The organism is Aurantiacibacter hainanensis (genome assembly GCF_036321025.1).
Classification (GTDB): domain Bacteria; phylum Pseudomonadota; class Alphaproteobacteria; order Sphingomonadales; family Sphingomonadaceae; genus Alteraurantiacibacter; species Alteraurantiacibacter hainanensis.
In genome coordinates this window covers 1,732,714-1,846,473 of sequence record NZ_JAZAPB010000002.1, presented here as the reverse complement: position 1 = coordinate 1,846,473, position 113,760 = coordinate 1,732,714, and the positions used below count along the sequence as shown (strand labels likewise).

Below are 113,760 nucleotides of genomic sequence, written 5' to 3'. Positions count from 1 at the left end.
TTTGCCAGCTGGTGCATACCCTGCGCTGCCGAGGCACCGCAGCTGGAAGCCCTCGAGCGTGCGGGGGCCAACATCGTCGCCGTAGCCATTCGCGACCGGCCCGAGGATGTCGAGCGGTTCCTGGAGATCTACGGCAATCCCTTCACCCGCATCGGGCGCGACGACATTTCCGAAGTGCAGCTTGCCATCGGCTCGTCCGGCGTGCCGGAAACCTTCGTGATCGATGGCGAGGGCAACATAACCTACCAGCATATCGGCGACATTCGCGATGACGATGTCGCCACGCTGCTGGAAGAACTGCGCAAGGCGGGCGGATGATGCGCTGGCTGATCCCGCTGTTGGCCGCCCTGATGCTGATCCAGCCCGCTGCGGCGCAGGATCGCATGCCGCCGGCGCCCTACGCCTATACCCAGCTGGACGATCCGGCGCTGGAGGCGCAGGCGCGCGAGCTGATGCACACCCTTCGCTGCCTCAAGTGCCAGAGCCAGTCCATTGCCGACAGCGATGCACCGATGGCAGGCGACATGCGCCACCAGGTGCGCAGCCGCATCGCCGCCGGGGAAAGCCCGGACGAGGTGCGCAGCTGGCTGATTTCGCGCTACGGCGACTACGTGAGCTACGAACCGCAGGTCAGCTCGGCCACATGGCCGCTGTTCGCGATTCCCTTCGTGCTGCTGTTGCTGGCAGGAACGATCCTTTGGCGCCGCGTGGGCAAGGCGCGGGGCGAAGACGTCGCATGACCTGGCTCGCCGTGATCGCGCTGGCGCTCGCCGCCTTTGCCATAGCCGCCTTCGGCTTCGGCCTGGCGCGCGGCCTGTGGACCAGCCTGGCGGCTGCGCTGGGTTTCGGGCTTGCGGGATATGCCCTGCAGGCCAATCCCCAAATGCCCTCCGCCCCCAAGTCGGCCGCCGATACGGCAGCGCAGCAGGAGTTCGACATCGTTCAGGCTCGGCGCGAATTCGTGTCGCAGGCAGACCAGTCGGGCGCGGATTTCATGATCGTGTCCGATGCCATGGCCCGGCGCGGACGCTATGCCGAGGCTGCGCAGATGCTGGCAGGGGTCACGCGCGAAAACCCGCAGGACTTCGAAGCCTGGCTGGCCCAGGCCATTGCGCTGGCCGAACATGCCGACGGCGCCCTTACGCAGGCCTCGCTCTATGCGTTTCAGCGCGCTGCCGAACTGAAGCCCGGCAACCTTGCACCCGGCTATTTCCTCGGTGCGTCGCTGGTGCGGCAGGGGGCCTTGCTGGAAGCCCGGCAGGTGTGGAGCGAGACGCTGCAGAACGCCCCCGAAGACGCCGAGGGCAGGGCTGAGATGGAAATGCGGCTGGCGCGACTCGAGAGCCTGCTCAACGCCATGCAGGCAGGTCAGCAACCGATGCCAGGCGCGCCGCAAGGTCCCGTGCCGGCACAAGACGGTGAATAATGCTGCGCTGCATCATGTTGCGGGCGGGCAGCACTGCTGCTAACGCGCGCGCTCCGTCGTTCGCAACAGGCTCTACATACTTATGAGCGCAACCGGACAAGATCGCGATTCAGCGAAGCTGAAACTCGCCGCAGGTGCCATTGGCATCGTTTTCGGCGATATCGGCACGTCCCCACTCTACGCCTTCCGCGAGACGTTTCGCGGGGCGCATACGCTTCCGATCGACGATCTGCACATTCTCGGCGTCGTCAGCCTGATCTTCTGGTCGATGACGCTCGTGGTGGCGATCCAGTACGTCACCATCCTGATGCGGGCCGACAACAACGGCCAGGGCGGCAGCCTGGCGCTGGTCGCGCTGCTGTCGCGCAACATGAAGAAGACGCGATACGGCTGGCTCGTCGTGCTGCTGGGCGTGGCGGCGACAGCGCTATTCTACGGCGATTCCATGATCACGCCGGCGATCTCGGTACTGTCCTCGGTGGAAGGGCTCACCGTGGTCGACGAACGGCTGGACCGCTACGTGATTCCCATCGCGCTGGTGCTGCTGATCGGGCTTTTCGTGCTGCAGAAGCGCGGCACGGAGAAGGTGGGCGCTCTGTTCGCCCCGGTGATGATTCTCTATTTCACCACCATTGCCATTCTGGGCGTGGTCCAGATCGTCGACACGCCGCAGATTCTCTGGGCCCTCAACCCCTGGTATGCGGTGCAGTTCTTCATCGTCGACAAGTGGTTCGCCTTCCTCGCGCTGGGTTCCGTGGTGCTGGCGGTGACCGGTGCCGAGGCGCTGTATTCCGACATGGGGCACTTCGGGCGCGGGCCGATGAAGCTTTCGTGGTTCGGCTTCGTGATGCCGTGCCTGCTGCTCAACTACTTCGGCCAGGGCGCGATGATCATCGGACTTGGCGACGCGGCTGCGGAAGAGGCGATCCTCAACCCGTTCTTCTTCCTGGCACCGGAAGACTATCGCCTGCCGCTGGTGATCCTGGCCACCTGCGCCACCTTCATCGCCAGCCAGGCGGTGATTTCGGGCGCCTTCTCGATCACGCACCAGGCGATCCAGCTCGGCTTCGTGCCGCGCCTGTCGATCCGCCACACCAGTGACGAGCATTCGGGCCAGATCTACATCCCGGTCATCAACTGGGCGCTGATGTGCGCGGTGATCCTGCTGGTGCTCACGTTCCAGAACTCTTCCAACCTCGCCGCTGCCTATGGCATCGCCGTGACGGGTGCTGTGACGATCGACACGCTGCTGATGGCCGTGCTGTTCGTGGGCGTGTGGAAATGGAAGTGGTGGGTGGCAGCGCCCGTGGTGCTGGTGTTCCTCATCGTGGACGGCGCCTACTTCGCTGCGAACCTCACGAAGGTGCCCGAAGGCGGCTGGTTCCCGCTGCTGGTGGGCGCAATCGCCTTCACCCTGCTGACCACCTGGGCCAAGGGCCGCCAGCTGATGCGCCAGCGCATGACGGAGGCGGGGCTGCCGCTGGACATCTTCGCCAAGTCCGCGCGGGGCAGCACGGCGCGCGTGCCGGGCACGGCGATCTTCATGAATTCCGGCAGCAAGGGCACGCCTTCGGCGCTGCTTCACAACATCAAGCACAACAAGGTGCTGCACGAGCGGGTGATCGTGCTGACCGTGCAGATTGCCGACGTCCCCTACGTGGACGAGAGCGAGCGATGCAGCATCGAGGAACTGGGCGACGGCTTCTTCCGCGTGATCCTCTACTATGGGTTCATGCAGGAAACCGACGTTCCGGAGGCGCTGCAGCGGCGCGAGATGTGCGGCGGACCCTTCGACATGATGAAGACCAGCTTCTTCCTCAGCCGCCAGACACTGCTGAGCGCGGAAAACCCCGGAATGATGGTCTGGCGCGAGAAGCTGTTCGCCTGGATGATGCGCAACGCGACCACGCCTATGGAATTCTTCCGCCTGCCGACCAATCGCGTGGTGGAACTGGGCAGCCAGGTCGAGATTTGACGGTTTTCCTCAGGTGACCTAGCCTTCCCCGTCCGGCGCGAAGCACCGCCTGCCCGGACGCCGGGGGCATTGATGAAATCCACGCAGCCGACACGATCGCTTGGCCTGTTCATGAGCACGTCGCTCGTCATCGGAACGATGGTGGGCAGCGGCATCTACTTTCTTCCATCGTCGCTCGCGCCGCTGGGCTGGAACATGGCCATAGGCTGGCTGATAAGCGGTGCCGGTGCACTGTGCCTGGCCACCACCTTCCGTTTCCTGCTGGATGGCACGGGGGAGGGTATTCAGCACAATATCGAACGGGTGGTGGGAGAGGTCCCGGGCTTCCTGGCGGTATGGGCCTACTGGGCCTCGGGCTTCACCTCGATTGCCGCCCTGCTAACCGCGGGCGGTTCCATCATCGCAGGTTTCGTGGATGACGACCCTCCGACCTACCTCGGCGTGATCGCCGCTTTCGTGCTGCTCGGCATCATCACTACCGTAAACCTCGTCGGCACGCGGTCAGCCGGGCGTCTGCAGGTCGTTTCGGTCGTGATCAAGCTCATCCCGCTTGTGCTGATCATCGGGGCGCTGGCGTGGTTCCTGATCGGTGCGGAGCCGACGCAGCCGATGGCGCCTGCGCCCATCGAGATCGACAGCATCTCGGGCGCGGTGGCCCTGACGCTGTTTGCATTTCTCGGCTTCGAAGCCGCCAGCATCCCGGTGAACAAGATCGCCAATCCGAAGCGCGACATTCCGATTGCTCTGATGGGTGGCACCTCGCTGGTCGTCGTGCTCTATTTGCTCGTGAGTATCGGCCTCGTCGCGATCATGCCGTGGCAGGACATCGCAGCCTCGGCCTCTCCCGTGTCCGACGCGCTGGGCCTGATCATGGGATCCGTTGCCGGCGCAATCGTCGCCGTGTGCATCCTCGTCAGCGTGACAGGGTGCGCCAACGGACTGCTGCTGATCGGAGCCGATTGCACCTATTCGATGGCGCTGCGGAAAGAAGTGCCACAGCTGTTTGCCCGCACCAATGCGCACGGTGTTCCCCACTGGGGCGTAATGATGCAGGCGGTGGTTGTTTCGGGTCTCATCCTGGCCAATTCGTCTCGCGGACTCTCGGGAATGTTCACTTTCCTGGCCCTCATGACCACGGGGGGCGTGCTGGTGTTCTACCTGATGGGGGTGATTTCGGCGATCAAGGAGAACCGCAAGGTCGCGCGGTGGCCCGTGCTGGCGCTGGGCGTCGCCTTCACCGCCTTCACCATCTATGGTTCCGGCCTCGAGACCAGCCTGTGGGTTCTCGTCCTGCTGGCGATAGGTCTCGCAACGCGCTGGCTGTCTCGACGCGCCGTGCCCGAACCGGGGGCGCCGCGGACGGCTTAGCGCCCGCTTCAGCGCCTACTCTGTGCGGGGCGGGTCCTTCACCACTTCGTCCTTGTCCTCCACGCTCAGGCCGTGCCGCATTAGCATGGGCACCTGCGTGAAGGTGAACAGGAAGGTCAGCGGCAGGAACAGCCACAGCTTGGCGGCCAGCCAGGTCTCGAAGCTGACGAGGAACACCAGCGCGGTGTTGAGGGCAGCCAGCAGGATGAAGAACAGGCCCCAGTTTCGCGACAGCTTCAGCCAGCCCTCGTCGGTCAGTCCCTCGAAAGCCGCTTCCAGCAGCACCTTCAGGAGTGATTTTCCCTTGGCGTATCCCACCAGCAGCACGGCGGAGAACACGACGTAGATGATCGTGGGCTTCCACTGGATGAAGCGCTCGTCCTGGAAATAGATCGTCAGCGCCCCGAAGCCGACGATCATGGCGGTGGAGAGCCACAGCATCGGGCTGACCTTGCCCAGTCGCCACTTGCTGATGGCCAGCGCTATCACCGCCGCGACGATGAAGGCACCGGTTCCGCGGATTACGGCGAAGATCTCGCCCGCCGTGTTCGCGCCCGCATCATCGGGGGAATAATACTTGTAGACCAGGAAGAAGACGAGCAGCGGGCCGTAGTCGACGGCGACGTTGAGCCAGCCGGACTTCGGCTTCTGGGATGGGGCTTCGGCTGTCATCAGGCCACTCCGGCAATTACGCGTGCTACCAGTTCGGGATCGAAGGGACGCAGGTCGTCCAGCGTTTCGCCCACGCCGATGGCGTGGATGGGCAGGCCGTACTGTTCGGCCGCTGCCACCAGTACGCCGCCGCGCGCCGTGCCGTCCAGCTTGGTCATGATCAGGCCGGTGACGCCCGCCACTTCCTTGAAAATCTCTATCTGCGACAGGGCATTCTGGCCGTTTGTCGCATCCAGCACCAGCAGGACATCGTGCGGCGCCTCCGGATTCAGGCGGCCCAGGACTTTGCGGATCTTGGCCAGCTCGTCCATCAGCTCGCGCTTGTTCTGCAGTCGGCCCGCGGTATCCACGATAAGGGCGTCGGTGCCGATATCGGTCGCCCTCTTCACCGCATCGAACACGATGCTGGCAGGGTCGCCGCCTTCCGGTCCGGTGACGATGGGCGCGCCGATGCGCTCGGCCCACACTTTCAGCTGGCCGATCGCGGCGGCACGGAAGGTATCGCCCGCCGCCAGCATCACCTCGTAGTCGTCTTCCTGCAACCAGTGGCCAAGCTTGGCGATGGTCGTCGTCTTGCCGCTGCCATTGACGCCGATCACCAGGATAACCTGCGGGCGCGGGAAAGCGGTGATTTCCAGCGGCACGGCCACGGGGCGAAGGATCGCGGCGATTTCCTCGGCCACGGCTTCCTTCAGTTCACGCTCGGTGATGGTGAGGCCGAAGCGCTTCTCCGCCAGCTTTTCGCGGATACGGCCCGCCGCGCTGGGGCCAAGGTCGGAGAGGATCAGCGCGTCCTCGACATCGTCCAGCGTCGCATCGTCCAGCTTTGCGGTGCCGACGACGCCCGTCAGGTTTTCGGACAGACGATCGGACGTCTTGCGGAATCCGCCGAACAGCTTGTCCGACCAGCTGGGTTCGCTCACTGTAGCAGGCCTTCCTTGTGCGATCTGGGCGTGACAGTCACGATGCTGCCGGGAGCGGTTCCCTCCGGCAGGGCCACGCGGGCGAAGTTCTCGGCATAACCGGTCCCGTCGCGTTCCGTAAGGACCTGCAGGCTTTGCCCCACAAGGCTGTCGAGCCAGGCCTCGCGGACCTTCGCCACGGCGGCGCGCAATTCCGCAGCGCGCGACTTGATGACGGGCTTTTCAAGCTGCGGCATTCGGGAAGCAGGCGTGCCGGGGCGGGGCGAGTAGGGGAACACATGCCCATGCACCACGGGCAAGTCCGCGATGATGGCGCAATTGTCGGCGTGGTGCTCCTCGGTCTCGGTCGGGAAACCGGCGATCAGGTCCGCCCCGATGGCGATATCTGGCCGGCGGTCCTTCAGCCGCTGAACGAGGTCGATGGCGTCTTGGCGCAGGTGGCGACGCTTCATGCGCTTCAGGATCAGGTCCGATCCGTGCTGCAATGAAAGGTGCAGGTGCGGCATGAGGCGGCGCTCACCGGCGAACAGGTCGAAGAGCAGCGGATCGATCTCCACGCCATCGAGCGACGACATGCGCAGGCGGCGCATTTGCGGAAACTCTTCCAGAACCGCCTGCACGAGCGTGCCGAGCGGAGGTTCGCCCGGCAGGTCGTGCCCCCAGCTGGTGACATCCACGCCGGTCAGCACGACTTCGGGCGCGCCCTGGTCCAGGTGCCTTTCCACTTCGCGCAGAACTTGCGGAATCGATAGCGAACGGCTGCGTCCGCGACCCTGCGGGATGACGCAGAAGGTGCAGGCGTGGTCGCATCCGTTCTGCACCGCGATGAAGGCACGCGTGCGCTGGGGCGGGGCGGGCTGCTCGGCTTCCGGCACGTTCCAGGCGCGTGCATCCAGCTTGTGCGTGTTGGGGACCAGCCCATCGACTTCCGGCATGGCGGAAAGCTGCTCGCGCTCGATATCGGCAGCGCAGCCGGTGACGAGCAGGCGGGCGCTGGGGCGCGATCGCCTCGCCCGGCGAATAGCCTGCCGGGTCTGGCGGACCGCCTCCATCGTGACGGCGCAGCTGTTCACCACCACGACGTCATCCTCCCCGGCAATAAGGGTGCGGATGCGCTCGCTCTCGGCGATGTTCAGGCGGCAACCCAGGGAAATGACCTCGGGCGAGACGGCTTCGCGCGGTTGGCTCATGCGTAGTCGTCCCACTCGAAGGAGCCGCGGAAAGCCTCCGCTGCCGGGCCGGTCATGGTGATCGGCTCGCCCTCCCGCCAGGCTATCGTGAGAGGACCGCCGGGCAGGTGCACCGTCACCTCCGGCTCCACCAGCCCGCGGCGCATCGCGGCGACGGCTGTGGCGCAGGCGCCCGTTCCGCAGGCACGCGTCAGGCCCGCCCCGCGCTCCCACACCCGCAGGCGCAGGGTCGTGCGATCGACCACGGTGGCGACGTTCACGTTGATGCGGTTCGGAAACAGCGGATCGTTCTCGATGAGCGGGCCGAGCGTTTCGAGAGGCACGGCGTCGCTGTCCTCGACGAAGAAAACGACATGCGGATTGCCGACATTCACCGCCAGCGGTTGCTCCAGCATGTCCCAGCCGACGGGCATGGCTGCGGTATCCATCGCATAGGCGAGGGGGATCGCCTCCCAGTCGAACCTCGGCCGGCCCATATCCACCGCGATACCGCCGTCGCCGGGAGAAACGGAGAGCGTTCCGCCCGCGGTTGCAATCGTCGCGTCCTTGCCCAGCAGCAGCCCGATGGCGCGAGTGGCATTGCCGCAGGCCTCCACTTCGCCGCCGTCGGCATTGAAGATGCGCATGCGCACGGTGGCGGCGTCATCCTTCTCCAGCACGATCACCTGGTCGCAGCCGATGCCCGTCCTGCGATCGGCAATCGCTCTTGCCGTTTGTGCCGAGAGAGCGGGCATGTCGGTTTCGCGCGTGTCGAGCACGACGAAATCGTTGCCGAGGCCGTGCATCTTGGTGAAGGCGAAACGCATCTGCGCCACCTAGGGCCGCAGGCGGCGTATCGCAATGCCTGGAAGGCCCGTCAGCTGGCCCTGCGCTCGGCTTCCCGGTCGCCCTCGGTCTCGGCGGCCGGAGCGGCAGGGACTTGAGGCAGCATATTGAGCGCGGCGAGGCGATTGCGGGTCGTCGCCGCGTCTTCGGGACGGCCATAGAGATATCCCTGGCCCTTCAGCTCGCCCATGCCCTGCAACTGGCCCAGCACTTCGCTGGTCTCGATGCCTTCTGCCGTGACGGGGAGGGACAGGCCCTTGCCCAGCGAGACGATGGCTTCCACCAGCGCGCGCCCTTCGCCACCGCCCGAAAGTTCGGACACGAAGCTGCGGTCGATCTTCAGGCGGTCGAACGGCAGGGACCGGAGCTGCGAAAGGCTTGAATATCCCGTGCCGAAGTCGTCCAGGCTGATGCGGATGCCTTGGTTCTTGAGGCTGGAGACGATGGAGCGCACGGCACCCATGTTCTCGTGCAGGCAGCTTTCGGTGATCTCGATCTCGAGCCGCGCGGGGGGAAAGCCGCTTTCCACCAGCAGGTGCAGCAGTTTCTGCGCGAACCACGGATCGCGAAGCTGCACCGGGGAGATGTTGACCGAAAGCGTGAGGCCGGGGTCCCATTCCTGCGCATCCGCCAGCGCCTGGCGGATAAGGCGCTCGGACAGTTCGCCGATCAGGTCGATCTCTTCGGCGATGGGAATGAAGATCTCCGGGCTGACCAGCCCGTAGCGGGGGCTCTGCCAGCGCGCGAGCATCTCGAAGCCCGTCAGTTGGCCGGTCTCCAGGTCGATCTGCTGTTCGTAGTAAGGCACGAACTCGCCCGCCGGAATGCCGCGACGAATGCCCGCTTCCAGCTCGTTGCGGAAGCGCAGCTCGTCCTCCATCTGCGGCTCGAACCAGTAGTAGCGGTTCCGGCCGCGCTTCTTCGCATGATACATGGCGATATCGGCCCGATGGATCAGCGCGTCGGCATCTCCCTGCGGCTTGCCGCCCAGGTTGCCCCCGGATTGCGCCAGTCCGACGGAAACCGTGGCTTCCACCGTCAGGTGATTGAATTCGATCGGCGCCGACGCCTTGGCAATCAGGGCGATGACGAGTTCGTCCACCTGCTCCCTGGCGCTGTAATCGAAGGGAACGGCGCAGACGAACTCGTCGCCGCCTATGCGGGCAAGGATGCCGTTGTGGGGAAGAGCCGCGGAAATCCGGCTGGCAATCGTGCTCAGCACATTGTCGCCCATCTGGTGGCCGTTCAGGTCGTTGATCTGCTTGAAGTTGTCCAGATCGACCATCATCACCGCAACTTCGAGATTGGTGCCGTCGAGCGACTGGCGCAGGGCTTCTATGGCGGGCGGTCCGCTGCGGCGGTTGAGGCAATCGGTCAGGGGGTCACGCTCTGCAAGTTCGCGCGCGCGCTCCTCGGCCGCGCGGCGCACTTCGACTTCGGCGTGGAGATCCTTGTACCGTCGCCAGCCGAAAATCAGCAGGGCGATATTCAGCAGCACCGCGTTGGTCAGCAGGACATCGGGAGCGGATCCGCCGGCGAACCATGCGCGCACGATCTGCGGCATCAGCGTGCCGCCCGTACCCACGAACAGAATGACTGCCGCCAATGCGATGCCCAGCGCGATCATGTCGCGCTCCGCATTGCCGATCTTTCCGTCGTCGGACTTGTGCGAATTGTCTCTTTGCGTTTTCAAACGCGACTGTCCCCATTTCGTGAGGGCATTCATGGTTCAACATGTTCAACATCAGGTTAATTGCCCCCGCATAGTTGTCCCGCTAGGCCGTGCGCGGCGCGCAAAAGGAGAGAGCATTGCCCAATTACTGGCTGATCAAGTCCGAACCCTTCAAGTATTCCTGGGACCAGCTCGTCGAGGATGGCGAAACCGTGTGGGACGGCGTGCGCAACCACCGCGCAGCCAACAACCTTCGCGCGATGGAGAAGGGCGACCAGCTGTTCTACTATCACTCCAACAAGGGTCTTGAGATCGTGGGCATCGCCGAGGTGAGCGAGGCGGGCCTGGTCGATCCCACCGATCCGGAGGGGAAATGGCCTACCGTGAAGGTGAAGCCCGTGCGCCCGCTTGAGAACTTCGTGACGCTAAAGGAAATAAAGGCAGAACCGACGCTCGAAGGGATCGAACTGGTCCGGCTATCCCGCCTGTCCGTGGCTGAAATACGGCCAGAGGAGTGGAAAATAATCCTCAAAATGTCAGAGAGTTAATTCGGAACGATTTTCCGTCGTCACCCGTTGTCTGATCAAAGGGCGCGCGGTTGTCGCGCTGGCCCCAACAGAAACGGAGATCACATCATGGGTGAACTGACAGACAAGGTAAAAGGCAACGCCAACGAAGCCGTCGGCAACGTGAAGCAGGAATCGAATAACCCCGAGACCCGCGCCGAAGGCCGCCAGCAGGAAAAGAAGGGCGAAGCCCAGCAGCTGAAGGGCGAAGTCGAAGGCAAGCTCGGCAACGACATCTGACCCTTTTGACGAAATAGACGACCAGCAACTGGTCGCCGTGAAGGGCCGCCTCGTGGCGGCCCTTTCTCGTATGGGGGATGACTAGCGCGAGCGCAGGCCGCTCACCGTTGCTCCGGCTGCGCTCAACTGCTCGATATCGGTAATGCAGTGCAGCAGGCGAAGGCCCTTGCGCTGCATCGCCTGTTCAAGAGCGCTGTCGAACCCCGCATTGTCCTCCACTCTCGCGCCCCAGCCGCCATAGCTCTCGGCCATCCGGGCAAAATCCGGATTGGCCAGGTGGGTCGATGCCTCGCGACCCGGATACTCGCGTTCCTGATGCATGCGGATCGTGCCGTATGTGGAATTGTCGAAGACGATCACCAGCAGGTCGATGCCGTACTGCGCCGCCGTGGCCAGTTCCTGACCGTTCATCAGGAAATCGCCATCGCCTGCCGCAGCCACCACGCAGCGATCGGGAAAGCGCAGCGCCGCGGCAACCGCGGCTGGCACGCCATACCCCATCGCGCCCGCCGTGGGCGCCAGTTGCGAGGGGTATCCGGCATAGGGCCAGTAGCGGTGCCACCACCCGGCAAAGTTTCCCGCACCGTTGCACACGATTGCATCCGCCGGCAGCACGCGCCGGCAGGTGGCCATTGCGCGCGCTAGGTCGAGATCGAACTGCGCATCCTCGCGCGGGGTGTTCCACTCCTTCCACTCGGCATGGGCCTGGGCGCCGCAATCGAAATCGATCACGTCGCCATCGTCCCACAGCGCAGCGCTCTCCGCGAATTCGGCCATGTCGGCGCAGACCGGCAGATCCGTGCGGTAGACCCGGCCCAGTTCCTCGGGATCGGGATGAACGTGGATCAGCTGCTGATCCGGATGATCGGGCGTTATCAGCGTGTATCCGTCGGTCGTCGCTTCTCCCAGCCGCGCGCCGACCACCAGCAACAGGTCCGCTGCCTTCGCGCGCTCCGTCAGTTGCGGGTTTGGTCCGTAACCCAGGTTGCCGGCATAGACCGGCGATTCGGGCGATATGGCATCCTGACGGCGGAAGGCCGTTGCGACGGGGAGCCCGATCCGCTCGGCAAATTCGGTGAAATAATGGCGCGCACGGGCGTTCCACCCCGCGCCGCCCACGATGGCGAGAGGCGCGGCGGCATCGCCGATCATCTCCATCATCGTGGCCATCACGTCGGGGCAGGGCGCCTGTGCAGGGCGCGTCACGGCAGGGCGCATGGGCACGTCCAGACCGTGCGCGTGCAGCATGTCTTCGGGCAAGGCGAGAACGACCGGGCCCGGACGGCCCGACACGGCGGTGGACCAGGCGCGCGCCACGTACTCGGGAATTCGCCGGGCGTCGTCGATGCGGGCGGCCCATTTGGCGATGGGTGCGAAGAATGCGGGGAAATCCACTTCCTGGAATCCCTCGCGGTCGCGCATGGTGGAATCCACGTCTCCGATGAAGAGGATCATCGGCTGGCTGTCCTGCATGGCGACATGCACGCCGATGCTGGCATTCGTGGCGCCGGGGCCGCGCGTCACGAAGGCGATGCCGGGTCGGCCGGTCATGCTGCCGTCGGCGCAGGCCATGAAGGCGACCCCGCCTTCCTGCCGGCAGGTTACCGTCTCGATCGCTTCGCAATCAGACAAGGCATCGAGGACGGGAAGAAAGCTTTCCCCCGGCACGGTGAAGACGCGGTCGGCACCTTGTTCCACAAGGCAATCGACGAGAAGGCGGGCGGCGGTTGTGCTCATGCACACCCGATAGCGGTGGGGCAGGGGAGCGGCAACTCGTTGCCGGACTTACCAACTGTCCCGACCCTGAACATGTCCACAAGGCGGAGGAGCCAAATCGTTACCAAAACGTTAAAGCCAAATCATGAGACGCTCACTGGTCCTTACAACCGAGTCGGCCCACCATCCCTACCGGGCTTCCCTGCCGCCGCATGTGCTGGCGCGCGCCAATGAAATCGAGCCGATGGCCCCCTGGCGGGAGCGCCTTTCCCTCGGCTTGACGCGTCACGATCTGGAGACGGTCGCGGCCACCTATGCCGCGGCGTTCCTGGCCACGATCACCTTCATCGCCTGATCATTCCGCTGCGGCGAGCACCTGGGCGGCCTCTTTCTCCGCCTTGTAGAGCAATCCGCCCAGCCAGACCGAGATCAGGCACATTCCGGCGCTGAGCAGCACCTGCTCGGCCAGCGGCACGCCCACCGCGCTGAGGGTCAGCGCAAAGAGCGAGCCGATCACCATCGCCCCCGAATTGACGATGTTGTTCGCTGCCACGGCCCGGCTGGCCTGCGAACTCGGCACCTTGGTGGTGAGGAAGGCGTAGAGCGGCACGACGAACATGCCGCCGAATATCGCGATCATCAGCAGGCTGCCGAGCACGGCCCAGGCCAGCGGATAGGACAGGAAAGTGGCCACATCCATCAGCTGCGTATCCCGCAGCCCCGCGTTCCACGCCTTGCAGACGAAATAGAACACGGCGACCATCGCCGCCATCAGCAGCACCGAAATGGGCGAGTAGCGCGCCGAAACCGTGCCCTTCAGCAGCAGGTTCACGGTGACGGAGCCAACCGCCACGCCGATGGAGAAGAACACCAGGAACAGGCTGGCCACGGTCGGATTCGCCATGAGCACGTTCTTGGCCAGGGGCGGGAATTGGATGAAGAGGATCGAGCCGATGGTCCAGAAGAAACTGATCGCCAGGATGGCGTAGAAGACTTCGCGGTTCTGGGTGCATTCCCGGATCATGCGCCACGACGAGGTGAAGGGGTTGAAGTCCACCTTTTCCGGCGCTCCCATGGGCGGTGCCGGGGGCACCTGGCGGCTGGTGATATAGCCGATGATCGCGAACCCCAGGATCGCCGCGGCGGCGATTTCGATGTGGTTTGCCAGCACACCTGCAATGATGGTGCCTGCCATGATCGCGATGTAGGTGCCCGCTTCCACCAGCCCGGTGCCCGCCAGCACCTCGTCCTTGTTCAGATGCTGCGGGAGGATCGCGTACTTGATCGGGCCGAAGAAGGTGGAATGCACGCCCATCGCGAACAGCGCCAGCATCAGCAGCGGAATGGCCAGCACGTCCACCGCGATGCCCTCCCACGCCAGGAAAAGGCCGAATGCGCCGACCGTCATGATGCCGATCTCGGCCGCCTTCACCTTGCGGATGATGGCCGCCTTGTCGCGCAGGTCCGCCAGTTGCCCGGCGATGGCGGAAAGCAGGAAGAACGGCAGGATAAACACGGCCGATGCCACGCCGGAGAACATCGTCTCGCTGTCCGCCGAATTGTACACGCTGTAGACGACGAACAGCACCATCGTCGTCTTGTAGAGATTGTCGTTGAAGGCATTCAGCAGCTGGGTGCAGAACAACGGCAGGAACCGGCGTTGGCCTAGCAGGTGGGTGGAAGTCAGCATGGTATGTTTGCGGATCGCCCGAAAAGCTCATCCCGTGGCGGGACACGTGCGACCCGTTTAGGGACAAGGCCCCTTGATCGCCAACCTTTTTCCCCGAACCATTTTCCTGCCCGGCAAAAGCGGCTAGGGCGCCAGTTACCATGTGGACCCTGCCCAACATCCTCACGCTCAGCCGTATTCTCACGCTGCCGCTGCTCGGCTTCCTGCTGTGGTGGCCGGGCTGGGAACTGGGCTACCTGTTTGCCTTTGCGCTCTACTGCCTGATGGGGATCACCGACTATTTCGACGGACTGCTGGCGCGTTCCAGCGGCGCGGTGAGCAGGCTTGGCATCTTCCTCGATCCCATCGCCGACAAGATCATGGTCGCCACGGTCATCCTGGTGCTGGCGGCACAGGGCATCCTGCGCGGCCCCTTCGTGGGCGATGCGCACGTGATCGCGGGCCTCATCATCCTGATTCGCGAGATCGCGGTATCGGGCCTGCGCGAATTCCTTGGCGAATTGCAGGTCAGCGTGCCGGTCTCGAAGCTCGCCAAGTGGAAGACGACGTTCCAGCTGGTGTCGCTGGGATCGCTGATCCTCGGGCAGGGCCTGCCGGGCTGGACGATGCAACTGGGCGACATTGCCGCGAACGTGCCGCACACGGTGGGGCTTATCACCCTGTGGGCCGCGGCAATCCTGACGCTGATTACGGGCTGGGACTACCTGCGCGTTGGTCTGAAGCACATGGACTGAGCGGAGGCGGGCGCGATCATCGCGTGCCACGCTGACGGTCTCTAGAGTTCAAAGCCCGGCTTCGGCGTCAGGGTGTCGAGATCCAGCCGCAGGACCGGTTCGCCCTCGGGATAGAGCTGTTGCTCCGCGAAGACCCCCAGGGTCGCGACGCTTCCCAGGATCACGGAGAGCATGAGGACGCACCAGACCTTCTGGGCTGGGCGCAGGTGCTCTACACCCTCATGGTCGAGATGTTCTGCATCAGCACTCATAACACCGATACAGTGCCGCATTGACGTTTACGATTGGTAAAGCCTCACCGACCTGCACGAATCCCGGTCTTGCGGCAGTGCGAGAGAGTGCGCCTGGTGGCCGCCCTACAAGCGAGGTGAAACATTCTCCTCGGCCCGGTCGTCGTCGAGAGCCAGAGTGTCGGCGAGATCGCCAGCCTCGATCTTCACCATCAACTGCTCCTCGATGTTCTGGCGGCATTCACGTACCAGCCTGCGCGGGACCGTGGCGGAGCGCGGGCAGTTCGCGCGGGCTGTCTGGCGGACCCGCTCAAACAGCTCCTCAGCGCTTTCGCTGTTCGCCAGCTCTTCCAGGGTGTAGTGAAACGAAACCTCCTCTTCGGCGGCATGGAGGCTGGTGGCAACGAAGCAGCAAGCCATCGCCAGCAGAACTGTTCTTCCCTTTCTCATGGTAATCTCCTCGTGTTGACCGGCTTTCGATCAGCCGTGGAAGGAGAGATGAACCGGGAAGCGCGCTGCAGATACTTCGGGACGCGAAGGTAACGACTATGGAATCCATAGCAGGGCGCTTCGCAATACGGAGCGGCGAGGTTATGATGCGGCAAATTTTCGAAAGGGCTCGCTGAGCTGAATGTAGAATGCTCGATCCGGAAACCCACTGCCCGGCCACCAAGGCCAGCGAGCTGATCCGCGACAAATGGGTGCTGCAGATAATCCGGACGATGATGATGGGCGCGCGGCGATACGGCGATCTGACCGATGCTATCCCGCGCATCTCGCCGGCAGTTCTCAGCGCCAGGCTGAAGACAATGGCAGAGCAAGGACTGATCGTTAAGCGCCAGACCAGCGGCCTCAAGAGCGCGACCTACCGCCTCACGCCGTCCGGGCGCGAACTCCGCCCGATTATCGAACATCTCGCGGTCTGGGGCCTCAAATGGGCTGCCCGCAACGTCCGCGACCGCAATATCGATATCGGCGCGATGATGTGGGACATTCACAAGACCTTGCGGACGAGGGAATTGCCCGACGGCGAGACGGTCATCAGCATCGCCCTTCGGGATGCAGAGAACTTCAAGTCATGGTGGCTGGTTGCCAACGGGCGAAAGGTCGATCTGTGTTCAGACAATCCGGGCAAGGACGTGACGATCTACCTGTCGTGCGAAATCGGCGGCCTCCTGAGGATTTGGCGCGGAGATGTCCTGGCACAGGAGATGATCGAGAATGGCGAGATGGTCGTGGACGGCCCGAGCGACCTGATCACGACGCTTGACCGCTGGATGCCGTTGTCTCCCCTGGCTACCCGCCGCAGCGAGGTTTAGACCGGTCGGCGCCATCGGCCGCCGCCGTTAGGCTTCCCGCGCTGCCTCCAGCGCCTCGTGATAGGCGATGACCGCGCGGGTGACGTCCTGCATCATTTCCATGCGCTCGATGGTCGGTCGCTTCGTAACGCCGATCATCACCGCCACGGCATAGGCCGAGGAGTCGGGCGCGAAGAGGACGCCCACGTCGTTGTAGCCGGACTGCTGGCCGTTCCAGAACTGGCCGGTGCCGGTCTTGTGACTGACCACCCAGCCTTCGGCCCGGCCGCCTTTCAGGCGTCTTGGTCCGCTGCGAGTGTTGGACATGATGGTGAGGAATTCTTCCGCACGCTTCTTCGACAGGACCGCGCCGCGCTCGATGGCGGCCAGGGCCCGGGCGATGGCGAGGGGGCTTGCGCCGTCAACCGGATCATCGAGGTATTTCTCGAAGGCACGCTCGCGAACCCGCTCGGGCACGAGGTCGCGCGCGGTGTAGAAGTTGTTGTCGTAGGAATAGCTGTCGCGCCAGTCCATCCCGGCAATCGCGGCCTGCATCGGCTTTTCGCCGGGACCGAACCGGATGCCGTCCAGCCCCTTCTCGGCCAGCATGGCGCGCACGGCGCGCGGTCCGCCAACGCGTTGCAGGATGGCATTGTTGGCGGTGTTGTCGCTCTGCTGGATGGCGCGTTCTATCAGTTCGCCGACCGTGGTTTCAATGGCTCCTGCACGCAGGATTTCGTTGCGGATCGGCTGGTGGAACAAGGTCAGGTCGTCGCGGCTGACGCGCACCGGCGCGTCGAGATCGAGCAGGCCTTTCTCCGCCATCGCCAGCGCAGTGAGCGAGACCCAGGTCTTGCTCACGCTCTGCTGCGGCAAGAGCGCGCTTTCGTTGAAGCCGGTGCTCCACCCGCTGTCGACGTCCACCACCGCGATGCCCATAGATCCGCCAAATTCCTCGCCGATCGCTTCCAGCCTTTCCGACAGCGTCTCGCGCGCTTCCACGACCTGCGGGTCCAGCTGCGGTTTCGGGGTGGGAGTAACCGCGGGGGTAGGGGTCGCCTGGGCCTGGCGAATTTCCTCGCCCCATTCCACGCCGTAGGGAGGCTGGGGATTTTCGGCGGTTCCGCAACCGGAGACGAGGAGGAGGGCGAGGGGAGACAGAAATGCGGCGCTTCGGATCATGGGTTTCCAACGGGTGAAATGGATGAGATTTCCAAGAAAAACCAAGGCGACGGATGAAAGCGCGCGCGCCCGGTCAGCCTGCGCGCAATTCCTCGGCCAGCAGGCGGAATTCGTCCGACCGGGGCGAGTTGGTTCGCCACACGAGGGCAATCTCGCGGCTGGTCTGGTCGCCGTGCAGCGGACGGGCGACAACGTCGGTCTCGTGCAGGATGCCGGCGTCGATCGCCATCTTCGGCAGCATGGTCAGGCCGAGCCCGTTGTCCACCATCTGCACCAAGGTGTGCAGACTGGTGCCGATCATCGTGGCGCTGGCATTGAGTTCGGGGCGGTTGCAGGCCGCCAGGGCATGTTCCTTCAGGCAGTGACCGTCCTCCAGCAGCAGCAGGCGCCCCTCGTCGATCATGGAAGGTTCTATTTCCGCCGGGGGATCGCGCGGGTCGTCTTTGGGGAAGGCGACGAAAAGCTCGTCCTGACAGATCGTCGCGCTTTCCACGTCGCCGGTGGCGAAGGGCAGGGCCAGCAGCACGCAGTCCGCCCGTCCGTGATGAAGCGATTCGAGAGCCTGGTCGCTCGGTTCCTCGCGCAGGAACAGCTTCAACTGCGGGCGTTCACGGCGCAGGCGCGGCAGGATGCGCGGCAGCAGGAAGGGGGCGATGGTGGGGATCACGCTCATGCGCAATTCGCCCGACAGCGGCTTGCCGGCGGCCTGTACCAGTTCGGCCAGTTCCTCCGTCTCGCGCAGCACGCGGTGCGCCTTCTCCACCACCGAATTGCCCAGCGGAGTGAACCTCACCACGCGCCGGCTGCGCTCCACCAGCGTGATGCCCAGCAACGATTCCAGCTCGCGGATGCCCGCCGAAAGCGTGGACTGCGAGACGAAGCTCGCCTCTGCCGCGCGGCCGAAATGCTGCTGTTCGTGCAGGGCGACGAGGTACTGCAGCTGCTTGATCGTGGGGAGATAGGTGGACATTCAGCCCCCCTTTGGCCGCGTGGTCGCGGCGGTCACTCCGCCATCTCCGCCTTGACGTCGTCGATGTGGGTCATCTTGAGGCGACCCTTCTCGACGGCGAAGGCCAGCTTGCCTTCCACCAGGTCCAGCGCATCCTTGCCGAACACCTGGTAGCGCCAGCCCTCCAGCACCGGCAGGTCGCGGACGCCGGCGGCGAGAGCCTCCAACTCGTCGGACCGGGTGAGCAGGCGCGAGGCCACGTCGATCTCGCGAGAGCGTATCTTCAACAGCAGCTTCAGCAGGTCGGCCACCAGCGCGCCTTCCTTGCCCAGAGGCGCGCCGCGCTTGGGCTTTTCGGGCATCTCGTCCTTGTCCAGCGAATCGGCATTGCCGAGCACGCGCATCAGGCGCTTGCCGATCTCGTTTTCCTTCCACGCGTTGGAAAGGCCGCGCACCTTGGCAAGATCGGCCTGCTTCTTGGGCGGATGGCTGGCGATGTCTGCCAGCGTCTCGTCACGGATGATGCGGCCGCGGGGGATATCCTTGTCCTGCGCTTCGGATTCGCGCCAGGCGGCCAGCGCCTTCAACCGCCCCAGCACGACCGGATTACGGCCGGGGGACCGGATCCGGCGCCATGCCTCGTCCAGATCGTTGGCGTAGTTGGACGGGTCCGCCAGCTTTTCCATCTCGGCGTTCAGCCAGTGGCCGCGGTCGGTCTTGACCAGCTTGTTCAGGATCTTGGGGAAGATGCGGGCGAGGTAGGTGACGTCGCCGATGGCATATTCGATCTGCCGGTCGGTCAGCGGGCGACGGCTCCAGTCGGTGAAGCGCGCGCCCTTGTCGATGGTCTTGTTCAGCCAGCTTTCGACAAGGTTGGCATAGCCGATCTGCTCGGACTGACTGATGGCCATCATGGCGATCTGGGTGTCGAAGATGGGGTGCGGGGTCTTGCCCGTCAGGTTGTAGATGATTTCCACGTCCTGCCCGCCGGCGTGGAAGATCTTCAGCACGTCCTCGTTGTCGGTCAGCAGGTCCAGCAGCGGGGTCAGGTCCAGGCCATCGGCCAGTGGATCGATGGCGGCGGCCTCGTCCTCGTTGCCGATCTGTATGAGGCACAGCAGCGGGTAGTAGGTGTTCTCGCGCATGAATTCGGTGTCGACACACACGAAATCATGTTGCGCCAGCCTTTCGCAAAGTTCGGCTAGGTCGTCGGTCTTGGTGATGAGGGGATGGATATGCATACGTCTTCTTTTCATGTCTGGACGGTTCACCGCCCGGCGGCCCGGCGCGCCCTTGTCCAAGGCTGTGTCTCCTTGACAAAAGGCTGCGCTTCGCCTGTTAGCGCGCGCACGAGAACTGGCGTTCCGCCGCGCATCGTCAGCGCGCCCTTAGCGCCATAACCTGCCAGATGAAAAGAGTCCCCATGCACGCCTATCGTACCCACAACTGCGCAGCGCTGAGCAAAGAGAATGTCGGCGAAACCGTTCGTTTGTCCGGCTGGATCCATCGCAAGCGCGACCACGGCGGCGTGCTGTTCGTCGATTTGCGCGACCATTACGGCATCACGCAGGTGGTTGCGGACGAGGATTCGCCCGCGCTGGAACTGCTCGATTCCCTCAAGCTGGAAAGCGTCGTCACCATCGACGGCGAAGTGAAGGCGCGCGATGCGGAGGCGGTGAACAAGAACCTGCCGACCGGCGAGATCGAGGTGTTCGCGCGCGAAGTCACGGTGCAGAGCCGCGCCAGCGAACTGCCGCTGATCGTGAACTCGGCGGAAGACTACCCTGAGGATACGCGCCTGAAATACCGCTTCGTCGACCTCCGGCGCGAGCGGGTCCACAACAACATCATGCTGCGCAACCGCGTGATCACGTCGCTGCGTCGCCGCATGACGGACCAGGGCTTCAGCGAATTCCAGACGCCGATCCTGGGCGCGAGCAGCCCCGAGGGCGCGCGCGACTACCTGGTGCCCAGCCGTCTGCATCCCGGCCGTTTCTACGCGCTGCCGCAGGCCCCGCAGATGTTCAAGCAGCTGCTGATGGTGGCCGGGTTCGACCGCTATTTCCAGATCGCCCCGTGCTTCCGTGACGAGGATCTGCGCGCCGACCGCTCGCCGGAATTCTACCAGCTCGATTTCGAGATGAGCTTCGTCACCCAGGAAGACGTGTTCCAGGCGATCGAGCCGGTGCTGGCCGGCGTGTTCGAGGAATTCGGCAAGGGCAAGAGCGTGACGCCCGCGGGCGAGTTTCCGCGCATCCCCTATGCGGAATCGATGCTGAAATATGGCACCGACAAGCCCGACCTGCGAAATCCGATCCTTATTTCCGACGTCACTGCGCATTTCGAGAAGTCCGGCTTCGGCATTTTCGAGAAGATCGTGGGCAGCGGCGGCGTCGTGCGCGCCATCCCGGCACCCGGCACCAACGAGAAGAGCCGCAAGTTCTTCGACGAGATGAACGACTGGGCGCGCAAGGAAGGCTTCTCCGGCCTTGGTTACGTCACCCGCAAGCAGGGCGAGTTCGGCGGTCCCATCGCCAAGAACCACGGGCCCGAGAACATGCAGAAGATCTACGACGAGCTGGGTCTCGGCGAGAACGACGGCCTGTTCTTCGCAGCCGGCAAGGAAAAGGACGCCGTCAAGCTGGCCGGCGCCGCCCGCACCCGCGTGGGCGAACAGCTGGAGCTGATCGAGCCGGACTGCTTCAAGTTCTGCTGGATCGTCGATTTCCCGATGTTCGAATACGACGAGGAACTGAAGAAGATCGATTTCAGCCACAACCCCTTCTCCATGCCGCAGGGCGAGATGGAGGCGCTGGAGAAGCAGAACCCGCTGGAGATCAAGGCGTGGCAGTACGACATCGTCTGCAACGGCTACGAACTGTCATCGGGTGCCATTCGTAACCACCGGCCGGACATCATGTACAAGGCATTCGAGATCGCCGGCTACTCGCAGGAAGATGTCGATGCGAACTTCGGCGGCATGATCGAGGCGTTCAAGCTGGGCGCGCCCCCGCACGGCGGCTCCGCGCCGGGTATCGACCGCATCGTGATGCTGCTGGCGGACGAGCCGAACATTCGCGAAGTGATTGCCTTCCCGCTCAACCAGCGGGCGCAGGACCTGATGATGGGCGCACCCAGCGTGGTGAGCGCGCGCCAGCTTCGCGACGTCCACATCCGCCTGTCCGGCGAGGCGCTGGAAGCCCACAAGGATGCCAGCAAGGCGGAAAAGACCGACATGAACAGCGAAGCGTCCAAGCACGACATTCCGCCGCAGGATAGCTGACACAACGCAAAGGGGCGCAGCTCCCGAGAGAACCGCGCCCTGCTGATTTCGTGGGCCTAGCGGCCGACTGATCAGTCGTATTGCTCTGCGATCATGTCGCCGAACTGTTCGCCTTCGCAAATCTCGGCATAGCATTGCTGGACCACGGCGCGCGACTGCGGGTCGAGATCATCGTCTTCCAGCGCGCTTTCGAACTTGGCCTTGAGGTAATCCTCGCCTTCCTCGACACGCTCGGCGGCGGCCTCGTCGCCGTTCTCGAAGGCATCGGCGATACTCATCCAGAGCTGATGGGCTTCGCCCGTCATCGTGCCCTTCGTAACGAGGTCACCGCCCTGGCGCTGGATCTCGGCGTTGAGCTGCGAAACGGTCTGCTCGCGCTTTCGTGAACGCTGCTGCAGAGCCTGTTTCAGTTGCGGACTATCCGCCTTTTCGGCGGCCTTGCGATAGCCTTCGACCGAGTCGAAGGCGGTGTCGGTCAGGGTCTTGAGAACTGTGTTGGCAGACATAAGAAGTTTCCTTTGATCAGGTGGTTATCCGATCAACGAAGCGGCGATGCACAGGCTCCCAATGCGTGTGCCGAAACGCCGTCAGTCGTTGCACACGCCGGACCGGGTGCTGCCAGGTTTCAGAACTTGGTCGGTTCGGCGCGAATATGGATCACGCCGGCCGCTCCCTTTCGCTGAGGAGCCATGTCAGGAGGCCGAGTTCTTCCACGCCCCCATCGAGCCGAGATAGACATCGACGTTGCCGAACCCCTTGCTGGCCAGCCAGCTGGCAGCGACGGTGGCGCGCATGCCGCTGGCGCACATGAGGGTGTAGGAGGCGAGGGGGTCCAGATCCCGCCACTGCTCGTTCAGGTGGCCGGCATATATATGCCGCGACCCGTCGATCTTCGCCTCCTCGCGCTCGTCCGCCGCTCGCACGTCGACGAGCGTCCAGCTGTCGCTGCCCTGTTCCAGCCGGCGGCGGACCTCCTCGGTCTTTATCATCGGCACCTGGCCCAGGTCGCGGCCCTGTGCGGCGGCAGGGACGACGCCGGTATAGCCGCCTACGATGTTGTCGAGGCCGATACGGACGAAATGGGCGCAGGCTGTCTCCAGGGCTTCCTCGTCCGACGCGATCAGCGCGATGCTCTCGTCTTCGCCGATGAACCAGCCGGCGAAGGCGGGAATCATGCCTGCAGGAATGCAATAGCTTCCGGGCAGGTGACCCGCGCACCATGCACCCGGTTCGCGAACGTCTATCAGGTGGTCTGCACCTGAATTCTCGAGCTGTGCCAAGGTGAGAGGGCGAGGCCTTGCGGAGCGGGGCGGGGCGCTGCCGCCTTCCATGTTGAGCCTTTCCATCAGCCGGAAGTAGGGCGGCTGATAGTGGACCTCGTCGACCTTGGCGTCGATGAAGGCCTCGCGGTCCTTGATCTTCAGGCGGGGGTTGTTGCGGCTTTCGTGGCCGATCGTGGAAAACTCGCGCTCCGCCATGCCCGAACCGCAGACCGAGCCCGCGCCGTGCGCCGGGTAGAGAATCGTCTGGTCGCCAAGTGCCAGCAGTTTCTGCAGGCTGTCGTACAGCAGCCCGGCGACCTCGCGGGCGCGGTCGGGATAGAAATCGGTGCGACCCACATCGCCCACGAACAGGGCGTCACCGGTGAAGACGCCGACCGGACCATCGGGATAGGCGGTGTCGTGCAGCACGAACGAAAGGCTGTCGTCGGTATGGCCCGGCGTCTCGAGGATCTCGATCCGCAGCTGGCCGATGGAAATCTCGTCACCTTCGCGTGCGGTCTGTGCATAGACGATCTCGCCTGCGGAATTGGGACCGTGCAGCACCTTGGCCCCGGTCCAGTCAGCCAGGACCGGCGCGCCGGAGACGAGATCCTCGTTGCGGTGGGTTTCCAGGATGTGGGTGATGCGCAGGCCCCGCGCCCGCGCCATGTCGAGGTAGATGGCGCAGTCGCGGCGCGGATCGATTACTGCGGCCTCGCCGTCCGATCCCACGAGGTAGGAGAGGTGCGAAAGGCCGGGCGTCTTGATTTTTTCGAGTATCATACAGGGCCAACGAATTGGTCCCGCGGATTGTTTCCTGTCGCGGGGTAGCGCCTTCTCGCAAATCCGCCATGTTCCGGCACTTGCGCTTGTCACGCGCGTTCATTAGGGCGAAAGCGTAATTCGAAACCCCGAAAGTGAGAGGGAATACATGAGCGATATCGCCGCACGCGTGAAGAAGATCGTTGTCGAGCATCTCGGCGTCGAGGAAGAGAAGGTGACTCCGGACGCCAGCTTCATTGACGACCTGGGCGCGGACAGCCTCGACATTGTCGAGCTTGTCATGGCGTTCGAGGAAGAGTTCGGCGTGGAAATTCCGGACGATGCCGCCGAAAAGATCAACACGGTCGGCGACGCCAACAAGTACATCGAAGAGCACACCTCTTAACCGACAACTGGCCTCGTTCGCGAAAGGTCTCCCCGGACGCGGACGGGGTTGGAAGGCTCGGCCGGATAGGCTGGGCCTTTCGTGATTGGAGATAGAATATGCGGCGTGTCGTCGTGACCGGACTGGGACTCGTCACCCCGCTGGGTGGTGATGTAGAGACGACCTGGAAAAACCTGATCGCGGGCGAGAGCGGGATCGGTCCGATCACGCGCTTCGATACCGCGGGGCAGAAGTGCCTGATCGCGGGCGAAGTGAAGCCTGCCGATCATCCGTGGGGCTTCGACCCCGACAAGCGGGTGGACAGCAAGGTGCAGCGGCAAGTCGACCCGTTCATCATCTACGGTATCGATGCCGCCGGACAGGCGCTCGAACATGCCGGCCTGACAGAGATGGACGAAGAGACGAAGCTGCGCGCAGGGTGCTCCATCGGTTCGGGAATCGGCGGTCTGCCGGGAATCGAGCTGGAATCGGTGAACCTGCATGAACGCGGCCCGGGCCGTGTTTCGCCGCACTTCGTGCATGGGCGGCTGATCAACCTCATCAGCGGCCAGGTCTCGATCAAGTACGGCCTGATGGGCCCGAACCATGCCGTGGTAACGGCCTGTTCTACCGGTGCGCACTCGATCGGCGATGCCGCGCGCATGATCGCGCTGGAGGATGCCGACATCATGCTGGCGGGCGGGGCGGAAAGCACCATCAATCCGCTGGGCGTGGCTGGCTTCGCCCAGGCCCGCGCGCTCAACACCGGCTACAACGACCGCCCGACCGAGGCCAGCCGCCCCTATGACAAGGATCGCGAAGGCTTCGTGATGGGCGAGGGCGCGGGTGTCGTCGTGCTGGAGGAATACGAACACGCCAAGGCACGCGGCGCGACGATCTACGCCGAAGTCGTGGGCTATGGCCTGTCCGGCGATGCCTACCACGTCACCGCGCCGCATCCCGAAGGGAAGGGTGCGGAAAACGCCATGCGCATGGCCATCCGCAAGTCTGGTCTGCAGGCGTCCGATATCGACTACGTCAACGCCCACGGCACCTCCACGATGGCCGACACCATCGAACTGGCGGCGGTGAAGCGCGTGATGGGCGATGACCTCGGCGGCGCTTCCATGAGCAGCACCAAGAGCGCCATCGGCCACCTCCTGGGCGGCGCCGGTGCGGTAGAGAGCATCTTCTGCATCCTCGCCATGCGCGACCAGATCGTTCCCCCCACGCTGAACCTGCACAATCCTGACGAGGGCACCGAAGGCGTCGACCTGGTCCCGCTCACCGCGAAGAAGCGGGAGGTGAACGCAGTGCTCAACAACAGCTTCGGCTTTGGTGGGACCAATGCCTCGCTGGTGATGAAGCGCGTAGAGGACTGACATGAAAAAGCTGCTGGCGGCCCTCGTCGCGCTGGGAATACTGGCGGTGGCAGCCGTCGGCGGCTGGTTCGCGCTCGGCTGGTACGGCGACAGCGAGGTCGAGGAGGAAACGGCCTTCATCGTTCCCTCTGGCGCATCGCTGACGTCGGTGGCGCAGAAGCTGGCGGAGGAAGGGCATATCGCCTCTGCCGATTCCTTCCTGCTGCGGGCCAAGGTGCTGGGCAGCAACGATCCGATCAAGGCGGGCGAATTCCTGCTGGCACCGGGGATGAGCAACGCCGGCATCCTCGATCACCTGCAGCACGGCGAGGTGATTCGCCGCTTCGTGACCATTCCCGAAGGCACGCCGTCGGTCATCGTGCACGATATCCTGATGGCGGAAGACCTGCTGGTGGGCGAAATCCCGGTTCCGGAAGAGGGCAGCGTCCTGCCGGAAAGCTATGATTTCGAGCGCGGTGAGGAGCGTGTCGCCGTCCTCGCGCGGATGCAGCGCGCGATGGACGAGACGATTGCCGAGCTGTGGCCCCAGCGGTCCGACCGAACGGTGGCCAACACACCGGAAGAGGCGGTGATCCTGGCCTCCATCGTCGAGAAGGAGACCGGCGTGCCGGAAGAACGGCGCATGGTGGCGGGACTCTATTCCAATCGTATCCGGCAGGGCATCTTCCTGCAGGCGGATCCGACGATCATCTACCCGATCACCCGCGGACGCCCCCTTGGGCGGCGCATCCGGCAGTCGGAAATCGCCGATATCAACGACTACAACACCTACCAGATGGCCGGCCTTCCTTCGGGCCCGATCACCAATCCGGGCCGCGCCAGCATCGAAGCGGTGCTCAATCCGGCGGAAACCGACGCCGTCTACATGGTGGCCGATGGCAGTGGCGGGCACGAGTTCAACGAGACCCTGCAGGAGCACAACGAGGCGGTCCAACGCTGGTTTGCCCTGCGGCGCGAGCGAGGCGAGATGTGAGCCGCGATGGTGGTCCCGCTCCGCTGATCGTTACCGCCGAAATGCCGCCCGACCTGTTCAGCTGGGCCAACCAGTTGCGGCAGGATCACTTTCCCCCGGAACGCAACTACCTCAAGGCCCACGTCACGCTGTTCCACGCCCTGCCGCCCAGTTGCGAGGGCGAACTGCGCGATTGCCTGAAACAGATCGTGCGCGAAACCCCGCCGGTCCCTGCACGGCTGGTCGGCGTGATGAAGCTGGGCAAGGGCACGGCGCTGAAGCTGGAGAGCGAAGGCATGATCGCCATCTGGAGCGACCTGGCAGATCGCTTTCACGGCATGCTGACACCGCAGGACGAGCACAAGCCGCGCCTGCACGTGACGGTGCAGAACAAGGTCAGCATAGAGGAGGCCAAGACCCTCCAGGCCGAGCTGACGCCGATCGTGCAACCGCGCGATTTCGCTTTCACCGGTCTGCAACTGCATGCCTATCGCGGCGGTCCGTGGGAGGAACTGGGTCGATTTGCCTTTCGCGGTGCGCCCGCGAGGGGTCGCTGAATCGCTGCACCTGCCCGGCGATGCGCGCTGCTGTTCACCAGCCGCAAATTGGCAGGTTGACCGCGCTGCAAAGCGGACCTAAATGGCGCGCCTCGCCTCCGCCCTTCGCGACGTGGACGGCGCTGCCGGATGGCGGAGTAGCTCAGGTGGTTAGAGCAGCGGAATCATAATCCGCGTGTCGGGGGTTCGAGTCCCTCCTCCGCTACCATTCGCAGTTTGTCGCCAGGCGGCCATGCGGGGTGGGTCTGATGAAAACTTGGACGCTCGCCAGAGTGGTGAGGGCTTTGACCCCGTTGGTTGCGCTTTGGGCTGCGGGTTGCATGGCCGTTGGCGGCATGGAATCTTCGCAGGACAATAGTCCCATCGAAATCATGGTCGTCGCAACGATGCACGGCGCTCATGCCGATAGTGGGCACTATTCCTACGAAGATTTCTACGCGATCGTGGAAGCGTTCGATCCCGACCTTGTCGGCACCGAAATCAGGCACGAAGACCTTGAACGGGGCGAGGATTATCTTGCGCGTAACTACCCGCGCGAAATGCGCGAACTGGCTCGACGCTATCCAGACCGTATCGTCGGTATCGACTGGCTCGGCGAGGATCTTGAAGGCCGCCCGATCCCCGAGAACTATTGGCGCGAGCAGAGCGCCATTACAAACCTTCAGCGGGAGCTTGCGCAAGATGATGCGCTGCACTCCCCAGAGGCCGAAGCAGCGCAGGCTCGCCAGCAGGAAATCCTGGCAACTGCGACGTCGGCTTCGCTGAACGATGGACGATATGATCGTGCGACAGCCGACTATTACGCCGCGCTCAACGATCTGCTGGAAGGATCAAAGTTCGCATTGTTGAACGGGTTCTACGCCGAGAGAGATCGGAGGATCGCTGCGAATGCCGTGGCAGCTGTGACGACCTTGCGAAAGACGAGGCCGGAAGGTGGCCGGGTTCTCTTCGCGGTGGGTGCTGATCATCGTGGAGCGCTGGTTGCGGCGCTTGAGCGACACTTTGGCAATAACGTTCGGTTGGTGCCGGTTCCCTGAGAGCCATCACCGCCCATTAGAACGCATTTCCTATCCGAGTGGGGGTTTGAGTCCCTCCTCCGCTACCATTTTCCAGAAATGAATGGTGAACCAGCCGCGAGCTCTGCTCCGCGGTGGCCAGGGCCTGTGTCCGGTTTTGGGTAGAAAGCCGCTCGACTATAGTCGGTTAGCAGACACGGAGCATACCACACCTTACTTCTCAGGCACCGCTGTGAAGGTGGCCAATCTGGAATCAACTTGGGACCTTCTTCCTGTGATGCTAACTTCTCCTCTCTCAAAGGGGGGAAATGACATGATGAAGAAGTTTCTTGTGATCTCCAGCATCGTCGCTCTCGCAGCTTGCGGTGAGCCGGCAACTGAAGAGGAGACTGTAGTGGCTGCTGAGCCAGCAGCGGAAGCTCCTGCCGAAGTGATGTCGTTGAACGAGACGAGTTGGACCTTCGTAATGGACGACACGGAAATTCTGGAGTCGATCGACGCGGAAGGCAACTACATCGCGAATGCCGGGGATGAACATTTCGATCACGGCACCTACGAATTGGTGGACGGGATGCAGTGCTTCACAAGTGCCATGAACGATGACGGACAGGAGTGCTGGACGGCGCCGGCCACGATGGAGATTGGCGAGAGCGCCGACATCACAAGCGATCAAGGCGCAGAACTCACGGTAACGCGCGTCGAATATGAGCCTTTGACTATGTAGCAAGGTATGTCGGAGGAGTGGGCCGGGCTCCGCTTGTCGGGGGTTCGAGTACCTCCTCCGCTACCGTTCCCTGCCCCCATGGCATCCGTTCGCGTTTCTGCTGGACCATCGCCATTTGCGCGTCCAGCTTGCGGATGAGGCAACATGAGGGAACTGCGATGGATCTGGGGATTGGCGGGAAGGTCGCCATTGTCACGGGTGCAAGCCGGGGGATTGGTCTGTCCATTGCCAAAGGGCTGGCTGCCGAGGGAGCGAAACTTTCCATCGCAGCGCGGGGACGCGAAGCTCTCGAGAAGGCTGCCGCGGAAATAGAGGCCAGCGGGGGTGAGGTGATCGCCTGTTCCTGCGATGTCAGCGATGATTCATCGGTTCGCGACCTCGTTGATGCCACGATCCAGCGTTTTGGACAGGTCGATATTCTGGTGAGCAATGCGTCTGGGCTGGCTGTGGGCGGCGAGCGCAAGGATTGGGAAGAGAGCTTGTCCGTGGACCTCATGGGAGCCGTCCGCCTCGTCGATGCCGTGCTCCCTGCCATGAGAGAGCGGGGTGACGGGTCCATCCTCTTCATCTCGTCCGTATCGGGGATCGAGGCATCCCCGATGAACGACTTCGGATACACTTCTGCCAAGGCAGCGCTCAATGCCTATGCGAAGAAGCTCGCGATTAACGAGGGGCCGAACGGGGTCAGGATAAATGCCCTGCTGCCCGGATCAATCGAGTTCCCCGGTGGCGGCTGGGATGTAATCCGCACCGAGAAACCGGACGTTTACGAAATGGTCCGCTCGAGCATTCCCTTCGGGCGTCTCGGCAAGCCGGAGGAGGTCGCTGATGTCGCTGTATGGCTTGTCTCTCCTCGGGCAGGGTGGGTTACCGGCGCAGCGCTTGCCGTTGATGGCGGCCAGAGCAAGGGTATCCGCTGATAGTTGCCCCCACGATCTGCACGTCGTGGGGCACTCCCTCCTTCGCCACCATTCCTTGACCTTGCAGGTAACGCCGCTAATGCGGCCCGCCATGCCGCACCTGCCGCCTCCGCCCGACCTGGATAGCCTGCTTTCCGCCCAGGGCGACACGCCGCTGGCGCTGTTTCTCGATTTCGATGGAACCTTGGTCGAACTGGCCTCCACGCCCGACGGTATCGACGTGCCGCGCCACTTGGCGGACAGTCTGCATGACCTGTCGGACAGGCTTGATGGCCGTCTCGCGCTGGTAAGCGGGCGCGCCATCGTCGATCTGGAACGGCATCTTGACCCGATGTCGATTGCCAAGGCCGGGTCCCACGGCAGCGATTGCCGGAGCGCCGATGGCAAGAACATCGGCGAAATCCCCAGTGGCCTGCCGCCGGAACTGCTGGCTCGCGTGGCGGAGTTCGCGCAGGAGCACGGCTTTGCGCTGGAGGACAAGCCGCACGGCGCGGCGCTGCACTATCGCTCCGACCCCTCGCTCGAGGACAGGGGCGTCGCTTTCGCCAGGGACATGGCGGAGGAAAACGACCTCGATATCAAGCGCGGCAAGTGCGTGATCGAACTGGTCGGGCGCGGCGCTAACAAGGGATCCGCGCTGCGCGGCTTCATGGAATGCGAGCCCTTCGCCCATGCACGGCCGGTGTTCGTGGGTGACGATATCACCGACGAGGACGGCATGCGCGCGGCCTGCGACCTGGGCGGTTTCGGGGTGCTGGTTGGCGAGCGCCAGCCGACCTGTGCGAAATACGCCCTTGCCAGCCCTGCTGCAGTGCACCAATGGTTGGGCCTGTGAATGGACATACCAGCGATCTAGACCTCTGGCCGATCGGCAACTGCCAGGTTTCCGGCCTCATCGACAACTCGGGCGCCATCGTGTGGGGCTGCGTCCCAAGGGTGGACGGCGATCCCGCCTTCTGCGCCTTGCTGAACGGCGAATCGCAGGACGTGGGCGTCTGGCGGTTCGAACTGGAAGGGCAGTGCCGCGCCAGCCAGGAATACATCCGCAACACTCCGATCCTGCTCACCCGACTCGAATCGAGCGACGGCAGCGCGGTGGAGATCCTCGATTTCAGCCCGCGCTTCGAGCGCTCGGGCCGCATGTACCGCCCGGTCGCCTTCGCGCGCATCGTGCGCCCGATCAGCGGAAATCCGCGCATCCGCGTGATCATGCGGCCGATGAAGAATTACGGGGCCGAACTGGCGGAGACCACCAGCGGCACCAATCACATCCGCTATCTCACCACCGGCCAGGCCCTGCGCCTCTCCACCGACGCGCCGGTGGGCTATATCCTCGAGAACCGCACCTTCCGGGTCGAGGACGACACCCATTTCTTCCTGGGCCCGGACGAGCCCTTCGTCGGCAACCTGCGCGAGCAGGTGCGGCGGATGGAGCAATCCACGCGCGCCTACTGGCAGAACTGGTCGCGCAGCCTGGCGACACCGTTCGAATGGCAGCAGGAGGTGATCCGCGCCGCCATCACGCTGAAACTGTGCCAGCACGAGGAAACCGGCGCCATCGTCGCCGCGCTGACCACCTCGATTCCCGAGGCCCCGCATTCGGAGCGCAACTGGGACTACCGCTACTGCTGGATCCGCGATTCCTATTACACCGTGCAGGCCCTGAACCGGCTGGGTGCGCTGGACGTGCTGGAAAAGTACCTCGCGTACCTGCGGAACATCGTCGACGATGCCAAGGGCGGGCAGATCCAGCCGCTCTATTCCGTGATGGGGGTCGCCGAACTGAACGAGACGACGGCCAGCTGGCTGGCGGGCTATCGCGGCATGGGTCCGGTGCGCGTGGGCAATGCCGCCTACAAGCAGATACAGCACGACTGCTATGGCCAGATCGTGCTGCCGACCGTGCAGGGCTTCATCGACAAGCGGCTGCTGCGCATGGCGGACGACCGCGATTTCGAAAGCCTGGAACAGGTGGGCGAGATGGCGTGGAAGATGCACGACCAGCCCGATGCCGGCCTGTGGGAGTTCCGCACGCGGCAGGAAGTGCACACCTATTCCGCCGTGATGAGCTGGGCGGCCTGCGACAGGCTTGCCACCGCCGCGCATTACCTTGGCAAGGCCGACCGTGAAGCGCACTGGCGCGAGCGGGCCGAGACCATTGCCAAGACCATCGAGAAGCGGGCCTGGAAGGAAAACGGGCAGGGCGGACACTACGGCGCCAGCTTCGAGAGCGATTACCTGGATGCCAGCCTGCTGCAACTGCTCGAGCTGCGCTTCGTCGCTCCGACGGACGAGAAGTTCCTGAATACCTTCGCGATGATCGAGAAGGAGCTACGGCGCGGCGAACACATGCTTCGCTATGCCGCCGAAGACGATTTCGGTGCGCCGGAAACGGCCTTCAACATCTGCACCTTCTGGCTGATCGAGGCGCTTGCCCTGATGGACCGCAAGGATGAAGCCCGCGAACTGTTCAACACGATGCTCAACCACCGGACCGGCTCCGGCCTCCTGTCAGAGGACATGGATTTCGAGACCGGAGAACTATGGGGGAACTTCCCGCAAACCTACTCTTTGGTGGGTATAATAAATTGCGCCGGACTGCTTTCAAAGAGCTGGAATACCGTCCGTTAGGAGATTGTAATGCCTCGTCTTGTCGTCATCTCGAACCGCGTCGCCGTTCCCAAGGCACGCGGGGTGGCGGGGGCGCAGGGCGGGCTTGCCGGAGCCCTCAATTCCGCGCTGAAGGCAAACGGCGGGATCTGGTTCGGGTGGTCCGGACAGGAAACCGAGAAGTTTTCCGGTTCCATCAACTACGTGAAGTCGGGCGAAGGCGTCACCACCGCCACGATCGACCTCGAGCGCCAGGACCTCGACGAATATTACAACGGCTATGCCAATTCCACGCTGTGGCCGCTGTTTCACTACCGCATCGACCTGACCCGTTTCGAACGCGAGTACGGCAAGGGGTACGAGCGTGTGAACGAGCGCTTTGCCGAGAGCGCGCTGCCGCTGATCGAGGACGGCGACCTGATCTGGGTGCACGATTACCACCTGATGCCGCTTGGCGAACGGCTGCGCTCCATGGGCGTGAAAAACAGCATGGGTTTCTTCCTGCACACGCCTTGGCCGCCAACGAACCTGTTCGTTTCGCTGCCCTATCACGAACGGCTGGTGCGCTCGTTGCTGCATTACGACCTGATCGGCTTCCAGAACGACACCTGGCTCGACAGCTTCCTCCACTACTGCTGGAAGGAATTGGGAGCGACTGTCGATTACGAAACCGGCGAGGTGACGCTGGACGGCAGGACCACCGTGGCGCGCGCCTATCCCATCGGCATCGACTACGATTTCTTCACGGCCAAGGGTGACACCGGGGAAGCACGGCAGGCAGGCCAGCGATTGCTGTCTTCCACTAGGCACCGCCGCGCCATGATCGGGGTCGACCGGCTGGACTATTCCAAAGGCCTTCCCGAGCGGATGGACGGCATCTCCCGCTTTTTCGATCGCTATCCCGAGCGCGTTCGCGACATCGTGTTTATCCAGATCGCTCCGCCCAGCCGGGAAGACATCGCCAGCTACCAGAAGATCCGCCAGACGCTGGAACAGAAGGCCGGGCAGATCAACGGCGCGCGGTCGGACGTGGACATCGTGCCTATCCGCTACGTCAACAAGGGCTACAGCCAGGAAGAGCTGTACGGCTTCTACCGTGCAGCGAAGATCGCGCTGGTCACGCCGCTGCGCGACGGGATGAACCTAGTGGCAAAGGAATATGTCGCCGCGCAGGACCCGAGCGATCCCGGCGTGCTGATCCTCTCCCGCTTTGCCGGAGCGGCGCAGCAACTGGATTGCGACGGGAAGGGCGCACTGCTGGTCAATCCGCACAGCGCGGACGACCTTGCCCATAACATCCGCGTCGCGCTGGACATGCCGCTGGAGGAGCGCAAGGCGCGCTACGAGAAGATGATCGTCACCGTGCGCGACGAGAACGTGCAGCGCTGGACAGAGAACTTCATCAGCGACCTGAGCACCATTGCGGGCGAATAGCCCGCCGCGGCGTCAGATCGTGGCGAGCAGCGCGTGCACGGCCATTGCCGTGAGGATCAGGCTGGAAATGGTGAAGAGCGTCAGGCGAACGGGGATGGTGTTTACGACCGACTGCCAGATCGAGTGTACGACCCGGATGCCGACGTAGGTCCAGGCCAGGATCAGGTCGAGCTGCGATCCGCCGGTGAGGGCCAGGATGACGACCACCACGTAGAACACCGTGGGCTGTTCCATCAGGTGATTGTAATTGTGCGCTTTCCACTGGATCGGGCCGGGGAGCACCCCGTCGAGGTCGGACCCGCGACCGCCGCGCGATTGTTCGGCCGGCAGCTTCAGTTTCGCCAGCGCGGGCAGGCGCAATGCGGCCATCCAGACCAGCATTATCATGGACCAGATGGCCAGCGCTGCGGCCGGAGCCAGCATTTCGATATTCATGGTTTGTCTCTCCCTGTTTCCGGCGGAAGCCTGCGGGGAGCGATTTAGATTGTCAATTGAAACTTATCAGGATCAAGACTGCCAGATCGCCTGGGCAAACTGGCGTGGATCGACATTGCCGCCCGACAGGATGATGACGGTGGTGCCATCCAGCTTCGCCTTGCCCGAAAGCGCGGCTGCCAGCGCCACCGCGCCGCCCGGTTCCAGCACCAGGCGCAGGTGCGAAAAGGCGAAACGCTGGGCATCGCGCACCTCGGCCTCGGTCACGCGCAGGCCATAGGAGCACCGATCCTTCAGCACGGCGAAGTTTACCGGGCTGGTCTGAAAGGTCTGCAGGGCATCGCAGGCGGTCTTCGGCGGGTTGTCGCCGACCGACTGGATTTCTCCCGATTCGAGGGATCGGCACACGTCGTCCCACCCTTCGGGCTCCACCGGAACGACAAGGGCATCGGGGCAGGCGAGGGCGAGACCTGCCGACAGGCCGCCGCCGCCGCAGCAGGCAAGGATGCGGGTGGGGGCGGGCGCGCCCTGATCCTTCAACTGGGAGTCTATCTCGATACCAGCGCTGCCCTGGCCCTCGATCACCCAGGGGTCGGCGAAGGCATGGACGTAGGTGGCATTCCTCTCCGACGCGAGGGTCTGCGCAATCTCTTCCCGGTTCTGCGTCATGCGATCGTAGGTCACGACCTCGGCGCCCAGCGCCTTCGTCCGCTCCAGCTTTATCGGCGGGGCATCTTCGGGCATCACGATCGCGGCCTGCATGTCCAGCCTGCGGGCCGCCCAGGCAACGCCTTGCGCGTGATTTCCGCTCGATACGGCGACGACGCCCCTGGCCCGTTCCGCCTCGTCGAGCGCGCTCAGGCGGTGCCAGGCACCGCGGATCTTGAATGCGCCGACGGGTTGCAGGCATTCCGCTTTCACCCAGACCTGCGCATCGCCGATCTCCAGCGGGATCAGCGGCGTCGGCGGCAGGATTTCGGCCATCTTTCGCGTGGCATCGAGCACGCCCTCGCGCGTGGGCTCACGGTCTTGCTGATCGTCCCTCATGGCAGCGCGATATGACGAAAATGCTGGCGATGCCAGCGCCTTGCCGCTTTCCTACGTCGCTCGCCCGGCGCGAGCCTGGCCGAATGCTCTCGCGACGTCTCCGCTCCTTGCAAAAACCGGGACTTCCCGGTCTGACGGACGGACCCGGACTTTTCGCGCCAGGACCGTGTTCCATGTGTTCCACATTAGCTCCGAAAAGACCCTTTCCTTTCCCGGGGATTTAGGGAACGGGGAGCGCCGCATCCCGTTTTTCGGGCAAAACGGACAGGAGAACGCCGAAAATGACCGATTCGAAGATCAACGACACGCGCAAGGCAGAGCTGCTTTCCACGCAGGTGGAGCATATCGACATCAAGAGTTTCGACGCGCGGCCGATCATCGATTCGATGAAGAAGATGAGCTTCACCAGCCGCGATCTGGCCAATGCCACGGGCATCTACAACCAGATGCTGGAAGACAAGGACTGCACCATCTTCCTCGTCATCGCCGGCTCCACCAGCGCGGCGGGCTGCATGGATCTCTATGCCGAACTCGTGCGCAACAACATGGTGGACTGCGTGGTCGCCACGGGTGCGACCATCGTGGACATGGATTTCTTCGAGGGCCTTGGTCACAAGCACTACCAGGCACTGGAAGTGCCCGACGACGACACGCTGCGCTCGCTCTACATCGACCGCATCTACGACACCTACATCGACGAGGAGCAGCTCCAGGACTGCGACTTCACGATCAACAGGATCGCCAACGAGCTGCCGCCGGGGCCCTATTCCAGCCGCGCCTTCATCCGCGAGATGGGCAAGTACCTTGTCGAGAACGGCAAGAAGGAGAACAGCCTCGTCAAGCTGGCCTACGAACACGACGTGCCGATCTTCTGCCCCGCATTCGTCGATTCCTCGGCGGGCTTCGGGCTGGTGAAGCACCAGGTCGACCAGATGGAAAAGGGCGAGCCCTACATGATGATCGACGCTATCGCGGACTTCCGCGAACTGACCGACATCAAGATCAAGTCAGGCGACAGCGGCCTGCTGATGATCGGTGGCGGCGTGCCCAAGAACTTCATCCAGGATACGGTCGTCTGTGCCGAGATCCTGGGTCACGAAGACGTGTCGGTGCACAAGTACGCGGTCCAGATCACCGTCGCCGACGTCCGCGACGGGGCGTGCTCGTCCTCGACGCTGCAGGAAGCTGCCAGCTGGGGCAAGGTCAACACCGGCATCGAGCAGATGGTCTTCGCCGAGGCCGGCTCGGTTATACCGCTGCTCGCGTCCGATGCCTATCACCGCGGTCACTGGAAGGATCGCGAGGCGCGGCGCTGGGCCAAGCTGTTCGACAAGTAAGCGTGCGGTAGACGGGGCGGGTCAGCGATGGCCCGTCACCGGCTCGCGGCTGTTCAGTTCGCGGGCGAGGTCCGCGATGCGGGCGAACTGGTCGATAGTGGTTTCCATCCGATGGCGGTCGTGCCGCGCCTCGATGTGGCCGCTTTCGAACATGTCGCCGGTCTTCAGGGTCACCACGAGGCTCCCTTCGTGGAAGATCGTGGCGACGCCTTCGCCGCGGTAGCTTCGCTCCACCGCGATCAGCCGCTCGACGTAGAGCGGATCGATCAGGTGCCGCGCTTCGGTCTGGTCGGTGGTGTAGACGTCGAACCTGTCCTCGAAGTCGGGGTGGGTCATCTCGGCATAGTCCAGCTGCATGCCGATCATGCTGACCGAGTCCTTCTTGGCGCCGTAGAACTGGCGATAGGCATTGTCGCGCACCAGCAGCGTGGTGCCGTGGAAACGACGCGAATAGCCGACGCTCATCACCAGCCCGCGGAACACCGTGACCCAGCGGCGGTTCTTGCCCGACCCGCGACGCTCCTCCAGCTTCGCCTCGTGCAGCGAGAACGGGATATCTCCGATCTGGCCGCTCCAGTGGTCCTCGAAACGGGCGCGATCGTAATTGGGCAGCAGCTTGCAGGCCTTGGCCAGCTCGAAGGGCGCACCGGGCTCGCAGTCGTGGCGGTACTCCAGCCCCAGCGTTTCGGCGATGGCATCGTTTATCCCGACCTTCACGGTCTTCACGGCCTTGCTCACCGGCCTCTGCGCCCAGGCGAAGCCAAGTCCGCCAAGAAACACGGTGCCCCAGGCGACGGGGGCAAATTCGATCTGAAACGCGATCAGCACGAACAGGGCCAGCGGCAGCAGGATGACGAGCACGACGAAGCGCCGGTTCCACGTCTTCTTCTTCGCTTCCCTGCGGACCTCGGCCTGTTCATCCAGCCACCTGCCCAGCGGCCCCGCCATTAGGGCGTTCACGTCGGGACGCTCGATCATGTCTTCCCCCTGCTTCGCCGGTTGCGTGCCATGCCCCTTTGCGTTTGCCCTCAATGATGGCACACTTTCGTTTAACAGGGGTAGGGTAGGGGTGCCATCATGGAACTGATCATCGCACTTGTCGTCATCGTGCTGCTGCTGCTGGTGCTGGTCGGCATCTATAACCGGCTGGTCGCCCTGCGGCAGAACGTGAACCAGGGCGTGGCCGACATCGACGCGCAATTGCGGCAGCGCCACGACCTCATCCCGAACCTGGTCAACACCGTGAAAGGCTATGCCGATCACGAGCAGGAGACGCTGGAGCAGGTGATCGCGGCGCGCAACACGGCGGCGCAGGGCACGATCAATTCCGCGGACGAAGCGCAGCTCCGTGTCGCTCTGGATCGGCTGCTGGCGCTGGGAGAGGCCTATCCCGACCTGAAGGCGAACACCAATTTCCAGCAACTGCAGAGCGAACTGGCCGTGGTTGAAGACAAGCTGGCGGCTGCCCGCCGTGCGCTGAACGCGGCCGTGTCGCGCTACAACACCGGCCGGGAGACATTTCCCGCCGTGCTTTTTGCCGGTGCGCTGGGGTTTGAAGAGGCCGATTTCCATCGCCTGGACGACAGCGAAAAGGGCGTGGTCGACCAGGCGCCCGAGGTACAATTCGGCTGACGGAACGGTCCAGCCGATTTCTCTTGCAATTCAGCCGATGCGGCTTAAATGCGCGCTTCCGCTGCCCCAAGGGATTCCCACCGCAAGGCAGCTACTTGTCGGTTTAGTACCTTAGGGGGTCCCTTGAATTGCTCCAGTATCCTGACGCCAAGGCTGTAGTCCGCACCCTTTCGCCGGACGAGCCAGTGACGCTAGTTCGACCGCACGCGGCATCTCGCGCCGCCCGATTCTTCGTCGAGAAGTTTCCGGGCAAGGCGATGTATGCGGTCAAAGCCAATCCATCGCCCGACCTCATCCGCATCCTGTGGGATGCTGGCGTGACTCATTACGACGTCGCGTCCATCGCAGAGGTGCGGCTGGTCCGCGAGACTTTGCCCGAAGCCACCTTGTGCTTCATGCATCCGGTGAAGACCCGCAGCGCCGTGCGCGAAGCCTATTTCGAGCACGGGGTGAAGACCTACAGCCTCGATACGCTCGAAGAGCTTGCAAAGGTGGTCGAGGCTACGACTGCCGATGACGGCACGCCCGCGGCGGACCTGAGCCTGCTGGTGCGCCTGCGCGTTTCTTCGGAACATTCGGAACTGTCGCTTGCGGCCAAGTTCGGGGTCGACCTGGTCGATGCCGCGCCCCTGCTGCAGGCGACCCGCCAGCACTGTGACGCGCTGGGCATCTGCTTCCACGTGGGCAGCCAGGCGATGACGCCGTTCGCCTACGTCCAGGCTCTGGAGCGTGTCCGCGCGGCCATCGCCGAGGCGGCAGTGACCGTGGACATCATCGATGTCGGCGGCGGCTTTCCCAGCATATATCCGGATCTCGATCCGCCGCCGCTGGAAGACTATTTCCAGCTGATCCACCAGCATTTCGAAGCGCTGCCGATTTCCTATTCGGCGGAGCTGTGGGCGGAGCCGGGCCGGGCGCTGTGCGCCGAGTATTCGTCCATCATCGTGAAGGTGGAAAAGCGCCGCGGCGACGAACTGTACATCAACGACGGTGCCTACGGCGCGCTGTTCGATGCGGCCCACGTCGCATGGCGTTTCCCCGTTCGCGCGCTGGAGGACGACCTGCGCAGCCCGCTTGCGGAATTCTCTTTCTACGGGCCGACCTGTGACGATGCGGATTTCATGAAGGGCCCCTTCATGCTGCCCGAAGACATCCAGGCCGGCGACTATATCGAGATCGGCATGCTGGGTGCGTATGGCGCGGCGATGAAGACGCGGTTCAACGGATTCGGTGCCAGCGAGGTGGCAACGGTGTTCGACGAGCCCATGGCCAGCCTCTATCGCGGCGACAGGCCCGATCCGCGCACCAGCGACAACGTGGTGAGCCTGCGCTGACTTGCCATTGATCCAGCCGTGTGTGTATTAGATAGACAATACACACACGGAGGATTGCCATGAGGCTCGTTCCGCTCGCCGCGCTGTCACTCGGGCTGGCGTCTTCTGCTGCACTGGCCGACCACCACGAGGAGGCCGATCTTGCGCCTGTCGAGGTGATGGTGCTGGGCGTCTATCACTTCAACAATCCCGGGCAGGATGTGATCAACATCGAGGTCGACGACGTCCTCGCGCCGCACCGCCAGCGAGAGTTGCAGGCGATCACGGACGCCCTGGCGGAGTGGCGCCCGACCCGGATCCTGGTGGAAGCGCAGCCCGATACCGCCGACCTGCACATGGAAAGCTATCGCACAGAGGCCGAGACGCGGATCGCGGAGAGCCGCAACGAAAGCTACCAGATCGGCTATCGCCTCGCCCTGCAACTCGGCCACGACGACGTCTACGGCTTCGACGAGAGAGGAGGGGAGGGTGAGCCCGACTACTTCCCGCTGAACGCGGTGCAGACCTTCGCGCGGGATAACGGCATGTTGGCGCGGCTCGATGCCCTCTTCGCCCTGGCCGAGGAAGAGATAACGTCGCGAAGCGCCGATGACGGCGAATGCTCGATTGCCGCCAACCTGCTGGATCACAACGATCCCGAGCTGCTCGATTGGGGCCATTCGCAGATATATTACGGTCTCATGGCTTTCGGTGACGCCGAGAAACAGCCGGGAGCCGAGCTGAACGCCTACTGGTACATGCGCAACGCGAAGATGTTCGCGAAGGCCGGCCTGACCGCCGAGCCGGGCGACAGGGTGCTGATCATCGTGGGATCCGGCCACAAGTACTGGCTCGATCACTTTGCAAGCCTGACGCCCGGATACGAAAGCGTCGATCCGCGCCCCTACCTGCGCAGCGCTGAAGACGGACGCTGCGACGGCTGAGGCGCCCAGGCTGCGCTACTCCTCCATTCCGGGTCTGCTGAAGCTCGGTGAAACGATTGCCGCCAAGGTGCGCTTAGGATCGGCTGGCGCTTTCGACATGCGGCCGACTGCAGAGACACCTAGTCGAACATGCTGATGCCGCGCGATTCACGCTCTGTGGACCGATGCAGGATGCCTTCAGACGGCAATTCCGGCTTGAAGGCGTTATGACAGCCCTCGCAGTTCTCGATCAGGCGGTCGCCGATCGCGCGCCAGGCCGCGACATCGGTTGACTGGGCCTCAGCCAGGGGAAGCGCGTCCTGCCCGATCTGCGTCAACTGGTCGGACCATTGCTGCCACTCCTCGTTCGCCGTCCACTGGTGATCGAACTCGCCGGTGCCCGGCACCTTCATGACCTGGCCTCCCAGGATCATGTCGTAGGTAGCGCTGCGCACCAGGTCCCAGTCCAGCTCATCCTGCGGGAGGTCCCCGTTGCCCACCGTCCAGATGTAGTCAGCCGAATTGTCGATGAGACCCACCATCGTTGCGTTGGCTCTGACTGGCAGTTCGGTAAGTGCCGCAGCGTTGGCGGCTGGCGGGTCATCGGGGGCGGACTGCGGATTGTTGCAAGACGCAAGTGCCAGGCCGAGCACGGCTGTTGTCATTGTAGTCCGAAGATACATGATCGTCTCCCGTGGCGAGGAACGCCCCAGCGAAACGGTGGCATGTTCCCGCGGTCAATCATTGACGCGGATCAATCCGCGCAAATCAGCCGCGATGGACGGTCACCTGCATGAACTGGGGCTGGCTCCTCGGGCCGTCTCCCAGCATCGAATCGGGATAGTTTCCGGGCGGCAGGGAGGTGAGGGGCATGCCCGCTGCCGCGAGGGCGTAGGGCGATACGCGGTGGCGGGTGCAAAGCCCGCCCGATCCATCGCTGATCAGCGGTGTCTCGAATTCGACGCCGATGGTGGCATCCTGCGAGCGGCGCACTTCGCAAACCACCAGCTGGCCGCCGCCCAGATCGAGCACCAGTCCCGTCCCCTCGGGCACGCCGACAAGCCCTTCGATCCGCGAACCCGTCGTGCTCAGATCGCGCATTACGGCTTCGTAGCGATGATCCTCGTGAATCACGCCGATCCGGCGAAACACGCTGCGCCGTTCGGGGCGGTACTGGTCCGGGCCGCTCGGCTCGATCCGGTATCCTCCGCTGGCAATTTCCTCGAGGATTTCGGCCTGCGGCCTCGCGCGGGAATAGATCCAGCCCTGGATGTATTGCGCACCCTTCTTGCACACGAGATCGAACTGATCGAAGGCCTCCACGCCTTCCACCGTCACGTCCATTCCCAGGGCGTTGGAGAGGCCGATGATGGCGGAGATGATCTTGGCGCTGTTCTGGTCTTTCTGCGTGCAGCTGTCGACGAAGCTCTTGTCGACCTTCAGCTTGTCGAACGGAGCGGAGCGCAGGTAGCTGAGCGAGGAATAGCCGGTACCGAAGTCGTCCAGCGCCAGTCGCACGCCAAGGTGCTTGAGCGCGGCGAAGGTCTTCTCGGTGGTTTCGATATCGCCGACGAACACCGTTTCAGTCAGTTCGAGTTCCAGCCGGTCCGGGTCGAGGCCGGTCTCGGCCAGGGCCTGCGTTACAACGGCGACGAAACCCTTGTTCGCAAACTGCTTTGCCGAGACGTTGACCGCCACGCGCACGGTTTCCGGCCATTCGCGTGCATCTTCGCAGGCGCGGCGGATTGCCCATTCGCCCAGCCGATTGATGAGATCGGAATCCTCGGCCACCGGGATGAACTGGTTGGGCGGGATGTTGCCGCGCTCGGGATGCTCCCAGCGCATCAGCGCCTCGAACCCGACGATGGCATTGTCGCTGGTGCGCACCACCGGCTGGTAGTGCAGCTGCAACTGCTCCCTTTCCAGCGCCTCCCGCATGTCGTCGAGCAGGATCTGGCGTTCCTGCTCCACGTCCTTCAGTTCCGCCGAATAGAAGCGGTACATGCCGCGTCCGCCGTTCTTGGCGGCATAGAGGGCGAGGTCGGCAGAGCGGGTCAGTTCGTCACGATCCAGCCCGTCGTAGGGGGCTATCGATACGCCTACGGAAGCGCCGATGATCGCGCGCTTGCCTTCCACCTGGTAGGGGGAAGACAGCATCTGGATGATCTTGTCGGCAAGCTCGCCCAGCTCGCCACGATCGTCCATGTCGGGCAGGATGACCTGGAATTCGTCGCCGCCAAGGCGACCGATCTCGCCCTTTCCGCCGATTACGGCGCGAAGGCGGTCGCCAACCTGGCGCAGCAGATCGTCGCCGGCGGGGTGGCCCATCGTGTCGTTGACGTACTTGAACTTGTCGAGGTCCATCATCATCAGCGCGCAGGACCGTTTGGCCGACTTGAACGCGCCTAGGGTCGAATCGAGGCGACGATCCATCCTGTGGCGATTGGCGAGCCCGGTAAGCGAATCGTATTCCGCCGCGCGCGAATCCTCCAGCTTGCGCTGGAATTCGACGGTGATGTCCTTCGCGCTGCCGCGATAACCCCGGAAGGTTCCGTCGGCCGCCAGCTTCGGGTGTCCGCTGAGCACCCACCATTTCGGGCGCGCGCCTTCTGCGCCGAACTTCACGACGAGGTCTGCCAGCTTGTTGCGGGCCGACAGCTGGAAATTTAGCGGGCGATCCGACTTTTCGTCGGGATTGTTGCGGTCGACTTCGAACAGATCGACCAGCGGCTGGCCCAGCACTACTTCCGGTTCGCGGCCCAGGTTCTGAATTGCCTTGTCCGACAGGTAGATAAGACGGCCTTCGGCATCGCTGGCCCAGATCCAGCCGATTCCGGCCTGTTCGAAGTCGTCGAGCACCTCCCGCCGCAAAGCGTCGTTTCCGGTGCTTTTCTCTCCGGTAAACCCCTTAAGAAGGCCCTTGACCGTCATGTGTCTCCGTCACATCGCTCATGCGCCGGTTGTCCGGCATCCAGCCGATGCAATGACGGATAATGGTAAATTTGACCCTAAGACGGGGTCCGCAATGCCTGCGTCTCAGGCGGCTTTGCGCAGTTCCAGCTCCAGCCGGTCCCAGATTTCCACCAGCGCCTTCGCCAGGTCGTCCATCATCGCTTCCGTGTGGGCGGGGCCGGGGGTGAAGCGCAGCCTTTCCGTCCCGCGCGGGACGGTGGGGAAATTGATGGGCTGAACGTAGACGCCGTATTCAGCCAGCAGGATATCGCTGATCTTCTTGGCGCGGACCGGATCGCCCACCATCAGCGGCACGATATGGGTCGTGGAATTCATCACCGGCAATCCGGCGTCGCGCAGCTTGCCTTTCAGCAGAGCTGCCGCGGCTTGCTGGCCTTCGCGCTCGACCTTGCTCTGCTTCAGGTGGCGGACCGATGCCAGCACACCCGCGACCAGTACGGGGCTGAGCGACGTTGTGAAGATGAAGCCCGGCGCATAGGACCGGATGCAGTCGATCACCTTCCTGCTGGATGCGACATAGCCGCCCATCACGCCGAAAGCCTTGCCGAGCGTCCCCTCGATCAGATCGATACGGTGGGCTGCCTCGTCCCGCTCCGAAATGCCGCCGCCGCGCTCGCCGTACATGCCCACGGCGTGGACTTCGTCGATGTAGGTGAGAGCGTTGTACTTCTCTGCCAGGTCGCAGATCGCGTGGATCGGTGCCACGTCGCCGTCCATCGAATAGACGCTTTCGAAGGCGATGACCTTGGGGGTGTCCGGGTCTTCCGCGGCGAGCAGCTGTTCCAGATGCTCCACGTCGTTGTGCCGGAAGATGCGCTTCTCGCAGCCTGAATTGCGGATTCCCGCGATCATGCTGGCGTGGTTCAGTTCATCGGAGAAGATGATGCATCCCGGCAGCAACTTCGCCAGCGTGGACAGCGTGGCGTCGTTGGAGACGTAGCCGCTGGTGAAAAGGAGCGCGGCTTCCTTGCCGTGAAGGTCCGCCAGCTCGTTTTCCAGCTGGATATGATAGTGTGTGTTGCCCCCGATGTTGCGGGTGCCGCCGGATCCGGCGCCGACGTCGTGCAGCGCCTCTTCCATGGCGGCAACGACCTTGGGATGCTGGCCCATGGCCAGGTAGTCGTTCGAGCACCACACCGTAATGGGCTTGGGGCCGTTGTGGCCGGCAAAGCAGCGTGCGTTGGGGTAGGCACCCTTGTTGCGCAGGATATCGATAAAGACGCGGTAACGCCCTTCAGAATGCAGGCGATCAATGGCCTGGTCGAAGATCTGATCGTAGTTCAGCGTACCTGTCCAAATTGCACCGCTACTGGACTCGCGGCTCTTTCTGGCGGCGGATTTAGTCAATAAGAGCGCAGGTTTGAAGCACGAAGTTTGCGAACCATTCTCATTAAAGCCGCAGTATTCTGCCGATTCCGTAAGCTTCGAGTCCGCCGAGAAGATCTGCGTTATCCTGTTCATCACCCGTCACAATTGCAAAGTTGCCGTCCCGCCGGTCGAACGACTGGCCTTGCGTCAGGTACACTATGCGCCGGGCGATTCCTTGCGCTCCGTCAATGAATTGAACTTTGTTGCCGAAAGCTGCGGCCAGTTCGTCCTGTACCAGCGGGAAGTGGGTGCAGGCCAGCACAACGGTATCGATCTCTTCGCCGCCTTCCTGCTGCTGCAGGCCTTCGACGGCTCGTTTGAAGATGGAGGGATCGGGCGCGCCGCCGCGCAGCTTCATTTCCGCGGCATCCACGAGCTCGGGCGCGGCGTGGCGCAGCAGACGCTTGTCACTCGCAAACTCTGCCTCCAGGTTATCGACATAGGCCTGCCGGATCGTGGCGGCCGTGCCCAGTAGTCCGATCGTGCCGCTGCGCGTCATGGCGGCGGCGGGCTTTATGGCAGGGACAGTGCCGACAATCGGTATTTCCAGCACGTCGCGTACCATGCCCAGCGCGATCGTGCTGGCGGTGTTGCAGGCGATGCAGATAAGGCGCGGACGGTAGCGTTCGGCGAGCCTGCCCAGCAACCCGGCAACGCGAGCGGCGATTTCAGCCTCGGTCTTTTCTCCATAAGGCAGGCCGGCAGTGTCGGCGGCATAGATGACCGGGGCCTGAGGCAGGTGCTCTCGCAAGGCGGCGAGAACGGTCAGTCCGCCAAAGCCGGAATCGAACAGCAGGACGGGAGAGGCGGGTTGAACGTCCAAGACAAACTCCGTGTGGGCCGAGCTTGTCGAAGCCCCGCATTTCACTTAGGCGCCCAACTAGAGGAAGAGGCGGCCCTTCGACAAGCTTGGGGCAAACGGATATGGGGCGCTGATGGACCAGGTACTCGGATTTTTGCTCGGCTACGGCTTCGGCTCCATCCCGTTCGGGCTATTGCTGGCCAAGGCTGGCGGCATGGGCGACATCCGCACCATCGGCAGCGGCAATATCGGCGCAACCAACGTGCTGCGCACCGGCTCGAAGAAGCTGGCGGCGGCAACGCTCCTGCTGGATTTTGCCAAGGGCCTGATCCCGGTTCTTCTGGCGAAGGCGCTGTTCGCCCAGTCCGATATCGCCATCGACGACGCATTCGGGCCCGTTCCCTTCGCGGCACTCGGTGCCGTGCTGGGCCACTGCTTCCCGGTCTGGCTGGGCTTCCGGGGCGGCAAGGGCGTGGCTACCAATGCCGGTGTAAGCTTTGGCCTCGCCTGGCCGATCGGGCTCGCCTATGCCGTTGTCTGGCTGGGGATGCTGGCGCTGCTGCGGATTTCGTCCGTCGCGGGCATGAGTGCCGTCGTTGCAGCGGCCATCGCTGCCGCTGTCCTTGGCTATACCGACCTGGTGCCCGTACTTACCGCCATCGCCGCGCTGATTATCTGGCTGCACCGTGCCAATATCGCTCGCCTGACCAAGGGCGAGGAACCCAAGGTCGGCCGCAAGAAGTGACCGGCGCCCCTACGCTCACCCAGGACGAGGCCTTCGCCCGTATCCGGCTGCTGCGCTCGGCAAATATCGGGCCGGTCAGCTATGCCCAGCTGCTGAGCCGCTTCGGCACCGCGCAGGAAGCCGTCGAGGCCTTGCCGGATCTGGCCGCGCGCGGGGCCAAGCGGAATTACGAGCCTGCCCCGCGCGAGAAGATCGAGCGCGAGGTACAGGCTGCGCGCCGGGCAGGGGCACGATACCTGTTTCACGACCAGCCTGACTATCCCGCCAACCTTGCCGCGCTGGACGGTGCGCCGCCGATCGTCACCATGCGCGGCGACCTTTCGCTGGCGGGCAAGCCGTGCGTTTCCATGGTGGGTGCTCGCAACGCATCAGCAGCGGCGGTGAAGCTGGCGCGCGACTTCGCCCGGGAACTGGCGGCGGCGGGGTTCGTGGTTGTCTCCGGCCTTGCCAAGGGCATCGACGGGGCCAGTCACGAGGGGGCTTTCCCCCACACGATCGGCGTGATCGCCAGCGGGATCGACATCGCCTATCCGCCGCAGCACGCAAGGCTTCAGGAGCAGATCGCCAACGAGGCCTTGCTGATTGCCGAAGAACCGCCCGGCACCGAGCCTCGCGGCCAGCAATTTCCCAAGCGCAACCGGATCATAGCGGGGCTGGGGCTGGGCACGCTGGTGGTGGAGGCCGCGCCGAAATCCGGTTCGCTCATAACCGCGCGGCTTGCCGGCGAGGCGGGGCGGGAGGTGATGGCGATACCCGGCCATCCCGCCGACAGTCGATCGCACGGGTGCAACCAGCTGATCCGCGAGGGGGCGGTTCTGGTGCAGGAGCCGGCCGACGTCGTCGAACTGCTTTCCGGGTTCGATGGACAGCCCCGTTCGACGGTGCGCGAGGTCGGCCCGGACTTCACCTTCGCGGACACCGACGAGGAAATGCCAGCTGACGATATTGCCGCCATGCTTTCCAGCGCGCCCGTGGCTGTCGATGAACTCGTCCGCCAGTCCGGAACCACACCGGGCGCGGTGCAGATGGCGCTGCTGGAACTCGAAATCGCCGGTCGACTGGAGCGCCATGCCGGAGGAAGGGTGAGCCTTGCCTGACACGACCCAAGCCGCCGCGAAGTTCGCCCGGCGCATCTACATCATCGCCGCGATCTACGGATTCCTCGCCGTGCCCGCGCTTTACCTTACCGACGCGCCCGACCCGCATCGGCTGCTGTATTTCGCTTTCGCGGGGATCGCGCTGGTATTCCAGGGCGTGTTCCTTGTCATCGCGCGCGATCCGATCCGCTATGCCGCGTTCTTGCCGCTGACGGTCTTCGAGAAGATCAGCTTCGGCATTCCTGCGCTGGCCTTCTGGTCGCAAGGGCAGGCCGCGAACGACATGGCGCTGGGCGGCGCGGTGGACCTGCTGTTTGCCGCACTGTTCGTCGCGGCGTGGCTGAAGGTGCGAAAGGTGGCTTGACGAATCTCGGCAACCGCCACCACCCTCGCGCGTACGTACACACGTAAGGATTGCCCGGGATCACAATGCAGCTTGTCATCGTAGAATCGCCTGCCAAGGCGAAGACCATCGAGAAATATCTGGGCGGGGACTACAAGGTTCTCGCCTCGTACGGCCACGTCCGCGACCTGCCGCCCAAGGACGGCTCCGTCCGGCCCGAGGAAGGCTTCGCGATGGACTGGGAGGTGTATTCCGACCAGCGCAATCGCAACCAGGTGAAGGCCATTGCCGATGCGGCCAAGAATGCCGACCGCCTGATCCTGGCTACCGACCCCGATCGCGAGGGCGAGGCGATCAGCTGGCACGTGATGGACCTGCTGAAGAAGCGCAAGGCATTGCCCGCCGAGGTCAGCCGCGTGACGTTCAACGCCATCACCAAGTCCGCCGTGACCGAGGCGATGAAGAACCCGCGCGAACTCGATCAGCACCTGATCGATGCCTACCTCGGACGCCGCGCGCTGGATTACCTCTTCGGTTTCACCCTCTCCCCGGTGCTGTGGCGCAAGCTGCCCGGCGCAAAGTCTGCGGGTCGCGTGCAGTCGGTGGCGCTGCGCCTGATCTGCGAGCGCGAGCGCGAGATCGAGGTCTTCAAACCCGACGAGTACTGGTCCGTCATCGCGAAGATGGAGCAGGACGGGACCGGTTTCGATGCCCGCCTGGTGCGCTTCGACGGCAAGAAGCTGGAACGGCTTTCGATCGGCGACAAGGGCACGGCAGAGGCCGCGAAGGCGGCGGTGGAGCAGGGCGCCTTCAAGGTCGAGGACGTCGAGACCAAGCCGGTAAAGCGCAACCCCGCGCCGCCGTTCACCACGTCGACCCTGCAGCAGGAAGCGGCACGCAAGCTGGGCTTCTCCGCAAGCCACACGATGCGCTGTGCGCAGACATTGTACGAGGCGGGCGCGATTACCTACATGCGTACCGATGGCGTGCAGATGGACATGAGCGCCATCATGGCCGCGCGCGATGCCATCGCGGAACGCTTCTCCGAGGACTACCGCCCCGAAAAGCCGCGCTTCTATTCCACCAAGGCGAAGAACGCGCAGGAAGCGCACGAAGCGATCCGGCCCACCAATTTCAGCCGCGATCGCGCCGGATCGGGCGACGATGCCAAGCTCTACGACCTGATCTTCAAGCGCGCGATGGCCAGCCAGATGGCCACCGCGCAGCTGGAACGCACCACCGTCACCATGCGTGATCCCACCGGCAAGCACGAGCTGCGCGCCACGGGGCAGGTGGTGAAGTTCCCCGGCTTCCTGGCGGTATATTCCGAAAGCTTCGACGAGAAATCGGAGGAGGACGACGACAACCTGCTGCCGGTGATGCGCAAGGGCGATTCCCCGGCAAAGAAGGCGGTGGAGGCAACCCAGCACTTCACCCAGCCGCCGCCGCGCTTCTCCGAAGCCAGCCTTGTGAAGCGGCTGGAGGAACTGGGCATCGGACGCCCGTCCACCTACGCCTCCACGATCCAGACACTGCGTGATCGCGACTATGTACGGATGGAGAAGAACCGCTTCTTCGCCGAGGACTCCGGTCGGCTGCTCACGGCATTTCTGGAGCGCTTCTTCCCTCGCTACGTCGCCTACGATTTCACCGCGGAGATGGAAGACGAGCTGGACGAGGTCTCCGGCGGGCGGTTCGAGTACAAGGTGCTGCTGGAAAACTTCTGGCGCGACTTCAAGCCGAAGAGCGACGAGGTGATGGAGCGCCAGCCCTCGGAAGTTACGGAGGTGCTGGATACCTTCCTGGAGGATTTCCTCTTCCCCGAACGCGAGGATGGCCACAAGCCGCGCTGGTGCCCGCTGTGCGCGGAAGAGGGCCGCGAGGGCGGCGAGCTGCACCTGCGCGGTGGCCGCTACGGCGCCTTCATCGGCTGCGTGAACTACCCGGAATGCACGTTCCGCCGGAAGTTCGGCCAGCCCGGCGGCGAGGATGGATCCAACGACGGCGTGATGGGCGAGGACCCGGAGACCGGCCAGCAGGTGGAGCGCAAGACAGGCCGTTTCGGTCCCTACGTCCAGATGGGCGAGGGCAAGGACATCAAGCGCGCATCGATCCCCAAGGATATCGACGATTTCGACCTGGAATGGGCGCTGAAGCTGCTCGCACTTCCTCGGGTCGTCGGTCAGCACCCCGATACCGGAAAGGATATCGAGGCCGGGCTTTGGCGCTACGGGCCCGCGGTGCGTCACGAAGGCACCTACGGCAAGCTTCAGAACACCCGCGAGATATTCGAGATCGGCATGAACCGCGCGGTCGACCTGCTGGCGCAATCCGCCAATCGCAAAGGCGGCGGTCGCGGCAGCCGGGAGCCGCTGAAGGTTCTCGGCAAGACCGAGGCGGGCGACGAGGTGAAGCTGATGGAGGGTCGCTATGGCCCCTACGTCACCGATGGTACCGTCAACGCCACCATCCCGAAGGACAAGGACAAGGACGATCTGTCGCTTGAGGATGCGCTTACGCTGATCTCGGAGAAAGCCGCGAAGACGCCGGCGAAGAAGAAGCGCAAGGCACCGGCGAAAAAGAAGAAAGCGCCGGCGAAGAAGAAGGCGGCAGCCAAGGGTTGAGTGCTTTCGATCACGGGTCGGGGGTGCGTTGGTAAATAATCAACTCTTCCTGACTAGGCAGGTCTCGCAATCAGGGACCTGCCACGTGATCGAGATAGAAATCCAGAACGAGACAGACCAGACGCAGCGCAAGCTGCGCTTCGCATCGGTTCCCCGAATTGGGGAAGGAGTGCGCCTGCAGGATGCCGACGGCCTGTGGGAAAGTTTCGACGTGCTCGACGTGTGGTACCAGAAGGCCGAGTTCGGCGATGTGTGGGTCCCCTATGTCCATGTCCGGGCGACCGCTGCCGCAGCGCCCGCGCTCAAGGCTTCGGGCGGCTATTAAGTCCAGCGGGAGGTCAGGCCATCCAACACCTTATCAAGAGAACCACCGGCATGCGGGCCGGCGTGAATGTCCGGAAGGGCGACGGCAAGACGCTTGCCGAACGTCTTGCGGAAACGCGCCAGGCATCCAGCAAGGTGATGGACCTGGCGGAGGATCCCGCCGAGGAAATCGCAGAGGTCGAAGAGGCCGGAACACCGCAGCCTGTCGACGAGACCTCGGGCTCCGAAACGGACGCCATCATCCAGGCCGCCAAGGCCGCGCGGCCTCCCGTTGCCGCGGTACCGGCCAAGGGAAAGATGTGCCTGATCGTTGATGACAGCCGCGTAGTTCGCAAGCTCGCCAGCAAGATCGTGACGGAGCTCGGCTATCAGGCCGTGGAAGCGGAAAACGGCGAGGAAGCGCTGGCCCGTTGCAACAAGCAGATGCCGGCTCTGGTCATTACCGACTGGAACATGCCGGTAATGACCGGGATCGATTTCGTCATGACCCTGCGGTCCATGCCCGCCGACAAGGCTCCCATCGTCGTCTTCTGCACCAGCAAGGGCGAGGCGCAGGACATTCACGCGGGCATATCAGCAGGCGCGGACGACTATATCGTCAAGCCGTTCACCGAAGAGGCGCTGACCGCGAAGCTGGAGAAGCTGGGCGTCGCCTGACAGGCCCGGACCGCCAAGTCCTCCAACATTCCGCTCCGTAATCCATGCTGCACTTGCGAAACCGCAAGGGCGGGCGCACATGGTTGCGATGAACGAGCAGGGGCATATCCATCACGCGCCGCACTCGGCCCGGCAGGGTGACGATCATCCCGGCCTGCCGAAGCCGCGCCGCTGGCTGGCTATCGTCGCGATCTGCTTCGGCACGGCCCTGCTGGTGATCGACGGTTCCATCGCCAACGTTGCCCTGCCGACCATCGCGCGGGACCTTGACGTCAGCGAGGCCGCGGTGACCAATGTGGTCACTGTCTACCAGCTGGTGCTGGTGATGCTCTTGCTGCCTTTCTCCTCGCTGGGCGATCGGCTGGGACACCGGCGCCTGTACCAGGCGGGGCAGGGGCTGTTCATGGTCGCTTCCGCGGCCTGTTTCTGGGCAGACAGCTTCGTAGTCCTGCTCGCCCTTCGCTCGCTGCAGGCAATCGGAGCCGGCATGGCGCTGAGCGTTTCCGCGGCTATGTTGCGACAGATATATCCGGCGCGGCAACTTGGCGCCGGGCTGGGGCTGAACAGCGTCATCGTCGCCAGTTCCGCCGCGATTGCTCCTACGCTGGGCGGGTACATCGTGGGTAACCTGTCCTGGCAACTTGTGTTCGTGGCCGCCGCGCCGCTGGCGATCATATCCCTCCTTCTGGGCCGCTTCCTTCCGGATCCCGAGCCGCGCGACCAGCCGTCGAAGTGGCGGAGCGGCGTACTGAGCGCTCTCACCATGCTGCTGCTGGTAGGCGGCATCCAGCTGGGCACGCACGATGCGCTTGCTTGGGGCGTTGCCGCTTTCGCCCTGGGCGTCGTTGCCCTGGTTATCCTGGTGCGGCGCGAACGCCGCCGCGAGGCACCGGTCTTCCCGGTCGACCTGCTGGCCAAGCCGGTGCTCGGTCTGTCGGCGCTGGCCAATTTCGCCAGCTTCATTTCGGCGGGCGCGCTTATGCTGGCGCTGCCTTTCCGGCTGGAGATCGGCATGGGGTACGATCCGCAGACTGTGGGGCTGCTGCTGCTGCCGTTTCCGCTGACCATGCTGGTGGTTTCTCCGCTGGCGGGCTGGGCATCCGACAGGATCGCCGCGACCAAGCTGGGGGTGACGGGCATGACAATTGCCGTGGTCGGCCTCCTGATGCTCGCCACCATGCCCGATCAACCGGGCGAGTGGGGCATTGCCTGGCGCCTGAGCCTGACGGCGCTGGGCTTCGGCCTGTTCTTCAGTCCCAATTCGCGCCTGCTGATCGGCCGCGCGCCGAGGGACCGGGCAGCGGCTGCGGGCGGCCTGCTTTCCACCTCGCGCCTGTTCGGCCAGACCATGGCCGCGGTCGTCGTCGGCATCGTGCTGGCTAGCGGCCTGGGCCTCGGCCCGACCCCGCTCTATGTCAGCTGCGCGCTGGCCGTGGTGGCGGCTGCGTGCAGCATGGTGCGGTTCTCGCAGCGGGGCAATCCGGCGAACGCCTAGCCATCACTTCACCCAGTCGAGTCCGATTTCCTCGTAGATCTCGCGGTTTTCGGCCCATTTCTCGTCCACCTTCACATGCAGGAAGAGGTGGACCTTCACGCCCAGCATATCTGACAGCTCCTTGCGGGCGGCCTCGCCGATGGCCTTGATGCGGCTGCCCTGCTTGCCGAGCACGATGGGCTTCTGGCTGTCCCGGGCGATCACGATCTGCTGGCGCACTTCCACGCTCCCGTCGGGGCGCTGGGTATAGCTTTCCGGCCGCACGGCGGCGTCGTAGGGCAGTTCCTCGTGCAGCTGCTGATAGAGCTGTTCGCGCGTCACTTCGGCGGCCAACAGGCGTTCCGACGCATCGGAAACCTGGTCTTCCGGGTAATGCCACGGACCTTCGGGCATCATTCCCGCCAGTGCATCCTTCAGTTCGGGCACGCCGTCGCCGGTGAGGGCCGAGATGAAGAACACCTCGCTGAAATCGGCCAGTTGCGACAGTTCCTGGGCCAGTTCCAGCAACGGCTCCTTCTTCGAGACGTCGACCTTGTTGAGGACGAGGATCCGGCGCTCCTTGCGGTCCTTAAGCTGCTCCACCAGCGGCATCAGCTCGTGGCGTCGCTGCTTCACGGGATCGACCACGAGAAGGACGGCATCGGCTTCCACCGCGCCTTCCCACGCCGCGCTCACCATCGCGCGGTCGAGGCGGCGCCTGGGCTCGAAGATGCCGGGCGTATCGACCAGGATCATCTGCGTCGGCCCGTGCAGGGCAATGCCCAGCAGGCGGGCGCGGGTGGTCTGCGCCTTGGCGCTGGTGATGGCGACTTTCTGGCCCACAAGCTGATTCACCAGCGTGGACTTGCCTGCGTTGGGCGCGCCGATCACGGCGACGACCCCGCACTTTTCCCGAGCTTCCTGGCTCATCCGTATTTCTCCATGAACAGCCGCGCGGCCTCGGTCTCGGCCTCGCGCTTGCCGCCGGCGGTGGCTTCCACCGCGCCTACCTTGTGGACGCTCACCTGCACGGTGAAGCGGCGGTTGTGATCGGGGCCGGACGTATCCGTCACCGTGTATTCGGGCGGGCGGCGCTGATTGCCCGCCGCCCATTCCTGCAAGGCGCTCTTGGGGTGCTTGCTGCGACCGGTCTCGCCATCGAACACGTCCTGCCACAGGTCGCGGATGAGCTCGCGCGTCGGATCGAAGCCGACTTCGAGGAAATTGGCCCCCAGCAGCGATTCCATGATGTCGCCCAGAACGTTGTCACTGTCCTGCGCACCGTCCTCGCGCGCCTGCTTGCCCATTCGCACATGGTCGCTGGTCCCCAGTGCCCGCGCGCGATCGGCGCATGTCTGCTTGCTGACAAGCGCGTTGAGACGCTGGGCCAGCTTGCCTTCCGCGCTGTTGGAATGATCGTACAGCCAGTCGGCGATGGTCAGTCCCAGAACGCGATCGCCCAGGAATTCCAGCCGGTCGTAGTCCTTGGATTCGCCGGTGCTGCCGTGGGTCAGCGCCTCGCGCCAGACCGCTTCGTTACGGACGGTGAAGCCGCGCTTTTCCAGCCATTGCCGCGTTCCGGGTTCGAGCGCGCTCATATGCCTTCGAACATCCGGCTCCAGCGCACGCCGTCGCTGCCCCAGGACCAATACATGAAGCTGGCCTCGGCAACCAGGTTCTCGGTCGGCACAAGGCCAACCCAGCCGCCGGAAACCGATGCACGGCGGCTGTCCTGCGAATTGTCGCGGTTGTCGCCCAGCATGAAGACGTGATCGTCGGGCACGATTACCGGCGGGGTGTCGTCCACGCCCACCGCGCCCAGGTCCAGCACGTTGTAGCTGACGCCATTCGGCAGCGTCTCGCGGTACTGCGGGTAGCGACAGGCGGGCGTGTTGCCTTCCTGCTGCATGGCGAAGCGGCCCGAATAGCAACGCTCGTCAGGGCCCAGCGGCAGGATGAAATCCTCCACCCGCTCCTTGGGCACGGGTTGCCCGTTCAAGTGAAGCTGGCCGTCGATCATCTGCACAGTATCTCCCGGCAGACCGATCACGCGCTTGATGTAGTCGCTCTTGTCGATGGGGTGCTTGAAGATCGCCACGTCGCCGTGTTCGGGCAGGCTGGCGAACAGCCGGCCGTCGCCCACGTCGACGTCGAACGGCAGCGAATATCGAGAGTAGCCGTAGGACCATTTCTGGGCGAACAGGTAATCGCCCACCAGCAGGCGGGGCATCATGCTTTCGGAGGGAATGTTGAAGCTGGTGAACACCAGGGTGCGGAACAGCAGCACCACGACCACCAGCTTGACCAGGAACCAGCCGAAGCTCTTCCAGTCTTCCTTTTCCTCGGCCCTGGCCTTTTGGGGCTCGACCACTTCGCGCGGAGTAACATTGTCTGTCATCGGCGGCGGTCTTGTTGCCAGAGCGTGCCCGCGTCAAGCATGTCGCTGCAAACGGTGGCGAATGACGGGCGGCGCTGCGCTAATGTGGAACACATGGAACACTGTCCTGGTTCGAAAAGCGCGCTTCATAGGAACGGGCCTTCGACAGCTTGAAAAAGCAACCGGATTTGCGGTTTCCATTCATGCCGCGAGGGCCTAGCCAAGGCAGCGCTCGGTAGGAAAGGAATCGCCCCAGTGACCATGACCCGTGACGAAGCCTGGAACGCCCTGGCCCTGCATCCCGATCCGACGCTGAAGGAACTCTTCGCCGAGGATGCGGGCCGCGTGGACAAATTGTCGACCCGGCTGGAACTGGGCGACGTCGGGATCCTGTTCGACTGGTCCAAGACCCACCTTACCGACGAACTGCTGGCCGATTTCGAGGCGCTGGCCGAGGCTGCGCGGTTCGACGAGATGCGCGAGCGCATGTTTGCCGGAGAGGTGGTGAATCACACCGAGAACCGGGCGGCCGAACACTCCGCCCTGCGCGGCGTGGGGCAGGAGACCAGCGTGGAGGAGGCGGAGGCCCTGCGCGAGCGCATGAAGCTGCTCGTCGGCGCCATCCACGATGGCGCGATGGGCGAAGTGAGGCATCTGATCCACGTCGGCATCGGCGGCAGCGCGCTGGGCCCCGCGCTTGCGGTCGATGCGCTGGGCCGCGACAATCCGCTGGTGGACGTTCACGTGGTTTCCAACGTGGACGGCGTGGCGCTGGAGGAGGCGTTCGAGGCCTGCGATCCTGCCACGACCCTCGTGGCGGTCGCATCTAAGACCTTCACGACGATCGAAACGATGACCAATGCCCAGTCGGCCCTCAAATGGCTTGCCGACAGCGGCGTGACAGACCCCACCGGACGCGTGGTGGCGCTTACGGCATCGCCGGAAAAGGCGGTGGAATGGGGCGTGGACGAAACCCGGATCCTGCCGTTCTCCGAGAGCGTCGGCGGGCGGTACTCGATGTGGTCCTCGATCGGATTTCCCGTGGCGCTGGCCATAGGGTGGGACAGCTTCCAGCAGATGCTGGACGGCGCGGCGCGGGTCGATCAGCACTTCCGCGATGCGGAGGGGCGCGACAACCTGCCGCTGCGCGCGGCCTTCTCCGACCTTTACTACCTGCGCCTTCGCGGCAGCCAGACCCGCGCGGTCTTCGCCTATGACGAGCGGCTGCGCCTGCTGCCCGACTATCTCCAGCAGCTGGAAATGGAATCGAACGGCAAGGGCGTGACCGTGGACGGACAGCCGAGCGGCCCGACCGCGCCGATCACGTGGGGCGGGGTGGGCACCGATGCCCAGCACGCCGTGTTCCAGCTGCTGCACCAGGGCACGCATCTCGTGCCGGTGGATTTCATCGCCAGCATCGAACCCGGCGACATGCTGGACAGCGCGCACCATCACATCCTCCTGATGAACTGCTTCGCCCAGGGGGCGGCGCTGATGGCCGGCGAATCGAGCGACGATCCGCACCGCAGCTATCCGGGCAACCGGCCGTCCGCCACGATCCTCTGCGACGATCTCGACGCTGCCACCTTCGGCGCCCTGATCGCCTTCCACGAACACCGCGTGTTCGCGCAGGCCGTGATGCTGGACATCAACCCGTTCGACCAGTTCGGGGTGGAACTGGGCAAGGCGATCGCCAAGAAGATCGAAAAGGGCGGAGAGCGTTTCGACGCCAGCACCGAGGCGCTGCTGAAGGCGGCCGGCCTCGACTAACATTCTATAAAATCAACTAAATGGGAAATTCCGGCAACCTCGTTCGTTAAGGGGGCGAGAGAGACGAACACGGAGGAATTTCCATGAAACGCTCAATTACAATGACCGCCCTCGTATCTGCCGCTGCGCTTGGCCTGTCCGCCTGCGGCAGCGAAGACGTGGAGAACACGCCGGTCGACGATATCGACGAACTGGTCGATGAGGACGTTAACGAGCCCTATCCCGTCGGCGGAGAGCTGAATGAGGATCAACAGGCGAATTACGACGCGATGGACCGCCAGGCGGTGAGCGACGAATACGACGCCAACAGGGCCGAAATGCAGGCCGAGATGGAATCCGGCGGCGGCATGGCCGCGGGTTCGACCGGCACAAGCACGAGCGGTAACTCTGGCGGCAACGCCACCGCTGATGGCGGCACCTCCGATGGCGATGCCATGTCCGGCGGTGCGTCGATGAGTGACGACAGCATGGCGAGCAGCGGATCGAGCAGCTCGGGTACCTCGAGCTCCCTTCCTCCCCGCGGCGAGATGAGCTTCGGGTATCTTGACCGCAACGATGACGGACAGCTTTCGGTGGCCGAATACGCCATCTGGGCGCTGCCGACCAATCCCAATCCGCCTGAGCCGAACGATGCCCTCGGTCCCCATCTGACGCAGGACCAGATCAACGAAGCTGGCCAGACGTTCTTCTACTTCGATGACGATGGCGACACCTATCTGTCCGAGGCGGAATTCCAGGATGCGCGCAATTCGGGCCGCGTTGCCTGATCGTTTTTTGAGACACTGACCGAAGGGCCGGGGAAGCGATTTCCCGGCCCTTTTTCCATGGGCGCCGAACGTGGTTCCGTGTCCGATCAGCCAAAGCTGAAGGCGAAATACATCACCGCCAGTGCTGCCATCACCACGATGGCGGTCACGCACAGGGCTTTCATCGCCGCGCTCGGTCTCGCTTCGTCGGGCATGTCGCAGCGGGTTACCACCAGCAGGTTCAGAAGCGCGATCATCGGGGCGACGACGAAGGTGGCCGACGTCACGAAGTCGAGAAATACCGTGAACTCGCGCATCAGAGTGAACAGCGCAACCACGGCCAGGCCGACCAGCACGATGCAGGACCACAGGTAGGCCGCGCTCGTCGTGGTCTCGTCCTCGCGCCCTTGCCATACGGCAATCGCGATCGGCAGGGTGCGGCAGTATCCGTCCACCGCGGCGATCACCGTGGTCAGCATCACCGATAGCGCGGCAATCGCGGCCAGCGCGGCGGCACCGTCGCCCAGCGCCTCGCGATAGAGGTTCACCAGCTGCGCGGCGAAGCCGGGCGCGTCGCTGACGGGTGCGATATCCTGCGCGTGCATCACGCCTGCACCCATGATGCAGAAGCACACCGCCATGAAAGCGGTCATGATGTAGGGCCAGCGAAAGCTCCTGCGCGCGTATTCGATGCTTGGTCGCGCATCTGGCGGCAGTGTGTGGTCCGCCTCCACCTTCCATGCCGACACGATCACGGACACGTCCATCGGGTTCGGCATGAACCCCGCCAGCGCGACGATGAACAGCAGCGCCGTGGTCTCCTGCGTCCACGCGATATCGGTCAGCGTGCCCCACTCCACGAACGGCAGCACCATTGCCGTGGTGATGAGGGTGGAGGCGACGAGAAAGGCCAGCATGAAAGCGTTCACCCGGTCGAGCAGGCGATATCCGCCCAGCAGCAGCAGCGCCGATGCCAGAACCAGCACGACCGTGGCGAGCAGGGGGATGGGCAGGATGGAGCCGAACACCGCCGAAATGATCCCCGCCGTGGCCGCCGCCAGCGCTGCCCAGACGATCGGCACCAGCGGGATCACGGTGACCAGGAACAGCGCCAGCGCCCACAGGCCAAGCTCGCGATAGCCGGTGAGCAGGGACCGCCCACGCGCGTGGCTGAAATCTATGCCGAAGCGGAAGGCCGGGTATTTCAGCAGGTTGGCGAGCAGGATTACCCCGATCAGCGCCGCGCCGAACATTGCTCCTGCACGGGTCGACTGGACGAGATGCGAGGTTCCGATGGCGGCGCCCGTAAACAGCAGGCCCGGCCCGGCCATGCGGCGAAAGATGCTGTTCCCCAACCTGTGCCCCCGCTCCCAGAAAGGGGCACAGGATTGCGCTCCGTCCATCACACTGGCAAGTGAAATGATCGTGCGCGGCCGCGTAATCATTGACATTCCGCCCGCATTGCACCACATGCCGGCCATCGAAGCGCGCGCCAGCGTGAAGCGGCGGACCAGAAAATCCCGCCCCGGCAGCCCTTCGGTCACTTTTCCAGAGACTTCCCTTTTCACGCGGGTCGTTTTGACACCCGCGCCGCGCGAGCTGTTGCTCTGCGCGCCGCATATATTGCGAGTTTAACACACGACATGACAATTCAGTTTTCCGATCTCGGACTTTCACAGCCCGTGATGCAGGCCCTCGACATGCAGGGCTACAAGGTGCCGACCCCCATCCAGGCGCAGGCCATCCCGGCCGTGCTGGAAGGGCGCGACCTGCTGGGCATCGCCCAGACCGGCACCGGCAAGACCGCGGCCTTCATGCTGCCCAGCATCGACAACCTGCGGGCAGCCGACAACAACATCCCCTTCAAGTCCTGCCGCATGCTGGTGCTGGCGCCCACGCGCGAGCTGGCCGGCCAGATCGCCCAGAGCGCCAAGGACTACGGCGCGCTTGCGGGCCTGAAGGTTCATTCCATCGTCGGCGGTACGTCGGTGAACAAGGATCGCAACAAGCTGCACCGCGGCTGCGACATCCTGGTGGCGACGCCGGGCCGCCTGCTCGACCTGGTAGACCAGAAGGCCTTCAACCTTTCCGGCCTGGAAATCCTGGTGCTGGACGAGGCCGACCAGATGCTTGACCTGGGCTTCATCCATGCCCTGCGCCGCATCCGCGAGCTTGCTCCGGCCGATCGCCAGACGCTGTTCTTCAGCGCGACGATGCCCAAGCAGATCAAGGAACTGGTATCGGGCTATTGCACCAATCCGGTGCAGGTGTCGGTCACGCCGGCAGCCACCACGGCAGAGCGCATCGACCAGTACCTGTTCATGGTCCAGCAGGACGAAAAGCAGGCGCTGCTCGAGCTCATCCTGCAGGAAAAGCACGAGATCCCCGGCAAGCTGGAACGCGTTCTCATCTTCACCCGCACCAAGCACGGCGCGGACCGGGTGGTTAAGCGGCTGTCGCAGGTGGGCATCCCCGCCAATGCGATCCACGGCAACAAGAGCCAGCCGCAGCGCGAGCGCGCTCTCAGCGAGTTCAAGAATGCCAAGACCCCGGTGCTGGTTGCTACCGACGTTGCCGCGCGCGGCATCGACATTCCGGGTGTCAGCCACGTCATCAACTACGAACTGCCCAACGTGCCCGAGCAGTACGTCCACCGTATCGGCCGCACCGCGCGTGCGGGTGCCGACGGCGTGGCGATTGCCTTTTGCGCCGAGGACGAGCGTGCCTACCTGAAGGACATCAACAAGCAGACCGATGCCTCCTTCGAGCGCCTGCCCCTGCCGGACAATTTCCGCGCCGTGGTGGAAGGTGTCGGGCCGACCAAGCCTGCGCCCAAGCAGCAGCGTCAGCGCGTCAATCCCAAGCCGCGCGGTGCATCTGCCGACAGGCGCACCGACAAGCCGCGGAGCAACCGCGGGGGTTCCGGTCGCCGTCATGGCGGGCCGAAGCAGGGCGGCAACCGTCAGGGCGGAAAGGGCCAGGGCGGCGGACGTTCCGGTCGCGGCCAGCGCGGCGGCGGTCGTTCGCAGGGCTAAAGCCCAAGGATAGCCTAATCTTAACCACGCGCGCTCTAGGACAGTCCTGTTCCAGGGCGCGCGAAGGATTGGGTTACCGATGATCAGGACGAAGACCGCAATTGTTGTAGGGGCGGGAGCCGCGGTCGAGATCGAACTTCCCGGCCATGAAGAGCTTCTGAAGAGGATCGCCCAGGGCTTTGATTTCCAGCGCCTTGGTTCCGATCTGGAAACCGCTGAAATGCGGGACTTCGACACCCTCTTCGGCAAGCTGAAGGGGGAGGGCGATGCCCTTCGCGAAGCGGCCCTGCGCATTCGCGCCGGCGCCCGCATGGCCAGCACGATCCACGCCCTCTTGCAGCAGCATGGCAGCGACAAGCACGTGCTGGCGGCCGGCAAGCTGGCCATCGCCTATTACACCCTGCAGGCCGAACGCCAGTCTGCCATGACGGCGGAACCGCGCGATCCGGGCGACATGCCGTTTCGCGGAACCGAGAACTGGCTGTTCCAGCTGGGCTACATGGTGGTGAACGGCGTTCCCCGCGCGAAGGCGGAGCATTGCTTCGACAACCTGCATATCGTCGATTTCAACACGGGGCGGGCCATCCGGCACTTCATGCCCTGGGTGCTGCACTCCGGTTTCGGCATGCCGGTGACGGAGGCGCAGGCGCTGTGCTCCGAACGCCTTAAGATCGTGCATCCCTACGGCCGCGCGGGTCGCCTCGATTGGGAAAGCGGCAACGAGGCGAAGGCGCAGTGGGGCGCCGAGGACAACAAGACCCTGTTCAACGTGGCGGAGGGAATCCGCACCGCATCGGAATTCATCGACGACCGCAACGCGAAGACCATGATGGCGGGGGGCCTCACCAATGCCAGGCGCCTCGTATTCGTCGGCTTCGACTTCAATTCGCTCGATACCTCGCTGCTGTTCCAGGAACGCCTGACTCACGGGCCGGAGACGCTGGTCTCGGTGTCGGAAGGCGAGCGCGGGCGGGTGGATACCATCCGCCGCGTGCTGAAAGCCCACGGCGGCATCGGGCCGGAGGCTCTGGTGGCGCTGCACACCGGACCCAGCTGGCAGATGCTGAGCGACAACGGGCTTTCCATCGAGAGTTAATCCCCGCGGGAAATTTGAAACCCTTGCTTGCTGCCGGGCGTATGGCCATGAACCACCGCGTCTTAGCACCAGCAGGAGGGACTCCGCGCCCATGTCCGAATACGATTACGACCTTTTCACCATCGGCGCGGGCTCCGGCGGCGTGCGCGCCAGCCGGGTTTCGGCTGGCCACGGCGCAAAGGTCGCCATCGCGGAGGAACACCGCGTCGGGGGCACGTGCGTCATCCGCGGATGCGTGCCGAAGAAGATGCTCGTCTATGGCGCGCACTTTGCCGAGGATCTGGAGGACTGCCAGAAATTCGGGTGGGAGATCGAGGGCAAGACCTTCAACTGGCACAAGCTTCGCGACAACGTGCTGGCGGATGTGACGCGGCTGGAAGGGGCCTACACCGATACGCTGGAAAGCCATGACGTCGAGATTTTCAAGGAACGCGCCCGGCTGACGGGGCCGCATGAAGTCACCCTGGAGGGTGGTCGCACCGTCACGGCAAAGCACATCCTGATCGCCACCGGCGCGCATCCGCGCATGCCCGAATGCCAGGGGGCAGAGCATGCCATCAGTTCGAACGAGGCGTTTCACCTCGACGAGATTCCCAAGCGGATCATCATCGCGGGCGGCGGCTATATCGCCAACGAGTTCGCCGGGATATTCAACGAGTTCGGCAGCCAGGTGACGCTGGTGAACCGCGGCGACCGGCTGCTGCGCAGCTATGACGAGGCGGTGCGGGACAGGCTGCTGCAGATCTCGATGACGAAGGGTATCCAGTTCCGCTTCAACACCATCTTCGAACACATCAAGCCGTGCGAGGACGGCGGCTATTTCGTGAAGCTTTCCGACAGCGAGGAAGAGCATGCCGACTGCGTGATGTTCGCGACCGGGCGCATTCCCAACACCAAGGGGCTGGGCCTCGAGGACGTGGGCGTGGAGCTGGGGGAAAGCGGCGAAATCGTGGTCGACCGGTTCAGCAAGACCAGCGTCGACCACATCTACGCCGTGGGCGATGTTACCGACCGTGTGCAGCTGACGCCCGTGGCGATCCGCGAGGGCCAGGCCTTTGCCGATACGGTTTTCGGCGGGCAAGGACCCGTGGCGGTGGATCATTCCTGCGTTCCCAGCGCCGTGTTCAGCCACCCGCCCATCGCCGCCGTCGGCATGACGGAGGGCGAGGCCAAGAACAAGCTGGGCTCGGTCAAGGTCTACCAGTCCGATTTCCGTCCGATGAAGAACGTGCTGGCGGGGCGCAACGAGCGGTCGCTGTTCAAGATGATCTGCGACGACAGCAATGGCCGCATCGTGGGCATCCACATGATCGCGCCGGATGCGCCGGAGATGATGCAGGCCGCCGCCATCGCGGTGAAGGCGGGACTGACCAAGGCCGATTTCGACGCCACCGTGGCGATCCACCCCACGATGGCGGAGGAACTTGTGCTGATGCGGTAGGCTCGCATTTGACCGAAACCGTTTCCCGTGCAACGGCTTTTCCCAATTGAAGGAGAGCCGATTTGTCCGCCAATATTGCCGAGATGGAACGTCGCCGCGAAGCCGCCCGCATGGGGGGCGGCCAGAAGCGCATCGATGCGCAGCACGCCAAGGGCAAGCTGACCGCGCGCGAACGTCTCGATGTTCTGCTCGACGAGGGATCGTTCGAGGAGATGGACACCTACGTCGAGCACGACTGCGTCGATTTCGGCATGCAGGACCAGAAGATCCCCGGCGATGGCGTGGTGACCGGCAGCGGCACCATCAACGGGCGGCTGGTCTATGTCTTCTCGCAGGATTTCACCGTTTTCGGCGGCAGCCTGTCCAAGCGACATGCGGAAAAGATCTGCAAGGTCATGGATACCGCCATGAAGGTCGGCGCGCCCGTCATCGGCCTCAACGACAGCGGCGGCGCGCGCATCCAGGAAGGGGTCGCCAGCCTTGGCGGCTATGCCGAGGTGTTCCAGCGCAACGTGCTGGCCTCGGGCGTCATTCCGCAGCTCAGCCTCATCATGGGGCCGTGCGCGGGCGGGGCGGTCTATTCGCCGGCCATGACCGACTTCATCTTCATGGTGAAGGACAGCTCCTACATGTTCGTGACCGGGCCCGAAGTGGTGAAGACCGTCACCAACGAGGAAGTGACGCAGGAGGACCTGGGCGGCGCGGTGGTGCACACCACCAAGACCTCGGTCGCCGACCTCGCGCTGGAGAACGATATCGAGGCGCTGCTGGCCGCGCGCGAACTGATCGGCTTTGTGCCGGAAAGCAACCGCGATCCGCTGCCGGAACTGCCGACCGAAGATCCCTTCGACCGGCGCGAGGACAGCCTCGACACGCTGATCCCGGCCAGCTCCAACATGCCCTACGACATGCACGAGCTGATCGGCAAAGTGGTGGACGACGGAAATTTCTTCGAAATCCAGCCGAAGCACGGCGCCAACATCATCACCGGCTTCGGCCGGATTGAGGGCAGGCCGGTCGGCTTCGTCGCCAACCAGCCGATGGTGCTGGCTGGCGTTCTCGACATCGACGCCAGCCGCAAGGCTGCGCGCTTCGTGCGCTTCTGCGATGCCTTCTCCATACCGATCGTGACCTTCGTCGACGTGCCCGGCTTCCTTCCCGGCACCGGGCAGGAGCACAACGGCATCATCAAGCACGGCGCGAAACTGCTGTTCGCCTATGCCGAGGCGACCGTGCCCAAGATCACCGTGATTACCCGCAAGGCCTATGGCGGGGCGTATGACGTGATGGCGTCAAAGCATCTGCGCGGAGACTTGAACTACGCCTGGCCCACCGCCGAGATCGCCGTGATGGGCGCGAAAGGCGCAGTCGAGATCATCTTCCGCCAGGACCGCGACAACCCGGACAAGATCGCCGAGAAGACCAAGGAATACGAAGACCGCTTCGCCAACCCCTTCGTGGCCGCGAGCCGCGGCTACATCGACGAGGTGATCTATCCGCATTCCACCCGCCGCCGCATCGCGCTGGGACTGCGCAAGCTGAGGGGCAAGCACCTCGAGAACCCGTGGAAGAAGCACGATAATCTGCCGTTGTAACCGCGCGCGTCCGGTGGCAGGTATCGCGGCGGAGGTCTGCCTGCGGGCGTAAGGTTGCGGCAGACGGATACGGGAGAGATTCAATGCGCAAGACCCTGATTTCACTGGCCCTCGGTTCGCTTTCCGCCACCGCGATGCTGCCTGCCGCGATTTCCGCGCAGGAGACGTCGGCGGAGACCGATGCGGTCTATTCGGTCGAGACGACCAAGGTCGGCGTGCTGCTCGACGATCCGGAGGCAGCGGCAATTCTCCAGCGGCTGATCCCCACGGTCTATGCCAACGACCTGTTCCAGACGATGGGTCGCGAGCAGACGCTCAGGGCAATCCAGCAGTACGAGCCTGCCGCGCTGAACGACGAGAAACTCGCGGAAATTCAGGCCGCTTTCGACGAACTCGCGGCCGGCTGACGGCTGCGCGGTGCCGGGCCCCTTGCGGCCCGGCGTTTCCGCAAGCTGGAGCCGCACGAATGACCAAGCTCCTCACCATCGGCTACGCCCACGCAACGCAGGACGCGCTGATCGCCGCGCTGCGCGAGGCGAAGGTCGAGCTTCTTGCCGATATCCGCGCGCTGCCGCTCTCGCGCCGCGCGGGCTTTTCCAAGAACTCGCTCAAGGCGGCGGTGGAGGAGGCGGGGATGGTGTACCGCCACTTCAAGCACCTGGGCACGCCAAAGGAAGGCCGCGATGCAGCACGCAAGGGCGACTACGCCACGCTGCGCCGCGTCTACGAAGGCCAGATCGAACTGCCCGAGGCGCTGGCGCAGATGGCGGAGTTGCAGGCGCTCGCTCACGAGAGGCGCACCTGCCTGCTGTGCTATTGCGAAGAGGCGGAGAAATGCCACCGCTCGCTGCTGATCGAACATGCCTTCGCCGATCGCGAAATCGTCCACCTCCATCCGGAAATGCCGGCCTAGGACCGACACGCCGCCTCGTGCGTAGGTAGGGCATGTGGTTCGATACATGGTCCGACTTGTGGCGTGTGCTGATCATCACAATTGCCATCTACGCCGTACTGATCCTGATCCTGCGCGGGGTGGGCAAACGCTCGCTCGCCAAGCTCAACATCTTCGACCTGGTGGTGACGGTGGCGCTTGGTTCTACCCTGGCGACGATCATGCTGAGCAAGGATGTGTCCTTCGCGGAAGGCACGCTAGCTTTCGTCGTCTTGTGCGGCCTGCAATGGATTGTCGCGTGGATGAGCCTGCGGGCGAAATGGTTCAAGCGGCTGATCCGCTCCGAACCGCGCCTGCTGTTCAGCGACGGCAAGTTTCTCGACCGGGCCATGCGCGAGGAGCGGATCCTGCGGCAGGAGGTCCACTCCGAAATCCGCAAGCGCGGTTTCGGCGACGTCGAGGACATCGCCTCCGTCATTCTGGAAACGGACGGCACGTTCAGCGTGATCGCCAGGAATCAGGCGGGCAACAGGAGCGCCATGGAAAGCGTGCACCGCGATCCGGCGGACCCGGCCGAGAACGTCAAGCCCGCACGCTAGGCGGACCCCTATCCGCCTCCGGCGCGTTGAGGGCACATGTGGTTCGACAACTGGTCCGATATTGGCGTCATCGCGCTGACGACTCTCGTCATATATGCCGCGCTGATCGCGATCCTGCAGTTTGCAGGCAAGCGCTCGATCGCCAAGCTGAATATCTTCGACCTCGTGGTGACGGTGGCGCTGGGCTCGATTCTCGCCTCCGTCATGCTGACGAGCAGCCTGTCCGTCGCCGACGGCCTCACGGCCTTCGTGGTGCTCGCCTTCCTGCAGTGGACGGTGTCCTTCCTCTCGGTCCGGCTGGGATGGTTCAAGCAGGTTCTCCGCTCTGATTCGCGCATGCTCCTGAAGGATGGGGAATTCCTCGAAGACGAGATGAAGGCCGAGCGCGTGACGCGTGGCGAGATCGAGGCTGCAATCCGCGGCAAGGGTCATGGCAAGATCGAGAACATCGCCGCCGTGGTGCTGGAAACCGATGGCAGCTTCAGCGTGATCGAGGGTCCGCCCGCCAGCCAGTACAGCGCGCTGAAAAGGCTGCTGCGCGGCTCCGACAAGTCAGAAACCGCACCCGACTAGTGAACCCTTAGCTGTTCCTCGAGGAAGCTGGCGACGTCCGCCATTTCCACGCTCTTGTCCACGAAGGCTTCTCCGATGCCGCGCAGCAGGATGAAGGGCAGGGTGCCTGCGTCCATCTTCTTGTCGTGCAGCATGTGCGCGGCCAGATCCTCGCCGCTGCAATCGAGACCTAGCGCGGCGATCTCGCTGCGCAGACCGGCCTTGTCGATCGCAGCCGTCACGCGCACGGCATCGTCCATGGAAATATAGTCCCGCCGCGCCGAATAGCGCGCGGCCAGCACCATGCCGAGCGCCACCGCCTCGCCATGCAGCAGCGCATCGGAAAAGCCTGTCTCGGCCTCCAGTGCGTGACCGAAGGTATGGCCCAGGTTCAGCAGGGCACGCGTGCCGGTCGTCTCGCGTTCGTCCTGCGCCACGATCCGCGCCTTGGCCTTTACACTTTGGGTGACGGCATATTGCAGCGCTTCGGGATCGCGCACGGTGACTTGCGCCCCGTGCTTCTCGCACCAGGCAAAGAACTCCGCATCGCCAAGGATGCCGTACTTGATCACCTCGGCATAGCCTGCGCCCATCTCGCGCGGGGGAAGGGTTTCCAGCGTGGCGGTATCGGCCAGCACCAGAGCGGGCTGGTGAAAGGCGCCGACAAGGTTCTTGCCCGCCCGCGTGTTGATCGCCGTCTTGCCGCCCACGCTGCTGTCGACCTGCGCCAGCAGGGTAGTGGGCACCTGCACGAAGCCGCATCCGCGTTTGAGCACGGCAGCGGCAAAGCCCGTCAGGTCGCCCACCACACCGCCGCCCAGGGCGATGATGTGGTCTCCGCGCTCCACGCCGCGTTCCAGCAGCCAGTCGACCAGCTTTTCCAGCACGCCCCAGCTCTTCGCGCCTTCGCCCGGTTCGGCAATGAACCAGTCCACGCCGACATTCGCCCGGGACAGCGCGGCTTCCAGCCTTGCTCCGTGGTGTTCGTGCGAGTTGCGGTCCGCCACTGCGGCCACGCGGTCCTTCCGCACGAAATCGGACATCAGGGGGCCTGCATCATCCAGCAGGCCGTGCCCTACGTGCACGTCGTAACCGCGACCGGCCAGTTCCACACGGATCACAGCCATGCGTCGAGTTCCTCCAGAATACGCGCGACGGCAGCCGAGTGCGGACCGGCATCGCTCTGCACGTGGATCGGCGCCTGCGAATAGGCGCCTTCGCGTTCCGCCTTCATGCGCGCCACGATCTCTCGCGTGTCGCCGTCGCGCAGCAGCGGACGGCGGTCGTTGCGGCTCACCCGCTCCACCAGCGTTTCCACGTCGCTGTCCAGCCAGATGGCGATGCCGCGTTCCAGGATCAGTTCGCGCGTCTCGTCCTGCACGAAGGCCCCGCCGCCCGTCGCGAGCACGCAGTCGCAGCCCTTTTCCTCCAGAAGCCGGGCGATCACCCGGCGTTCACCGTCGCGGAAATAGCCTTCGCCGAAAAGGTCGAAGATTTCCGGGATCGTCATGTTGGCCGCTTCGCAGATTTCCTCGTCGGCATCGACGAAGTCCATGCCCAGCGTCGCCGCAAGCTTGCGGCCCACGGTGGACTTTCCCACGCCCATCATGCCGACAAGCACGATCGGCCGGGAAATCCGGCCACGGATGGCGCGGATCGTCGCATCGTCGGGCAGGGGTTTGGCAATGGTCATTGCCGCAAGGCCTATAGATGGGCTAGTCGCGCTGGCAAGCATGAGCCGCTTTGCGGCACCCAGGGAAAGCTATTTGCAGAAGTGTCGAAACGGCGAATGACTATGGTGGTTTTGGTGGTGCTGGTCCTGTCCATCGTGCTGGGCGTGGCCTGGTACGATGGCGGGCGGCAGGAAGAGCGACTGATCGTGGAACCCGTGGCCTTGCCGGAAAGCGCGTCGTGAAGCGCGCCGTTCTGTTCGCCGCCACCGCCGGACTGGCGCTGACCTCCTCGCTGGCGCTGGCGGGCGGGCCCGAGGATCTGCTGCCCGATATCTTCCGCGATCCGCCGCCGCAGCAGCCTTCTCCGACGCCGACGCCGACGGCAGACCGTCCCGCACCGTCTTCGCAGCCTGCCGGGCCGTCCTCGTCCGGCAGCGGTGAAGTGGTGCAGCCGCTGCCCGACAGCGGATCGTCAGGGTCCGCCGGTCGGCTGACCCTGCCTGCCGACTTCCCCTCGCTGGCCGAGCTGGAGCAGATGGATCCCGACGAGATCAACGAGGTGCTGGGCCTGCGACCCAAGTTCGATATCCCCGCGGCCGCGCGCCGCGCGGTGGAGCGGGTGGGCATCATCGCCAACGTCGAAGGCGGCTTTCCCAGCGGTTCGCTGCGCAACCAGCCCGGCGCACTGGTAGGCGCAGCGCTTCAGGCCAGCAACGGGCCGGTCGTCTCGCGCTGGGGCCATATCCTGCTTCGCCGCGCGCTCGCCAGCCGGCTCTACGCGCCCGAGGGCATGAACCCGGTCGCCTTCGCCGCGCTGCGGGCACAGGCGTTGACCGACATGGGCGAGGGCGCCGTCGCCCGCGCCCTGGTGCAGGACGTCGACGGATCGGAATACAACCGGGCGCTCACCGATGCGGCGTTCGATGCCTACGTCTCCACCGGCGACATCCTTGGCATGTGCCCCGTCGCCCGCCTCCACGGCGACCTGCGCGACGATGGCGAGTGGGAACTGCTGCAGGCGATCTGCTCTGCCTATCTCGGCGAAGCGCGCAGCGCCGACCGCCGCCTCCAACGCGCCTACGGCACCGGCGTGGCAGAGGAAATCGACGTTCGCCTGGCGCAGCGTTATGCGGGGGCGGCCGGTGAAGGCAGCCGCGCCGTGAACATCGAATGGGGCAATGTGGAAACCCTCACGCCGTGGCGCTTTGCCCTGGCCCGCGCCGTGGGCGAGGACCTGCCCGAAGAGCTCGCCAGCGACCTCGATACCGGATACGCCATTTCCGACGTGCTGATCCCCGCCACGCCCTTGCTGCGCCGGGTCGAGGAATCGCAGACCGCTGCCGAGCGCGGCGTGATCTCGTCGGCGGCCATCGTGGACCTCTATTCGCAGCTGTGGGCCAGCGACCGCTACGATGCCGCGGAGAAGAATCTCGCCGCCCAGCTGCGTGAAGCCTACGTCGCCGAAACCCCGCAGGAGCGCCTTGCCGCCATGCGCGGCCTGTGGGGAGAGCAGCGCGACTACGGACGCATGGTTCTCACCGCCTATTCCGCCGCGCGCCTGCCGGTCAGCGAAGACTTCGCCGACGATGCAGCGACGCTGATCGCCTCCATGCTCACGGCCGGGCTGGATCGCAACGCCCTGCGCTGGGCCGACGTCGTGTCAGACGGGAGCGAGGCATGGGCCCTGCTGGCGCTGGCGCGACCTGACGCGTCCGACACCGTCGACAGCGGATCGGTGGACAGCTTCATCGACGAGTTCGACGCATCGCGGCCGCGCAAGGCCGGGTTCCTGGTTGCCGGGCTTGCCGGGCTGGGTCGCCTCGACAGCGACGATGTCGAGGATTTCTCCGACCGGCTGGGTCTGAACTTCACCCGCCGCAGCGCCTGGAGCGAGAAGATCGAGCGGGCCGGTCAGCTGCGCAATGCCACCCTCGTGGCGATCCTTGCCGGGGTTGGCATGCAGGGCGACAGCTGGGAGCGGATGACGCCGCGCCATCTGTTCCACATCGTGCGCGCGCTGAATGCCGCGGGCCTTTCCGCCGAAGCCCGGATGATCGCCGCGGAGGCGGTCGCACGCGGATAGCGGCGTGGGCAGTTCCATCGACAGTTTCCTGGCGATGCTCGCCGCAGAGCGCGGGGCCGCGGCGAACACGCTGGCGGCCTATCGCCGCGATCTCGAGGCGAGCGAGGACGTCGTCGGCGATCTCGCCACGGTGGCGCGTGCAGACCTTGCGCGGCTGACCCGTGCCTGGGCCGACCTGGCACCCGCCACGGTTGCCCGGAAAGTGTCTGCCCTGCGCCAGTTCTTCGGCTTCTGCCTCGACGAGGGGCTGCGCGAGGACGATCCCTCGACGGCGCTGCCGCGCCCGCAAAGCCGCCGTCCCTTACCCAAGGTGCTGAACCACGCGGAGATAGAAAGTCTCTTTTCGCAGGCCGAGAACGAGGCGGCGAGTGATCGACCCGCGGCCGTCAGGATGCTGGCGCTGATCGAACTGCTCTACGGATCAGGATTGCGCGCCAGCGAACTTGTCGCCCTGCCGGTGGCCTCCGTGCCGCGCGATGCCCCGTTCCTGACGATAACCGGCAAGGGCGGGCAGCAGCGCATGGTGCCGGTGTCCGGCCGCGCTCAACGGGCCATTGCCCGCTGGATGAAACTGCGGCCCGAGGGTTCACCTTTCCTCTTCCCTTCGCGCAAGGCGCATCTCACCCGCATCCGGCTTTACCAGATGGTGAAGGAACTGGCGGCGCGTTCCGATATCGATCCCGCCAAGGTTTCCCCGCACGTGCTGCGCCATGCCTTTGCCACCCACCTGCTCGAAGGCGGGGCGGACCTGCGCGTGCTGCAGACCCTGCTGGGCCACGCCGATATCGCCACCACCCAGATCTATACCCATGTCGATTCCGCCCGACTGGTTGCACTGGTGAATGAACGGCATCCTCTTGCAGGAGGGGGCGGGGCGCGGTAGCGGCTTTGCCATGATTTCTTATCTGGAATTCGAGAAGCCGGTCGCCGAGCTAGAAGCCCGTATCGCGGAACTGCGCAAGGCCGCAGGTGACGACGGTGACGTCGACATTTCGAACGAGCTGCAACGGCTCGAGCTCAAGAGCGCGCAGCTTCTCGAGAATACATACCGCGACCTGTCGCCCTGGCAGAAGACGCAGGTTGCCCGGCATCCCTCGCGCCCACATTTCGAGGACTTCGTGAAGCTGGGCTTCACCGACTTCGTGCCGATGGGCGGCGATCGTGCCTTTGGCGACGACCAGGCGATCATGGGCGGCCTTGCGCGGCTCGACGGGCGCAAGGTGGTGCTCATCGGTCACGAGAAGGGCAAGGATACGGAAAGCCGCATCCGCCACAATTTCGGCATGGGCAAGCCCGAGGGCTATCGCAAGGCGATCCGCCTGATGGAACTGGCCGACAGGTTCGGCCTTCCGGTGGTGACGCTGGTCGACACGTCGGGTGCGTTCCCCGGTATCGAGGCCGAGGAACGCGGCCAGGCCGAAGCCATTGCCCGTTCGACGGAGGCCTGCCTCGCACTCGGCGTGCCGCTGGTGGCCGCCATCGTGGGAGAGGGCGGATCGGGCGGCGCGGTCGCGCTGGCCAGCGCGGAACGGGTGCTGATGTTCGAACACGCGGTCTACTCGGTTATCTCGCCTGAAGGCTGCGCTTCGATTCTCTGGCGGACGGCGGAAAAGGCCCCGCAGGCGGCCGAGGCGATGAAGATTACCGCACAGGACCTGGAAAAGCTTGGCGTGATCGATCGCATCGTTCCCGAACCCGTTGGCGGGGCACAGCGCGATCCCGAAGCAGCGGTGAAATCGCTGATGAAGGCCATCGGGGAAGAGCTGGACGCGCTTGCCGTTGTCGATCGCGACGCGTTGCGGCGGCAGCGAGAGGACCGGTTCCTGGCTATCGGGCGCAGCCTCTCCCGCTAGGTCGAAGCTGCCCGGAACAGCGTTATTCGGGAACATAGATCAACGAATTCTGTTTTCTTCGGCAACGAACGGATCGCCAGATTGCATCCGTTGCAAGTCCTGCAGGAGGCCAGAATGCCGCTGAAGAAATCCCGTAAATTTATGTCCATGGCGCTAGCCGGCGCCGCTTCGCTGGCGCTGGGTGCCTGTGCCAGCATCCCCGGCGCAAATGTCGCTCCGGGTTCGCCGATCACGGCGGAAGAGGCGCAGCTGGGGGCCGAGAACCATGAGGCCTTCGTCGCGGAATTCGGCGGCGCGATGACGGGGCCTTATGCCCGCTATGTCGACCAGGTCGGTTCGAACATCGCCGTCCAGTCGGGCCTCGCCACCCGGCCCGACGCCTTCGAGGTCACCCTCCTCAATTCCAGCGTGAACAACGCCTTCGCGGTGCCCGGCGGCTATGTCTACGCCACGCGCCAGCTGGTGAACCTGATGAACAACGAGGCGGAACTCGCCGCCGTGCTGGGCCACGAGGTCGGCCACGTCGCGGCGCGCCACTCCGCCCGTCGCCAGCAGACTGCGCAGCGCAACCAGCTGCTGGGCCTGCTGGGAGCGGTGATCGGTGGCGCGGTGCTGGGCAGTTCCGACCTTGCCAACCTCAGCCTGCAGGGATCCCAGCTCGCCACGCTCAGCTATTCGCGCAGCCAGGAGCTGGAGGCCGACCAGCTCGGCATCCAGTACCTGAACCGCGCGGGTTACGATCCCAATGCCATGGCGACGCTGCTGGCCAGCCTGGCGGCGCAGAACCAGCTCGACGCGCAGTTGCAGGGCCGCGAAGATGCCACGATTCCCGAATGGGCTTCGACCCACCCCGATCCCGCCAGCCGTGTGCAGAACGCGCGCCAGCTTGCCGGCGGTGCGACAGGGGTGGTCAACCGCGATACCTTCCTGAGCCGCATCGACGGCATGATCTACGGTGACGATCCGGAACAGGGCATCATCGAAGGGCGGCAGTTCATCCACCCGGTGCTGCGATTCACGTTCACCGCGCCTCAGGGCTTCTACATGGTCAACGGCACGCGCGCCGTCACCATCAACGGCGATCAGGGTCGCGCCCAGCTTACGGTCGGGCCCTACAACAACGACCTGAATGCCTATGTCCGCAACGTCTTCACGGCGCTTGGCGGGCAGCAGCAGCAGGTGACCCCGTCCAGTATCGAGCGCACGACGGTGAACGGTCTTCCGGCCGCCTACGGCACCGCGCGGGTGAACAATGGCCAGCAGCAGGTGGACGTGACCGTGTTCGCCTACGAGTTTTCGAATGACACGGCCTATCACTTCGCCGCAATCACACCGGCGGGACAGGCAGGAACGTTCAACTCGCTGTATCAGTCCATGCGTCGCATCAGCGCGAGCGAGGCCGGCGATGTCACGCCGCGCCGGGTCGACATCGTCACGGCCGGTCGCGGGGATACGGTCCGCACGCTGGCCAACCGCATGGCCTACACCGATGGACAGGAGGCCCGCTTCCGGGTGTTGAACGGCCTCTCGGCCAATGAACAGCTGGTGCCGGGCCAGCAGTACAAGATCGTCATCCGTTCGAACTGACCGGGTTTGAAAATCGGGCCGGCAGCTTCAAGCTGTCGGCCCCGATATCGCCCAGGCAAACAAAAAGGGGCGGCAGGTTTCCCTGCCGCCCCTCATGTTCGTGGCTAACGACTTACGCGTTGTCGAGCGTGGTCGAAACTTCCGTGAACGTGGAGTCCAGCGAGTTGCCGAGGCTCTGCATCGCGGTGATGGCGGCGACGGCGATCAGGGCAGCGATCAGGCCATATTCGATGGCGGTGGCGCCCTGTTCGTCACGGATCATGTTCTTGAAGAAGGTCATTTGTAGTCTCCTGGTTTCAGTCTTCGGTACCCGGCTCAACCGGATGTCTCCGAGCGAGCAATTTTGGTTTTTACGTACGAGTTATTGAAAAAGTCCTAACCGTCTCAGCCATTGTTTGCGTCCTTGACCTGCTGCTCGACAGTGCCCCACATCGTGATGGTGGAGTTGGCGAAGCCCTGCATGGCCGAGATCATCGCGATGACGATGAGAGAGACGATCAGTCCATATTCGATAGCCGTCGCACCGCGGGTATCGCGAAGAAGGCGTTTTAGGAATTGGTTCGCAAACAACGCTGGTCCCCTAGATGAAGTACGACAGCGTGGGATTTTGCAGGAATGATTTAACAATTCCTTTCGGGGGCGGAGCAGAGTGAAAAAAATTCCGACATGGATGCTGGTCGTCGCGGTGGCTCTTTTCGATTCGAAAGGACGGGTGCTTCTGCAACAGCGGCTGCCGGGAAAGCGGCACGCGGGGGCCTGGGAATTTCCCGGCGGGAAGGTGGAAAGCGGCGAATCTCCTAGGGCGGCGCTGGTTCGCGAAATTTCGGAGGAGCTGGGTCTTTCGCTCGAATGCAACCTGCTTGAACCGTTCCATTTTTCGGAAGAGGAGGGCGATCCGGCGATTGTCCTGAATCTTTACACTTCGCGAGAAGCGGTAGCGCCACCACAGGGTCTGGACGGACAGGCCTGGGGCTGGTTCACGCTGGAGGAAGCCGCCGATCTTCCGCTGGCCCCGATGGACCGAAAACTATTGGCTAACCTTGCCCGATAGGGCTTGCCAAGCTGCCGAGGCCCCCCTATGTGCCCGCCTCTCAAGCGCGCCAGTAGCTCAGCTGGATAGAGTACCTGACTACGAATCAGGCGGTCGGAGGTTCGAATCCTTCCTGGCGCGCCAAAAAAGGCCATCCCTGCAAGGGGGTGGCCTTTTTTGGTTCTGCCCAGGGCAGATTGGATCTTCGGGATCGGGGCGAGCTTTCTCATACCTGCTTTGGCCTCGCCTTTGCTGCGTTGCGGAACCGCTCTCCGGCTCACCTGTTCATCTGGCAAAGCCCGTTTGCAGGAGCACCCAATGTCCGAAGATATCTTTGCCCGCTTGAAGGAAGACCATGAATCCCACCGCGCGATCTTGGATCGCATGGCGGAGACCCACGGCGAGAGCGATGAGCGCAAGCAGCTGCTCGAGCAGTTCACCAAGGAAGTGAAGAGCCACGCCGCCGCCGAGGAGCAGGCCCTCTATTCCACCATGCTGCGCAAGCCGGAAACTACCGACATGACGCGCCATTCGGTGGCGGAGCACCACGAGCTCAACGAACTTCTCAACGATCTCGCGGCTCAGGACATGTCATCGTCGGCATGGATGGCGACGTTCAAGAAGCTGGACCACGACTATCGCCATCACATCGGCGAGGAGGAAGAAGACCACTTCCCCGAGTTCGAGCCTCACCTTACCGAGGAGGATCGCGAACACATGCGCGCCGTCTTCGATCGCCGCAAGGAAGAGGAAAAGGAAGAGGCCGAAGTCACGCCGGAAAGAATGGAAGATGCCAAGGAATAGCCGGCAACCGCCGCGGAGGGGTATTTGGACAGAGTTGAAGATCAGGTCGAGGATTTCGAAGATGCCTCGATCGAAACCGGCGTCTGGCGCTATGCCAGGGCGCGCCGCGTGCGCGTGGTTATCGACGGGGCCGATTATTTCGACCTGATCCAGCAGGCCATGCTGAAGGCCCGCCAGCGGATCCTGCTGATCGGCTGGGATTTCGACACGCGGATCCACCTCAAGCGCGGCAGGCGCTGGTGGCAGAAGGGCTGGAGGAGCGAATATCCTTCACGCCTGGGCAGCTTTATCGTCTGGCTAAATAACCACCGGCCAGACCTGGAAATCCGCATCCTCAAGTGGAGCTACGGCGTCCTGAAGTTCCTCGGCCGCGGGGCCATGGCTCTGGACCTGCTGCGCTGGTGGCCGCACCGGCGGATCGATTTCAAGTTCGATACCGCGCACCCAGTGGGCTGCTCGCATCACCAGAAGCTGGTCATCATCGACGACGATTTCGCTGTCTGCGGCGGGATCGACATGACGACGCGCAGGTGGGACACCCGCGAGCATCTGGAACATCATCCGAACCGCATGCGGCCCGACAACGAGCCCTACGGTCCGTGGCACGACCTGACCATGATGATGGAGGGCGACGTTGCCGCCGAGCTGGAACGGCTTGGCCGGGCACGGTGGGTGCGGGCGGGAGGAAAGCCGCTGTCGAAGCCGGAGAAGGATCCCGGCAGCGCCTGGCCCGACAACCTCGTGCCGCACTTCGAGGATGTCGAGGTCGGCATCGCGCGCACGCGTGCCGCCTACGACAATGACCGCAAGGTCGACGAGGTGGAGGAGCTCTATCTAAAGCAGATCGCGGAAGCCAAGCACTTCATCTACGCGGAGAATCAGTACTTCACCTCCCGCACGATCTGCGAGGCCATCGCCAAGCGGCTGCAGGAGCCGGACCCGCCCGAAATCGTGATCGTCATGCCGCGCACCGGGGATGGCTGGGCTGAAGCGGCGGCGATGGATCCCGCGCGCGACGAACTGGTGGAAGTGCTGCAGGAACTGGATTCGCACGACCGGTTTCATCTCTACGTGCCCTACAGCGGCACGACGCCGATCTACGTGCATGCAAAGCTGATGATCGTCGACGACCGCATATTGCGGATCGGTTCTGCCAACCTGAACAACCGGTCGATGGGGCTCGACAGCGAGTGCGACGTCTTCATCGACTGCGCGCGTCCCGGCAACGAAAAGGCCGAGCCGGTGATACGTCGCCTGCGCGAATCGCTGCTGGCGGAACACCTCGGCATCTACGAGCAGGACGTTCCGCTGCGGATCGAGAAACACGGCTCGATCGCCGGGATGATCGCCTTCACCGGCGATCGCAACCGGCGCTATCTCAAGCCGCACCATCCGGGCCGCCACGACGATCTTTCGCGCGAGCTTGCCGTGCGGCAGACGCTGGATCCGGAGGAGCCCGAGGAACTGTTCGACTTCGATTCGTCCAGGCGTGGCCTTTTCCGTCCGGGCAGCCTATTGGCGAGGGCGCGTAGCAGACTGAAGAGAAAGCGCGACAAGACGAATGAGTAGCCTTGTAGGTCCAGACGAGGACGATCCCACCGGCAAGCCCCCCGTTCCCGAACATGTGCAGGATGCCGTCCGCACTCTCATCAAGTGGGCGGGAGACGATCCGACACGCGAGGGCCTGCTCGACACGCCGGCGCGCGTGGCCCGGGCGTGGAAGGAATATTGCCTGGGATACGACGAAGACCCGGCGCAGCACCTTTCCCGCGTGTTCGAGGAAGTGGGCGGTTACGACGAGATCGTGCTCCTGAAGGACATCCCCTTCCAGAGCCACTGCGAACACCACATGGCCCCCATCATCGGCAAGGCGGCAATCGCCTACCTGCCGACGGACCGGGTCGTGGGCATTTCCAAGCTCGCCCGCGTCCTCCACGGCTTTGCGCGCCGCCTGCAGGTGCAGGAACGGCTCACGGCCGAGGTGGCGCAGTGCATTCAGGATCACCTCAACCCCCGCGGTGTAGCGGTGGTGATCGAGGCCAGCCACGCCTGCATGACAGCGCGCGGCGTGCGCACGCCGGGTGTCACCATGGTCACCAGCCAGGTGATGGGCACCTTCCGCAAGGATTCGAAGAGCCGCGAGGAAGTGCTCAAGCTGATGGGCTACTGAGCCGCGTCAGGGCGGCGCCCGAATTACGAATTGAAAGGAATAGAATGACTGCATTGCGTGTTAGGGGCGGACAGAAGCTGGTGGGCAAGATCGATCCCTCCGCCAACAAGAACGCGGTGCTTCCGGTGCTTTGCGCGACGCTGCTGAGCGACGCGCCGATCATGCTGCGCAATGTGCCCGAGATCACCGACGTGCAGCGCATCCATGCCTTCTTCGCGGACCTTGGCAGCACGGTGGAGTGGGACAAGGGCGCGAAGACGCTGAGCATCGATCACTCGACCATTCCCTCCAGCGCCAAGGCGGCCCTGCCGCAGGCCATGCGCGCTTCGATCATGATGATACCCGGCCTGCTGGCCCGGCTTGGGGAAGCGCGCCTGGAGCACGAGGTGAAGGGCTGCACGCTGGGCGCGCGCGAGATCGATCCGCACGTGCAGGTGTTCAAGGCCTTCGGTGCCGATGTGTCGTACGAGGGCAAGGACATCGTCTTCCGCAACCTCCACAAGGCGGACGGCGTGCGCATGTGGCTGGAATATGCATCCGTCACCACGACCGAGAACTTCATCATCAGCGCGCTGACCGCCAAGGGCAGCAGCCAGATCGTGAACGCCGCGTGCGAACCGCACGTGCAGGAACTGTGCACCTTCCTGGAAAAGATGGGCGGCAAGATCAAAGGCAAGGGCACGTCGATGGTGTCGGTGGAGGGCTGCGACGATTTCCAGCCCGTGGACTACACCTTCGTCGAGGATTTTCACGAGATCGCGACGTTCCTGGCGCTCGCGGCGGTTACCGGCGGCGACATCTCGGTGCGCAACACGCGGCCCGAGGATTTCATGCTGATCGACCGCACGTTCGAGAAGTTCGGCGCGCATGTCGAGCACAAGGATGGCTGGTCGCGTCTGAATGCGCCGGAGCAACTGGTGGTGCAGCAGAATTTCACCAGCCACCTGACCACGAAGGTGGAAGCCGCGCCCTGGCCCTACATTCCCGCCGACCTGCTGCCGATCTTCATCGCCCTGGGCGTGAAGGCCAAGGGGCAGACGATGTTCTGGAACAAGGTCTACGAGGGCGGGCTGACCTGGCATACGGAGCTGAGCCTGTTCGGCGCCCACACCCTGCTGTGCGATCCGCACCGCCTGATCACCTTCGGCGGCGACCCGCTGCGACCTGCCACGGTCACCAGCCCCTACATCATCCGCGTGGCCATCGCGCTGCTGATGCTCGCGGCAAGCATCGATGGGGAATCGACCATCCTCGATGCCGATCCCATCCGCCGCGCTCACCCCGATTTCGTGCCCAATATCGACAGCCTGGGCGTGGACGTGAGCTGGGACGACTGACCTGCACACAACGGCTGACCTGCACAAATAAGAAAGGGGGCGGCTTCCTCTCGAAAGCCGCCCCCTTTCTGTAAGAGCTTATCGGATCAGAGTTGGCCGACCATGTGATCCGCGCTCGAGACTCCGAATTCTCCGGGGCCTTCGACGTTGATCTCGGTCACCACGCCGTCGTCCACGATCATGGAATAGCGGTTGGAGCGAGTGCCCATGCCGTAGCCTTCCATGTCCGCAGTGAGGCCCAGGGCCTTGGCGAAGTCGGCATTGCCGTCGGCCAGCATGGTGATGTCGTCCGAACCGTCGGCTTTGTTCCATGCGCCCATGACGAAGGCATCGTTCACCGACGTGCAGGCGATCTCGTCGACACCCTTGGATTTCAGTTCGTCGGCCTTGTCCACGAAGCCCGGCAGGTGCTTGGCAGAGCAGGTGGGGGTGAATGCACCGGGCACGGCAAACAAGGCCACCTTGCGACCGGCGAAGAAGTCGCTCGACTGGACCTGTTCCGGTCCGTCGCTGGTCGCCTTCACCAGTTTCACGTCGGGAATTTTGTCGCCTTTGGAAATAGTCATTAAGAATCCTCCTGTCACCGTCCGCGCACCGAGATAGGGGCTGGCGTTTGCGACGCAAGCGGAATGCGCGGCGTGCGTGCCGCAGGTCGGCGTGACGCAGGGGAAACAGGGGCGGAGGTAGGGGTTGTCCCGGCGTGCGTCCCCTCCTATGTCGCCTGCCAGCACAGGCGTTGCATGGAGCCCCGGCGACGCATCACCCGAACACGACAGGAGACGTGCCCGTGGCCGACGCCGCTTTCGATGACTACATTATCAAGGATATCTCGCTGGCCAACTACGGGCGGGCGGAAATCAACATCGCCGAAACCGAAATGCCGGGCCTGATGGCCACGCGCGAGGAATATGGCGACGCCCAGCCGCTGAAGGGTGCGCGCATCGTCGGCTCCCTCCACATGACGATCCAGACCGCGGTCCTGATCGAGACGCTCGTGGCGCTGGGCGCCGAAGTACGCTGGGCCACCTGCAACATCTTCTCCACCCAGGATCATGCCGCTGCAGCGATCGCCGCGCAGGACATTCCCGTCTTCGCCGTGAAGGGCGAGACGCTTGCCGAATACTGGGACTACGTCGGCAAGATCTTCGACTGGGAAAGTGACGGCGACGGCCAGACCGCGAACCTCATCCTGGATGATGGCGGCGACGCGACGATGTTCGCCCTGTGGGGCGCCCGCATCGAGGCCGGCGAGGAAATGCCCGAGCCGCAGAACGCCGAAGAAATCGAGATGCAGCGTTCGCTGAAGGAATTCCTGAAGCGGAAGCCGGGCTATCTCACCAAGTCGGTGCAGAACATCCTGGGCGTTTCCGAAGAAACGACCACCGGCGTCCACCGCCTCTATTCGCTGGCCAAGAAGGGCAAGCTGCCGTTCCCGGCCATCAACGTGAACGACTCCGTCACGAAGTCCAAGTTCGACAACCTGTACGGCTGCCGCGAATCGCTGGTCGACGCCATTCGCCGCGCCACCGACGTGATGCTTTCGGGCAAGGTCGCGCTGGTCGCCGGCTACGGCGACGTGGGCAAGGGCAGCGCACAGTCGCTGCGCAACGGCGGCGCGCGCGTGCTCGTGACCGAGATCGATCCCATCTGCGCTCTGCAGGCGGCGATGGAAGGGTTCGAGGTCGTGACGATGGAAGAAGGCGTGAAGCGCGCCGACATCTTCGTGACCACCACCGGCAACGAGGACGTCATCACCGCCGATCACATGAAGGCGATGAAGCCGATGAGCATCGTGTGCAACATCGGCCACTTCGACTCCGAGATCCAGATCGGCGCGCTGTCGAACTATGAGTGGACCGAGCTGAAGCCGGGCACGGACCTGGTGAAGTTCCCCGACGGCAAGGAAATCATCGTGCTGGCCAAGGGCCGCCTGGTGAACCTGGCCTGCGCCACCGGCCACCCCAGCTTCGTGATGAGCTGTTCCTTCACCAACCAGGTGCTGGCGCAGATGGAACTGTACGAACGTCACGACCAGTACGAGAACGACGTCTACGTCCTGCCCAAGAAGCTGGACGAGAAAGTGGCCGCGCTCCACCTCGACAAGCTGGGCGTGAAGCTGACCAAGCTCTCGCAGGAGCAGGCGGACTACATCGGCGTGCCGGTGGAAGGCCCGTTCAAGCCGGAGCACTACCGCTACTGATCGCCGTCGGCGACATTGCGAAAAAACCCATTCACCCCGGCCTTTGCGCCGGGGTGATTTGTTTGCGGGCCAGAGGACTGTCGGGATAGAGCGGCAGGCCATTGCAACAAGGCCTGCGCTCTCATAGCTGCATAGATAGTGGAACTGACGCCATCCTCCGTTGCCCTGCTGGGCCTTATGCTTGCCGCGTGGACCTTTGGCGCCGTGTGGCTGGTCGTCGGCTCCATGCAGCGCGCGCGAGCGGCCCGGCATGCGCGCAGCACCGTGCGCCGCCTGTCGCGGATGATCGACGATGCGCCTGCCATTCCCCTGCTGGTCCGGCCTGACGGCAAGATCGAGGGGCCTGACAGGCTGGCGAAATGGCTCGGCCTGGAATCGCTGCCCGGTTTCATCAGCGAGCTTGATGGCGGCTTGACCGAACATGACCTGAAGGACCTGCGCGAAGCGGTGCGCCGCACGCAGAAGACCGCCGCTCCCTTCAGCATGGTGGTGACTCCGATCGGCTCCACGCGGAGCCTGGCGGTGCGCGGCCAGCTGGCCGACCAGGTGATCGCCACGGGCGGCGCGGCGCTGGTCTGGTGGTTCGACTTTTCCGAAAGCCAGGGCGAACTGCTGCGCCTGCGCGAGGAAACGGCCCGGGCGCGCAACGACTTCGCCGCGCTTGTCGGCCTGATCGAGGCGGCCCCCATGCCGATGTGGTTCCGCGGCCCGGAAATGGACCTGCGTCTCGTCAACAGCGCCTATGTCGCGGCCGTCGGGGCGAAGGATGCAGCCAGCGTGGTGGAAGACCAGGTGGAACTGGTGGAAGCCGTGGACGGCCTCACCGCGGCGCAGGTGGCAGGGCAGGCCCACACGCGCGACACGCCGGTGGAGCGGATCGTCCAGGCGACCGTGGGCAACCAGCGCCGCACCCTGCGCGTCAGCGACCTGCCGCTGGGGGAGGAGGGCGTCGCGGGATATGCCATCGACATCGAGGAGATGGAGGAGCAGACGCGCGCCTTCCGCGCCTTCCGCGCGGCGCAGCGGTCCATGCTCGACCAGCTCTCGATCGGTGTCGCGCAGTTCGATCCCGACCGCAGCCTCGCCTTCGCCAACCAGCCGTTCCAGCGCATTTTCGCTCTTCCCGGTTCGACCCGCGTCGATCCGCCGGACTTCGATCGCTTTCTCGACCTTGCCCGCGATGCGGGGCGCCTGCCCGAAACGCGCGACTTCCCGCAGTGGCGGGCCGAACTGGCCGCGTGGTTTACCCAGGATGCGCCTGTCGAGGATGCCTGGACGCTGCCCGACAGCACGCACCTGCGCATAGTGGCGCAACCGCTGCCCGACGGCGGCCTGGTGCTCGTCGCGGAAGACCGTTCGGAACAGCTGGCGCTCTCGGCGACGCGCGACACGCTCCTGCGCACCCGGACGGCCACCTTCGATTCGCTGTTCGAATCGCTGGCCGTGTTCGCTCCCGACGGGCGCATGCAGCTGTGGAACCGCCGTTTCCCGGCGATCTGGGGCCTGCCGGAGGAATTCTTCGACAAGCACCCGCACGTCGACAAGCTGCTGGAGAACATTGCCGATCGTCTCGCTCGCCCGTCGCAGCACAAGGCTATCGGCGATGTCGTGCGCGGAGCGACGCTCGACAGGAAACAGCGCGGGGGCAGGGTCGTGCTGTCCGATGGACGGACCCTGGAGTTCGCCGGTGTGCCGCTGCCCGACGGCAACGGTCTGCTGACCGTTCTCGACGTGACCGATTCGACCAAGGCGGAAGAGGCGCTGCGCGAGCGCAACCAGGCGCTGGAGGAAGCCGACGCCGTGAAGACCCGCTTCCTCGCCAACATGTCCTACGAATTCCGCACGCCGCTCACCTCGATCGGCGGATTTGCCGAGCTCCTGCAGACAGGCGTCGCGGGAGACCTGTCCCCGCAGGGCAGGGAATATGTCAGCGCGATCATCGCGTCCGTCGAACGGCTCTCGCAGCAGATCGAAAGCGTTCTCGACCTAACCCAGAGCGAGGCCGGGCTGCTCCCCATCGCGACCGAGGAAGTGGACCTGCTCGGTTTTGCCACGCAGGTGGTTCGGGCGCGGGAGGAAGCCATCGAGGCGAAGAACATCACGCTGGACCTGCGCGGCGACAAGAGCGCGGGCGTCGTCCAGGCCGACCGGCGACAGCTGGGGCGGGCGCTGGGCAACCTGCTGGACAACGCCATCGCGGCGACGCCGAACAATGGCCGCATCCTGGTGGCGCTGGGTCGGCGCAAGTCTGGCGCGCGGATCGTGATCTCCGACAATGGTGAGGGCATGAGGCCCAGCGAACTTGCGCGCGCGCTGGATGGCTATCGCCTCGAAGGCAGCGACGGCAAGGAGGGCAAGCGCGGCCTCGGCCTTCCGCTCGCCCGACAGCTTATCGAGGCCCATGGTGGCCGACTGGAAATCCAGTCCGAAAAGGGCGCGGGCACCACGGCTACGGTGAAGTTGCCTTGAAGGTCGACCTGCCCGACATCGCCGCCATGCAGCGCTTCGGCAGGCAGATTGCCGCGCGTCTTCGCCCCGGTGACGTCGTTGCGCTTTCGGGCGGGCTCGGCACCGGCAAGACCACGCTTTCACGCGCCATCCTTCTCGCGCTGGGCCACGAAGGCGAGGTGCCGTCTCCGACGTTCACGATTGTCGAGACATACGAACACCTGGATCCGCCCGTCGTGCATGCCGATTTCTATCGCCTGGAAGATCCGCAGGAGGCGGAGCAGCTTGGCCTCGACGACTATCGCGAGGGCGCGGCGCTGCTGGCCGAGTGGCCGGATCACGCGGGTGGGTTCGCGAAAGAGCCGGGTTGCCTGCAAATTACGCTGGAAATTGCGGGAGAAGGACGCGAAGCCGTTGTGGAACCGGGCGCGGATTGGCAAGAACGCTGGCCATGACCACCAATCTCCCCGCAGGCCTCGACGATTTCCTGCAATCCGCCGGTTGGCAGGGTGCCGATATCGAGCCCCTTCCCGGCGACGCGAGCTTTCGCCGCTACTTCCGCATCCGCCATGGCGAGGATCGCGCCATGCTGATGGACGCGCCGCCTCCGCACGAGGATCCCAAGCCCTTCCTCCACGTGGGCAAGTGGCTGAACGAACAGGGCCTTCGCGCGCCGCGCATCTTTGCCGAGGCGCCCGAGCAGGGACTGGTGCTGATCGAGGATTTCGGACACGATCGCATGCGCGACTGGCTGGACGAGAACCCGTCCGAGGAACGCCGCGCCTATCGCGACGCCATCGAGGCGCTGGTGGAACTGCACAAGCGTCCGCCCGGTCCCTTCGATGCCTACACGCTGGAAACGTATCTGCGCGAAGTCTCGCTGTTCCCCGACTGGTTCTGCCGGGCAGCGAACCTGGAAGTGGACGCGATGGGGTTCGCCGCCGCCTGGCGCGAGGCGCTTTCGCCGCTGCTCCTTCGCCAGCAACCCGGCGTCACCGTTCTGCGCGACTATCACGCAGAGAACATCATGTTGCTGCGCCCCGATGGGGATTATCGCGGCGAACAGGGCCTGATCGATTTCCAGGACGCGCTGGTTGGGCACCGGGCTTACGATCTCGTCTCGCTCCTGCAGGACGCCCGCCGCGACGTCTCTCCCGAACTGGAGGGGGAAATGCTCGAGCATTACCGGTCCAGCCTGCCCGTCGATGACGAATTCGAGGGCGACTATGCCCGCCTCGGCGCCCAGCGGAACGCCAAGATCGTCGGCATCTTCACCCGACTGTGGCAGCGCGACGGCAAGGAGCGTTACCTGCCAATGATACCGCGCGTGTGGGAAGCGATGGAGCGCGACCTGGCGCATCCGGCGCTGGAACCGGTGGCGCGCTGGTTCGCTGCCCATGTGCCGGACGAAATCCGCGCGGCGAAGGGAGGAAACCTCGGGTGAGCAAGCTGGCCAGCGATACGGCGATGGTTCTCGCCGCAGGCATGGGCAAGCGCATGCGCCCGCTCACCGCGAGCCAGCCGAAGCCGATGGTGCGGGTCGCGGGCAAGGCACTGCTCGATCACACGCTCGACAAGCTGCGTGACGCGGGCGTCGCCCGCGCAGTGGTGAACGTGCACTACCTTGCCGATTCGATCGAAGCGCACCTGAAGGAGCGGCAGGACCCGCGGATCGCCATTTCCGACGAGCGGGAGGAGTTGCTGGAGACAGGCGGCGGGATCGTGAAGGCGTCGGAGCTGCTGCCCGACCCGTTCTTCTGCCTGAATTCGGACAACATCTGGCTCGACGGGCCGAAGAACGCGTTCGCCGATCTTTCCAGTTTCTGGGACGCGGACCGGATGGACGCGCTGCTGCTGCTGGTGCAGCACAAGGGCGCACACAATTTCTCCGGGCTGGGCGACTTTCACATGGACTCGCTCGGCCGCTTGCGGCGCCGGGCGGCCCACCGCGTCGCGCCCTATATCTTTACCGGCATCCAGCTGATCTCGAAGCGGCTGATGCGCGATGCGCCCGAGGGCAAGTTCTCCACCAATATCCTGTGGAGCAGGGCGATCGACGAAGAACGGCTCTACGGCGTGCCCTTCACGGGCCAGTGGTTCGAGGTCGGAACGCCGCAGTCCATCGCGCCGACCGAAGAAGCCCTTTCGAACCTCTGAATGCGCGTCTAGCTTCGGACAATGGCGGGCCGGGAAGAGCTTCAGACACCACAGGTCTACTCGATAGCGGCCCATCGCGGTTTTGCCGACGCGCTGGTGGCGGGGCTGGTGCCGCGCTATTTCGAGGAGCCGTTTGGCCTCGCGCGCCTGACGCTCCTGCTGCCCAGCGCACGCGCCGCCCGCACCATGTCCGAAGCCTTCGTGCGGCACGCGGGCGAGACCGGACGCCGGGGCCTGCTGATGCCGCGCATGGTGCTGGTGGGCGATCTCGATCTCGATGAATCGCTGGGGCCACTGTTCGATTCCCTGGGTGCTGGGGCGGCCATTCCGCCTGCCGCCGATCCAACCCGTCGCTGGCTGCGTCTTGCTTCCCTGATCCGCGAGGTGCGCGGCGACAAGGCACCAAAAGGGGCGGCGCTGTTGACCTTGGCGCGCGAGCTTGGGCAGGTGATGGACCGCCTGCTGATAGAGGAAATCGCGCCGGACGATCTTCTCTCGGATCGCGTCCTCGACCTGGTGGGCGAGCTTTCGGACCATTGGCGCGACAACCTGCACCTGTTCGCCACCATCCAGCGCCTGTGGCTTGCCGAACTGGAAGAGCGCGGTGAACGCGATGCCGCCGCCCGCCGCAACATCTTGTTTCGCGAGGCCGCGCGCCGCATGCGGGCCAATCCGCCGCCGACGCCCTTCGTCGCTGCCGGTGTCACCAGTGCCGCGCCCGCGCTGGCGCGTCTTCTTCGCACGATTTCCGAATTGCCACAGGGCGCGGTGGTGCTGCCCGATCTCGACCTTTCGATGGACGATTCCGTGTGGGACGAGCTTGGCGGGGCGGGCGACACTTCGGGCGAAACCCCTTTCACCGCGGGCGATGCGCTGACGCACCCGCAGTATCACCTCAAGCTGCTGCTGAACCGCATGGGCATCGCGCGCGGCGAAGTGCAGCAATGGCACCGGGCAGGCCTCGCCAAGGGGCCGCCGGAGCGCACGCACGCGATCTCCAGCCTGTTCCTGCCACCCGAAGCCAGCAAGGTGTGGGTCGACCTGCCCGCCTCGAAACGCTGCATGGCGGGCGTCCGCCTGGTGGAGACGGCTAACCCGGAGGAGGAGGCGCAGACCGTCGCCCTGATGGTGCGCGAGGCGCTGGAGCAACCGGAGCGCCGCGTTGCCGTGGTGACCCCGGATCGCGGACTGGCGGGTCGCGTCGTGCAGCACCTTCGACGCTGGCACATCGCCGCGGACGATTCGGCAGGCAGGCCGCTGGGAGAAACGGCGGCGGGCCGGGTGCTGCTGTTGCTGGCGGAAATAGCTGCCGAGCCTGCCGCCCCCGTGCCGCTGATCGCCTTGCTCCAGCACCCGTTGGTCGCCGCAGGCGAGAGCAGGGCGGCATGGCTGCGCGCGGCACGAATGTTCGACCTGCAACTGCGCGGACCGCGCAAGCAGCCGGGCCTTGCACCCCTGCGACCGCTTGCCGCGAAGGCCGGCGTCGAAAAATGGTGGCAGGGCGTGGGGGATCGGCTCTCGCCGCTGCTGGATACCGGGGAGACTGCGGACCTGGCGGCGTGGCTGGATCGCCTTGCCGCCGCGGGCGAGGCGTTCTGCGGCGATGCCCTTTGGGCGCGCGAGGATGGCCGGGCGCTTTCCGCCTTCGTGGAGGACCTGCGCCTTCACGCGCGGCAGGTCCCGACGCCGCTGGATGCCGATGACCTTCCGCGCGTGCTGCGCGATGCGATGGACCGCGTCGCCGTTCGTCCGCCCTATGGCGGGCACCCGCGCGTCGCGATCTATGGCCTGCTGGAAGCGCGCATGACGCGGGCGGACCTGGTGATCTGTTCCGGACTGAACGAGGGCACCTGGCCGCCGCGCCCCGCTACCGATCCGCTCCTTGCGCCGGGCGTCCTTCGCGCGCTGGGCGTACCCGGGGCGGATTTCCGCATCGGCCTTGCCGCGCACGATCTGGCGGGTGCGCTCGGCGCGCCTGATGTCGTGCTTACCCGCTCCCGCCGCGATCTGGCGGGTCCCGTAATCGCGTCCCGGTTTCTGCTGCGCGTTCGCGCGCTGTTGGGAGAGGACCTGGTGCAGCGGCACGAGGATAGCGACATCGTTGCGCTCGCGCGTGCCATCGACGATCCGCCGCCGGTTCACCATGCCCCGCGTCCGCAGCCGTGTCCGCCCGCCGATTTGCGGCGCAAACCCATCAGCGTCACCGCGCTCGACCGGCTCCGCAGCGATCCCTACCAGTACTACGCTTCCAAGCTTCTGCGCCTGAACGACCTCGACGGAATCGATGCGGAGCCGACCCCGGCCTGGCAGGGCGAACTGGCGCACGCGATCCTGGAAGACTGGCACAAGGGCGAGGGCGAGCTGGCCGAGCTTGCTGAGCGGCACATGCGCGCCATGTCGGCGCACCCGCTGATGCGGGTCCTCTGGCGGCCCCGGCTGCTGGCGGCGCTGCAATGGGTGGCGCAGGAAATCGAGGCCGATCCAGAGCGCAAGCCGGTGCTGTTCGAGAAGTGGGGCCAGATAGAGCATCGCGGCGTCACCATCGGCGGCAAGGCCGACCGTATCGACAGGCTCGCCGACGGGACGCTCGCCATCGTCGATTACAAGACCGGACAGCCGCCATCGGGCGCGCAGGTGGAGGAGGGCTACGCCCTGCAACTCGGCACCATCGGCCTGATCGCGCAGGCTGGCGGGTTCGCGGATATTTCGGGCGATCCGGTGAAGTTCGAATACTGGTCGCTGGCGAAGGCCAAGGCGAAGGACCATCCCACCGGCTTCGGCTATGTCTCCACTCCCGTTCTGGAGGGCAGGAAGCGCACCGGTATTCCGCCCGAAGAGTTTCTGCCGGCGGCGCGCGACTATCTCGACGATGCGCTGGACCGCTGGATCCTGGGCGACGAACCCTTCACGGCCCGGCTCAATCCCGATGCTCCCGGTTACGATACCTACGATCAGCTGATGCGGCTTGCCGAATGGCAGGGGCGGGACGGATCGTGAGCGGCAAGGTCTACCCCCTGAAGGACAACCAGGCCCTGGCGGTGGAGCCGCGCGACAGCGTGTGGCTTTCCGCCTCTGCGGGCACAGGCAAGACGCAGGTGCTGTCCGCCCGTGTGCTGCGGCTGTTGCTGACGCCGGGCGTGCGTCCGGAGAACATTCTCTGCCTCACCTTCACCAAGGCCGGTGCCGCCGAGATGGCGACGCGCGTGAACGAGGTGCTGGCCAACTGGGTGCGGATGGAGGACACGCGGCTCGCGCGGGACCTGATCGCCATCGGCGCTGATGGCGATGCGGAAACGCTTGCGCGTGCCCGCACGCTGTTCGCCGCCGTGCTGGATTGCCCGGGCGGGGGCCTGCGGATCGACACGATCCACGCCTTTTCCCAATGGTTGCTGGCTGCATTTCCGGAAGAGGCCGGCCTGATCCCCGGCACTCGCCCGATGGAAGACCGTGACCGCGACCTGCTGGCCGAACGCGTGCTGCGCGACCTGCTGGTGGAGTGGGAGGACACCGATGCCGATGCAAAGGCGGCGCTGGAGAACCTGTCGCTGCGCCTCGGGCCGGATGGCGCGCGCGGATGGCTGATGCGATGCGCCGCGGCGCGCGAAGTCTGGTTCGGTCCCGGTGCCTGGCAGCCGCCGCTGGAACCGCGGGTGAAGCGCCTGCTTGGCCTGGACGCCGATGCATCGCGCGAGGCGCTGGCCCGACAATGCAGCGATGCCGCCTTTGACGTGCAGGCGCTTGCCCAGTGGCGATCCGTGCACGGAGACTGGGGCACGAAGACGGCGCTGGGCTGTATCGAGGCCATCGACAGGTGGCTGGCGGGTGATGAAGCCGCGCGGCTCGCAGGCTGCGAGGACCTGACGAAGGCGCTGTTCACGCAGAAAGGCGAAGTGCGTGCGCTATCGAGCCTTGAGAAGAAAAACCCTGCCATCGGCGACTACGCCGAACGCGTGGCTGAACATCTGACCGCGATCCGCGAGCAGGCCGTCCTCCTCGACCTCGTCGACTACGTCACCCCGGCGCTGACGGTCGGCCGCAAGTTTGCCATCGCCTGGGACGAGGCCAAGGCCTCGGAAGGGCTGGTCGACTTCGATGATCTCATCGTCCGGGCCGCCGGGTTGCTGGGCAGTTCCGACATGTCGGCCTGGATCCGTTACAAGCTGGATCGGCGGTTCGATCATATCCTGGTGGACGAGGCGCAGGATACGAACCGGGCGCAATGGGCCATCATCGATGCCCTGACCGACGATTTCTTCGCCGGCCTGGGCCAGGCGGAGGACCGGCTGCGCACGATCTTCGTGGTCGGCGATTACAAGCAGGCGATCTTCCGCTTCCAGGGCACCAGCCCGGAGAATTTCGCCGCGGCGCGCGCGGCCTACGAAACGCGTCTTCGCGAATGGTTCGAAAGCTCGGCGCAGTCCCGGCAGGCCAGCATCGCGCGCGAGCTGCAGAAGCTGGGGCTCGGCCGATCCTACCGGACGGCGCAGAGCGTGCTGACGTTCGTGGACGAGGCGATAGATGCCGTCGGCCATGAACAGTTCGGCCTGAAGGAACGCCCCGATCCGCACATGGGCGACAGCCGTCCCGGCCTGGTGACCTTGTGGCAGCCCGTGCCCGGTCATCCGGAAGAGGTGGAAGGCGAGGGCGAGGACGGTCCCGAGATCGGCGTTTCCGAGCCCGAGCGCCGGATGGCGGAAAACATCGCCTTGCAGATCAGGCGAATGTGGGACGGTGGCTTTCCGCTGGTGAAAGACAAGGACAACCCGCGCAACGCCACGCCCGGCGATTTCATGGTGCTGGTGCGCAAGCGGAAGGAACTGGCGGGCCTGATCGTCGCAAAGCTGCACGCGGCAGGCGTGCCGGTCGCGGGTGTCGATCGCCTGCGCCTGGGCGCGCCGCTTGCCGTGAAGGACCTGATGGCCGCCCTGCGTTTCGCCGCCCAGCCGCGGGATGACCTGAGCCTCGCCAGCCTGCTGGTCTCCCCGATATTCGGATGGAGCCAGGAAGACCTGCTGGATCACGCCGTGCGCGACAGGGATACCGCGCTGTGGGATCGCCTGCGCGACCACGAGACGCCGAAGGCACGCGAAGCGGTGGCAATGCTCAACGACCTGCTGGCCCTTGCCGATTTCGAGACGCCGCAGGCTCTGCTGCACTGGATATTGCTCGGCCCCTGGAAGGCGCGGGGGAAGCTGGTGGCGAGGCTGGGCAGGGAAGCGAACGACCCCATCGACGAATTGCTCAATGCAGCGCAGCAGTTCTCTTCCGCCAACACGCCCAGCCTGCAGGGCTTCATCTGCTGGTTCGATGCAGGGGACGGCGAATTGAAACGCGAGGCGGAGGGGCAGGCCGACATGGTGCGGGTGATGACCGTGCATGGCTCCAAGGGCCTGCAGGCACCCATCGTGATCCTGGCCGATGCCTGCGGCGATCCCGATGCCTCGCGCGTCGCCGGCCTCGAATTGGTGGAAGAGCTGCCCGGCGGGACTGACAGGACCGTTCCGTTGCCCGGATTGAGCAGCGAGGAGCGGGTTGGCCGCGTCGAACGGGCCGCCGAAGCCGCCAAGGCCGCCGAACGCGAGGAACACTGGCGTCTGCTCTACGTGGCGATGACGCGGGCCGAGGAGGCGCTGTTCATCGGCGGCGCGCTCGGCAAGCGCGAGAAGGAGCCGGCCGAAGACAGCTGGTTCGCGCGGCTTGCCCCGCTGTTCGATGCCGAGCCTCTGGACGATCCGATATGGGGCTGGCGCCTGGAACTTGGCGAGCATGCGGACGCGGTGCCGCACCGTTCGCAGCAGGATCTGCCGATCCCTCCCGTCCTGCCATCCTGGGTCACCACGCCCGTGGGGCCGGAGCCGCGCCCGCCGCGCCCGCTTGCGCCGTCCGCCGGAGCGGAGGAGCAGGGGGCCGATCCCCCGCTGCCCGCCGACCAGGCCGCCATCGCGGCCCGGCGCGGCGTGCTGATCCACGCCTTGCTGGAGCGGCTGCCCGATACACCGCGCGAGATGCGGGAATGCGGGGCGAGAGCCTGGCTGGAGCGCCATGCGTCCGATCTTTCCGGTGCGGAGCGCACCGAAATGCTGGAGCGTGCGCTGGCAGTGCTGGACGAGCCCGACTGGCGCGACCTGTTCGGCCCCGATGCCCTGGCGGAAGTTCCCCTGGCGGCACAGGTGGGCGAGCAGGTGATCGCCGGCACGGCGGACAGGTTGCTGGTAACGCGGGACAAGGTGCTGGTTGCCGATTTCAAGACCGCGCGAAGGCCGCCCGCCTCGCTTGCAGACATTCCCGAAAGCACGCTGAAGCAGATGGCGGCCTATGCCGCGGCGCTGGCAACGATCTATCCCGATCGCTCGGTCGAGGCGGCCGTGCTCTACACGCAGACGCCCCGCCTTATCGCCATTCCCGCCGATATCCTGGCCGCGCACAAGCCGGGCTAGGGCATGGTCCAAGGAAAGCTTTTGCGCCCCGACCATTGAGTAAAGGTATGCAGGCCCTAGTTAAGGTGCCAAGAAATATCAGGAGAACGATAATGGCGACCAAGACCGTAACCGATTCAAGTTTCCAGTCCGACGTGCTGGATGCCGACAAGCCGGTACTGGTGGATTTCTGGGCGGATTGGTGCGGTCCGTGCAAGATGATCGCGCCCGCGCTGGAAGAGCTGTCCGACGAGCTTTCCGAGAAGGTGACCATCGCCAAGATGGACATCATGGAAAATCCCGAGGTTCCGGGGAAGATGGGCGTGCAGTCGATCCCGTTCCTGGTTCTTTTCAAGGACGGCAAGCCGGTTGCGCAGCAGATGGGCGCGGCACCCAAGAATGCCCTGAAGAACTGGCTCGAGGGCGAGCTCTAGGTCTCGAGCGCGTTCAACCGCTCGACCATCGTCTCCCACAGGGCAGGGGAAGCGGCTGCAACCAGCCCCTTCCTCGCCCACTCGTCCACCCTGTAGGGGGAGCCATCCGACGGGCGCGCCGCCTTGCCGCCGGCTTCCTCCAGCCACAGGCAGCCCGCGGCGTGATCCCACGCCAGCGTGCGTTCGAAGATCGAAACGTCGTTCTCGCCCAGCGCCAGGCGCGGGTACTGTTCGGCAGCGCAGTACGGAATGTCCGTCAGGCGATAGTGCGGACAGATGTGCTCGATCATCGCCTCGCGCCGCGACTGGTCCATGAAAATGAGTGAAATCGCCGCGACCGGGGGGTCTTCTCCGGTCGAGCGGGCCGTGAACCGTTCTCCGCCGACGAATGCGCCCTTGCCGCGATGGGCGGCGCAGAACCGGCCGGAAAGGCAATCGTAGATCCACCCGCTTTGCGCCATACCCTCGTCGGCCTGCGCGATCAGGATGCCGAAGGGAGGCTGGCCGCTGGCGAAATTGCGCGTGCCGTCGATGGGGTCGACGATCCAGCAGGCGCCCTTCAGCCGCTCCAGCACGGCGGGATCCGCATGGGCGCCTTCCTCTCCCACGAAGGGCAGGCCCGGAGCCAGTTTCTCCAGGCCCTCGCGAACGGCATCCTCGCTTTCGCGGTCGGCTACCGTGACAGGGTCGTAGTCGTCGCCTTCCGGGTCCGACTTGTCCTCCACGTGGTGGTCGGCAAGGTTGCGATAGCGGGGCAGGATCACCCGCTCGGTTACGTCGCGGCACAGGGCCAGGATCTCGCGATCGATAATGGTCATGACCTGTAATCCGCGTTGATCGAAATGTATCCGTGCGTCAGGTCGCAGGTCCATACGGTGGCCTGTCCCTGACCGAGGCCGATATCGACGGCGATGTCGATCTCCCGTCCTTCAAGGTGCTTCGCAACCGGCCCCTCGTCATAGTCGGGCAGTGGCAGTCCGTCGCGCGCGGCCCAGACGCCGCCGAAGGCAATGCCCAGCTTGTCCCTGTCGGCAGGCTCTCCCGCCTTGCCCACGGCCATGACCACGCGGCCCCAGTTGGCGTCGCCGCCTGCGATTGCGGTCTTCACGAGCGGGGAATTGGCCACGGCAAGGCCGATCCGGCGGGCGCTGTCGTCCGAAACGGCTCCGGTCACGTTCACCGAGATGAATTTCTGCGCGCCTTCGCCGTCGCGCACCACCAGGTGGGCCAGCTGCCGGCATAGATCGGCAAGCGCGGCCATGAAGGCATCCGCTCCCGGATCGTCGAACGAGCGGAGCGGCGCATTCCCCGCCTTGCCGGTGGCAAAGGCCAGCACCGTGTCGCTGGTGGAGGTGTCGCTGTCGACGGTGATGCAGTTGAACGTGCCGGCATTGGCGCGGGACAGGCATTGCTGGAGAAATGCCGGCTCGACCGCCGCATCGGTGAAGATGTAGCCCAGCATCGTCGCCATGTCGGGCGCGATCATGCCGCTGCCCTTGATGATGCCATTCAGGGCGACGCGCTTGCCGTCCACCATCGCCGCAGTCGTCGCACCCTTGGCGAAGGTATCGGTCGTGCCGATGGTCAGCGCGGCGTCCTTCCACGAGCACGCATCGGCTTCCAGCACTGCCGCGATACCCTCGCGCGCCTTGTCCTTCGGCAGCGGCACGCCGATCACGCCGGTGGAGGATACGAGCACGTCCTCGCTCTCGCATCCCAGCTTCTCGGCCACCTGTGCCATGATCTGTTCCACGGCCTCGCGCCCGCGATAGCCGGTAAAGGCATTGGAGTTGCCCGCGTTGACCACCAGCGCGCGTGCGCGGCCTCGCTTCGCCTGCTCGCGTCCCAGTTCCACCTCGGTGGAGCAGCAGACGTTGGTGGTGAAGACGCCGGCCAGGGCGGTGCCCTCGGCGAATTCGGCGTAGGTCAGGTCCGCGCGATCCCATTTCTTGTAACCCGCCCGGGCCACGCGCAGCGTTACGCCGTCAATCGCCGGCATGTCGGGAAAGGGCAGGGCGAGGGGGGAGATATCGAGATCCATGGCGCACGCCATAAATGTCGTTTCAGCCTTCGCCAACACGCCAATTCACTACTGCAAGGACTTCGTCAGTGGACTTTAAGGAAAGAGGCGCTATCTGAAACCCGAGATGCTTCGCCAATTGCTCACCTTGCTTGCGCTTGTCACCGGCCTCGGGCTGGCGGCTACGCCTGCCGTGGCTGCACAGGCAAGCATCGTCAGCGTGGCGGCAGCCGGCGATGCCGAAGACTGCCAGACGACGCCGGCACAGCCGCTCGAACTCTTTCGCGGTTTTTCGAGGGCGCAGCGTGCGAAATCGCCGTGCGCGCCCAAGCAGGTCATCGTCTGGACGCCCACCGTCCAGTTGCAGGCAGACCGCGCCCGCGAATAGCGGCGCACATTTCTTCCATCGCTGATCTTGCTCCGGCCGCGCACATGCACGCGGCCTCTTTCCATATTTTCTGACAGGACTCGCCCGCTATGTGGCAGACAATCGCCAAATCCATTTTCGGTTCGGCAAACGACCGATACGTCACTTCGCTCGACAAGATCGTCGCCCGGATCAATGCGCTCGAGGAACAGCTCGAGGACTTTTCGGACGATGAACTGAAGGCGCAGACCTACAAGTTCCGCAAGCAGCTCGAGGAGGATGGCAACACCCTCGACGACATCCTGCCCGAGGCCTTTGCCACCGTGCGCGAGGCATCGAAGCGCGTGCTGGGCATGCGGCACTTCGACGTCCAGATGGTGGGCGGCATCGTGCTCCACCGCGGCGAGATCGCCGAGATGAAGACCGGCGAGGGCAAGACGCTGGTGGCAACGCTCGCCACCTATCTCAACGCCATCCAAGGCAAGGGCGTGCACGTCGTCACCGTGAACGACTACCTCGCCCGCCGCGACGCCGAGTGGATGGGGCAGCTGCACCAGTTCCTCGGTCTTTCCGTGGGCGTGATCGTGCCCAACCTGCCGGAAGCCGCCCGGCGCGAGGCCTATGCCGCCGACATCACCTACGGCACCAACAACGAGTTCGGCTTCGACTACCTGCGCGACAACATGAAGCAGGAGCGCCGCCAGATGGTGCAGCGCCCCTTCAACTTCGCCATCGTCGACGAAGTGGACTCGATCCTGATCGACGAGGCGCGAACCCCGCTGATCATCTCCGGCCCGACGGAGGACAAGTCGGACCTCTACCTCGCGCTGGACGAGATGGTGAAGGAGCTGGTGAAGGACCAGGAGGCGCTGGAGAAGGAAAAGGACGGCGCACTGGGCGATGAAGAGGGCTACTTCACGAAGGACGAGAAGACCCGGAACATCCAGCTGACGGAAGAAGGCGTCGAGGAAATGGAGCAGCGCCTGATCAAGCGCGGCCTGCTGGAAACCGATAACCTCTACGACGTCGAGAACACGCTGGTGGTCCATCACCTGGACCAGGCGCTGCGCGCTGTGGTGATGTTCAAGAAGGATACCGACTACATCGTCAAGGACGAGAAGGTCGTGATCATCGACGAGTTCACCGGGCGCATGATGGAAGGGCGCCGCTGGTCCAACGGCCTGCACCAGGCGGCCGAGGCCAAGGAGGGCGTGGAAATCCAGCCCGAGAACCAGACGATGGCCTCCATCACCTTCCAGAACTATTTCCGCATGTATCCCAAGCTTTCCGGCATGACCGGTACGGCAGCCACCGAGGCGAGCGAGTTCTGGGACATCTACAAGCTGAACGTGGTGGAAATTCCCACCAACGTGCCGGTGGCGCGCATCGACGAGGACGACGAGTTCTACAAGAACACGCTGGACAAGTTCCAGGCCATCGCCCGGGCGATCAAGGAAAAGAACGAGATCGGCCAGCCGGTGCTGGTGGGCACGGTGTCCATCGAGAAGTCCGAACTGCTGAGCAAGTTTCTCGACAAGGAAGGCGTGAAGCACAACGTGCTCAACGCCCGCATGCATGAAAGCGAGGCGCACATCGTGGCGCAGGCCGGTCGCCTGGGCGCGGTGACGATCGCCACCAACATGGCGGGTCGCGGCACCGACATCCAGCTGGGCGGCAACGTCGACTTCCGCATCGAGGATGAACTCCGCGCAATGGAAGACGGCCCCGAGAAGGACGCCGCCATCGACCGGATCAAGGCCGAAGTGGCCGAGGAACGGCAGAAGGTGAAGGAAGCCGGCGGCCTGTTCGTGCTCGGCACCGAGCGGCACGAAAGCCGCCGCATCGACAACCAGCTTCGCGGGCGTTCGGGCCGCCAGGGCGACCCGGGCCTGTCGCGCTTCTACCTGTGCCTGGAAGACGATCTGCTGCGCATCTTCGGGCCGGACACGCTATTCGCCAAGATGATGAATTCCAATCTCGAGGACGGAGAGGCGATCGGCTCCAAGTGGCTTTCCAAGGCCATCGAGACGGCGCAGAAGAAGGTCGAGGCGCGCAACTACGAAATGCGCAAGCAGGTCGTGCAGTACGACGACGTCATGAACGACCAGCGCAAGGTCATCTACGAGCAGCGCGCCGAAATCATGGATTCCGAGCGTGTCGACGACGTGGTGGAGGACATGCGCCGTGACGCCATCAATTCCATCGTGGTGCAGGCCTGTCCGCCCGGATCCTATCCGGAGCAGTGGGACGTCGCCGGCCTGAAGGAGAAGGTCGATGAAGTGCTGGGCCTCAACCCGCCGATCGACGACTGGCTGGAAGAAGATGCCGTCGAACCCGAACTGATCGAGGAACGGCTGCAGGACCTTGCCGAAGAGCGCCTGAAGGAGCGTACGGCGGAGATCCCCGAGGAATCATGGCGCCGCGTGGAAAAGAGCATCCTGCTGGAACGGCTCGACTACCACTGGAAGGAACACCTCGCCACGCTGGACGCGCTGCGCCAGGTGGTCTTCCTGCGCGCCTATGCGCAGAAGCAGCCGATCAACGAGTACAAGCAGGAAGCATTCGGCCTGTTCCAGACGATGCTGGATACCCTGCGCGAGGATGTCAGCAAGGTACTGCTCACCGCGCAGCTGCGCCCGGCCGCACCGCCGCCTCCGCGCGCGCTGCCCGACCTGCCCGATTTCCTGACCGGTCACATCGATCCGTTCACGGGCGAGGACGACAGCAACGACGGCGACGGTTCGCGCCTGCAGCAGCCGCTGTTCGGCACGCTGGCGGGATCTCCCATGGCCAGCACCGGCACGGCCGGTTCGGCGCAGCGGGAAAATCCCTACGCCGGGCAGGACATCAGCCGCAACGCGCCGTGCCCCTGCGGTTCGGGCAACAAGTACAAGCATTGTCACGGGGCCATCGCCTAACCGCTTGCTCAAAAGACCACAGGCGATAGCATGGGGGCGAAGGAGAGCCCCCATGCACCGTTCCCGTCTTGCCATTCTCGTTGGCGGATCCGCCCTTGCGCTATCTGCCTGCGGGGCAGCCGTATCGCCTGCGCCCGTCAGCTATTCGCAGGCCGACATGGACGACTACATCACCGCAGCCGTCGTCAGCCCTGCGCGACCGGCGCAGGACAGCGCCCGGGACGAGGCGCGCAAGCCAGAGGAAATCGTCGCGTTCTCAGGCGTGCAGCGCGGTGACGTGATCGCCGAAATTGCGCCGGGCGGCGGTTATTACACCCGAATCCTGTCGCAGACCGTGGGGCCGGAGGGCAAGATATACGCGCTGATGCCGGCTTTCTTCGCCAATCGGCCGGGCGGGCTCGACGGCATTAATGCGATTGCCGAGCAGTACGGGAACGTCGAAGTGGTCGTGGTGGAAGGCTACGACACCCTGAGCCTGCCGGAGCCGGTCGACCTGGTCTGGACGACGGAGAACTACCACGACCTTGCCAACGGGGATGTCGCGGCGACCAACCGCTGGGCCTTCTCCGCATTGAAGCCGGGTGGAATCTATTTCGTGGAAGATCACTCCGCGCCCGGCACGGGCTTATCGGCTACGTCCACGTTGCACCGGATTGACCCGGCCGCCGTGCGTGAACAGGTGACCTCGGCGGGGTTCGCGCTGGAGGCGGAAAGCGACGCGCTGCACAACCCCGACGATCCCCACACGGCCAGTCCGCGCGAATTCGACGGGGTGAGCGACAAGTTCGCCTATCGCTTCAGAAAACCGCAGTAAAAATTTTTTCAGCGACCAGGGAACCAAAGCGTCCCGGTGCGATTACGGTTAACAAGGCTGCGCTGACTCCCTGGCCGACGGGTCAAAGAAGCGCGGCCTTTTTCATGCGCGAAATCGGCGCACCGAATACCGGGATGTGGCTTTGAATGGCTCCCCGAGTTGAAACTTGGGCGCTTTTCGCACCTGTTCGCAGCCCTCCTCGAGCCCCGGATTATTGCCTGATTTACAGGGGTTTTTGCCCTCCTGTTTTCCGCAGCCTTCCGTTGACATTCTCTCCAATCCGCAGCAGGTGTTGGAAAGAATGTGGGTAGAGAAAGGATGGCTCCCCAATGTCGAGGCTTAGCGCGCTGCAGGTGAAAAACGCCGCGCCCGGCACGCATGTCGACGGGAAAGGCCTGCTCCTGCGCGTGCAGCCCAGCGGCGCGAAATCGTGGATCCTGCGCGTCCAGGTGAACAAGCGCAGGCGCGACATTGGCCTGGGCTCGATCGATGACCTGACACTGGCGGAGGCGCGCGAGAAGGCCGCTTACCTTCGCAAGGTGGCGCGCGCCGGCGGCGATCCCATCGCCGAGCGCGATCGGACGGAAAAGGTGATCCCGACCTTCGCGGAAGCCGTGACGGCCGCACACCAGGAAAAGGCCAGGGGCATGACCGCGAAATCGGCGGCGCAATACCTCTCCAGCCTGGAGACGCACGCGGTGCCGGTGATCGGCCACTACAAGGTCGACGAAGTCGAGAGCGCGGAAGTGATCGCGGCGCTCGCACCGATCTGGACCGAGAAGCCGCAGATCGCGCGCAAGGTGCGCCACCGTATCGATGACGTGCTGCACTATGCCAAGGCGCATGGCTGGCGCTCGATTCCTCCGCCGACGGCCAAGGAAATCACCCGCGGGCTCGCGCGGCAGCCGAAAAGCGCGCCGCGGCCGGCGATGCCCTACGCGCAGGTGCCGGCGTTCGTCGCCAGTGAACTGGGCAAGGAAGCCTCGCCTGCGCGGCTCGCGCTGTTGTTCACGATCGTGACCGCAGCGCGCCAGGGCGAAGCGCGGCAGGCGCGCTGGGAGCAGATCGATCGCGAAGCACTGGAGTGGCGCAGGCCTGCCTCGATCATGAAGGGTCGCGAGGCGCATGACGTCACCTTGAACAAGGCCGCGCTCGCGATCCTCGACCAGGCCAAGAGCCTGTTGGGCGAGAAAGGCCTGATATTCCCGAGCCTGCGCGGCAAGGTGCTGACCGACGCCGCGCTGGGCAAGATGCTGCGCGACAGCGGGCGCGACGAGACCGTGCACGGCTTTCGCACCAGCTTCCGTACCTGGGCGGCGGAGAAGATGCCGGATACGCCTCCCGACGTTGCCGAGATGGCACTGGCGCACAAGGTCGGCAGCGCGGTCGAGCGGCGCTACCAGCGTTCGACCTTGCTCGAAATGCGCCGCGAGCTGCTCGGCGCCTGGAGTGAATTTGTCGCCCCGCAGCTGGGGTCGGCTGATGACTGACGATCAGGACGAGATCTGGCCTCCCCTTCCGAGGGAAAGCCTCGATCGCATTGCCTGGTGGCAATCTCTGCCGGTGGCGCAGCGTGATGCCTGGAGCCGCGCCAGCAATGGATTGTTGAATGGCGATCCAATGCCCCTCGCGGCCTACATTCGGGAAGGATGGCCAATTGATGCGACCTTGGCAGGACAGATCGCCAACGCGATCGAGGGGCCTGACGGCGAGGGCTACACGCTGCAGATGGTTTCAGAGGATGCGAGAAGGCTGAAGTTCGACGACCGGGACGAGCTCCATCGCCGCAACTTGAACATCGCGCTCTTCTATCGCGCGGAGAAGATCGCCGCGTCGCGTGCAGGTTGGAGCGGTACTGACGACGAGATTTACCGGAAGATTCGCGAGAAGTTCAGCGTAGGTCGATCGACGGCCGCGAAAGCTGTCTCCGAGATCCGTCAGGAGATCGGCGAAGATCTCTGGAAGAGTGAAGAATCCAGCGAACATGGAAGTTCGCTGGACTAGGTTCTTGTGGCCGCGCGCGGCCCCATGTGTATTTAGAAGGCCTCTTTTTCGCGGAGGCATTCATGGCAGACACCCTGATACCGTTGGAAGCTGTTGAGCAGCAGATCCACGTCAAGCGGACAAAAATCTACAGGATGATTGCCGCGGGAGAATTCCCGAAGCCCGTCAAAATCGGTGCCGCTTCGCGCTGGCCGCAAAGCGAAGTCCAGGCTTGGACTGAGCAGCGGAAATCCGCTCGCTAGGCTCACGTCTCCACAGTGGACCCCGTAGACACAATCGGAGGGGTGAGGGATCATGACTTCTGTTCCCGTAAATGACGAGTTGACGCTCACTTTCCCGCCAGGCAGCCGCCAGGCGGGGATCGCGAGGCAATCTCCGCGCCAAGCCTATCGCGCCGCTATGGATGCGCTCGCCCAGGCATTGAAGGAGAGAAGCCCGATCGCGGACTGGTGCGAGCGCTGCCTCGATCTCAGCAACCCCAAGGCAAGCGCAGACCATGACGAGCTGTTCGTGTCGTGCCGACAATTCTGCGAGGCCGTGGGCGTACCTGCCGACGAGCGGCCCTCCTACTCGGCATTCGGCCGCGCCATGACGGATATGGGGTTCGCGCTCGAACGTGTGCCTGGTGGCGCATCAATCCGGCGCGGATGCAGGATCCGGCGCAAGGCTGCGCTCGCGTCCCTGCTGGACGAAGAAGCGGCCGTCGATACGTTCCTGGCCGAGCGGTGCAGCATCGCGCCGAGGGGCAGTCGGACGCGCACCAGATCGCTCGAGCTGCACGACGCCTATTGCAGGTGGGCCGCCGAGAGCGGGCGCGACGCGATCGGCATCAAGCGGTTCGCTCGCCAGATGGAGCTGCTGGGCTTGAGGCGCACCCGCTCGGACGGAATCTGGTGGCAGCGCGTAGCGCTGCTGCATCCTTCCAAGGGTGTCGGCAGCAACGACACCCTTCGGGAGGATACATCCCCGCGCCCCATACAGGGGGCAGACGACGCTTCCGGCCCGGATATGGGTGGCGCTGGAAGCGCGGAGAAGCGGTCGTGAGGGCCGGTCCTCTGAAGCCTTCCGGTGCGCTCCTGGAGCTGCGTCCCTCCAAGGGTCTCCACAGTACGGAGGCCCTTTCAGCGAGCAGCGGCCTGCAGCCCTTCGGTGTTATCACTCGCGGTGATAACGCCCCGCTCCTGGCGCTGCTTCCCTCGAAGGGTGTCAGCCTCGAAAACGCCCTTTTCGCCTTCTCCGCCTTGGTTCGGAGGGCTGCGCCCTTCCGGTCGGAACGGTGGTTTTGCCGGTCTCGGAACCCTGCAGCCCGCAGAAAAGCTGGCTTTTCGGGAAAAATGGAAGATCGGAAGGGAATTCCGACCTCTCTCTATGACAAATATAGGGTTTCGACACGAAACCTAGTTTTCTCGCACGGGACTTATACAAAAATCCCTTCCGCCCTTCCATTCTCACTCTCTTTCTTAGAGGAATCAGAGGATTATTCCCTTCCGTTCGCAATAAGAGGGCGGTTCCGCCGGAAGGTCGCGGTCTCGGTGCTACTAAGCTGTCTACCCCCCGGGGGGGGTGAAAACGTCGGGAGGTGGCAAGCTGTAAGACCGCCGTCCCTCTCACGCGCAGATTTTTTTCCCACTCGGCGGAATTTCCGGAGAGGATCTTGGCCGTGCGTAGGCGGAGAATGCCGCTCGTCGGATGGATATTGCGCGAAAGCCTTCAGCGTGGATTTCGCATCGTGGCCCGCCTGAGGGGAGCTCTGAGCCGATGCGATACCGGGAGGAGCCCGGGTCTTAACGTGGCGGACGGTGATGATATTTTTCCCTCACCCGACCGCGACCTGTTCGGCGAAAGGCCGCCGGCGAAGCGCCGAGTTGGTCGCAAGCCCCATCTGCCGTCGCCGGAACTCCAGGCGCGAATTCGTGAGCTGCGACAGCAGAGCAATCCTCGCCTTTCGATCGTGCAGATCGCCCAGCTGGTCGGCGTGAGCAAGAGCACGCTCTTTCGCCACCACGCCGACCAGATCGGATCGATCTCGAAAGCCGGAATCCGGGCACACGGCGCGGCGGCGGTGGAGCGCCCTCCGAGGGGCCGGCCGCGGCACCGGCCGACACCGGAGCAGCGCGCCCAGGTGAGACGGGAATTGCGTGCTGGCTGTTCACTGGATGAGATCGCGCGCCACTTGGGGATCAGCGTACCGACACTGAAGCGACGTTACGGGGATGACCTGGTCAGCCGTCCGCAAGATCCACTGCCTCGCAGGAAGGTGTGCCGTGACTGATCACGGCTTCCTCCCCGGAGAGCTGGACGGCGCGGTCGAAGGAGGCCTGTCCTGGGATATCTGGAAGGGTGCTGCCGCGCTCCTGGCGCGAGAAGGGTTCGATGGGCCTGCCGATGCAATCGAGAACATTCTTGCCGGCGCGGATCCACGAGACGAATTCTGCCTTTCGGGATTGCGCTCCGAGCGGAAGGCGATTCGGAACGGGTTAATCGAGGATCTCTTTCGTGACTGCTACGAGGGTGAGCCCCTCGCGAAGGCCGTATCCGGGCTCGCGAGCGACTGGCGACATTACGAGGGTCGCGCTGCAGCGAGGGACCGTCTCACGACCGTGATGCCCACCCACTATTCACTCAAGTGGCAGTACTTCTGGCAGATCGCGAAGCTGGGCGAAAAGGTGCCTTGCTCACGCCAGATTCGGAACATCATCGCCGGGCTATAACGCCTCTCCAAGGCGGAAGGCCGATGCCGACGGCGAGCGCGGTTCTGTTGGAACGCCAATATTCCGGTAATGGCGGGAGCTGAAACCCGCGCTGGATGCACTGGAAGCAGCGAGGCCCGCTGGTTCACATTGGTGCACCCTGTCTTTGCTTCGATCCGGCGAAGACGTGGTTAGTGGTCCAGGCTCCCTGCAACAACGGAGCCAACAATGAACCCATCCTCCTATCCCTCCAGGCGCCAGCTTGCGAAGCAGGCTGCATGCCGAAAGCACGTCAACTGCTCGGTGCCTGAGACCAAGGCAGCGCTGACCAGGCGCGAGACGACGCGGGATGGATCGTGAAATTCGCGCCATGCAATTTCACGATTGTGCGGCGAAAACAGGTTCTGAAGTAATCGATGCCGAAGGAACGTGCCGCAATGCCCAAGCTGGAAATCCCGAAGATTTCGGATAACCCCGCGTACAGGACGGAGGCCTCCAAATACACGGCTATCCGGACCCGGAAGAGCGAAGTGGCGGAGCGGATCTCTGTCCTTCAGGACAAGCTTCTCGCAATCATGCTCGATGAAGATTCCGAGGCGACAGAAAAGCGCGCGTCCCAAATTCTCCAAGGTAATCTCGATCCCATTCCGGAAGGCGAGGGCGTTCCGGCATTGCGAAGCGAAATCAATCGACTTGAAACGGAAATGAAGGCGCTGGGTCGCGCCTGCAGCAAGCAAAGGGAAAGGCTTGACGAAGTGATTTCGGAGCTCTCGCTCGAGGTCGCTGAGCAGGTCGGGGAGCAGCACAAGCGAGCGGTTTTCAAAGTCGTGGAAGCCGTCGGCGCCCTCGATAAGGCTTGCAGAGACGCTCATGAATTGCGCGCCGCGGTAGGGGAGTTGGGTTACACCATCTATCTTCCGGTGTTCCGCACGCCGCCGGCGCGCTTCCCTCTCCAACCTCATTATCGCCTCGACAGTTTCCTTGCCGATGCGCGAAAGTACTGCTCGTGAGCCAGTGGGCGCTTCAAGGCTATGCCGCGCGGTGGAACCGGCTTGTGTGGCTGGGCTCTGGCGGGCCGCCGCACGTCAACCTTCCTGGCTGCTTTACCTGGGATCCAGAAGCGGTCGGTCTGCAATTCTGGCACAGGGATTCCCGTTGCTACGGGACCGCTCGCGAACTTGGCCTTTCGGTCTGGCAGGATAGCGAGGGACTGGCCTTCGAAATCGCTAAGCCGGTCCTCGATGCGCGCTCGCGTGACCTGTTTTCTCTCCTCCAAGGCGTCGGACGAGGTGATTACTGCGAGTGTTCGATCGGATTTGGTGTGATGGATGGCACATCGGCAATTCGAGATGGGCGCCGCTGCACTTTGATACGACAAGCCTTTGTATCGGAGATCAGCATCTGCCCGCGCGGGGCATGCCCTGATACGGGGGCTTGGCTAGTCGGCAATGTTGCCAATCCCGAGTTGCTCCCGGCCAAGATCCGTCCGGTCGTGGAAGCGTTCTATCAGGCGGCGCCTTTGCGAACGCGAAGAAACCCCTCGCAAACAAGAGCTCCAGGAGAGCTCGTTGCCTGAGAAGTCGAAGCTCCGTTGCCCAACGGGCGGGCGCGCGGTCTCACGGTCGCGCGCCCGCAAGCTAAAGTGGAGGTGCTAGATGGCGACACAAATCGGGTCATTGATGGTCCGGCTCGGGATGGACTCGGCCGACTTCGCGACCGGCAGCACGAACATTCAGAAAAGCATCGGTCGCCTGCGGGACAGCTTCGAATCCCTTGGAAAGAAGTGGAATGACGTCGGCAAGGCGATCACGCGGCAGTTCACTGCGCCGGTGGTGGGTGCCTTCGGCGCCTTCGGTGTTGCTGCGCGGAGCGTTGCCAACGATCTCGAAGGCATCAGGAACAGCGCCAACCTTGCGGGCGAGTCTTTTGAGAACTTCCAGCGTCAGTCATACGCCGCTCGGTCGATAGGCATCGAGTTCGAAAAGCTGGGCGACATCTTCAAGGATACCCGCGACAAGGTCGGCGATTTCATCGCGACCGGCGGCGGCGAGATGGCCGACTTTTTCGAGAACATCGCGCCCAAGGTGGGTGTGACGCGCGACATGTTCCGAGGGCTGGGCGGTCGCGATGCCCTGCAGCTCTACTACAATAGCCTGCGGGCCGCGAATGTCAGTTCGAGCGAGATGGTGTTCTACCTCGAAGCGATCGCGGACGAAGCGAGCGGGCTCATCCCGCTTCTGGAGAATAACGGGCGACTATTCGACCAGCTCGGCGCGAACGCGCCCGTCGTGAGCGAGGAATCGGCGGCCAGCTTCGATCGGTACCGCGACGCGCTGAAGAAGTTCGGCGAAGCCCTGCAGAGGATCGTTGTGGCGATTGCCGACAGCGGCGTGCTGGACCTGCTCACCTCGGTGATCGAGCGCGCGGCGGGCCTGGCTGACGCGTTTGCCAAGATCAACCCTTGGGTGTTCCGCATCGCAGCAGGGTTTGCGCTAGCGGCTGCGGCGATCGGCCCGATGATGCTGGTTATGGGCACGCTGGCGGCAGTGATCCTGCCGCTGTTCGCCGCACGCTTCGGCGTGATCGGTATTGCGATTTCAGCCTTCATCAATCCGCTGGGCACCGCCATCTCTTTCCTCGTGCAATTCGCCAGCGAAGCCGCGAAGCTGACTGTGCTGCGCACAATCGGCGCCGCGATCGCATCGGTGGGCACAAAACTGCTGCGTTTCGCCGGTCCGGTGGGCCTGATCGCGAGTGCGGGCATCCTGATCTACCAGAACTGGGAGCGCATCGCGCCGCTGTTCCAGGCGTTCTGGCAGCAGGTCCAACAGTCCTTGGGGCCGCCCCTGCAGGATCTCGTCAGCACTATTCGCGGTATGTTCACGGAACTGTGGCGGGGGCCACTTGGAGATATGCTGCGAGGGGCAATGAAACTGCTAGGCCAGTTCGGCGGCGCGGCATCGAACATCCTGGGCGATGCGGTGGTGCACGTGCTGCGCGGCCTGCTGGAAGTGGCGACCGACGTGTTCCGCGCCATTGGTCACTGGCTTGAGGGCGTTAACGCGCTGCTGAACAACGACTTCCGCGGGGCATGGGAAGCCGCCGGCCGAATGCTGGCCGACATCACCAGCGGCATGCTTTCCGCCGTGGAGATTTTTGTGCCCGGCGTTGTGGGCTTGATGAGAAACCTGTTCGTGGGCGTGCGGGAATGGCTGCAGAACGGGCTGGGAAGGGTCTTCGATTGGGTTCGCGAGAAGATTGCGGCGGTCGAGCAGAGCTTTGCCTGGCTGTATGACCGGGTCGTAGGCAATTCACACGTGCCTGACATGGTCGACGAGATCGCGGCGCAGATGGGCCGTCTCGATAGCGTGATGGTGCAGACGGCGGCGAACGCGACCTCCGCCACCGAGCAGAGCTTCCGCGAGCTGGCCCGGAACGTGCGCGACATCATGGATCGACTGTTCCCTGAAGCGGCGCAGCTCCGCGAGTACCGCGACGAGCTGGCTGCGTTGGAAGCAGGCGCAGCGGCGGGACTGATTTCGCAGGCGCAGCTGGACGAGGCGAGGGCAAGAGCGAGGCGCGACCTGGCGGACGTGCCGCTGGACGGCAGCACCGGGCGTCCGGCGATCGCTGATTACCAGGTGCCGCAGTTCGATGTTGCCAGCGTCAACGACATTGCCAGCGCGACGAGCGGCGCTCTCGACATGCTGGCAGGCAAAGCCAGTCAGTTCCGCGACATCGCGGCGCGCGCGTTCGACAGTTTCACCTATCAGCTGGAGGGCTTCCTGCTGGGTGCGCAGTCGGCCCTAGATGCTGTGCGCAACCTGGTGAAGGAACTAGCGAGCGCTGCTTTCCGGCAATTCATCGTACAGCCGCTCGGCGCGGCTCTGGGCCTGCAGATTCCCGGCTTCGCGTCGGGCACGATGAGCGCGCCGCGGGGTCTCGCGCTGGTGGGTGAAGGGGGACCTGAGCTGGTGAACTTCCGCGGCGGCGAGCGCGTCTATACAAATTCCCAGAGCAACCGAATGGCCGCAAGCGGGTTCGGCGGCGGGATAACTGTCAACATGAACGCTTCTATGAGTGAGCGCGAGGGTCGACAAACGGCGGGAGCGGCCGCTCGTGAGCTTCAGAGGAAAATGATCGCCTTAAGGACGGGCTTGGCAGGGTGATGGAAAGCGTCGAGGCATTCGAGACTGAGCTGCGCCGCCGGGTGGACCGGGTGGAGATCGAGCGGACAGCGCTGCGCTATCGCGTCAGCGTGTACGGGGAGGATGACGAGGCGCTCCAGGCGCTGCTTCCCCCGGCCACGTTTCTGCGCACCAATCGCCGCAAAGCTTCGCGCGCGTTCGGCTTTGCTGCCGATCTGGCAGCATGGCTTGAGTGCCGCCTGGTCGATCGGACGGGCGCGCTCAGTGAGACCGACGCGGTCGAACTCGTGACAGCGTGCGGACGTGCTGGAGCTTCCCGATAGGGATCCAGCAACTCCGCTACACTCGCGACGGACTAGGCCCGCGAAGCATCCTTTGCCGCTTTTTCAGCGCCGTAAACGCGCGCATCCAGCAGTTTCTCATAGAGGTCCATCGCACGGCTTCGGGTGCTGCCGCCGGAGCGCTGAAGAGCGATGGTGAGGCCGACCAGTTCGGTCGCGCTGTGGCCGAGGCTCTGGCTTTCCAATTCTTCAGCCAATGCCGAGAAAGCGCGCTCGCATATCTCGAGAACAGTATCCGCCCACTTTGGGTAAAGCAGAAGATCGCGCAGCGCTTCGTAGAAGCTATACCCGAGACATGCTCTCAGAACCTGGGGGCTCTTCGATATCGCCTGTAGAAGCTCTGACGTCATCGTGTCCGCCGGTAGCTGCCGTCGACGAGGGAATATTCGCGCGATCGCTTTGGCGCCATCTCCGTCGACCTCCGGGATCGCCTCCAGCAACATGAGGTGGGCTCGTTCCCGAATCTTGACGTTAGTCTCTCTCCAAGCGGATACTGCCGTAAATAGAGTGCCTCGCTCGATTGCAGCATCGGCCATCTCAACACTCGCAAAGCAGTCTGGAAACCGGTGCTCATCCGGATCGACAAGGATCGCACCCGTGACGAGCTCGGCCGCCGTCTGGCGAAGTTCGGCCATTGGCGAGCTGAGCCAGCGATCCATTATCGAGGAAAATAGATCGGGATCGATTGGCATGCGCAGCGACCAGAGGACAGACGCAAGACCAGGGTAATCAAACGCGCCGGGATACTTATCTAGTATGCCCTGTAGCAGGGCGTTTACGCGCTCAATCTCGCAATGACTCAGGGCTCCGCCATAGTGCTCCAGAAGGGAGGCCCAAATCATCGGATCTTCTGCTCGAGCAAGGTGCCGCTCGAGGAACGCGAGACCTTGGTTCCAATCCGTTTCGTCTCTACTGGTCATACCGGCAAAGATCGCGGAAAAGATCGTGTAGTTGTCGCCGGGCAGGGCGCGCCAACTGTCTCTTGGTCCGAACAGAAAAGGCTCTGGAGCCCTCTCTTGCTGACGCGCGCCAACTGATTGGAATCTGGCATTGCGCCGATCGGCCTCTTCTCTTGAGGCGATCCGTTTCTCGATCGCCTCGGCATCGTCATCAATCCAGCTCTCGAGGAGGTTCAGCACCTCGTCCGATAGGCCATTCAGCCGAGAAGCGATGTTGCGCAGTGCATGCGCACTGCTGTTCTGCCATTCCGGTTGCGAGAAGCCATCGGCCGAGAAGGTCATAATAAGATCGAGAATCCGAGCCGGATCAAAGTTCTCGATCTCGGAGAGCGCTCCGACAAGCCTTCCGGCTGCTGTCTCGTGAAGCCCTGGCTGAAAGTTCTTGGTTGCGATTTCGATGGCGCGATCCGGATCGCGCTTTCCAAATTCGCCGAATGCCCAGGCGAGCTCGGATAGCCCGCCAGTCCTGCTCCAGCTTCGCTTTTCCGCCTCGACAACTGCGCGATCATGGAGCTTGTTCAGCATCCCCATTATCGCATCATTTGAAGCCTTGGCCATTGCATCTGCAGACATGGGCGAGCCTACGGTCCTCGCCATGCCGATCGTGTTTGGAGCGCCTTCTATCGGAGTTTGTGCCTGCTCCCATTCCTGGACCTGGCGCCTGCGAGTGCTCGAGAGTGTTCTCGCTGCCAAGCCTGACAGGAGGCCGAGACGGGCATCTTCGTTCCATGCCAACGAGTTCCTCGCAAACTCGAGGCTCTCCTTCTTCAAGCTGATGCGGTCATATCGATCATAGGCTTCGATCGCGTCTCTTAAGCGGCTTACCTGCTCGTCGCTGCAATTATCGGCAACGACGCTGACCAGCTGGCGCGAGTGCCAACCTTGGATAGTCCGCCCAATGCCGTCCGATCCATTCACGTGCACTTCCGAGATTGACAGCCTCCGCTCATCCGAAAGGAGAAACTTGGCTGTCTCGTCTGCGAGTTCCTTGCCGGCCGCCATAAGACCGTCAGCAACGAGTTCCTGGACCTGATCGATCTCGATAGTTGCGGCCTCCTTCAACAAACTCCAGGCAGTTGTTGGCGATTCCTGCATTGCGCGACGCACGGCGAGGACGAGAGCGCCGAAGATCGTGTCCTTCCGGTCCCTGTACGACCAGTCGTATGGCAGGGACCCCGATCGGGGAAAGACCGCGGTACCGTTCAGGACCTCGCCGACATTCTGGCGGACAACTTCGAGAAAAAAGGGAAGAAGAGCTTCTAGGTATTCGAGCGGTGCTTGCTCCACCAGCTTCTCGAGTTCGTAGATTGAAGCTTGGTCGCCTTCCAGATTCTCAAGCGCATTAGCCCAGCACGCGAGTAGGCTGGCTGCATCCTGGTAGGAGCCACGCTCGTGCAGATTGGTGAGAAGCTGACCCATGACGTAGGGATCGGCGTTCCTCCTTTCGATCGATTGCCGCGCTCTTTCTTCAAGGCCGTGAGACAGTTCTCCAGTTGCCTGGATTACGTCGAAGGCGCGCAGATCGAAGCTCTCATCCTGCCAGTATCGCAGGACAAGTCTGGCACCGTTTTGAGGATCGATCTTGACCTCTTCGATCAGCAATTTGGCTGCATGCCACTCGAGCGCGGGATTTTGCATCATGGCCGGCAAGTGTCGCCCAAGAGGCTCTCGCCAGGTTGCCCAATTTGGCGCAACGTGTCCCAGTGCTCGGCCGGCCAACGATGGATCTTCTGCGATCCAGTTTGCTATCCATCCGACCTCAAGATCGATCGGTTCCATTGCCGATCCAAAGACCTCAGCCAACAAGTGTCGAAGGTGCCGGCGGGTACGGTCGTCGCCTAACAGCGCGTTACAGGCGCGCGCGTATGCACCGCGGTCGACTGCGCGGAGGCGCTGCAGTCCCCGCAGGACGGTAGTCCGAATGAAAAGGGTATCCTGCCGCTCGATTGCGAATTCGGCGAGGTCGGTCCCGCTGCGGAATGCTTTTGCCTGGAAGTCATCCAGCCATGCCTGGTGTGAGAAGCTCAAGCGACCATCTGCTCGCACGATCAGGCCGCAGGCCTCTGCTCTCCGGACGGCATCGCGATAATCGAGATCGAAGCGATCGGCCGGTCGCCATAGGGTCTCGGTCTCCACCATCTCCTTTGCCAGGGTCTCGAGGAAGTCGAGTGTTTCCTTGGCCTCTTCGCCCCGGCCGAGATCTGCAGTTGCAAGCCAGCGCTCGAGCAGTTCTGATCCGGTCAGCCGTTCGAGATCTTCGCCGCGCCTTGCGAGATCCGCGAAGAGCTTGAGCGCGAATGGCCGCCGCAAAGATTCCCGCAACTCTGGCGAAAGCGACCCGGGAGGGATACCGATTTCTGAGAGAAATTCCTCGACAGCTTCAAGAGGCAGCATGCCGAGTCTGATTTCGGTGGCCTTCAACTGCGCAAATCGAGGGTCATGCTGCGCCTCGAAAGGCCGCGAGCTGACGACCACATGGAGTTCCAGGTCGGCTCTCCGGGTCGCGTTTTGAACGCTACTGATTAGCCGGAGGAGTAGGTTCATTCGCTGCGTCTGGTGATCCATGATCGCACTGACGGCGTCGAGCTGGTCGACCAGCAACACCACCGGGCCCTCTCTCGCCAAGGCGATGATCCGCTCCTCGAGGCGATCTTCAAGCCCGAGAGCTTCGGCAACATCATTCATGCTGCCGGCAGCGGCAGGGATCTGGTCTGCCTTTATGCCGAAAGGGCGTATTCCCAAAGATTCCAGCTCATCGAAGAGTGTGGCGAGAAGGGCTGACTTTCCGCTGCCCGCTTCTCCGACAAGCAGGGTCGTGCCGTGTGGTTCAGAGCGAATGCGCTCCAGCACTCTTTCCCTTGCCGGGTTGATAATGTGCTTGCCCTCGATCTCCGTCTGCCAATTGCGCAATCCGGCCGAGGCTTCCGCAGCATTCGCGATCGCTTCTTCGACCTCGATCGCCCTGCCTGAACGCTGCCCTGCCGCCAGGCTAACTTCCCTCCGCAGAACGTTCAGAGTTTCGAGTGTCACTTCACTCGTGATGGCGTGCTGCATTTCACGCCAGTGTGGTGAGCGATAAAGGCCTGACTTCAGCTCTTTGAAGAACGCGGTGAACGCCTCATCCAACACGTTGCGGTCGGCGCGGAAAACGCGAGCCAAGGTGTCATCGACCGTTTCGTTTTCGCCAATCCATTGCTTGACGAAGATGTTGATGAAATCCCGCGCCAGGGCTTCTTCGCGCGCCAGTTGAGACGGGTCGGCCAGGAGGGCTCGTATTGTTGGCAGGATCGCCTTTCCGACGAAGGTCTCGGAAGTCAGATCCTCTCGCAGTTCTGGAGCAGCCTGAGCCGCTGCCTCAATTGCGTCGGAACATGCATCGGCGAGATCCTGCCGCGCCTTCTTGTCTTTCAACACCCCGACGAAGCCCTTCGCTCCCCAGGATAGGGCGAGGGCACCTAATTCGGTAAAGAGCCAAGTAGCTAAGACGGTGCTGCTCATGCGGTTCGGATCAAAGATTCACCCCTTGCGGTCAACTGACTGAGAAATTTGATCCCCCGGCTTTGGCAGGCTGATGCAGTGGACCACAAACGGCCAGCGAACGTCGCAGGAGAGACAGAACATGAAACCTCGTCAGTTTTCCGATCCAGAAGAAGCGATACAGTTCCTCGCAAACGCGGCTGCCGCACAATCTTTTGTGATCGAGGTGTTGATTCACGCTCTCGATACGACCGGTGTCCTCGACAAGGATGCTGTGAGCGAAGCTTTGCGCCAACCGCATTTCGCTGATCCTGCCGCTCAGGAGCTTCTCGATGAACTTGCTGATGCGATCGCTGACGATGAGCCGCCCAGGTTCTCGGTGATCGATGGCGGCAAAGATAATGAATAGCTACTGGCCCGATCGCACGCGCGATCACTGCTCTTGAAACGGCGACTCTATCAGGTCATGCAACTTGAGAATTGTTACGAGGATCAGCAGTCTCAAGCGGTTTTCGGGTTCCACGTCAGTTCGTCCCATCTCTTCCAAAGCCTCGTGAACAAGGTTCAGCTTCTCGATGTAGGCGAGAATTTCCGGATCCGTGCAATCGCGAGCCTGTATGTGGTGAGCAAATCGGTGCCGGATCTGAGCGAAAATGCTCAGATTGTTGGCGACAGCATCATCGAGGCTGC

The 113,760-nt window shown here is 64.0% G+C and carries 108 protein-coding genes and 2 tRNA genes (2 of these 110 cut by a window edge); 76 read left to right on the top strand and 34 right to left on the bottom strand.

The window, feature by feature from the left end:
* From AAA989_RS16355 to AAA989_RS16335, 5 genes are all read left to right on the top strand, one after another.
* On the top strand, nt 1–318 hold the 3' portion of the coding sequence (locus AAA989_RS16355) for a redoxin family protein (protein WP_338245456.1). 219 nt of this gene lie to the left of the window's left edge; the window shows 318 of its 537 coding nt (coding positions 220–537); its start codon lies off the left edge, out of view; the stop codon is at nt 316–318.
* A complete protein-coding gene (locus AAA989_RS16350) occupies nt 315–740 on the top strand; it encodes a cytochrome c-type biogenesis protein (RefSeq protein ID WP_338245454.1) in 426 nt (141 codons plus the stop codon). Before AAA989_RS16355 ends, AAA989_RS16350 begins: the two co-directional genes overlap by 4 nt.
* Nucleotides 737–1,426 carry a tetratricopeptide repeat protein gene (locus AAA989_RS16345; protein ID WP_338245451.1) on the top strand — a complete coding sequence of 230 codons (690 nt, stop codon included), beginning with the start codon at nt 737–739 and terminating at the stop codon, nt 1,424–1,426. The genes AAA989_RS16350 and AAA989_RS16345 overlap by 4 nt, the downstream gene beginning before the upstream one ends.
* Nucleotides 1,427–1,508: 82 nt before the next feature.
* On the top strand, nt 1,509–3,401 hold the full coding sequence (locus AAA989_RS16340) for a potassium transporter Kup (RefSeq protein ID WP_338245449.1): 1,893 nt from the start codon (nt 1,509–1,511) through the stop codon (nt 3,399–3,401).
* 72 nt (nt 3,402–3,473) lie between these two features.
* A complete protein-coding gene (locus tag AAA989_RS16335; protein ID WP_338245447.1) occupies nt 3,474–4,769 on the top strand; it encodes an APC family permease in 1,296 nt (431 codons plus the stop codon).
* Between the two features lie 15 nt (nt 4,770–4,784).
* Here the strand turns inward: AAA989_RS16335 and AAA989_RS16330 are convergent, their stop codons facing one another.
* From AAA989_RS16330 to AAA989_RS16310, 5 genes are read right to left on the bottom strand one after another with little or no spacing between them, the layout of a single operon-like run.
* Nucleotides 4,785–5,441 carry an inner membrane-spanning protein YciB gene (locus AAA989_RS16330; RefSeq protein ID WP_338245444.1) on the bottom strand — a complete coding sequence of 219 codons (657 nt, stop codon included), beginning with the start codon at nt 5,439–5,441 and terminating at the stop codon, nt 4,785–4,787.
* Nucleotides 5,441–6,364: a signal recognition particle-docking protein FtsY gene (ftsY, locus tag AAA989_RS16325; RefSeq protein WP_338245442.1), complete on the bottom strand. Its 924-nt coding sequence runs from the start codon at nt 6,362–6,364 to the stop codon at nt 5,441–5,443. Before ftsY ends, AAA989_RS16330 begins: the two co-directional genes overlap by 1 nt.
* Nucleotides 6,361–7,554: a MiaB/RimO family radical SAM methylthiotransferase gene (locus AAA989_RS16320; RefSeq protein WP_338245440.1), complete on the bottom strand. Its 1,194-nt coding sequence runs from the start codon at nt 7,552–7,554 to the stop codon at nt 6,361–6,363. Before AAA989_RS16320 ends, ftsY begins: the two co-directional genes overlap by 4 nt.
* Complete coding sequence (dapF, locus tag AAA989_RS16315; RefSeq protein WP_338245438.1) at nt 7,551–8,360, bottom strand: diaminopimelate epimerase; 810 nt, start codon at nt 8,358–8,360, stop codon at nt 7,551–7,553. The genes AAA989_RS16320 and dapF overlap by 4 nt, the downstream gene beginning before the upstream one ends.
* A 50-nt stretch (nt 8,361–8,410) precedes the next feature.
* Nucleotides 8,411–10,072 (bottom strand): putative bifunctional diguanylate cyclase/phosphodiesterase, encoded by a 1,662-nt coding sequence (locus AAA989_RS16310; RefSeq protein WP_338245437.1) that lies wholly within the window; start codon nt 10,070–10,072, stop codon nt 8,411–8,413.
* A gap of 116 nt (nt 10,073–10,188) precedes the next feature.
* On the opposite strand from AAA989_RS16310, the gene AAA989_RS16305 reads away from it, so the two are divergent.
* Nucleotides 10,189–10,599, top strand: a complete 411-nt coding sequence (locus tag AAA989_RS16305; protein ID WP_338245436.1) for an EVE domain-containing protein — start codon at nt 10,189–10,191, stop codon at nt 10,597–10,599.
* Between the two features lie 87 nt (nt 10,600–10,686).
* Nucleotides 10,687–10,857: a CsbD family protein gene (locus tag AAA989_RS16300; protein ID WP_338245435.1), complete on the top strand. Its 171-nt coding sequence runs from the start codon at nt 10,687–10,689 to the stop codon at nt 10,855–10,857.
* An 81-nt stretch (nt 10,858–10,938) separates the two neighbouring features.
* On the opposite strand, the gene AAA989_RS16295 is transcribed toward AAA989_RS16300, so the two are convergent.
* Nucleotides 10,939–12,594, bottom strand: a complete 1,656-nt coding sequence (locus AAA989_RS16295; RefSeq protein WP_338245434.1) for a thiamine pyrophosphate-binding protein — start codon at nt 12,592–12,594, stop codon at nt 10,939–10,941.
* A gap of 124 nt (nt 12,595–12,718) precedes the next feature.
* Here AAA989_RS16295 and AAA989_RS16290 point away from each other — a divergent pair, with 124 nt between their 5' ends.
* Nucleotides 12,719–12,928, top strand: a complete 210-nt coding sequence (locus AAA989_RS16290) for a hypothetical protein (protein ID WP_338245432.1) — start codon at nt 12,719–12,721, stop codon at nt 12,926–12,928.
* Here AAA989_RS16290 and AAA989_RS16285 read toward each other — a convergent pair whose 3' ends face one another.
* On the bottom strand, nt 12,929–14,263 hold the full coding sequence (locus AAA989_RS16285; protein ID WP_338245429.1) for an MFS transporter: 1,335 nt from the start codon (nt 14,261–14,263) through the stop codon (nt 12,929–12,931).
* Nucleotides 14,264–14,403: 140 nt separating this feature from the next.
* On the opposite strand from AAA989_RS16285, the gene pgsA reads away from it, so the two are divergent.
* Nucleotides 14,404–14,997 (top strand): CDP-diacylglycerol--glycerol-3-phosphate 3-phosphatidyltransferase, encoded by a 594-nt coding sequence (gene pgsA / locus AAA989_RS16280; RefSeq protein ID WP_338245427.1) that lies wholly within the window; start codon nt 14,404–14,406, stop codon nt 14,995–14,997.
* A 41-nt stretch (nt 14,998–15,038) separates the two neighbouring features.
* Here the strand turns inward: pgsA and AAA989_RS16275 are convergent, their stop codons facing one another.
* Nucleotides 15,039–15,248, bottom strand: coding sequence for a hypothetical protein (locus tag AAA989_RS16275; protein ID WP_338245425.1), 210 nt, complete (start codon nt 15,246–15,248; stop codon nt 15,039–15,041).
* 105 nt (nt 15,249–15,353) lie between these two features.
* Entirely contained in the window at nt 15,354–15,677 is a 324-nt protein-coding gene (locus tag AAA989_RS16270; RefSeq protein ID WP_338245423.1) for a UrcA family protein, read from the bottom strand.
* A gap of 188 nt (nt 15,678–15,865) precedes the next feature.
* On the opposite strand from AAA989_RS16270, the gene AAA989_RS16265 reads away from it, so the two are divergent.
* Complete coding sequence (locus AAA989_RS16265; RefSeq protein ID WP_338245421.1) at nt 15,866–16,546, top strand: winged helix-turn-helix transcriptional regulator; 681 nt, start codon at nt 15,866–15,868, stop codon at nt 16,544–16,546.
* Nucleotides 16,547–16,573: 27 nt separating this feature from the next.
* On the opposite strand, the gene AAA989_RS16260 is transcribed toward AAA989_RS16265, so the two are convergent.
* The 3 genes from AAA989_RS16260 to rnd form a co-directional block, all read right to left on the bottom strand.
* Nucleotides 16,574–17,707, bottom strand: a complete 1,134-nt coding sequence (locus AAA989_RS16260; RefSeq protein WP_338245418.1) for a serine hydrolase — start codon at nt 17,705–17,707, stop codon at nt 16,574–16,576.
* A gap of 73 nt (nt 17,708–17,780) precedes the next feature.
* The gene (locus tag AAA989_RS16255; protein ID WP_338245417.1) at nt 17,781–18,677 is read right to left on the bottom strand and encodes a hydrogen peroxide-inducible genes activator; all 897 of its coding nucleotides are present in this window, start codon (nt 18,675–18,677) and stop codon (nt 17,781–17,783) included.
* Nucleotides 18,678–18,709: 32 nt separating this feature from the next.
* Complete coding sequence (rnd, locus tag AAA989_RS16250; protein ID WP_338245415.1) at nt 18,710–19,897, bottom strand: ribonuclease D; 1,188 nt, start codon at nt 19,895–19,897, stop codon at nt 18,710–18,712.
* 182 nt (nt 19,898–20,079) lie between these two features.
* Here rnd and aspS point away from each other — a divergent pair, with 182 nt between their 5' ends.
* Nucleotides 20,080–21,939, top strand: a complete 1,860-nt coding sequence (gene aspS, locus AAA989_RS16245; protein WP_338245412.1) for an aspartate--tRNA ligase — start codon at nt 20,080–20,082, stop codon at nt 21,937–21,939.
* 71 nt (nt 21,940–22,010) lie between these two features.
* Here the strand turns inward: aspS and AAA989_RS16240 are convergent, their stop codons facing one another.
* Complete coding sequence (locus tag AAA989_RS16240; protein WP_338245410.1) at nt 22,011–22,445, bottom strand: ferritin-like domain-containing protein; 435 nt, start codon at nt 22,443–22,445, stop codon at nt 22,011–22,013.
* A gap of 186 nt (nt 22,446–22,631) precedes the next feature.
* Entirely contained in the window at nt 22,632–23,984 is a 1,353-nt protein-coding gene (locus tag AAA989_RS16235) for an MBL fold metallo-hydrolase (protein ID WP_338245408.1), read from the bottom strand.
* 148 nt (nt 23,985–24,132) lie between these two features.
* Here AAA989_RS16235 and AAA989_RS16230 point away from each other — a divergent pair, with 148 nt between their 5' ends.
* From AAA989_RS16230 to AAA989_RS16180, 11 genes are all read left to right on the top strand, one after another.
* On the top strand, nt 24,133–24,369 hold the full coding sequence (locus AAA989_RS16230; protein ID WP_305959329.1) for an acyl carrier protein: 237 nt from the start codon (nt 24,133–24,135) through the stop codon (nt 24,367–24,369).
* Between the two features lie 98 nt (nt 24,370–24,467).
* Nucleotides 24,468–25,730, top strand: a complete 1,263-nt coding sequence (fabF, locus tag AAA989_RS16225; protein WP_338245402.1) for a beta-ketoacyl-ACP synthase II — start codon at nt 24,468–24,470, stop codon at nt 25,728–25,730.
* A 1-nt stretch (nt 25,731) separates the two neighbouring features.
* Nucleotides 25,732–26,703, top strand: coding sequence for an endolytic transglycosylase MltG (mltG, locus tag AAA989_RS16220; protein ID WP_338245400.1), 972 nt, complete (start codon nt 25,732–25,734; stop codon nt 26,701–26,703).
* A complete protein-coding gene (locus tag AAA989_RS16215) occupies nt 26,700–27,239 on the top strand; it encodes a 2'-5' RNA ligase family protein (RefSeq protein ID WP_338245398.1) in 540 nt (179 codons plus the stop codon). Before mltG ends, AAA989_RS16215 begins: the two co-directional genes overlap by 4 nt.
* 131 nt (nt 27,240–27,370) lie before the next feature.
* Nucleotides 27,371–27,447: transfer RNA gene (locus AAA989_RS16210), tRNA-Met, on the top strand.
* Nucleotides 27,448–27,559: 112 nt separating this feature from the next.
* Nucleotides 27,560–28,276 (top strand): hypothetical protein, encoded by a 717-nt coding sequence (locus AAA989_RS16205; RefSeq protein WP_338245396.1) that lies wholly within the window; start codon nt 27,560–27,562, stop codon nt 28,274–28,276.
* A gap of 292 nt (nt 28,277–28,568) precedes the next feature.
* Nucleotides 28,569–28,979 carry a hypothetical protein gene (locus AAA989_RS16200; RefSeq protein ID WP_338245393.1) on the top strand — a complete coding sequence of 137 codons (411 nt, stop codon included), beginning with the start codon at nt 28,569–28,571 and terminating at the stop codon, nt 28,977–28,979.
* A gap of 158 nt (nt 28,980–29,137) precedes the next feature.
* Complete coding sequence (locus AAA989_RS16195; RefSeq protein WP_338245391.1) at nt 29,138–29,899, top strand: SDR family NAD(P)-dependent oxidoreductase; 762 nt, start codon at nt 29,138–29,140, stop codon at nt 29,897–29,899.
* Nucleotides 29,900–29,990: 91 nt separating this feature from the next.
* On the top strand, nt 29,991–30,734 hold the full coding sequence (gene otsB / locus AAA989_RS16190) for a trehalose-phosphatase (protein WP_338245389.1): 744 nt from the start codon (nt 29,991–29,993) through the stop codon (nt 30,732–30,734).
* The gene (locus AAA989_RS16185) at nt 30,731–32,530 is read left to right on the top strand and encodes a glycoside hydrolase family 15 protein (protein WP_338245388.1); all 1,800 of its coding nucleotides are present in this window, start codon (nt 30,731–30,733) and stop codon (nt 32,528–32,530) included. The genes otsB and AAA989_RS16185 overlap by 4 nt, the downstream gene beginning before the upstream one ends.
* A 9-nt stretch (nt 32,531–32,539) precedes the next feature.
* Nucleotides 32,540–33,943 carry an alpha,alpha-trehalose-phosphate synthase (UDP-forming) gene (locus AAA989_RS16180; protein ID WP_338245386.1) on the top strand — a complete coding sequence of 468 codons (1,404 nt, stop codon included), beginning with the start codon at nt 32,540–32,542 and terminating at the stop codon, nt 33,941–33,943.
* 12 nt (nt 33,944–33,955) lie between these two features.
* Here AAA989_RS16180 and AAA989_RS16175 read toward each other — a convergent pair whose 3' ends face one another.
* A complete protein-coding gene (locus AAA989_RS16175) occupies nt 33,956–34,378 on the bottom strand; it encodes an MAPEG family protein (RefSeq protein WP_338245384.1) in 423 nt (140 codons plus the stop codon).
* A 72-nt stretch (nt 34,379–34,450) separates the two neighbouring features.
* Nucleotides 34,451–35,425, bottom strand: a complete 975-nt coding sequence (locus AAA989_RS16170) for a threonine ammonia-lyase (protein WP_338245383.1) — start codon at nt 35,423–35,425, stop codon at nt 34,451–34,453.
* A 281-nt stretch (nt 35,426–35,706) separates the two neighbouring features.
* Here AAA989_RS16170 and AAA989_RS16165 point away from each other — a divergent pair, with 281 nt between their 5' ends.
* Nucleotides 35,707–36,762 (top strand): 1,9-bis(guanidino)-5-aza-nonane synthase, encoded by a 1,056-nt coding sequence (locus AAA989_RS16165; RefSeq protein WP_338245380.1) that lies wholly within the window; start codon nt 35,707–35,709, stop codon nt 36,760–36,762.
* A gap of 21 nt (nt 36,763–36,783) precedes the next feature.
* Here AAA989_RS16165 and AAA989_RS16160 read toward each other — a convergent pair whose 3' ends face one another.
* Nucleotides 36,784–37,740 carry a DUF3137 domain-containing protein gene (locus AAA989_RS16160; RefSeq protein ID WP_338245379.1) on the bottom strand — a complete coding sequence of 319 codons (957 nt, stop codon included), beginning with the start codon at nt 37,738–37,740 and terminating at the stop codon, nt 36,784–36,786.
* 99 nt (nt 37,741–37,839) lie between these two features.
* On the opposite strand from AAA989_RS16160, the gene AAA989_RS16155 reads away from it, so the two are divergent.
* From AAA989_RS16155 to AAA989_RS16145, 3 genes are all read left to right on the top strand, one after another.
* Complete coding sequence (locus AAA989_RS16155) at nt 37,840–38,394, top strand: LemA family protein (protein ID WP_338245377.1); 555 nt, start codon at nt 37,840–37,842, stop codon at nt 38,392–38,394.
* Between the two features lie 128 nt (nt 38,395–38,522).
* Nucleotides 38,523–39,728, top strand: a complete 1,206-nt coding sequence (locus tag AAA989_RS16150; protein WP_338245374.1) for a type III PLP-dependent enzyme — start codon at nt 38,523–38,525, stop codon at nt 39,726–39,728.
* A gap of 59 nt (nt 39,729–39,787) precedes the next feature.
* Nucleotides 39,788–40,651 (top strand): DUF5694 domain-containing protein, encoded by an 864-nt coding sequence (locus tag AAA989_RS16145; RefSeq protein WP_338245372.1) that lies wholly within the window; start codon nt 39,788–39,790, stop codon nt 40,649–40,651.
* Nucleotides 40,652–40,770: 119 nt separating this feature from the next.
* Here AAA989_RS16145 and AAA989_RS16140 read toward each other — a convergent pair whose 3' ends face one another.
* From AAA989_RS16140 to murI, 4 genes are all read right to left on the bottom strand, one after another.
* Nucleotides 40,771–41,295 (bottom strand): hypothetical protein, encoded by a 525-nt coding sequence (locus tag AAA989_RS16140; protein WP_338245370.1) that lies wholly within the window; start codon nt 41,293–41,295, stop codon nt 40,771–40,773.
* A 103-nt stretch (nt 41,296–41,398) separates the two neighbouring features.
* Complete coding sequence (locus AAA989_RS16135) at nt 41,399–43,561, bottom strand: putative bifunctional diguanylate cyclase/phosphodiesterase (protein ID WP_338245369.1); 2,163 nt, start codon at nt 43,559–43,561, stop codon at nt 41,399–41,401.
* A 105-nt stretch (nt 43,562–43,666) separates the two neighbouring features.
* Nucleotides 43,667–44,887, bottom strand: a complete 1,221-nt coding sequence (gene hemA / locus AAA989_RS16130; protein ID WP_338245578.1) for a 5-aminolevulinate synthase — start codon at nt 44,885–44,887, stop codon at nt 43,667–43,669.
* A gap of 106 nt (nt 44,888–44,993) precedes the next feature.
* Entirely contained in the window at nt 44,994–45,794 is an 801-nt protein-coding gene (gene murI / locus AAA989_RS16125; protein ID WP_338245367.1) for a glutamate racemase, read from the bottom strand.
* 112 nt (nt 45,795–45,906) lie between these two features.
* Between murI and plsY the strand changes: the two genes are divergently transcribed.
* From plsY to AAA989_RS16090, 7 genes are all read left to right on the top strand, one after another.
* On the top strand, nt 45,907–46,518 hold the full coding sequence (plsY, locus tag AAA989_RS16120; protein ID WP_338245365.1) for a glycerol-3-phosphate 1-O-acyltransferase PlsY: 612 nt from the start codon (nt 45,907–45,909) through the stop codon (nt 46,516–46,518).
* On the top strand, nt 46,515–47,615 hold the full coding sequence (dprA, locus tag AAA989_RS16115) for a DNA-processing protein DprA (RefSeq protein WP_338245363.1): 1,101 nt from the start codon (nt 46,515–46,517) through the stop codon (nt 47,613–47,615). Before plsY ends, dprA begins: the two co-directional genes overlap by 4 nt.
* Nucleotides 47,608–47,979 (top strand): hypothetical protein, encoded by a 372-nt coding sequence (locus AAA989_RS16110; protein ID WP_338245361.1) that lies wholly within the window; start codon nt 47,608–47,610, stop codon nt 47,977–47,979. Before dprA ends, AAA989_RS16110 begins: the two co-directional genes overlap by 8 nt.
* Before the next feature lie 65 nt (nt 47,980–48,044).
* Entirely contained in the window at nt 48,045–50,582 is a 2,538-nt protein-coding gene (gene topA, locus AAA989_RS16105; protein WP_338245359.1) for a type I DNA topoisomerase, read from the top strand.
* A gap of 85 nt (nt 50,583–50,667) precedes the next feature.
* Nucleotides 50,668–50,907, top strand: a complete 240-nt coding sequence (locus AAA989_RS16100; RefSeq protein ID WP_338245357.1) for a hypothetical protein — start codon at nt 50,668–50,670, stop codon at nt 50,905–50,907.
* A 50-nt stretch (nt 50,908–50,957) separates the two neighbouring features.
* The gene (locus AAA989_RS16095; RefSeq protein WP_338245355.1) at nt 50,958–51,563 is read left to right on the top strand and encodes a response regulator; all 606 of its coding nucleotides are present in this window, start codon (nt 50,958–50,960) and stop codon (nt 51,561–51,563) included.
* Between the two features lie 88 nt (nt 51,564–51,651).
* Nucleotides 51,652–53,058, top strand: a complete 1,407-nt coding sequence (locus tag AAA989_RS16090) for an MFS transporter (protein WP_338245354.1) — start codon at nt 51,652–51,654, stop codon at nt 53,056–53,058.
* 3 nt (nt 53,059–53,061) lie between these two features.
* Here the strand turns inward: AAA989_RS16090 and era are convergent, their stop codons facing one another.
* The 3 genes from era to lepB are packed head-to-tail and all read right to left on the bottom strand — an operon-like array spanning nt 53,062 to nt 55,435.
* Nucleotides 53,062–53,967, bottom strand: coding sequence for a GTPase Era (gene era, locus AAA989_RS16085; RefSeq protein ID WP_338245351.1), 906 nt, complete (start codon nt 53,965–53,967; stop codon nt 53,062–53,064).
* Entirely contained in the window at nt 53,964–54,635 is a 672-nt protein-coding gene (rnc, locus tag AAA989_RS16080; RefSeq protein ID WP_338245350.1) for a ribonuclease III, read from the bottom strand. The genes era and rnc overlap by 4 nt, the downstream gene beginning before the upstream one ends.
* Entirely contained in the window at nt 54,632–55,435 is an 804-nt protein-coding gene (gene lepB, locus AAA989_RS16075; protein WP_338245348.1) for a signal peptidase I, read from the bottom strand. Before lepB ends, rnc begins: the two co-directional genes overlap by 4 nt.
* Nucleotides 55,436–55,675: 240 nt before the next feature.
* Here lepB and pgi point away from each other — a divergent pair, with 240 nt between their 5' ends.
* On the top strand, nt 55,676–57,184 hold the full coding sequence (pgi, locus tag AAA989_RS16070; RefSeq protein WP_338245576.1) for a glucose-6-phosphate isomerase: 1,509 nt from the start codon (nt 55,676–55,678) through the stop codon (nt 57,182–57,184).
* A gap of 101 nt (nt 57,185–57,285) precedes the next feature.
* Nucleotides 57,286–57,951: a hypothetical protein gene (locus AAA989_RS16065; protein WP_338245346.1), complete on the top strand. Its 666-nt coding sequence runs from the start codon at nt 57,286–57,288 to the stop codon at nt 57,949–57,951.
* Between the two features lie 86 nt (nt 57,952–58,037).
* Here AAA989_RS16065 and AAA989_RS16060 read toward each other — a convergent pair whose 3' ends face one another.
* The gene (locus tag AAA989_RS16060) at nt 58,038–59,375 is read right to left on the bottom strand and encodes a divalent metal cation transporter (RefSeq protein WP_338245344.1); all 1,338 of its coding nucleotides are present in this window, start codon (nt 59,373–59,375) and stop codon (nt 58,038–58,040) included.
* 198 nt (nt 59,376–59,573) lie between these two features.
* Between AAA989_RS16060 and AAA989_RS16055 the strand changes: the two genes are divergently transcribed.
* The 8 genes from AAA989_RS16055 to AAA989_RS16020 all read left to right on the top strand — a co-directional run bounded on the left by AAA989_RS16055 (nt 59,574) and on the right by AAA989_RS16020 (nt 67,161).
* The gene (locus AAA989_RS16055) at nt 59,574–60,965 is read left to right on the top strand and encodes a DEAD/DEAH box helicase (protein WP_338245342.1); all 1,392 of its coding nucleotides are present in this window, start codon (nt 59,574–59,576) and stop codon (nt 60,963–60,965) included.
* Between the two features lie 79 nt (nt 60,966–61,044).
* Nucleotides 61,045–62,061 carry a hypothetical protein gene (locus AAA989_RS16050; protein WP_338245339.1) on the top strand — a complete coding sequence of 339 codons (1,017 nt, stop codon included), beginning with the start codon at nt 61,045–61,047 and terminating at the stop codon, nt 62,059–62,061.
* Between the two features lie 91 nt (nt 62,062–62,152).
* Entirely contained in the window at nt 62,153–63,502 is a 1,350-nt protein-coding gene (gene gorA / locus AAA989_RS16045; protein WP_338245338.1) for a glutathione-disulfide reductase, read from the top strand.
* Between the two features lie 62 nt (nt 63,503–63,564).
* Nucleotides 63,565–65,097 (top strand): acyl-CoA carboxylase subunit beta, encoded by a 1,533-nt coding sequence (locus tag AAA989_RS16040; protein ID WP_338245337.1) that lies wholly within the window; start codon nt 63,565–63,567, stop codon nt 65,095–65,097.
* Nucleotides 65,098–65,180: 83 nt separating this feature from the next.
* Nucleotides 65,181–65,504: a hypothetical protein gene (locus AAA989_RS16035; protein ID WP_338245335.1), complete on the top strand. Its 324-nt coding sequence runs from the start codon at nt 65,181–65,183 to the stop codon at nt 65,502–65,504.
* A 59-nt stretch (nt 65,505–65,563) separates the two neighbouring features.
* Nucleotides 65,564–66,010, top strand: a complete 447-nt coding sequence (locus tag AAA989_RS16030; protein ID WP_338245334.1) for a DUF488 domain-containing protein — start codon at nt 65,564–65,566, stop codon at nt 66,008–66,010.
* 32 nt (nt 66,011–66,042) lie between these two features.
* Nucleotides 66,043–66,588, top strand: a complete 546-nt coding sequence (locus AAA989_RS16025; protein ID WP_338245332.1) for a DUF421 domain-containing protein — start codon at nt 66,043–66,045, stop codon at nt 66,586–66,588.
* Nucleotides 66,589–66,624: 36 nt separating this feature from the next.
* Nucleotides 66,625–67,161, top strand: coding sequence for a DUF421 domain-containing protein (locus AAA989_RS16020; protein WP_338245330.1), 537 nt, complete (start codon nt 66,625–66,627; stop codon nt 67,159–67,161).
* Here the strand turns inward: AAA989_RS16020 and aroB are convergent.
* Nucleotides 67,158–68,267, bottom strand: a complete 1,110-nt coding sequence (gene aroB / locus AAA989_RS16015; RefSeq protein ID WP_338245328.1) for a 3-dehydroquinate synthase — start codon at nt 68,265–68,267, stop codon at nt 67,158–67,160. The two genes, AAA989_RS16020 and aroB, sit on opposite strands and share 4 nt — an antisense overlap.
* Entirely contained in the window at nt 68,258–68,833 is a 576-nt protein-coding gene (locus tag AAA989_RS16010; protein WP_338245326.1) for a shikimate kinase, read from the bottom strand. The genes aroB and AAA989_RS16010 overlap by 10 nt, the downstream gene beginning before the upstream one ends.
* A gap of 96 nt (nt 68,834–68,929) precedes the next feature.
* Between AAA989_RS16010 and AAA989_RS16005 the strand changes: the two genes are divergently transcribed.
* The 5 genes from AAA989_RS16005 to AAA989_RS15985 all read left to right on the top strand — a co-directional run bounded on the left by AAA989_RS16005 (nt 68,930) and on the right by AAA989_RS15985 (nt 74,336).
* A complete protein-coding gene (locus AAA989_RS16005) occupies nt 68,930–69,055 on the top strand; it encodes a hypothetical protein (RefSeq protein ID WP_338245323.1) in 126 nt (41 codons plus the stop codon).
* The gene (locus AAA989_RS16000) at nt 69,052–70,896 is read left to right on the top strand and encodes a hypothetical protein (protein WP_338245321.1); all 1,845 of its coding nucleotides are present in this window, start codon (nt 69,052–69,054) and stop codon (nt 70,894–70,896) included. Before AAA989_RS16005 ends, AAA989_RS16000 begins: the two co-directional genes overlap by 4 nt.
* Before the next feature lie 4 nt (nt 70,897–70,900).
* Nucleotides 70,901–71,779, top strand: a complete 879-nt coding sequence (locus AAA989_RS15995; RefSeq protein WP_338245319.1) for a tyrosine recombinase — start codon at nt 70,901–70,903, stop codon at nt 71,777–71,779.
* 10 nt (nt 71,780–71,789) lie between these two features.
* Complete coding sequence (locus tag AAA989_RS15990; protein WP_338245317.1) at nt 71,790–72,749, top strand: acetyl-CoA carboxylase carboxyltransferase subunit alpha; 960 nt, start codon at nt 71,790–71,792, stop codon at nt 72,747–72,749.
* Nucleotides 72,750–72,890: 141 nt separating this feature from the next.
* Nucleotides 72,891–74,336 carry a M48 family metalloprotease gene (locus tag AAA989_RS15985; protein ID WP_338245315.1) on the top strand — a complete coding sequence of 482 codons (1,446 nt, stop codon included), beginning with the start codon at nt 72,891–72,893 and terminating at the stop codon, nt 74,334–74,336.
* A 112-nt stretch (nt 74,337–74,448) separates the two neighbouring features.
* Here AAA989_RS15985 and AAA989_RS15980 read toward each other — a convergent pair whose 3' ends face one another.
* Complete coding sequence (locus tag AAA989_RS15980) at nt 74,449–74,616, bottom strand: Flp family type IVb pilin (RefSeq protein WP_338245313.1); 168 nt, start codon at nt 74,614–74,616, stop codon at nt 74,449–74,451.
* Between the two features lie 104 nt (nt 74,617–74,720).
* A complete protein-coding gene (locus AAA989_RS15975) occupies nt 74,721–74,906 on the bottom strand; it encodes a Flp family type IVb pilin (RefSeq protein ID WP_338245311.1) in 186 nt (61 codons plus the stop codon).
* Between the two features lie 79 nt (nt 74,907–74,985).
* On the opposite strand from AAA989_RS15975, the gene AAA989_RS15970 reads away from it, so the two are divergent.
* The 6 genes from AAA989_RS15970 to AAA989_RS15945 all read left to right on the top strand — a co-directional run bounded on the left by AAA989_RS15970 (nt 74,986) and on the right by AAA989_RS15945 (nt 79,677).
* A complete protein-coding gene (locus AAA989_RS15970; RefSeq protein WP_338245309.1) occupies nt 74,986–75,387 on the top strand; it encodes a (deoxy)nucleoside triphosphate pyrophosphohydrolase in 402 nt (133 codons plus the stop codon).
* A 46-nt stretch (nt 75,388–75,433) separates the two neighbouring features.
* Nucleotides 75,434–75,510: transfer RNA gene (locus tag AAA989_RS15965), tRNA-Arg, on the top strand.
* Nucleotides 75,511–75,684: 174 nt separating this feature from the next.
* Nucleotides 75,685–76,170: a hemerythrin domain-containing protein gene (locus AAA989_RS15960; protein ID WP_338245307.1), complete on the top strand. Its 486-nt coding sequence runs from the start codon at nt 75,685–75,687 to the stop codon at nt 76,168–76,170.
* A 24-nt stretch (nt 76,171–76,194) separates the two neighbouring features.
* Nucleotides 76,195–77,739, top strand: coding sequence for a phospholipase D-like domain-containing protein (locus AAA989_RS15955; protein ID WP_338245305.1), 1,545 nt, complete (start codon nt 76,195–76,197; stop codon nt 77,737–77,739).
* Nucleotides 77,732–78,340 (top strand): GTP cyclohydrolase I FolE, encoded by a 609-nt coding sequence (gene folE, locus AAA989_RS15950; RefSeq protein WP_338245304.1) that lies wholly within the window; start codon nt 77,732–77,734, stop codon nt 78,338–78,340. Before AAA989_RS15955 ends, folE begins: the two co-directional genes overlap by 8 nt.
* A 44-nt stretch (nt 78,341–78,384) precedes the next feature.
* Nucleotides 78,385–79,677, top strand: coding sequence for a UDP-N-acetylglucosamine 1-carboxyvinyltransferase (locus AAA989_RS15945; protein WP_338245302.1), 1,293 nt, complete (start codon nt 78,385–78,387; stop codon nt 79,675–79,677).
* A gap of 86 nt (nt 79,678–79,763) precedes the next feature.
* On the opposite strand, the gene AAA989_RS15940 is transcribed toward AAA989_RS15945, so the two are convergent.
* On the bottom strand, nt 79,764–80,243 hold the full coding sequence (locus tag AAA989_RS15940) for a peroxiredoxin (protein ID WP_338245301.1): 480 nt from the start codon (nt 80,241–80,243) through the stop codon (nt 79,764–79,766).
* 221 nt (nt 80,244–80,464) lie between these two features.
* Between AAA989_RS15940 and ahcY the strand changes: the two genes are divergently transcribed.
* The 8 genes from ahcY to trxA all read left to right on the top strand — a co-directional run bounded on the left by ahcY (nt 80,465) and on the right by trxA (nt 93,332).
* Entirely contained in the window at nt 80,465–81,877 is a 1,413-nt protein-coding gene (ahcY, locus tag AAA989_RS15935; RefSeq protein ID WP_338245300.1) for an adenosylhomocysteinase, read from the top strand.
* Between the two features lie 138 nt (nt 81,878–82,015).
* On the top strand, nt 82,016–84,346 hold the full coding sequence (locus AAA989_RS15930) for a sensor histidine kinase (RefSeq protein WP_338245298.1): 2,331 nt from the start codon (nt 82,016–82,018) through the stop codon (nt 84,344–84,346).
* Nucleotides 84,343–84,780, top strand: coding sequence for a tRNA (adenosine(37)-N6)-threonylcarbamoyltransferase complex ATPase subunit type 1 TsaE (tsaE, locus tag AAA989_RS15925; protein WP_338245296.1), 438 nt, complete (start codon nt 84,343–84,345; stop codon nt 84,778–84,780). The genes AAA989_RS15930 and tsaE overlap by 4 nt, the downstream gene beginning before the upstream one ends.
* Complete coding sequence (locus tag AAA989_RS15920; protein ID WP_338245294.1) at nt 84,777–85,769, top strand: aminoglycoside phosphotransferase family protein; 993 nt, start codon at nt 84,777–84,779, stop codon at nt 85,767–85,769. Before tsaE ends, AAA989_RS15920 begins: the two co-directional genes overlap by 4 nt.
* Nucleotides 85,766–86,482 (top strand): nucleotidyltransferase family protein, encoded by a 717-nt coding sequence (locus AAA989_RS15915; protein WP_338245292.1) that lies wholly within the window; start codon nt 85,766–85,768, stop codon nt 86,480–86,482. The genes AAA989_RS15920 and AAA989_RS15915 overlap by 4 nt, the downstream gene beginning before the upstream one ends.
* Nucleotides 86,483–86,503: 21 nt before the next feature.
* On the top strand, nt 86,504–89,479 hold the full coding sequence (locus tag AAA989_RS15910) for a PD-(D/E)XK nuclease family protein (protein ID WP_338245290.1): 2,976 nt from the start codon (nt 86,504–86,506) through the stop codon (nt 89,477–89,479).
* Nucleotides 89,476–92,919 (top strand): double-strand break repair helicase AddA, encoded by a 3,444-nt coding sequence (gene addA, locus AAA989_RS15905; RefSeq protein WP_338245288.1) that lies wholly within the window; start codon nt 89,476–89,478, stop codon nt 92,917–92,919. The genes AAA989_RS15910 and addA overlap by 4 nt, the downstream gene beginning before the upstream one ends.
* 92 nt (nt 92,920–93,011) lie before the next feature.
* A complete protein-coding gene (gene trxA, locus AAA989_RS15900) occupies nt 93,012–93,332 on the top strand; it encodes a thioredoxin (RefSeq protein WP_338245286.1) in 321 nt (106 codons plus the stop codon).
* On the opposite strand, the gene AAA989_RS15895 is transcribed toward trxA, so the two are convergent.
* Nucleotides 93,329–94,150 (bottom strand): inositol monophosphatase family protein, encoded by an 822-nt coding sequence (locus AAA989_RS15895; protein WP_338245284.1) that lies wholly within the window; start codon nt 94,148–94,150, stop codon nt 93,329–93,331. The genes trxA and AAA989_RS15895 overlap by 4 nt on opposite strands.
* The gene (gene argJ, locus AAA989_RS15890) at nt 94,147–95,373 is read right to left on the bottom strand and encodes a bifunctional glutamate N-acetyltransferase/amino-acid acetyltransferase ArgJ (protein ID WP_338245282.1); all 1,227 of its coding nucleotides are present in this window, start codon (nt 95,371–95,373) and stop codon (nt 94,147–94,149) included. Before argJ ends, AAA989_RS15895 begins: the two co-directional genes overlap by 4 nt.
* Before the next feature lie 106 nt (nt 95,374–95,479).
* Between argJ and AAA989_RS15885 the strand changes: the two genes are divergently transcribed.
* From AAA989_RS15885 to AAA989_RS15830, 13 genes are all read left to right on the top strand, one after another.
* A complete protein-coding gene (locus AAA989_RS15885) occupies nt 95,480–95,740 on the top strand; it encodes a hypothetical protein (RefSeq protein WP_338245279.1) in 261 nt (86 codons plus the stop codon).
* A gap of 89 nt (nt 95,741–95,829) precedes the next feature.
* Nucleotides 95,830–98,637: a preprotein translocase subunit SecA gene (secA, locus tag AAA989_RS15880; protein WP_338245277.1), complete on the top strand. Its 2,808-nt coding sequence runs from the start codon at nt 95,830–95,832 to the stop codon at nt 98,635–98,637.
* Between the two features lie 52 nt (nt 98,638–98,689).
* Nucleotides 98,690–99,451 (top strand): class I SAM-dependent methyltransferase, encoded by a 762-nt coding sequence (locus tag AAA989_RS15875; RefSeq protein WP_338245275.1) that lies wholly within the window; start codon nt 98,690–98,692, stop codon nt 99,449–99,451.
* 329 nt (nt 99,452–99,780) lie between these two features.
* Nucleotides 99,781–100,941 (top strand): tyrosine-type recombinase/integrase, encoded by a 1,161-nt coding sequence (locus tag AAA989_RS15870; RefSeq protein ID WP_338245273.1) that lies wholly within the window; start codon nt 99,781–99,783, stop codon nt 100,939–100,941.
* A complete protein-coding gene (locus AAA989_RS15865) occupies nt 100,934–101,455 on the top strand; it encodes a hypothetical protein (protein WP_338245271.1) in 522 nt (173 codons plus the stop codon). The genes AAA989_RS15870 and AAA989_RS15865 overlap by 8 nt, the downstream gene beginning before the upstream one ends.
* 62 nt (nt 101,456–101,517) lie before the next feature.
* Nucleotides 101,518–101,697, top strand: coding sequence for a helix-turn-helix transcriptional regulator (locus tag AAA989_RS15860; protein WP_338245269.1), 180 nt, complete (start codon nt 101,518–101,520; stop codon nt 101,695–101,697).
* Nucleotides 101,698–101,854: 157 nt separating this feature from the next.
* Entirely contained in the window at nt 101,855–102,499 is a 645-nt protein-coding gene (locus AAA989_RS15855; protein ID WP_338245266.1) for a hypothetical protein, read from the top strand.
* Between the two features lie 631 nt (nt 102,500–103,130).
* On the top strand, nt 103,131–103,727 hold the full coding sequence (locus tag AAA989_RS15850) for a hypothetical protein (protein ID WP_338245264.1): 597 nt from the start codon (nt 103,131–103,133) through the stop codon (nt 103,725–103,727).
* Nucleotides 103,720–104,166, top strand: coding sequence for a hypothetical protein (locus tag AAA989_RS15845; RefSeq protein ID WP_338245262.1), 447 nt, complete (start codon nt 103,720–103,722; stop codon nt 104,164–104,166). The genes AAA989_RS15850 and AAA989_RS15845 overlap by 8 nt, the downstream gene beginning before the upstream one ends.
* Before the next feature lie 416 nt (nt 104,167–104,582).
* A complete protein-coding gene (locus tag AAA989_RS15840; RefSeq protein WP_338245260.1) occupies nt 104,583–105,155 on the top strand; it encodes a hypothetical protein in 573 nt (190 codons plus the stop codon).
* Nucleotides 105,152–105,721 (top strand): HK97 family phage prohead protease, encoded by a 570-nt coding sequence (locus AAA989_RS16435; protein ID WP_353527187.1) that lies wholly within the window; start codon nt 105,152–105,154, stop codon nt 105,719–105,721. The genes AAA989_RS15840 and AAA989_RS16435 overlap by 4 nt, the downstream gene beginning before the upstream one ends.
* 79 nt (nt 105,722–105,800) lie before the next feature.
* Nucleotides 105,801–108,314 (top strand): phage tail tape measure protein, encoded by a 2,514-nt coding sequence (locus tag AAA989_RS15835; RefSeq protein WP_338245258.1) that lies wholly within the window; start codon nt 105,801–105,803, stop codon nt 108,312–108,314.
* On the top strand, nt 108,311–108,616 hold the full coding sequence (locus tag AAA989_RS15830) for a hypothetical protein (protein WP_338245256.1): 306 nt from the start codon (nt 108,311–108,313) through the stop codon (nt 108,614–108,616). The genes AAA989_RS15835 and AAA989_RS15830 overlap by 4 nt, the downstream gene beginning before the upstream one ends.
* 32 nt (nt 108,617–108,648) lie before the next feature.
* Here the strand turns inward: AAA989_RS15830 and AAA989_RS15825 are convergent, their stop codons facing one another.
* The gene (locus AAA989_RS15825) at nt 108,649–113,091 is read right to left on the bottom strand and encodes an NACHT domain-containing protein (RefSeq protein WP_338245254.1); all 4,443 of its coding nucleotides are present in this window, start codon (nt 113,089–113,091) and stop codon (nt 108,649–108,651) included.
* Nucleotides 113,092–113,212: 121 nt separating this feature from the next.
* On the opposite strand from AAA989_RS15825, the gene AAA989_RS15820 reads away from it, so the two are divergent.
* Nucleotides 113,213–113,479 (top strand): hypothetical protein, encoded by a 267-nt coding sequence (locus AAA989_RS15820; RefSeq protein WP_338245252.1) that lies wholly within the window; start codon nt 113,213–113,215, stop codon nt 113,477–113,479.
* Nucleotides 113,480–113,503: 24 nt separating this feature from the next.
* On the opposite strand, the gene AAA989_RS15815 is transcribed toward AAA989_RS15820, so the two are convergent.
* Nucleotides 113,504–113,760: the 3' portion of a hypothetical protein gene (locus tag AAA989_RS15815; protein WP_338245250.1), read on the bottom strand. The gene runs 235 nt beyond the window's last position; only the last 257 of its 492 coding nucleotides appear in the window; its start codon lies beyond the right edge, outside the window — the gene reads right to left on this strand; the stop codon is at nt 113,504–113,506.

Coding starts and splice junctions, on each gene's coding strand:
- AAA989_RS16175 (WP_338245384.1), bottom strand. CDS start 34,378: ATGAATATCGAAATGCTGGCTCCGGCCGCAGCGCTGGCCATCTGGTCC.
- lepB (WP_338245348.1), bottom strand. CDS start 55,435: ATGACAGACAATGTTACTCCGCGCGAAGTGGTCGAGCCCCAAAAGGCC.
- AAA989_RS15920 (WP_338245294.1), top strand. CDS start 84,777: ATGACCACCAATCTCCCCGCAGGCCTCGACGATTTCCTGCAATCCGCC.
- AAA989_RS16155 (WP_338245377.1), top strand. CDS start 37,840: ATGGAACTGATCATCGCACTTGTCGTCATCGTGCTGCTGCTGCTGGTG.
- AAA989_RS16060 (WP_338245344.1), bottom strand. CDS start 59,375: ATGATTACGCGGCCGCGCACGATCATTTCACTTGCCAGTGTGATGGAC.
- AAA989_RS16300 (WP_338245435.1), top strand. CDS start 10,687: ATGGGTGAACTGACAGACAAGGTAAAAGGCAACGCCAACGAAGCCGTC.
- AAA989_RS16145 (WP_338245372.1), top strand. CDS start 39,788: ATGAGGCTCGTTCCGCTCGCCGCGCTGTCACTCGGGCTGGCGTCTTCT.
- AAA989_RS15825 (WP_338245254.1), bottom strand. CDS start 113,091: ATGAGCAGCACCGTCTTAGCTACTTGGCTCTTTACCGAATTAGGTGCC.
- AAA989_RS15940 (WP_338245301.1), bottom strand. CDS start 80,243: ATGACTATTTCCAAAGGCGACAAAATTCCCGACGTGAAACTGGTGAAG.
- AAA989_RS15945 (WP_338245302.1), top strand. CDS start 78,385: ATGACTGCATTGCGTGTTAGGGGCGGACAGAAGCTGGTGGGCAAGATC.
- AAA989_RS15990 (WP_338245317.1), top strand. CDS start 71,790: ATGATTTCTTATCTGGAATTCGAGAAGCCGGTCGCCGAGCTAGAAGCC.
- AAA989_RS16065 (WP_338245346.1), top strand. CDS start 57,286: ATGACCGCCCTCGTATCTGCCGCTGCGCTTGGCCTGTCCGCCTGCGGC.
- AAA989_RS16095 (WP_338245355.1), top strand. CDS start 50,958: ATGCGGGCCGGCGTGAATGTCCGGAAGGGCGACGGCAAGACGCTTGCC.
- secA (WP_338245277.1), top strand. CDS start 95,830: ATGTGGCAGACAATCGCCAAATCCATTTTCGGTTCGGCAAACGACCGA.
- AAA989_RS16330 (WP_338245444.1), bottom strand. CDS start 5,441: ATGACAGCCGAAGCCCCATCCCAGAAGCCGAAGTCCGGCTGGCTCAAC.
- aroB (WP_338245328.1), bottom strand. CDS start 68,267: ATGGCTGTGATCCGTGTGGAACTGGCCGGTCGCGGTTACGACGTGCAC.
- AAA989_RS16050 (WP_338245339.1), top strand. CDS start 61,045: ATGATCAGGACGAAGACCGCAATTGTTGTAGGGGCGGGAGCCGCGGTC.
- AAA989_RS16350 (WP_338245454.1), top strand. CDS start 315: ATGATGCGCTGGCTGATCCCGCTGTTGGCCGCCCTGATGCTGATCCAG.
- AAA989_RS15960 (WP_338245307.1), top strand. CDS start 75,685: ATGTCCGAAGATATCTTTGCCCGCTTGAAGGAAGACCATGAATCCCAC.
- AAA989_RS16020 (WP_338245330.1), top strand. CDS start 66,625: ATGTGGTTCGACAACTGGTCCGATATTGGCGTCATCGCGCTGACGACT.
- AAA989_RS15855 (WP_338245266.1), top strand. CDS start 101,855: ATGGATGCGCTCGCCCAGGCATTGAAGGAGAGAAGCCCGATCGCGGAC.
- era (WP_338245351.1), bottom strand. CDS start 53,967: ATGAGCCAGGAAGCTCGGGAAAAGTGCGGGGTCGTCGCCGTGATCGGC.
- rnc (WP_338245350.1), bottom strand. CDS start 54,635: ATGAGCGCGCTCGAACCCGGAACGCGGCAATGGCTGGAAAAGCGCGGC.
- AAA989_RS16090 (WP_338245354.1), top strand. CDS start 51,652: ATGAACGAGCAGGGGCATATCCATCACGCGCCGCACTCGGCCCGGCAG.
- AAA989_RS16255 (WP_338245417.1), bottom strand. CDS start 18,677: ATGTCCACCTATCTCCCCACGATCAAGCAGCTGCAGTACCTCGTCGCC.
- pgsA (WP_338245427.1), top strand. CDS start 14,404: ATGTGGACCCTGCCCAACATCCTCACGCTCAGCCGTATTCTCACGCTG.
- AAA989_RS16295 (WP_338245434.1), bottom strand. CDS start 12,594: ATGAGCACAACCGCCGCCCGCCTTCTCGTCGATTGCCTTGTGGAACAA.
- AAA989_RS15870 (WP_338245273.1), top strand. CDS start 99,781: ATGTCGAGGCTTAGCGCGCTGCAGGTGAAAAACGCCGCGCCCGGCACG.
- AAA989_RS16010 (WP_338245326.1), bottom strand. CDS start 68,833: ATGACCATTGCCAAACCCCTGCCCGACGATGCGACGATCCGCGCCATC.
- AAA989_RS16140 (WP_338245370.1), bottom strand. CDS start 41,295: ATGACAACAGCCGTGCTCGGCCTGGCACTTGCGTCTTGCAACAATCCG.
- AAA989_RS16195 (WP_338245391.1), top strand. CDS start 29,138: ATGGATCTGGGGATTGGCGGGAAGGTCGCCATTGTCACGGGTGCAAGC.
- trxA (WP_338245286.1), top strand. CDS start 93,012: ATGGCGACCAAGACCGTAACCGATTCAAGTTTCCAGTCCGACGTGCTG.
- AAA989_RS15865 (WP_338245271.1), top strand. CDS start 100,934: ATGACTGACGATCAGGACGAGATCTGGCCTCCCCTTCCGAGGGAAAGC.
- AAA989_RS16055 (WP_338245342.1), top strand. CDS start 59,574: ATGACAATTCAGTTTTCCGATCTCGGACTTTCACAGCCCGTGATGCAG.
- topA (WP_338245359.1), top strand. CDS start 48,045: ATGCAGCTTGTCATCGTAGAATCGCCTGCCAAGGCGAAGACCATCGAG.
- AAA989_RS15910 (WP_338245290.1), top strand. CDS start 86,504: ATGGCGGGCCGGGAAGAGCTTCAGACACCACAGGTCTACTCGATAGCG.
- AAA989_RS16340 (WP_338245449.1), top strand. CDS start 1,509: ATGAGCGCAACCGGACAAGATCGCGATTCAGCGAAGCTGAAACTCGCC.
- AAA989_RS16160 (WP_338245379.1), bottom strand. CDS start 37,740: ATGATCGAGCGTCCCGACGTGAACGCCCTAATGGCGGGGCCGCTGGGC.
- pgi (WP_338245576.1), top strand. CDS start 55,676: ATGACCCGTGACGAAGCCTGGAACGCCCTGGCCCTGCATCCCGATCCG.
- AAA989_RS16285 (WP_338245429.1), bottom strand. CDS start 14,263: ATGCTGACTTCCACCCACCTGCTAGGCCAACGCCGGTTCCTGCCGTTG.
- AAA989_RS15835 (WP_338245258.1), top strand. CDS start 105,801: ATGGCGACACAAATCGGGTCATTGATGGTCCGGCTCGGGATGGACTCG.
- AAA989_RS15820 (WP_338245252.1), top strand. CDS start 113,213: ATGAAACCTCGTCAGTTTTCCGATCCAGAAGAAGCGATACAGTTCCTC.
- AAA989_RS16030 (WP_338245334.1), top strand. CDS start 65,564: ATGACCAAGCTCCTCACCATCGGCTACGCCCACGCAACGCAGGACGCG.
- AAA989_RS16035 (WP_338245335.1), top strand. CDS start 65,181: ATGCGCAAGACCCTGATTTCACTGGCCCTCGGTTCGCTTTCCGCCACC.
- AAA989_RS15895 (WP_338245284.1), bottom strand. CDS start 94,150: ATGACCATTATCGATCGCGAGATCCTGGCCCTGTGCCGCGACGTAACC.
- fabF (WP_338245402.1), top strand. CDS start 24,468: ATGCGGCGTGTCGTCGTGACCGGACTGGGACTCGTCACCCCGCTGGGT.
- AAA989_RS16240 (WP_338245410.1), bottom strand. CDS start 22,445: ATGTCTGCCAACACAGTTCTCAAGACCCTGACCGACACCGCCTTCGAC.
- AAA989_RS15850 (WP_338245264.1), top strand. CDS start 103,131: ATGCCGCTCGTCGGATGGATATTGCGCGAAAGCCTTCAGCGTGGATTT.
- AAA989_RS15885 (WP_338245279.1), top strand. CDS start 95,480: ATGCTTCGCCAATTGCTCACCTTGCTTGCGCTTGTCACCGGCCTCGGG.
- AAA989_RS16200 (WP_338245393.1), top strand. CDS start 28,569: ATGATGAAGAAGTTTCTTGTGATCTCCAGCATCGTCGCTCTCGCAGCT.
- AAA989_RS16290 (WP_338245432.1), top strand. CDS start 12,719: ATGAGACGCTCACTGGTCCTTACAACCGAGTCGGCCCACCATCCCTAC.
- AAA989_RS15980 (WP_338245313.1), bottom strand. CDS start 74,616: ATGACCTTCTTCAAGAACATGATCCGTGACGAACAGGGCGCCACCGCC.
- gorA (WP_338245338.1), top strand. CDS start 62,153: ATGTCCGAATACGATTACGACCTTTTCACCATCGGCGCGGGCTCCGGC.
- AAA989_RS16135 (WP_338245369.1), bottom strand. CDS start 43,561: ATGACGGTCAAGGGCCTTCTTAAGGGGTTTACCGGAGAGAAAAGCACC.
- AAA989_RS16180 (WP_338245386.1), top strand. CDS start 32,540: ATGCCTCGTCTTGTCGTCATCTCGAACCGCGTCGCCGTTCCCAAGGCA.
- AAA989_RS16230 (WP_305959329.1), top strand. CDS start 24,133: ATGAGCGATATCGCCGCACGCGTGAAGAAGATCGTTGTCGAGCATCTC.
- AAA989_RS15875 (WP_338245275.1), top strand. CDS start 98,690: ATGCACCGTTCCCGTCTTGCCATTCTCGTTGGCGGATCCGCCCTTGCG.
- AAA989_RS16005 (WP_338245323.1), top strand. CDS start 68,930: ATGACTATGGTGGTTTTGGTGGTGCTGGTCCTGTCCATCGTGCTGGGC.
- AAA989_RS15985 (WP_338245315.1), top strand. CDS start 72,891: ATGTCCATGGCGCTAGCCGGCGCCGCTTCGCTGGCGCTGGGTGCCTGT.
- AAA989_RS16320 (WP_338245440.1), bottom strand. CDS start 7,554: ATGAGCCAACCGCGCGAAGCCGTCTCGCCCGAGGTCATTTCCCTGGGT.
- AAA989_RS16170 (WP_338245383.1), bottom strand. CDS start 35,425: ATGAGGGACGATCAGCAAGACCGTGAGCCCACGCGCGAGGGCGTGCTC.
- AAA989_RS16335 (WP_338245447.1), top strand. CDS start 3,474: ATGAAATCCACGCAGCCGACACGATCGCTTGGCCTGTTCATGAGCACG.
- AAA989_RS16260 (WP_338245418.1), bottom strand. CDS start 17,707: ATGATCCGAAGCGCCGCATTTCTGTCTCCCCTCGCCCTCCTCCTCGTC.
- AAA989_RS16025 (WP_338245332.1), top strand. CDS start 66,043: ATGTGGTTCGATACATGGTCCGACTTGTGGCGTGTGCTGATCATCACA.
- argJ (WP_338245282.1), bottom strand. CDS start 95,373: ATGGATCTCGATATCTCCCCCCTCGCCCTGCCCTTTCCCGACATGCCG.
- folE (WP_338245304.1), top strand. CDS start 77,732: ATGAGTAGCCTTGTAGGTCCAGACGAGGACGATCCCACCGGCAAGCCC.
- otsB (WP_338245389.1), top strand. CDS start 29,991: ATGCCGCACCTGCCGCCTCCGCCCGACCTGGATAGCCTGCTTTCCGCC.
- AAA989_RS15840 (WP_338245260.1), top strand. CDS start 104,583: ATGCCCAAGCTGGAAATCCCGAAGATTTCGGATAACCCCGCGTACAGG.
- AAA989_RS16165 (WP_338245380.1), top strand. CDS start 35,707: ATGACCGATTCGAAGATCAACGACACGCGCAAGGCAGAGCTGCTTTCC.
- plsY (WP_338245365.1), top strand. CDS start 45,907: ATGGACCAGGTACTCGGATTTTTGCTCGGCTACGGCTTCGGCTCCATC.
- aspS (WP_338245412.1), top strand. CDS start 20,080: ATGCACGCCTATCGTACCCACAACTGCGCAGCGCTGAGCAAAGAGAAT.
- AAA989_RS16265 (WP_338245421.1), top strand. CDS start 15,866: ATGCTCGATCCGGAAACCCACTGCCCGGCCACCAAGGCCAGCGAGCTG.
- dapF (WP_338245438.1), bottom strand. CDS start 8,360: ATGCGTTTCGCCTTCACCAAGATGCACGGCCTCGGCAACGATTTCGTC.
- AAA989_RS16235 (WP_338245408.1), bottom strand. CDS start 23,984: ATGATACTCGAAAAAATCAAGACGCCCGGCCTTTCGCACCTCTCCTAC.
- AAA989_RS16205 (WP_338245396.1), top strand. CDS start 27,560: ATGGCCGTTGGCGGCATGGAATCTTCGCAGGACAATAGTCCCATCGAA.
- AAA989_RS16275 (WP_338245425.1), bottom strand. CDS start 15,248: ATGAGTGCTGATGCAGAACATCTCGACCATGAGGGTGTAGAGCACCTG.
- AAA989_RS15860 (WP_338245269.1), top strand. CDS start 101,518: ATGGCAGACACCCTGATACCGTTGGAAGCTGTTGAGCAGCAGATCCAC.
- mltG (WP_338245400.1), top strand. CDS start 25,732: ATGAAAAAGCTGCTGGCGGCCCTCGTCGCGCTGGGAATACTGGCGGTG.
- AAA989_RS16270 (WP_338245423.1), bottom strand. CDS start 15,677: ATGAGAAAGGGAAGAACAGTTCTGCTGGCGATGGCTTGCTGCTTCGTT.
- AAA989_RS16345 (WP_338245451.1), top strand. CDS start 737: ATGACCTGGCTCGCCGTGATCGCGCTGGCGCTCGCCGCCTTTGCCATA.
- rnd (WP_338245415.1), bottom strand. CDS start 19,897: ATGCATATCCATCCCCTCATCACCAAGACCGACGACCTAGCCGAACTT.